Genomic DNA, 115,343 nt, shown 5'->3' on the forward strand with positions numbered 1-115,343 from the left:
CGGCGGTATCGGCGGCACGATCGGTGGCGTTGTCGGATCGTTGGATGGCGTTCTGGGTGGTACCGGAGAAGACGGCGGTCTTGGCGGTTCGCCGATTGGCGGCGTTGTCGGATCGCTGGATGGCGTTCTGGGTGGTGCCGGTGAAGATGGTGGCCTCGGCGGTTCGCTTGGCGGCACGATTGGCGGCGTTGTCGGATCGCTGGACGGCGTTCTGGGTGGTGCCGAAGAAGACGGCGGTCTTGGCGGTTCGCTTGGCGGCACGATCGGTGGCGTTGTCGGTGGTTTGGACGGCGTTCTGGGTGGTGCCGGTGAAGACGGTGGCCTCGGCGGTTCACTCGGTGGCACGATTGGCGGCGTTGTCGGATCGCTGGATGGCGTTCTGGGCGGTACCGGAGAAGATGGTGGCCTTGGTGGTTCGCTCGGTGGCACGATTGGCGGCGTTGTCGGATCGCTGGATGGTGTTCTGGGCGGTACCGGCGAAGACGGTGGCCTCGGCGGTATCGGTGGCGTTGTCGGTGGTTTGGACGGTGTTCTGGGTGGCACCGGAGAAGACGGTGGTCTTGGCGGTTCGCTTGGCGGCACGATCGGCGGCGTCGTCGGGTCGCTGGATGGTGTTCTGGGTGGTACCGGAGAAGACGGTGGCCTCGGCGGTATCGGTGGCACGATTGGCGGCGTTGTCGATGGCCTCGGCGGCACCGTCGGTGGAGTGGTTAGTGGTGTCACTAACTCACTAGACGGTGCGTTGAGTGGGCTATTTGGCGGCGGCAATACCGGTGGCGGTAACACTGGCGGCGGCAATACCGGTGGCGGCGATACTGGCGGTGGCAATACTGGTGGCGGCAACACTGGCGGTGGCAATACTGGCGGCGGCAATACCGGTGGTGGCAATACTGGCGGCGGCAATACCGGTGGCGGCAACACTGGCGGTGGCAATACTGGTGGCGGCAACACTGGCGGTGGCAATACTGGCGGCGGCAATACCGGTGGCGGTAACACTGGCGGCGGCAATACTGGCGGCGGCGATACTGGCGGTGGCAATGCCGGGGGGATTGATACGGGCGGAGGGATCATCGTCGGAGATATTATCAATCCAAGCATGATGGACGATATGAACTGCGGCAGTGCACTTGATTGCGTAAGTCCGTCCATTGGCTTGGTAACAACGGCAAATCGTGAGCCGAACAAGGTGTTCGTTAATGATGCAGGATCTCCTGTCAAGCCGAAAAGTGAGGCCGCTTACTCTCTTGCAGGTGCTGACGGTGGTGTAAGCCCGATAAGCTTGCTCGCTTTTGCCTCCGATAGTCGAAGCGAGGGCGCAAACGATTCACTTCCTAATGAGATTGATGCCAACTCGAGCGGTCGCAACCGTTTGACGAGTGGTAACCGTTCAAATGGAGTTGGAAGCATTCCGGGCGTAGGTAGAGACATTACGAGCATCGAAATCCAGGACGAAACCTCAAATCCGGAATTTGAGGGGAGTGTAACCGATGCAACAGATAAGGCACGTGAAGCTGGTATTGAAAACTTGCTTGCTTACTTGTCCCGCAACAGTCGATCTGGCTTCCGCGATCAATCTACTGACACCGGTAATGCAAGTGCGCCCCTATCGTCTCCTGGGCTTGAACCAGCCATCGCTCAAGAGGCTAGCCCCAACCGCATGCCTGGTCTAAATGGCGCTAATTCAAGTAATAATTCTACTCCGGGTCTCGAAACGACAACGAGTGAAGCTGTTGTAGATCCGACTGATGCTCACAACGAAGGTAAGAAAGGCAGTCAATCCCCATCTGCGAGCACAACTGGGGAAAATAATGCTGTTGAAGCATCTGGCAGTGGTTTTGAAGAGCTGCTTGCCTATTTGTCAGATAGCAACGGATCCAAGACGTCCAACTCAATCGTTAACGCTCCGAACGAAACGAACGCAGCCACACCTGGTGAGTTAATCTCCGTTGAAGGTGCCGCAAATAATGATTCGCGCAACAGTCCAATTGACAAAACTGCGCACGAAACACCGGCGGGCTTTCCCGGTAGCAAAAATGTAGATGAGAATCACGATCGCACGACAGAACCTGCCGGCAATATTGCTGCAACCGATGACGGGTTTCAGGTTGAGACCCAGATGGTCCCAATCCCCAGTGACCGTCCTACGAATTCTGCGAGCGGCGCAAGTGGAAGTGAAACCGGAGGAATCCGGTCCGGATTCAAAAAATTGCTCGCGAATTTATTCGGTGCTGATGCCGAGAGCGGCGACGACCGGCGTGCGGCTTCGAATGAAAGTGCAGGCACGGGATCGCCCACGGGCAAGGCCCCTGGAACCAGCCCACTTGCCAACGACCGGCTTGCAGCTTCGAATGAAAGTGCAGGCACGGGATCGCCCACGGGCGGGGCTCCTGGAACCAGCTCACTTGCCAACGACCGGCTTGCAGCGTCGAACGAAAGCGCCGGCATGGGAGCGCCAACCAAAATGGCTCCTGGAAACGGAATGCTTGCCAATGAATCGATTGCAGGAGCGAGCGATGGTCAGCAAGCGAGGGATAAAAGCTTATCCGCCAATGATGGTAGCTCCAGGCAACAACTAGCTTTTGCAGCTGACAGTATTCCGCGCGACCGGAGTACGGGTTTGGCAGGGAACCGCAACGAAGCATTGGGAGGTTCGATTGCTGCTTTCTGTAGCACCGTCGGAAATTCGCTCGCGAATACAAACAACGTGAATTCGTCGACAGATTCGCTCGCGTACAATGCAGGAGGTCAACGTTCGGCTCCCAATGTCTCCGTAGGTGTAGCCGTGCCTTCAATCGAGATGAAGGATCTTGAAAAGATCAAGGTGACACGTCTTGTTTATGACGTCCCGAAGTCTGAAGTCGATGAGCAAGTCGAACATGTGGCAGAAGCTACGCGTGCATATAAGTCCAAGAAGGGCAAAGCGTCTATTGGCGATCGCATCACGGTCAATCTGAATGGCAAGATCAGCGAGGTGGTGCCAGCTGGTGTCGGGTCAGAACGGACTCTTGTACTTGGTGAAAACGAGCTCATACCAGGCTTTGAGGAACAGTTAGTCGGAGCTAAAGCCGGCGACGAGAAAATGATTACTGTCGAATTTCCAACGACCTTTCGATATTCAGGTCTGGCTGGAAAAGAGGCATCTTTCAACGTTACGATTAAGGAAGTCGCTTCACCAGGAAAACTGTCGGTGAATGATGAAACTGCGAGGAAAATCGGTGTTAAATCATTAGCTGACTTGCGCAACGGCGTACGGGCCCGGATTGAGAATCAATATGGTGCGGTTGCGCAGCACAGGATGAAGGAACAATTGCTTGAACAGCTTGTGGCGTCTTATCAGTTCACCGCTCCTCCTCAGATGGTGGAGACCGAGTTCAACAATATCTGGACCGGGATTAATCGAAATCTTAAAACGAAAGGCACCACATTCACTGAACTTGGCACCACAGAAGAAAAAGTTCGGAATGAAACCAGACTTCTCGCGGAGCGTCGAATCCGTAGCGGACTAATCCTGGTCGCGATCGGTCAACAAGCAGGTATTACTGTTACGAAAGAAGATCTGAAACGGCGCTTGCAAGAGCAGATAAGTGCCCTTCCAACGGGCAAACGGCAAAACATTATTAATTTCTATTCTTCAAATCCGCGAGCTGTGAGCGCGTTGAAATCTCGGCTTTATGAGGAGAAAGTGGTCAACTATTTGCTGGGAAGAATCTCAATTACCGATAAAAAAGCGGGCAAGGAAGAGTTTTTGGCAATCAATGGGATAAACAAGTCCACTTCCAGGCAGGTGCCAGAGAAAAACTGAAGAAGATCAGTATGGTTGCAATCATCCAAAGGCCGCCGAAAGGCGGCCTTTTATGCTTTGGTCGTGTTCGTTGAAGTCTTGGAATTAGTCCCGGTTTCAAGTTCGTGCAAGCAGATGGTGTGGTAGGGTCACTTCTGCCAAAATCATGGGAATGCAACCAGAGCACAGTTGCATATTGTAGCTGAAAACAAAGAAAAAAATGAAGTAAATTAATTTAAAATACGAACTATATTGTTAATTCTGATGGTGCACGAGTTTCGGTAATGTGGCCCTTTTCAACTCGTCTGCTTTTGTTCAAAAGCGCGGTTTCTAACGACAGCCAGAAGCAATATGCAAAATACCAACAGCCAACATTAAACTCAACCGAACCGTTCCGGGCTGCTTATTACAAGGATTGTTATGCAAACGCGTTGCGCCTTATCGGGAGTTCTTATAGCACGTAAATATTTGAATTTATTGTAATTATAGGAAAACCAAATGTTAAACTACAAACTTGCATGCCAAGGAAGCAAGGTTCTGGTTATCCCTCTTTCCAGATGCGCGCATTGCGCCAGCCAGTTCCTGTTCAAACATGCAAATATCACCGAACTCAGTGACGGAAACTGGCTAGGGAGTGGGGCGGTAGTTAAACATCCGTCCGAATTCTTCGAAATGCGAACACTGGCATCGCGGCGCTGCCACACAATTTACACTTTTTAGTCAAGGTTTCCACACAATAGACAATGACCCAAATCCACCTATATGAGACAGTTACTTATTACGGAAAGTGATCGGTGTGTTGTGACTGCGTTAGTTTTTGTTCAATATGAAGATTCGGGAATAATTCGGCGCAGTATATAAACAGATAGTAAATATACCATAAGTGGAATTAAAGGAGGTCTGCAACTAAATTCAAGTCGGTGTTATGCCGGAAATTTTTATTGGTCTTAAAGGCAATAATGGATGGCCGACTGACGAAGATGCGCGTGTGCCTAACGCTTTCATAGATGTCGTTCACTAAGTGACGAGGGTATTATCATGGTTAGTGTACTAGACTTCGAAATGGGGCCGAAGAAGGGCGTTGCGGGGGATATGACCAAGGGAACTACGGATGTTCGCAAGTTCCCGCTGGATGAAACACATTGCTTTGATCAACTGGAAACGTGCCGGATCCTTCAATCAAGTGCCAACCTTGATTGGCCGCAAGTTTATGTATCAAAACAGATAGAAGATCCCAACGAAGGCACGTTCCTGGGCAGTCCCCATCTTTTCATCAGTCTGACACGGTCAGGGCCGGCTAGAGTATTTTTCGACATCAAGGCACAAAGGTCCTATGTGAGGTTGCATCCTGGTCAGATGAACATCCTGGCGCCAGATGAGCCTGCACGTGTCAGGTGGGAACGCAGGGTGCACACAACCCATCTTTATCTGCGGGATTCACTTTTGGCGGAAGTTGCTGCTGATTTTTCCAGTAAAAGTCCCAAACCCATAGAGATCATTAGCAAGCTGGCGTTCGTCGACACTTTGCTCGAAGGATTGGTCAACGCAATTTGTGATGCCACAGACTGGGACATGGAGGGTCTTTACGTGGATCATCTGGCCCGGGCTACAGCCTGCCATTTGATCCGGAAATACTCGGATCTGAGCTTCCGGCCAATCGGCAAGGAAATTGCCGGGCAGCTGACGCATACTCAGATGGCTAATTTTCGCGACGCGATAGAGGCCGAGATGAGCAAGAAGCTGACATTGGCCGACCTGGCCGAGGGAAGTGGACTCTCTACCAGCCATTTTGCTCATTTGTTCAAGCAGACAACCGGTAGAACACCGTATCAGTATCTCTTGCACAGCCGCATCGGGCGTGCGCGTTATTTGCTGACAAAGTCAACATTGCCCCTTGGGCAGATCGCTGCCGAGTGTGGCTTTGCCGATCAAGTCCACTTCACCAGGGTGTTCTCGAAGATAGTTGGCCAGCCTCCCGCGTCATATCGCAAACTGGCAACCCAATAATCGCCAGCCACTGGGAGAATGATTACACCTGGATCCAGGTGGTTTGGTCAACGACGAACCAGAAGCCCAATCAATCTGTGTTACCGATTGGGTTTCGAGCGGTCTGTCACTGGTTGGTGGGTTCATCGCGAGGTCCAGTTGATGCAATCATATGTCATCGAACTGTTGTCCCTGCCAACCCTCGCAAATACTGAAACGGCTCTTCTGGCCGATCAGGCCCGAAAGTATGCTTCACCTCGATCTTGGTGTTGATGCTTGCGCTCTGGAATCTCGGCTGTTCGCTATCGAAACAATCCACGGCGGAAAGCAATTCGCAATTGGGATAATGGACCGGCATTCTCTCAATGAGAGGCGTGAGCCGGGGCTGTGAACCGAGCTTGGTTGCCTCGCCCTCGCTGGCGTTGAAACCCGTTTCAATAAAGATTACCCCCTCCATTTCCACGCTTTTTGGGCGGCTAAAGAACTTTGGTCCGACTATGCCGGCAAGCTTGATTGATGAATTCCTCGAATGCTTGACGCATGTCGTGAAAGCGGGCCCAGTTTCTTGACTTAAATAATAAATGTGGGACCCTGTTTATGCTAAAGCAAATATAGGAGGTTCCCATGCTTGAGCTTCTATTTGGGGGTGGCGACACAGAGACAACAGCGGTTGTGTCCGATTCTCTGGATTACGATCGGTCGGGTGAAGTCACGTTCGATGATGCTTACGTCAATTTCATGGAAGGTGGCGGGCATCTTGGACTGGGTGCTGCGATGCTGGTCGGCAGCGCCTGGACAGGTATTGCACTCACTCCATCACTGATCCTGGATTCTCTTCAACCAGATGATGGTGTGCATATCGCCTGAATTCGTGCAGGCGGATAAGGTTTCGCCTGAACGTATAGGTGAGGAGAATCTGAATATTCCCGAATGGCAAAAAAAGCCGCTGCGGGCAAGAAAGCGCTCGCGGCGGCCCATGATTTCATTGGTGTTTCACTGACCCTGCGTGGTCAACCAGTAGCCCGGTTCGTCCAGATGTCTGTCGTCGTCCACGACATAGCAAGGCTTGAACGTCTCGGGAACGAAGGATGCGATAGTTGTTAGGGAGCCTTTCGTATGTCATTGGCTGACGCCACCGCGTTGTTCCGCCCGACAAAGAAGCGTGCAGAAAATGAAATCAGCGCGGCGATAAGATCGCTTCGACCATATCTCATTGTCGTGGGTATTTTCTCAAGTGTTATCAATCTTTTATATCTTAGTTCCCCATTATATCTGATGCAGGTTTATAACCGGGTTCTCATCAGTGAAAGCATTCCGACTCTTGTCCTTTTGACGCTTGTCTTGGTACTCGCGTTGCTTGTCATGGCAATATTGGATGCAGTCCGGGCCCAGATGCTGGTCAGATGTGGTGTGTTGCTTGATGAGAAACTGGCAAGTCGGGTATTTGCAGCACTTGTCCAGAAATCTTCCGCGCAGGGCTATTCCCTGGGCGCTCTTCCTTTACGGGAACTTGATGATTTCAGAACATTCGTGACTGGCCCGGGTATCCATTTCGCATTTGATGTGCCCTGGATTCCGATTTACCTCGGGCTCCTTTACTTTGTTCACCCGGTTCTGGGTTTGGTCGCAACGACGGGAGCGCTGATCCTGCTGGTGCTCGCATTTGTCAATGAAGCGGTTACACGCGAGCCGATGGACGATGCCCAGGCTGCGGCCAGGCGGTCTTTCGTTTTTACTGAAAATATCATGCAGCACGCGGACGTTATCCGGGCCATGGGCATGCAGTCGGCAGTTGAACGCCACTGGCAAGGAAGCCGGGCGGGAATGCTGATCAGGCAAGCTTTTGCCAGTGATCGAAATGCAGTCATTTCGGCGAGCATACGTTTTACGCGACTTCTGCTCCAGTCGCTCATACTTGGCACCGGCGCATGGCTGGCGATCGATCACAGTATCTCGCCTGCAACTATATTCGCGGCGAGCATTATCATGGGGCGCACACTTGTACCGGTGGAGCAAGCCGTTTCAGCATGGAAACAAGCAGCTGGTGCCCGCAACGGTTATAGGCGGATCCGCGACCTCTTGAACGAGATTCCTCCAAATGAGGCCCGGACAATCGTTCCGACCAAAGAAACCGTGCTCGATGTAAAAGACCTTTCATGTCAGGTTGGTGGAAGAACAAAGCCGGTTCTGGATGATATTTCATTTAAAATCGAAGAGGGTGAGGCACTCGCGATCGTGGGTGCAAGCGGTTCCGGCAAAAGTACCTTGTCCAAGCTGCTTATAGGTGCACTTCAACCGGCTGGCGGAGAAATATCCTTCGGTGGTTTGAATTATTCACATTGGGACCCAACGGAGTTTGGTCGCATTACGGGCTATCTGCCACAGGACGTCGGACTGTTCGCCGGTACCGTTCGCGATAACATTTCGCGCTTTGGCGAGGCTTCGATCGAGCAGATAATGGAAGCCGCGACCCTGGCTGGAATCCACGAGATGGTGTTAAGCTTGCCCAAGCAATACGATACAGTGTTGGGTCCGGGTGGACTAGGGTTATCAGGCGGACAGCGCCAGCGCATCGGTCTGGCGAGGGCACTGCTCGGACGACCACGATTGCTCGTCCTCGACGAACCAAATGCACATCTGGACGTTGCCGGTGTGCAGGCGCTGAGCAGGGCACTGTTCGTTATGAAGGCGCAGGGAACCGCAATTGTCGTTGTTACGCATCAGCCTGCTATCTTGACGGTGGTTGATACAGTCCTCGTATTGAACGCCGGAAGAATAGAAAAAGTGGGACCGCCCGAAGCCTTTGGCGCCCCCTCTCTGTCGAGTTGATGGCAAGCAGATGAACAAGATCAAACCATCCGATCACAATGCATATCGCAACCCGTTTCGACCGGCGTTCTGGGGTGCGGTGGCGCTCCTCACGTTTCTGTTTCTCTTTGTTGGCTGGGGTTATGTGGCGCCTTTGTCGCGCGCTGCGATTGCCGAAGGCAGTTTGCAAGTTCAGGCTCAGCGTCAATCTGTGGCTCATCCTTATGGCGGTGTGATAGCAAAGCTGCATGTTGCCGAGGGTCAACGCGTCAAACGGGGTGAACCGCTTATTGAACTCGACCAGACTGACTCACAGGCAAAGCTGGATATTGCCAAGGCTGAAGTTGTCAATCTGATTGCCAGGCAAGCCCGTCTCATGTGTGAACGGGACAGTGCTGATACAGATTGCCTTAAGAAATTCCAGCTTGAAGCAAAATCGACCGAGGATATCGAAGAGGCGGTCGAGAACGAATACGCCGTGATGCGTGCACGCGCGCACCAGCACGAAGCGGAAAAGGGAATGCTTATCTCCCGTGTTGCGCAGCTACGGGAGAAGATAACCGGGCTTGAAGCGCAGAAAAATGGCCTGTCCAAACAAAACTCCTCTCTCGTTCAGGAAATCGAAGGCGCACAAAAACTGGCCAAGCAAGGTTTCACACCCAAGACCCGTATTCTCGAACTCGAGCGAATGTCAGCCGGTCTGCTCGCTGATATGGGATCGCGTGACGCCGACATGGCATCGGCACGACAGGAGATGGGAGAGGCAGAACTGGCAATTGCCAAGCTCGATCGACAGCGGATCAACGAGATTGTTGACACCATACGCACGACGCAAACGTCTCTGGCCGAGGCATTACCAAAGTTGAAATCGGCGCAGGACATCAAGAATCGCACTTCGATCAGTGCTCCGGTGAGCGGTTCGATTGTCGCTTTGACCGTCTTCACTGAAGGCGGTGTCGTTGAGGCCGGTCAGCAACTGATGGACATTATTCCGGACGATAACCCGATTATCGTGGAAGCTCGCCTGCCCCTATCCGATATCAACGGTGTCAAACCGAACTCGCCGGCCAATATCTGGCTGACGGGGGTTCCCAGAAGTGAGCGACCCCAGTTACGCGGCGAGATAATTAGTGTGTCAGCAGATAAGATGACGGATTCTCGCTCGGGACTTAGTTATTTTGCTGTCCGGACCAGGATTAATCCCGACGACATCAAACAGTCGAAAGTTTCGCTTCAACCCGGAATGCCCGCGGAGGTCATTGTGAACAACGGATCCCGCACCTTGATCGGCTACCTGGTTAGCCCCCTCCTTGACGAAATCGGACATGCTTTTCGGGAACAGTAAGGAAACGGACATGGCACGCGCAGAAATGAAGACGACCGCACGCAAGGGCCGCCGCATGGAAGCCCGCTCGGAGACGGATAAACCTGTCGTCAACAAATCCGAGGGTGCGTTGAACGTCGCGCTCGCGGCAGGGGCATTGGGTCTGGGAATTGCTATGCTTGAGCAGCAGAAAGCTGCCGCTGCCAACGCTGATCTCCCTGAGACGCGAAGCAAAGAGAGCGATCAGAAAACTAGCGCTTTCCCAACAACAAATAATACAGCGCAGACCTCGGATCAGGCCAGCGCAGACTCTGGCGCGCATCGCGAAGGCGGCACAACCTCGCCAGTCACTGTATCTCATGATCATGTAGCGGCACCTGTTGAAACCGTTGTCTCCCACGAAGGAATTAAACAAGGTCCTGATATCACCTCTGCTAATCAGAATGTCGGCACAGCGAATACCGCCACTGACCTCGAAGTCAGTGAAGCGGTAACAAAATCCCATGATCAGCAACTGGAGGGATCTGCCCATTCCACCGTAACCGAAAGCGACATCGATGTTTCGGTGGATGCTGCAACATCACCGGTCATCGCCGGGCCGGCGCACGTGGTCTCAGTCACACAGGTCCTTGATGCACCCGCTGCAGTTCTGGATACTGTTGGCGAGGTAGCAACGGATCTTCTAGGCAGCGATAGTTTATTGGGCAGCAACGGCGTTCTTGGAATTATACCTGCCGTCGCCGGAACTGTATCTACAGCCCTCGGTAATGACAATCCTCTCAGCTCCATCCTCGGCGATGGAACTGATGGTCTGGCTTCTGACCTGGCCTCCAACGGCGACAAAATCCTCGACTCGGTTGCGGGTGAAAGCGGTATTCTTGACAATGTCGCTGATACCGGAGCGAATGTGGTCGCTCAATTGGTAGATGTTGGTGGGGTTCTCGCCGGAGGCCTTGGCACTGCAGTTCTTTCGGCAGATGAAACAACTTCGTCATCAAATGAAAGCGGTGGTTCGACAGCAGAGCCAGCGGCATCCAACGTTGATAGCGACCCGACGGATACGGTAGCGGCGATTGGGTCCAATATGTTCGAGGTGGCAAACGCCGCGATGCAGATTACCGAATCCGTGGCTGATGCCATCACGCCAATCCTGAAGTTTGTTGGTCAGCCCTTTATTGATACCGATGCACACACAGATGGTGATCACTCTCATAACAATGCTGGCCACCATTCGGTTTAAAGGGGCACCGTATCGGTTCGAGCCCTCATTGCGGAAAAACAATATGATCAGGTGACCGCACAAATCGGTGTGTCTTTTGACCGGACAAGATGGCTTGCCACATCGCTCGGCGAAGCCCAAATCGTCATATCCAAACACCTTGACGTACCAACACAATCTCGAAGGAGGGGGAGCATATTGGGAATCTGTCGTGAATCTTTGTGCTGGCTGGAAGCGTCCTTATGTCCAGACGCCTTTATTTTGTGAGTTCAGCAAAGATTTTGAATCGCAAGCGAACGTCATTCGCGAATTGGTTACTCCGGAGAATATGGGGAACCTCAATGCCTGCAACGGTGGCTGATGCGGAATGAAATACTTTGAAGCGCATCACCGGTCGCATGATCCGTCTGATAAAGCGGTGGCCCCGTTCAAGAACATTGTTGAGATACCGGGCCCTCAGGATTTCAGTTTTCCTGCCGGTTCCTGAGAGTTCAGGATTGTTTTACCACCACGGCAAACCGCGTGGTATAAGTAACCCACTTGCCCGGAGCCAATATTCTCCAGCAGTTACACGTCGCCGAAATCGGGGAAGAGATGTTGCCATGCCATCAGCAATGTCATTGGTTTGACCGGCAATTCTCGCGAATATTGAAGCGACATATAAATTCTCGCTTGGACGGTCTCGTAGCGGGAGGGAGCGAAACCTTGCGTTAACAGCTGCGCTTGCCGTAATGGCGAATTGCTCGGCGCCTTAATCTTCCGAGTTGATCAGGTTCAATCACACGGCGGGCCGGAACTCCCTGGAAGTCGGTTTCGGTAGCTCTTCCCGAATTATCTTCAACGGCGAGCGTAAAACCATGGGTGAGCTGGTTTGTGTGGAAATGGGCCAGTGCATGCCGACAGTCACTTCGTGAAAAGCCTTCCGCTTGGCAAAGTCGGTCGAACTCTGCGGGAATGCGCAGGACAGCAGCGGCAAGATCAGAAGACGCCTCCCCTTTGATCACCTTGCCGTTCAACAGATCGATGATCAGAACGCCGTCTTCCGACCGCATTGCATCTTCGTAGACACGCAACTCGTAAAAACCCGTGATCAGGCTGATCCCGCTTGCTAAAGAATCGGCGATGCTGTGAGCAACTGATCTGAGCTGACCGTGTTTCATGTGCAAACCTTCGCTTGTCAGAAAAGCAGTTATTGTAACGGGACGCAAAGACCGTACCACGAACGGAGATATTTGATCACGGCGGTTGGTTCAACCCGGGTGTAAATGTTGAGATCACGCCGCTTCTTTCAAAATGGCGCGGATAGGTTGTGGGGCTGTACCCAGATATCCCGCAATCATTCGGGTGATATGTTCAACAATATCGGCTTCATCGGAAAGGGAGTGACCGCAGTCATTGAGAACTATGGTGTGGGTCAAGGTTTCCACGGTAGTAACACAGATAAACGCAGCCGTATCGAGGTCTTTGAGTTGAATGTCCTTCTTGCATTGTTCCAGATAGTGCCGAACGAGATGTAGAGTATCCTTTCGGATGGCTTCAACCTCGGCAAGCTTTCCAATTCTGGGAACTTCCTCTTTCAAGATGCGGTGGAGCTCAGGATCGACGCGGTGTGCAGCAATCATAGCGCGAATGAGCTCGCGCATTGCGTTATTGAGATCGTCTGACGCGCACTCCTGCATCGCGTTTTCCAGCAGAGCTAAAATCTCACGGTTGTGCCTTGCAACGAGTGCTGCCACGAGCGATTCTTTGTTGGGGAAATATTGATAGAGCGATCCGATACTTACCCCTGCCACGGCAGCGATGCGATTTGTGCTGGTCCGTGCGTACCCTTCACGTACCAAAACGCGAGCAGTAGCATCCAGTATCGCCTCGACGGTCATTTTTGACCTTTCTTGCGACGCTGCTTTTCTAGGATTCGTGATGCTTTGCTTGACCATTTTCTCGATTTCCTAATGCGAGTAGACAATGTGAGTAAAAACTCACATATTTGATCTAGATCGTCAACCAGAATGAATATGAAGCATCTTTTGGTTTTAAAACACCGAAAGCCCGCTCCGTTGTTCAAGCTCTCACGTAGAAAATATAGGTTAACTAGTGATATGAAGATCATAAATGTTGTTTTATTCGGAGTCTTGTTAGTAATAGAGGCTGGATGTCTCGGAAATGCACCGGAAAGCCCGCACGTACTATCGACCGAATGTGCTTTATCCCGCACGGGCGAGAGATTAGGTCAAAAATGCGATGTGTATAGACTGGGATGGAGGGGCGCGAATGGGGGTGATTATTTTATCAGCCAATGATTGACCGGTAATGTCAAAAGAATGGCGGCACCAGCTGATCGGTCTTTTGGTCATTTAGCCGATGAGGGTTTAGACGGGCTGCCCGGTCAGACTAAACGTTTCGTCCTAATGGGCACCGCTGATTATGTACTAGCAAGTGGATCTGCGGGTGGGAAGCAAGAGCGGTCCTCGTCCCGACCCGGCAACTTAGTTGCGACTGCAACTGCTGCTTTTAAAGGCCACCTTGAGGTTTCCGTAACTGCTTAGCGCGGCTAGGTTTCCGTCTGAGAAGGTGCCATGAGTTTGGTTGGGATATCGCTGTTGATGGCACTGGCACTCTTGCGGATCACCCGCCGGTTCATGACGCGCACAGCAAGCCTGTCGGCGATCTGACGACAGGTGACAAAATACATCCTTCAACCCGCTCGAGCGAATGAAAGTTGACCATTTGCCAATCTGCCACAAATCCTGATTGGCCATCCAGGTTAGTTTGCAAAAATTCGCGGTGCCGTCTGGTCGATACAAGCACAAAATTCACCCGTGCTCATGCTGATAATATGATGCGATCATGTCTCCTACGGTAACGGTTATAAGATCCGGAAAACTGCAAGTCCCCATCCAAGCTCATCGATCTCCGAGATCGGGTGGGAACCGAGAAGACAGATATTTGAACGGGAACTGCCAGGGCGCACCTGCAAGTACCTTGACATACGTTTAGCCCCGTTATTTATACGGTGTATAATTACGGAGTTATGAATGATCACTGGACACGTTTTCATCGCCACGAGCCTCGATGGCTTTATTGCCCGTCAAAACGGGGATATCGATTGGCTGCTCGAGCATGATCAGGCTGGGGAGGATCATGGATATAATGACTTCATCAGGGATATCGACGTCATTGTGATGGGGCGGGGCACCTACGAAGCGGTCCGACGCATGGGCGAGTGGTTCTATACCCGACCGGTACTGGTCCTATCGGAACAGCTTGCACCACAGGAAGTGCCACAGGAGCTCAGCGGAAAAGTTCGCTTTTCGGACAAATCTCCCGGAAGCGCAATGGCGATGCTTGCCTCCGAGGGCGCTCGACGCGCCTATGTGGATGGCGGGCGCGTCATTCAATCGTTCCTCGAACTTGACATGATCAGTGACATGGTGATCACGACAGTGCCGATCTTGCTCGGTGCTGGGCGTCCTCTTTTTGGTGGGGGTCATCGCGATGTGGCCCTTTCACACAAGGGCACAAAGTCCTTTCCTTCTGGATTGGTCCAGTCTCATTACGAAGTCATGAAATGACGGCAAGGGGGCGAGGGAGGCCAACAGCAGCTGGAAAGTCCGTTTCGCCGGAGAGCATTCTTTCCGTGGCTTTGAGTATCCTCGATACCGACGGTCTCGACGGCTTGACCATGCGCGCATTGGCAACACGTGTGGGTATTAATCCCATGACAATCTATCACCATTTCAAGGATCGAGATGGACTTATCAAAGCGCTTGCAGAGCTTGTGTATGCTGACGTCGTGGCGCCTGAAACAGGCGATGCACTCGCACGTGTTCATAGTCTCCTCATAGCATATTACTCTAAGGTGGTCCTCTATCCAGCTTTGACCCTGGCCATATTTGCAAAGCCAACGTTCTTTCCCGATCACGCCGTGAGGATCACCAAAGAGTTGACCCGCCTGTTGAGCGGGCGCAACAACGCCGCGCGTTGGACGCACATTCTGGTCGACTACACGCATGGTGCCGCTCTCGCCGTCGCGAGCCGGGGAGGACACGGAGGGAGCCGGCACCCTAATGAAGCAGTGCTCAATGATTATGAAGTTGGACTTGCGGAACTGTTAGCGGCGTTTGCGAAGTTTCCTGATCACCATAATGTCTAAATCGAGCACATAATCTCTCGAGATGACCGGTGCAAAGCGCCTTACACTATCGAACGCACCAGAAACTTCGACGCTCTGCAGATTATTTGCCGAGTTTCGCCGAGAGACAACGCTCGCATCGGCTGCTTCTAAAGCCACGAATGAGACTGAGTGTAACATGGCTGTGTTGCACTATTTTCTGTCTCTCTGGCACGCGCAAGCGCCCGGTAGTCGTGAAAAGACCGTTCTCAACCACCTCTAACTCCAGGTTGAGAACAACATGTCAAGTTCCGGGGTCAGCACCACCGAACCCTCTGCCTCAGCAAGCCAGGCACGATCAAGCCGCCATTTGTGGCACCTTAGACTAGCTCCGTGGATGGCTTGTGCTATTGCGTTAGGCGCGATCACTTACACGGTATCGAATTGGGATGAGTGGATCAGCGGTAGGCGAACACAATGGACCCAGAATGCCTTCGTCAAATCCGAGCCTGCGGTATTGAGCGCACGCGTCGGCGGCTATGTCAGGAGCCTCCCCGTTGCGGATTACCAGATGGTCAAAGCTGGTCAAATCATCGCGGAAATCGAGAGTGATGATTATGTCGTGCGCGTTCAAGCGGCGGAAGCATCACTCGCAAAAGCGCAAGCCGTGCTCGACAATCTTGGCAATGAGGAGGCCCAACAGCGCGCCGCGATCGAGCAGGCCGTGGCGTCGCTTCATGCTTCGGAAGCCCGCCTAACACAATCCCAGCAGGATTTCGACCGCAAGAGCCGGCTCGTGACCAATGGCACTGTCTCGGGAAAGTCTTTCGATGACGCGAAGGCGGAACTGGCTTCGGCAAAAGCCTCCCGCGAGGCGGCAGCGGCGGCCCTGACTTTCTCGCGAAGACAATTGGATACGCTGGCAGGGCAACGCGCTGAGCGCAGGGCAGATCTCGATGCCGCCACAGCCGCCCTTGCGTCGGCAAAGCTCGAATTCGGTTACACCCGGATCATCGCACCTTTTGACGGTGTGCTTGGCCGGCGTAGCGTCCAGATCGGCAGCCTTGTGGGGTCAGGAACGCAAATCGTCGCGATCGTACCTCTCACCCGGCCTTATGTGATTGCAAACTACAAGGAAACGCAGCTCAAGAACGTCCGGGCCGGACAACCGGTGGAAGTCGCAATCGATGCCCTTCCCGGATATCGCTTCCAGGGACGCGTCGAGCAGATTGCCCCGATGAGCGGGAACGAGTCGTCACTAATCCCGACAGACAACGCAACGGGCAACTTCACCAAGGTCGTTCAACGTATCCCGGTGCGCATCGAACTTGAGCCGGGGCAGGCAGACCTTGATCTCTTGAGGCCAGGCATGTCCGCCGAGGCGCGGATCGATACGCTCGGGGCGAAGGTGGCCGCCTATACCCGTGAAATTCGAACCGTGACAAAAGAGACCTACGCCGATGCAGTTCGATAAGGTCCCTTCAATCTCACATCTCTGGCGCGGTGCCCAAGCGCCAAATCCTGCACTGACAGTGGCGGTCGTTTTCATGGGCGCGTTTCTCACCACATTGCAGGGCCGGCTATTTTCCATGTCTCTCGCAGACCTGAGGGGAGCGTTCGGTCTCGACGTCATTGAAGGGGCGTGGCTGAGTACGGCGATGAACGCGGCGCAATTTTTGACCATGCCTGTCACCGTCTGGCTGTCGCTGATTTTCGGGCCAGCCCGCGTCATCATCGTATCGAGCGTGACGATCGCACTGGCCACCCTGACGATACCCTTCGTGCGCGACTACGAATTACTCCTCCTTCTGCATGTCGTTGTAGGATTGTGCCTGGGGACCTATCTCCCGTTGACGATTTCGCTGGCGCTGCGCAGCCTGAAACCTCACTTCTGGCTTCTGGCGATGGCGGTCTACAGCCTCCGGGCTTCGTTCGGCACCGACGCCGGTGTTGGACTGTCCGGAATCTATGTCGATGTCATCGATTGGCGGTGGGTCTACTGGACTGCCTCACTCGCCGGGCCTCTCATCGCATTTTCGGCCTGGAAAGCGCTTCCCCTGACGCCGATTGATCACGACAGGCTGCGGAACAGCGACTGGGGCGGTATGGCGATGTTTTCCTTAAGCCTAACCATGTTGTTTGCAGGATTTTCTCTCGGCGAAACCCTGGGATGGCTCGATTCCGGCGTGGTGGCGGTCGGCCTAGCCGGTGGCGCGGTTCTGCTGGTGATGTCCATTGTGAATATCGTTCTGAACAAGAACGCGTTCGTCGATTTCAGCGCGCTTGGAAACCACAACGTCCGCACCACGCTCCTAATTGCCTGTCTTTATGGGGTACTGATGGCGCCGACCTCGGTTCTGATCCCGAATTTCCTTGCCGCGATCGGAAAGCTGAAGCCGCTCCAGACCGGATCGGCCGCCATCATCGTCTTCAGCACTTATTTCGCGATGACGCCGGTCGCTGTGTGGCTCGCACGGCGTGTGGACGCACGTCTGCTGCTGATCGCAGGCTTGAGCATTATTGTCTTCACTTCAGCCTGGTGCGGCTCCAGCATCAACAACGAATGGCGGGCCGACCAATATCTCCCAGCCCTCATTCTCTTCGCCATCGGGGAGTGCCTGACGCTTATGGGCATTATCCCGACTATCGTCGTCAACATGAATCCGGCGCACGCGGCGGCCATCGGGGTCTATGCTCCTCTCGCGCGCATCTTCGCACCGGGCGTAGCGAGCGGCGTCATAGCGCTCGTGCTGCGGCTTTCGTCGGATACCCACAGCGTCATGCTGAAGGCTAGCGTGGAGGCTGGACAGCCTGCTGTTGTCCAGCGTGCCGCCAGCGGTGCGTCAGGCATCGCTTCCCTCATTGCACGTGAGGCGGCTGTGCTATCCTATGTGGATGGATTCTACTTCGTCTTCTGGGTAGGGATCGTCGCGTTACTCCTTGCCGCCACCCTGCAACGGGCGCTAGTTAACCCTTTGATACCACCGAGATCCGCCTGATGCGTGGCCGTTTCTCTCTCCCAACCACGGCCGTTTTGTAGCAGCCAGACTTCATGGAACGTGCTATGCGCGAAACTCGGAAATAGAGACGAAGGCGGCGTTTGGACGAAAAAGTTAGCATATCATCGATGAGCAATCCGGTTCTTCCTCCTCATGATTATCCCGATACCACCGTGAGTCCCATCGTCGGTCTTAAGGTCGAAGTCCACCGATGAAATGTCGATAGGCGATCTGTACGTCGAGCCAAACGAGAGGCGGGTATCTGCAGGGGCCTCGGGAGAGTGTTACAGGGTTTGAGTGCACATGGAAGCCAACCTGGAAAAGGTGCCTGATAGCGACGGTGAACGCGCCGAGTGGGGGTTATTCATTCGCATCGCACCGTATCCTGCAGATCGGCGTTATTCTTTGCACTAAGCACCTGCCGAAAAGATGGCCGGGGTCGAGAAGCCCGGCGGACTCAGCCATTCCTGAACTCAGCAAATTGGATCCACGACTTCCGGAAAATACGATGCCTTCGCGTAATTCTAATGAAGCCGATCTGGACCGACTGATAATCCCGCGGCCAAAACTGCTTTGATGAATGACTCTCGTGCCGTATTTGGTAATCCTTCCAGGTCGGCGACACAGGCCTGAAGCGCTTGCTGATACTCTTCACCCAGCGCATTCTCCGGCCAGGATTCCAACAGGAGTTCAGCCGCTGCAGGACTGTCTTGAATGGTGAGATAATTCCCTCGAAGCTCGACATTAACAGGTGCATTCCAAGGCATAACTGGCTCCTCTTGCGACCTTTTCTCTAAGCTGGCGACCAGATGCATACTTGTTCTGCAATGGTCACTACATTGCTGCAAACCGAACCCGATAGAGGCGAGTTTTTTCAATTCGTAAGACGAAAATGCTGGACGTAGACAACCCTCCTTCTACGTCACTGCACAATGCTCCCCATTGGGCGGGTTCGGAGTTTCAATTTCGTAGCCTAACGACGTTACCGTCATCATGGAATTGCAGAACGTATTATTGGGCCGGAGCCGGGGTTCCGGGCGACGGCGTCTCATTGGTCGCCGGAGCGTTCGTTTCTTTTGACATATTTGGATCCGCTACACCATCAGCAAAGAATTTCGAACGATCAAATGCAGGAGCATTGTTCAGCTGATCCTTCGTGGCGCGTAGAACCAACCAGGTATTGCCGTCGCTTCGAGTGGCCAATTTCAACAAATCCGGGCTAACGGCGACATCTTTCTCACCCACACCGAGGAAACCGCCGACACCAATCACTGCGGCCACCACCGCTCCATCCTGACTGATAATAATGTCATTCAGCTTACCTACAGATTGCGCGTCGTTTGCGTCGCTCTCGTAAACAGTCCGTCCAATGAAGCTTGAAGCAAGAACTTCTCCTTGTTTGGCTTCAACAAAACCGACTTTATTGGTATCCGCTCCGGGTGGAGCGCCAAACATATTCTTGGTTGAAACGGGTTGTTCCTCTTGCACGGGAGCATCGGCCCCCTGGGTTGTGGTACCCGGAGCGGCAGTTTGCGCAAAAGCCGGAGGGCATAACAAAAGCGCGCAAAATGAAGAAAGAACAGCTGTCCTGAACATTGTTATTCTCCTTCTTTGTTTATAATTGAGATATCAAACCCGTGGGCTCCAGGTTTGTTCCCTTTATCAGCTATTCTGACGAAGCCACAATTGGATGCTGATCAAGTTCAGCGGCACGGTTCCATCTCAAAGGGTCGCAGGGCGGGACGGGAGGTCGGCTATTTGGTGCAACGCTGGTTGCGAGATTTGACCAAGCGTGGTGAGAAAAGAAGGAGATGGAACGCAAGAGGAAGAAGCCTGGGACGGGAGTAGACTTCCTCTCAGTCCTCCACAGCGGCGTCTCTTACAACTTTCATCAACCGAACAGGACCTTTCACTGTGCCATCGGTTCCGGTGACGCCGATCTCGGACGATGTGCAAAATAGGCGGCAAGCGCTGCGATCTCGTCGTCAGTCAGCCTTTTTGCCGCATTGCGCATCAGATGTTCGAAGCGGGTGCCGCCGCGTACTCCTGCACGAAAAAGTTTGAGTTGTCCTGTCAGATACTCCGCAGACTGACTGGACAGCGCTGGGAAAACCTGATTGCGGTCGCGTCGTCCATGGCAACCGAGACAAGCTGGAATATCGCGGTCCCGGTCGCCATGATTTGCAATCCGTTCGCCGTGTTTGACCAACTCTGGATCCCGCGTACCGGACGAACGCTGGATGGGTTGGGTGGAATAATACTGCGCGAGTTGCTCGAAAAATTCGGGATTAACGGCAGTCGCAGCAGTTTCCATGATTCCGCTCGGGCGGAGCTTTGCGGCGTAAGCGCGCAGGCTTTCAACCAAATATACCTTGTTCTGGCCCGAAAGTATGGGCGTCATCAAGCTTCGCCCAGCACCGTCCTTACCGTGGCAGCGAACGCAATCTGACAGCACCTGCTGGAAATTCGCGGATTGTCCGACTGCGGGGCTGAGTTCGCCATAAGCAAGATCGCGCCAGCGTTTCTCGTCCAAAGCAGGCAATTCTCGCAGAAACGCTACCATTGCCCAGACCTCATCGTCTCGTTTTTGCGTCGGCCAGGCTGGCATGCCGGTGAACTTTACACCATGCTTGACGATCCGGAACAGTTGGGCGTCTGTCCAATTACCTGATCTTGTGGCGAGGTCGGGTGGTTGAGGTAGCATGAAGTTAACAACAGACGGCCTTGGTTCTCCTGGAGCGCCGTGGCAAATGGCGCAGCCGCGTGCGAAATGACCGGCAGCGGATTGTATAGAATTGCGTGGCAGGTTTTCGGGGACGTCAACGTTCAGCGCATAGGTGCGCACGGAAGATCGCATAGCGAAGTGCAGAAACCAGTCGGTGACTTTCCAGTGACCACTCGAAGCGGAGACGTCGAAGAATCCAATCGAGGCACCTAACACCCCCACAAATGGCAGAACTCCGAGGGCTGCTGCAAAGTGTTTCCAATTGACATTCATGGGATTACCCTCTTTCCCTGTCGCTCACCGGACAGAAGCCTGGAGAGTAGAAAAACGCCGCCTGCGAGGTAGACGACAGCACCGGCAAGCAGCATGATAACACCGCCCAGTGCCTGATCCTGACTGGCATCGAGCACAAGACCGAAGCACGTGACTTCCCCAACATTGAAAAGCGGATAACTTGCAAGTGAGAGCAGGGCGCCCAGGAGAGTCATGTGGACAGATGTGAGAAGCAATGCAAGTGCTCCAGAAGCGCTTGGCTCTTTGCTTTGATCTGCTGAGGCGAGCGCAGTAAGCCAAAGGAACAAACCAGCTGCGAGAAACATGCTCTGTTCCAGAATGGTTGCGAACGCGGAAGTCGTGGCCCACAACCTCGCGGCTGGCAGGTGCCAACCCCAAACTACGAAAAGTTCAGACAACGAGGCGATCAGAACAAGGAAGGGTTTTACGGCGATCCGCGCGGATAAACCGATTGAAATGAGGGGGGCTGCTATAGCGACGACCCCCATATGCGCAAACATGTGCGCAGCAAAAGACTCTTGCCAGGTGGAAAGAAATGGTCCTGTCCAGAGTAGGGCGAGCGCAAGTAGGCCCGCTATGAAAGATATTTTCTTCAAGAAACGCACCCTTCAATGAAAATTGCAGGAAGAGCGACGTAGAGCACAGCAATGAAGCTCAATCCTGAAAGCAACAGCGTGGCGAATCCTTGGAAAAGCCTGCGGTCTTGAGCGGTGGAGGCATCGTGTGGAGGATATTGCGTGCCAAAACCCCATTGCCGCCACGCCAGCCAGGCTGATATCAAGATGAGGACAAGTGCCGCAAATGTGGCTACCCCGATGCCAGCCTGAACTATTGCAAAATCCACGCCTCCACGTTTCGCGCACCACAACGCCGATATCAGGTAACAAAAGAGGAAATGGAAAGCCCAAACCATCGGTCCGGTGAAAAGAGTCCATAGTGTTTCGGGTCTTGCCGGAATGATGCTCATCGCAGCCTCACATCGCTTCCGGGAAAAGGCCGATGACGGCGAAAGTAACGAGAGCCGTGATCGTCATGAAGTGCCAATAAAGCACAATATTTTGTAGTTCCATGTCGTATTTGGCGGTGAGGCGACCGGCGAAACTGAGTGCCAGGCAAAAGAGGTGCATGATGATGCCGATGGCAGCGTGAGCCAACGCCCAGGCCACAAGTATCCATACTATCGCGGGATAGACATGCTCTTGCGGTTGCATCGCGTGTCGCCATGGTCCGGCGACCGCTGACAACGAGGCTCCGATTGTCAGAAGGCTCCCGGTAAGCAGTGCTATGCGCAACCCAATTAAGCGACTACGTGCATTCAGCGCGCGTGCGGCGAGCGTTGCCACCCACGCTGCAATGAATAGTGCGAGAGCCATCATGGGCCATTCCCATCCGGGGCCCATATGTGTAGCAGTAAAATCGGGATGAACAGTCCAATAGAAAAAGTAGCCGAAAACAAGACTGGCGAAAGCCGTAGCATCTCCAGTCATGGTAATGAACATTGCCCACCAACTGACTGAGGTTGGGCCAGATGAATAAAAAGGCAACCAAAGTCCCAGCCCGACGTCCTTGCCAGGTTTCTCGGGGACTTCACCGGTGCCACTCCATAGCCACCAAATGATTGCAGCGAGAGCGCCAACGCCGAAAAGCAGTGCAATGATCCATTGTTCAAAGGTTAGCGCAACGAACACACCACCGAGAAGCGTAGCTGAGACTATTGGAATGACCGACGGTGTTGCAACGCGCTGGCACTGCAATGGATGCGCGTCGAGAACCGAGGTTATGAGTGTTTCGCGGCGATTTTCCTTTGCTGAGCCAAGATAATATGCACCGGCATTGGTCTTTTCGGCCAGTCCCTTCTGGTCCCATAACGGGTAGCGCACTTCAATGACCGGAATGGAGCGGATGCCCCAATTCTCTTCAGGTTCGTTGATCCATTCAAGTGTACCAGCGTTCCATGGATTTTGCTCGCTGCGGGGCTGTCTTTGCTTAGGTCTTACAACATCAATCACGACGAGCAGTACGCCGAGGGCAAAGACAAAGGCACCAATGGTAGATACGAGATTCAGCCAGTTCCATCCCATCCCGTCGGGATAGGTGAATACCCGGCGTGGCATACCGCGCAGGCCGGTTAAATGCATAGGAAAAAAGGCAATGTTAAACCCGGTAAACATCAGCCAGAATGCAATGCGACCAAGCCTCATTGATAGCATTCGTGCATTGATCAGAGGATAGTAGTAATAAATCCCGGCGACGAGCGGGAAGAGCATGCCTCCGATCAGGACGTAATGCAAATGAGCTACAATGAAATAGCTGTCATGCGCCTGCCAATCGAAAGGAACGAGTGCTACCATCACGCCCGTTAAGCCGCCTACAACGAAGATGGCAATCCCACCGGTGCCAAACAACATTGGCACTGAGAAAATGACACGGCCTGCCAGCATGGTAGCAAGAAAGACGAAAATCTGGACGCCGGTTGGAATGGCAACTGCTTCGGATGCGGCTGAGAAAAAGGCCAACGATATTTGCGGCAGGCCCGTCGTAAACATATGGTGGACCCACAGTCCAAAGGACAGGAAGCCAGTTCCACCAGCAGCGAGCACAATCCAGGAGTATCCAACAATTGGCCGCTGCGAAAAAGTCGGCACGATCATCGCCATAAGCGCGATCGCCGGCAGGAAAATGATGTAAACCTCCGGATGGCCAAATATCCAGAATAAATGTTGCCATAACAGCGGGTCACCGCCACGCGCTGCATCAAAGAACGGCCAATCGAACATGCGCTGCATCTCGAATAACAGGTCGCCTGCGATCAACGGAGGGAATGCGAACAGGATCATTCCGGCTACGATCAGCAGATACCACGCAAACAGTGGCATGAGGTTGATACGCATACCAGGCGCCCGGCACTTCATGATACCGACGATAAGTTCGACTGCAGCCGCAATTGACGCAATCTCGATAAATGAAAGTCCAAGCAGCCAGATGTCGGCTCCAATGCCGGAAAGCGTCTTATCGGTGGCTAGCGGCGGATACATGAACCAACCCGAGGACGGCGCAGCGTTGAAAAAGATCGAGCCGCATACGAAGACACCACCGATGAAGAAACTCCAGAAACCGAAGGCACCTAACCTGGGAAAAGGAAGCTCTCGTGTGCCCAGCATCGGAGGCAGAAGGAAGATTGCCACGGCCTCGAATATTGGCACCGCAAACAGAAACATCATTACCGTGCCATGCAAGGTAAAAGCTTGATTGTAAAAGTCGGCTGATACAAGATCGTTGTCAGGCAGGGCCAGTTGGGCCCGCATGATCAGTGCGAGAACCCCGGCAAAGAGCATGAATGAAAAGGCGGCGCTGCCATACCAGAGGCCGACCTGGGTGTTGTTCACGGATGTCCAGTACCGCCAGCCACGCGGCGGTTCCCAGACACGGCGAAGCTGCTCCTCGTCTGATTGTTCATGAGGAGCTGACATTGATTTCGCCTGACCTGGAGTAACAACGGACATCATTAATCGAGCCCCTTTAGCCAGGTTGCAATTCGGTCTATGTCGTGTGCAGGAAGCATCGAGAAGCTCGGCATGTGGGAGCCGGGCTTGAACGATTGCGGATGGCTAATGAAGCGTCGCAATGCGTGCTCGGAGTTTGGGAGAATTCCGGCGCCGATCGTGGCTCGGGATCCGACATGGGAGAGGTCCGGACCAACATTTCCCGATGCCGCGGTGCCCGCAACACGGTGACATGCCCCGCAGCCATGCTGCAGAAACAGAGCACCCTCTGTCGATTCCGCGTTGGGAGACGGTCTGGCCTGTTTTGCAAGCCACTGCCTAAAGTCATGTGGTTCCATTACAATTGTAGTGAACGCCATCAAGGCGTGCGAGGTACCGCAATACTCCGCACATGCAGCACGATAGGTTCCAGATTTTTGTGCGAGGAACGAAACGCGGTTCTGACGACCTGGGATCATGTCCATCTTGCCTCCCAAAGAAGGTATCCAGAAGGAATGAATGACATCAGTGCTGGTTAGTAGGAATTCTACTCGCTCCCCGACAGGTAGTCTGATCTCGTTCGCCGAAAGTACAGTCTGGTTACCGTCCGGGGGGAGGTACTTGATTCGCCACCAGAACTGTTCTCCCGTGACCTCGATCCTGAGAGAGGTGTCGGCGGCTTTTTGGAGAGGCCGGAGGCCCGGCATGAGCCAGAGTGTATAAGAAAGCAAAAAAAACAAGAGCATCGCAGGAACTGCAGCACCACACCAGAAAATAAGTTTTCCGGCGGTGCGTTCGCCAAATGTCCGGTTTCCCTTTCGAGAAGCGTAGACGAACAGTCCTGTAACGACGAGCCAGATGACGATACCGGCAATTGCCATGGTCCAGAAGAGTTGACTGATCTGAGCTGCTTCCTCACCAGCTGGAGCAAGTGCAGATTGAACTCCCGAGCAACCAGAAGCGCAAAAGCAAAAGGCGAGCGAAAGCCAGCCCCGCGAACAGCGTATTCGATCTCTTGCCCGAGGAAACACTGGCGAAACCATCCTCCCCATCGCTAGTTCAGACGAAAACACAACGCACCGCAGGCAGTAAAGTTGCGAAAGCAGGCCATGTTATCGCGTCATTTATGAAATGCTGGGCTGGTGCTCACGGATGTTTGCGGGACGGCGCTTCCCACTGTTCAACTGAAGGCAGATGGGCGGAACAATTGTGCCGCCTGTGGGAGTCAGCGGAAAATCGCGACCGGGGACCCGGCAAAGAGGCACGGGCTGGCAGCCGCTGAATTCGAAACTGGACAGCTGTGGCGGTGAGTATTGAACTTGACGATCTACGCGGAACGGAGGCCGCCAGAAGCCTTGCGTTCAAGAGCTGGTATCGTGCAACCCTGCCTGAACAAACTCTATAGTTTGAAAAGGAGGCTGGGTTGGCGGTGAAGTTTGCATCGTCAAGATCAGGCGATAAGCGTAGCGTCTAGCAAGGCGTACAAAAGTACTCCTGTCACTGCCAGGGCAAGTATCGTAAGTCCGAGCCCAAAGAGTGCAATAAGTCCATCTTTCTCAACTAATCCGATTGAAATGACACATATCGCAGAGACTGGCGCCATGTTGCCGAAGGGGATAGGCAAGGCGATCGCGACGCCAAGGCAAAAAACTGGAACAGCGGCAATATAATTTAGGTTGTTCCCGGCGATTGCTTGCATGCGATTTGGACGAACCAAACGCTCAATTCTCCGGACAAGCGGCGACGCGACCCGTTCCATGGAAGAGAGTGCCCTCGCTGACAGTTTACGCTTTCCTAGTAACGACGGAAGCCAAACTGGCTGCAGCCCAAGCAAAAATTGCAAGGATATGATCGAAACCGCAGTACCGAAAATCATGCCAAATGGTCCCGGCAACGGAATAAGTGCGGGCAATGCAAGCAGAATGAGAACAAAACCGAAACTTGATCGCCCCATTAGCTCAAGAGCCTCGAAAACGGTAAGGCCATCTCGTAGGGTCGCCTCTCGCGAAAGGTCAGCCAGAATGGATGAAGTGATGCCATGGCCGGTATTCTCTTGCTGCTCTGAGGATCCCATAGCTATCTTTCCGTTTTTCTGCGGGCATCCAAATCGAGGATTTGCAACATGGCATGACAGTCTGGCACGGCGGTGATGAGTAGCACTGTCCCGTGGGACGCCCCACATCGCTGGATACTCAGTGCCTGCGTGCCCGCCGAATTGTTTTTTCTTGGAGATCAGACAAGCCTGTTCGAGGTGGATCTCCGACAAAAAATGCAAACATCCAGGCAATGTATTTGGAATTCATATTCAGTTACACCAGCTTTACGATTAATGTATGAAATCGGAAATCACGCGAGCTCTGACCGGAGCGGTCCGTAAACTGGAATGGGGACCACAATGAAGGCAATTCTCCTTGCATTTTCTCTTTCCATGATGACTGTAGCTGCACAGGCAGCGCCAGCCGTAACGACCGGTAACGTGAATATGAGAACGGGACCCAGTACCAGTTACCAGACAATCACCACGCTTCCAGCCGGTTCCAGGGTCAACTTGCGTCGCTGTGTATCAAGCTGGTGCCAGGTTCGTGCTCTCGGCACGACCGGATGGGTATCTGCACGCTACGTTAGCCGCTCCGTTAGCGGCGGCCCAACCATCATTATCAGCCCGGTTATTCGGCCACCGCATTACCGGCCTCCTCATTACAAACCGCCGCATCGGCCACGGCCGCCGAGCCATCGTCCTCCAAAATGCAAGATTGCCCCAGGCTTCCCTTGCCCTCGTTAGGGTTACAAAGGAGCGGCTGACTTGTGCCGCCGCCTGATCCTCACTATTCGCGCTGGAAAAACCGGTACCAGATCGAGCATAACAACCAGTTCAAGGCGTCTGTCTTCTATGACACATATTGGGTGGTCCCCCGGAAACCTGCCACCTCCCATGTCAAGGCAGATGTCTTCATAGCGCATCGCATTGAACGCAGCTCCTGCCCAGAACATCAAAGCGGCGATCAGCAGCGATATAGCAATATAGCGAATTTTTGCTTTCATCATTGATCTGGAATTCCAGTGACCGCGTAATGCAAAACGCGGTAGCGAGCCTGGCCGACACTCCTATTGCTGTCGGCGCATCCGCCCAAATGCCTCATTATCGACATCTGGTATGAATGCCGGACCAACCATACGAACACTCTCTATTGGCGCCGGGCGGAACTGCGTGAGTGGAATTTCCGCTACAGCCGTCGCGTCTTCTTCGGGTCTGGTGTTTGGGAGGGGAACCTCTACGTCTTTCAACTGTTTGGGCCGCTTGCGTGCCGCATGGAGCTGCGCGACCTTGGCAACATAGCCGTTCCAATCGCAGCGCTTGAATTCGCCTTCACCGTGATAATCGTAGGCTGTTGGCAAATCGGCATAGGGCTGACCTGTCGTCACTGAAACCATTTCCGGAGCTTCATCGTTTTGATCATTGACGTAAACGGCCATGTCGTTTGTATCGCAGATCAGCTGGCATTGGACAAGCGCAGCATCTGTACCGCCTTTCTGACTGAACTGCGAATTCGGCGTCGGAAAGTAATATCCATCGGACAAGCGAACACAAAACTGCAGGCTTTTCCTTGCCCCGCGTATCTTTTTTTGCTTATCGTCTGCAGACAGTCCTGTTCGCGCAAGACCGGCCGGAGAGGAGGCGTTCGTTGCCTTTAGTCGTTTTATCCCCGAAGCCGCGGCTCTGCTTTCAGCCCTGCATTCGCGATCAATTGCAGAAACGGCGCTCAGTTCCTGTTGTACTTCACTGATCTTCATTCCGACCTCGCGGCAGGCATTGAACAGTCCTCCACCTGATTCACCAGGTTTGCAACCACGTCCGCGCTGGATAGCCCGAAGCGCCGAAAGCTGTCGTTGCAGCATTTTAACCGCCGGATCTGTCGCCGACTGACGCGATCTGCAAGACGATGCGAGCGCGCTGAGATCGGGGAAAGACGAAATCGCCAATACGAAGATGACGAAGAGAGTGAACTTGCCCATGAAACCATCTCCGTTTGCCGGACGATCTATCCAGCGAGACGAATTTGCTTGATGTCGCCTTGCGGAAAAATATTCCCGTTGGTGGATCGAAAAACAGGATCAGGCTCAAGACCGTCCAGCAGGGCAGTCAGTGCCAGTTTCAGATAAAGAGGTGCGTCGGGACGTTCGATTGATTTAAGGGCGGCACGGGAAAGCCCCAGTGCGTGAGCCAACTCATATTCGGATTTGCCAACCCGGGCACAAACCTTGGCCAGTCGAAGGTTCACTTTTCTACCGCGTTTGCCCATTTGTTATGTTCCTCCTCTTTTTCCCTGACTAGAAATTTAGCGGGCGTCTGCATTGCCTTGCGGGCTGTTTTGTCAGCACTCGTTGCAGAACGAGGCCAGCCACAATCTGGACCAGTCCGCCTGAAACTGCGCCATCGACAAACGGACCGATTATGCCTGCTATATCCAGGTTTTCAGCAATAGCCGTTTTACCGAGAACAACGCCGATGAGTTGCCCGCCTGCCACGCCTCCGAAGGCGCCAGCAATTGCGTTCCAGATAGTCCCACTATCGGAGGGATGGAATATTTTCCCGGATATTGATCCGCCGGCAATGCCACCAATTAATTGCAGAACGATTGTTTGCACCTGAGCACTCCGTCCCATCCAGTCATAAATGCCAATGAGAATATACATCGGACCCATCCCAGTTACCCAAGCCGCGATGTACGTGCGTCAATGTTATAAAACTATATAGAATTAGTTCTTGCAAGAAAATTCTTTATGAAGTTACTAGAGTTTGTATAAAACAATGAAGTGAATAGCGATATATTGCGATTTCATGTACTAAAAATCTTTAATTTCTAAAAAGTAATTAGTATATATATTGTGTTTCAAGATGGGACTGCTTAATATTAATTGGACTTATGAGAAGCATATATACTAAAATATTGGAAAGAATTCCAATTGTCATCAATCTTCAATGGCAATTGGAAGCTTCAAATATACATGGTCGTACTTCAACGTTGTGCACTGGCTCATCGTTAGATTTCACCATCTAATCAAAGATTTCAATAAACTGGCAAAATACTTTATGGCTTTCCCGAATTAGAAACGATAAATGAATCAACGATACAGTGCCTCGACAGCTATGAATTCTCGCTTTCGGAAGCTCATCACACAAACGTGATCTTTTGATATTGTTTGGCTTAGGTCTTTTTTACATGTGAGATCTGATATGCATATTTGGTTGTTATCGCAATCAAGGAAACGGCGGCCCGTAGGCCGCCATTTCGCATCACCATTTGACATTGAGACCGATATTTCCTTCCCAGATGCGGGTTTTTTCGCCGCCGAGATCGGTCGTGTAATCGGCAGTGGCAAAAAGGCTTGCCTTTTCGGTCACATCAAGTGTCAGGCCACCGCCGATCTCCAATGAGGTTCCCTTGAGATCGGTGACGATGGGAACGGTACCGAAACTGACGGTCTGGTCGGAAGAGAAGTTCTGCCAGATATTGGCTTTAAGATAGGGGCGCAATTTGCCCATGGAAGTATCTTCTGTGCCCTGCAATCGCAGTCCGATGCGGCCGGTCCACGCATTGTCTGAATCGAATGAAACCGTCGAGAAACGGTCAGCCTGATCGTCAAGCGACAGGCTTTGCCAGATGAGCTGCGCCTGTGGCTCCAGCGTCCAGCTCTCGCTGAGCGCAACCGGATAGCCGCCTTCAAGAGAGGCGGTCACACCGTGGCCATCCACATCGATACCCTGGTTCTGGTTGGACGTTGCGTTGCCGCCAAACCATGTGCCCATGAGCACAGCGTCGAGATACCAGCCCTGCGGGCCGATATGCGTCCAGTATCCACCGAAGCTGGTACCCGTGACTTCCAGATCACCAACGGCAAGATTATTCCAGCCGAGCGCCTGTCCTGTGAGATCGCCGGTCACGCGCGCGTAGCCGAAGAACAGGCCAAAGCGGTCGGAATGTCCGCTTTCGGATTCGCGACCGTAAAGATCCTGACCCGCCTGGATACCGTAAAGCTGGCCATCAAGGCCCGGAGCAACGGTTCCTTTCCAGCGCATATCGACGTCTTGTCCAAACACGCGCGCCCAGCTTGCCGGCAGATAACCGCCACTTTTCAGCAGATCCTGCTCGCCGCGGCGCTCATGAAAGGTGCCGAGCGTCGAAAGTGCAAGATGATGCGCCACAGGGGGCAGGGCCGAGTACACGGGAACTTCTTCGCGATAAAGAGTCACCACATCGCCTTCGACACGCGTGGCGCCGGGTGAAGGCGGCGCAACGCCTGCAACCGGCAAAGGCGGCTGACCTGTCTGGCCCGTCGAGTTGTCTGGCGGATTGGGCGCTTCGGCAGTCGGGGGCGGCGGGGGAGAGGAGGGAGCCGCTGCGTCTTCAGTGACTGGTGCTGAGTTATCTTGCGGGTCCGGATCGTCAGGGTCGACTGGCAGTTCAGCAGGTGGCTCTTCCAGAGCGGGCGGCGGTGGCGTTGTCTCCGGTTCCTCGGTGACTGGCGTTTCTTCGGTAACAGCACCCGGCTCGCTCCCGTTGACAAGTGTCGAGCGAAGATACCAGTTTTCGGTTGTGTTCGCGGAGACACCGCCCTTGAACAGGAAATATTCGTAAGCGCCAGCTGCAACGCGCCCATCGAGCGAAAAGGCCCCTGCTGATGTGGTTGCACCGTTCAACGCCTGCACGACCATAATACCGTCGGATGCGGTCGAGGCGCCGGCACCTCCAACATTATTGATGACGACTCCGGTGTTTCCGGAGGCCGTACCGCCATTGATAACAAGCTTATCTGAAGGAGATGCATCGCCCGCCAGAACGGTGTCCAGAAATACCAGCCCGTTCTGACCAGTGTAATTGCCGGTGATTGTGAAAGTGTCCGTTGTGCTGCTGCCACCATTGGTCAGATCAATCCGCCCGGCGTTAACGACATTGGCAAACTGTCCGGCAGTAAACGGATTGACACCCGACTGCGCCTCACCGCCGTAAATAGTGCTGGTTGCATCGACATTAAGCGTTCCGGTGCCAGTGCCTGCATCGCCAAGCGTCAATGCGGTATCGAAAGTTAATCTGGTATCATTGGTCAGGTTGATGGTTTCCCAGCTGTCGAAACGGCTTACAGCGCCTGTCTTCACATTATTGAAAGTCAGGCTGTCGGCTCCGGCGCCACCACTCACCCGTTTCGTGGCACCGATATTGGCATCGGTGAGATTGGAAAGTGTGGCAACGTCGTTATCACCGCCCAGATCGATATTACCATAAACAATGCCGCCACCGTTCCAGTTGAACTGGTCTTCTCCGAAACTCATCAGTATATCGCCAGCGACTGTACCTCCTGTAATCGTGACGCTGTCGGTGCCGCCACTGACACTGATGTTCCCACCGATCATGCCATTGGAAATGATGATAGTGTCATTGCCGAACCCGGTGACGAGATTGCGGTCGATCGTTCCACCCGACATATTGAAATAGTTGTTGTCGAGCTTCATGTTGACCCGGCCAATACGTCCACCGGTCATGACGGCGTAATCGCCATCATCGAACGCATCGACAATTCTGCCGCCAGACATGAAGAACGTATCCAGCGCATCGCCCTGGTTAAGTGAGCCGATCTCGCCACCCGTCATCTGGAAGTCGTCAATTCCGCTACCCTGCTGGACGTTTCCTGTGATCGTACCTGAATGAATTTCGATCCGGTCGGTCCCTGGTCCAAATACTACGTCGCCATTGATCGTGCCAGTGCCACCAGTGGGCAACACGAGACTGTTGTTGCCGCTCGTGTCGGTCAAACCGCCAGCTGACGTCCCGCTGTCACAGATATATGCATCATCGCCAAGCGTCGGAGAAAAAGAACAGGCCGCCTCTGCTGTTACAGGTTGCAACAGCGCTGAACCAATCGAAGCGAGAGCTGTACTGGATAGAAAGAGCACGATAGACGACAGGTGGGAACGACGTTGCATTGAAACCCCTCAGTTCATGCACAAAGATCCCGTTTATTAAAGGATAGATAAAGCGGTCTATCAATAAAAAATGTTCTCAAAACAGCGTCATTTTGTAAACAGGGGCAATTAAATAACGAGGAATATTACTCCGCATAGTCATTGTTCCAATTCGGAACGCAGAACTTGGTTTATACATTCAGTTCCTGCACTCATGATTGTAAGACACACCGAAAAAAGGGCAAGGTGGCGCCACTGCGAATTCAATTTCATTTATTCTCAACGGCGGTCGGCTCGAAAGCGCCACATCACATGTTTGTTTTTGAGCGCTGCGCCGGCATTGTCAGGCTGGTCTCAACAGGGGCGGAACCGCTCACAAGCTGAAAAGCGCCGTCTTTTTCCACGAACGCGGAGAAATCCGTGATCGGTCTTACGCCAGCTAGGCATTCCGCGCTTCTGGCCTTAATCTGGTAGTGCTATCGTTAACTGGAATACCTGCTATCTCTGTGTCGCCACTCAGTTGGGAACACATGAACCTCACCGGAATCTATTCCGAGGATGTAGGACAGCAAATGATAAACAGCTTTAGGACCTTGCGCCGAGCCGATTCTTGTCCCAAAGGTATGACTGATCAAACGCGATGATGTGGCGTTTTGAGTGTTGCGCAACTAATCAACGCCAGGCACCGGTGGGCCATTAAAACCGCCTTTAACTAGTTCTTGAGCGCAATCCATGCAATCGATCACGAGCCAACCCTCAGCCGAACAAAAATCCCTTTGTTTTCTTGATTTTTAAGCGCTTCTCGTGCCGTGGTAGAAAACAACAGGAGTTATGTTCTTGAGCATTCATGGCCCCCGTCCCGATCTATGTCCAGAAGCTGTTGCCAAGCGCAAGAAAGCTACTGATCAGGCACGTGCCGCAAATATGCGGCAGGGTTATTTGCACGACCCTTTGTTGGAAGCAACAACCGCAGCCTACGTCGCGGGCGATATAACGCGCGACGAATACAAAGCGCGCGTTGTACGCAAGCCTAAGTAGTCGCTCGTCAAATTTTCGGTTTGTAATGGGCGAGTTTGGTGGCTCGATCTTGAGCTGGCTAAGCTATGCAGAGACATCCTGAAACGAGCATCACCTATTCGACCTCGGGCGTGAGAGGAGGTCAGTCAAGCCTTCGGTTAGATTTCGCTTCTCGCTTCACATCTATGTTTGCACCGATACCTTATGTTTTTAATGGCAGTGATGATCGGTGTAGTTTGCTTATTTAGACGATAATGCTGTCCAACGCTGCTAGTTTGAACGACTATCAGACACGTCACAAATTGCCCGACCATCGCTTTCCTGCTGATAATCTCAAGCGTAGAAAGATCATTCTGAAGGGCCTTCTTTGACATCTTTGAGCATCGAAGCGGCCGCGAGCTCGCTACGGCGCATTTTGATAGCGCGCTTCGCTCGCGGACTTCCAGCGCCTCACTAACAACGACGCGGTTTTGGGCAACACATTGAACGAAAAAGGAAATCCCCTGTTTTCTTTACAGGAGCAACATATTGTCTGTTTTACACCGGTGATGTTGTTTGGTCCAAGTATGCCATGAAACATGTGATAATGAAGGAGTTTTACAGTTCATCACAAAAGATAAAGTCGTCCCACTATAATGCTGACTGTAGTTCAACCCATTCAGGATCGCTGTTCGACCGTGAATGTCGATTTCTGGAGCGGCTGTCCGCAAACCAGCCATGCTTTCGATGGTGTCCGGAATCGCCTTCGGGCCGTGCGCGGTCTGACGACGGGGACTTGAAATCTGATTACACTAAACTAAGACTCTTCAATACTTTTCGCAAAGTGGAAACGCTGTGATAACCCGCTTCCACGCTAGCCACAGCCAATGGAGCTCCTTCGGCCTGCCGGCGCATGACATGCGAAGCACGCAAGCGCTGCCGCCATTCGATAAAGCTCATACCCGTCTGTTGGCGAAACTTACGCGTCATGGTCCGCCTGCTCATTCCCACCTCTTCTGCCCAATCGTCGATAGTGAGATCCAGCCCGGGATTTGCAAGAAGGCTCCGACAAAGTTTCCGTAGCTGCTTTTCGGTTGGAAGCGGAACCGTCAGCGGTTGTTTGCGGGCGTTGCCGATTTCGTCCAGGATGAGAGCGGAAAGATGCCATCCGCGTCCGGATTCATCATACAGCAGCGGCTCCTTCACCAGCGCCTGAATGCTGGCGTCCAGCAATGCGGAGACTTTAAGAACTCGCGTCTCCTCCCATGAACCGCGCAAGGTGTTCTCTTCCAGATAAACCGAGTACATTTCCGTTTCGCCAAACGTTTCCACCGCGTGCGGCAGATCAGGCCTTAGTAATACAGCATAACCGCTTGGCAGCATGAAGGCGCCTTCTTCGGTAAGCGCCGTCATGTAACCGGTAGTCCCATAAAGCAATTGTCCACGCCGATGACTATGCCAGCCAAAATTCATGCCGGTTTTGTATTCACGTCTCATGACGGCCAAAGGCCGTGGTGAATCCTGATAATCGATGGCGTGTTTCGGTCGCATGCGAATTTCCAAGTGGCCCAATTTGACTGAAATTGTCATATTTGATGGAAATTGCAGATTTTCGACCCGATTGCAACGGAGTTTGGCCTGACTCCACCAAGCTTACTGAATATAAATCAGCAACGTCACGCGTTCATCAACAGGCGCAAACTAGAATTATTCTAAAACTCTGGTTTGCGCAACGCCAGAATAATTTCATTGCCCGCGGCATGACAGCCATCGGGTGAAAGTATCGCTTACTTGACGGGCGGTAAGGAGAGCTGAATTGAATACGTGTGTTGCTGCACGCAAAAGGGGCACCAAGACCAAAGGACGCACGAGCGTCAGATTTTTGCTGGAAACCGCTTTTCTGGGCGGCGCGGCTTCAATTGCACTAGTGGCACAATCCACAGCGCAGGACGCGGGAACCATCCAGCTTGACGTGATTGAAATCCGTACCTCAGATGGTAAAGGCCCCCGTGCCCCTGTAAAAGGTTATATTGCCGAATATAGCCGTGCCGCAACCAAAAGTGACGTGCCGATCCGCGAGACACCGCAGTCTATTTCGATTGTTACCCGTGACAATATGGATGACCGCGCGGTGCAGTCGGTTAGCGAAGCGATGCTCTATAGCGCCAACGTGAACGCACAACGGTATGGAGCGGATGTCCGTTCGGACTATTTTACCGTACGCGGTTTTCCTGCCGATCTTTACGTGGATGGCTTGCGCCTTCCGCAAATTGCCAGTCAACCAGGCGGATATTCGGGCTTCGTCGTCGAACCTTATTCACTGGAGAGCGTGGAAATCCTGCGCGGTCCAAGTTCCGCCCTGTTCGGACAAAGCAATGTCGGCGGCATCGTCAATATGGTGAGCAAGCAGCCGCAGGCCGAGGCTTCGAGGGAGATTTATCTACGCGGTGGAAGCTTTGAACGTAAAGAATTCGGCGTCGATATTACAGGCCCGATCAACAACGATCCGCGTTTCACCTATCGTTTGAACGGAATTTTCCGCGATAGCAATACGTCCTACGATCTCGGCAAGAACGATCGAATTGCGATCAATCCCAGTTTTGCCTGGCGACCGGATGCGGATACCAGTCTTGTTGTTTCCGGTGGCTACCTGAAGGACAATATGGGTCAGGCCGGGGTGATAATCCCGGCCTATGGCAGCGTATTGCCAAACCCGACAGGGCAGACGATTTCACGCGACTTTTCCGATGGCGACCCTCGCAATGCGATCTACAAGAAAGAGATCGGTTATGTGGGCTATGATTTCGAACATCGCTTCAACGATACGTTCACCGTGCGTCAGAATTTTCGCTACTCGCATATGAAGACAGATTACCGCAATTTGTTCACGGGGGTCATTCCCACTAAAGGCTGGGATGGACATACGATCCCCCGCACCAACTATCTGGCCCAACCTGAACTCGATGCTCTGGCCGTCGATACGCAACTGGAGTCGCGTTTTGATACGGGGCCGTTGGCTCATACACTCCTTGTGGGAGTGGACCAGCAATGGCAACGCCTCGACAATTATACCGCGTCGGCAAGCGGCCCTTCGCAGGATCTCTTCAACCCGACATACGATCAGCCGCTTGCCGAGCTGTCGCCGACGACGCGGCTCTTGCAGAAACAGTACCAGACCGGCATTTATGTGCAGGACCAGATCGAAGCTGGCAAGCTGCGCGTTACGCTGGGCGGTCGCAAGGATTTCGTCAGCATTCGTTCCGAGCAAACCAGACTTTCATCGGGAATGACCACTGATTACAAGCAGGACCCCGACAAATTCACGGGCCGCGTGGGCGTAGCCTACCTATTCGATTCAGGGTTTGTGCCATATGCTTTGTACTCGACCTCATTCTTGCCGACGTTGACACTCGCAGACACGCCACTCAAACCGACAACCGGGACATTAAAGGAAGTGGGTTTGAAATATGCGCCGGAAGGCGAGGATTACACGGTTACCCTTTCTGCTTTCGAGGCCGAGCAGCAGAACGTTGTGAATCGTATCTCCGGCGTCTATTATCAAACCGATGAGGTGCGGGTTCGCGGGATCGAGTTTGAAGGAACAGCACGCTTGTGGGACAGGCTAAGCCTGACCGGTGCACTGAGCTTCCAGGACCCGGAAGTCAGCGAAAGCCAAAATCCTGCACAAATCGGCAAGTTGCCTTATACCGTGCCAAAGAACCAGCAATCCTTGTTCCTGAGCTATGACATGCCGCTGCCGGGTAATGTCGAAGGCAATCTGGTCGTTGGAGGTGGCGTGCGCCGCATTGGAAGAACGGCGGGCGACACGCTCAACACCTTCTATGTGCCGTCCTATACGCTCGTAGATGCTTTCCTGCGCTACGACATTGGCAGTTACAGGCTGCAAGTCAACGCCTATAATCTGGGTGACAAAAAATATGTCGCTGGCTGCAATTCTACCAGCCAGTGCTATTATGGTCAGGGTCGTTCTATCGTGGCAACGACAAGCGTTCGATGGTAACGGTTTTTTTGCGGCGTGATATTCTTGTAGGGGCGGCCCTGGCTGCCCTTACGACGGTTGCGCGCGCAGAACCTTCAAAAATAGTAACGCTCGAATGGTCGGCAACAGAGCTTCTTCTCTCTCTCGGGATCGGCCCGGTCGGGGTTGCGGATTTAGCTGGATATCGCCAGTGGGTTAACATCGAGAACAACAAGCTTTCCAAAGCGGTCGATGTCGGCGGGCGTCAGCAGCCCAGCCTGGAAGCGCTCATGCGGTTGAAACCCGACCTGATAATCACATCGGAATTGCGCCATGGCGCTATTGCGGATCGTCTAAACGAAATCTCACCTATCTTGTTAATCGATACCGGTACCGACAAGTCCGACTTCTACAGCAACATTCAAACAGGGCTTTTAGCTTCCGGGAAAGCGGTCGGACGGGAGTCGGAAGCACGTGCGGAATGGACCTCTTTTGAAGGTCGTCTTTCCAACGCCCGAGCGAAGCGCTCGTCGCAGGAAACCAGAATTGTCATCGCGCAGCCATTACCTGGCGTCGCCCGTCTGCGCATCTTTACATCCAATTCCGCCGCGATGACGACACTTGCGAAAGCAGGATTTTCCCCGGCGGTCGACCTTGGTAGTCAATCCTTCGGCTTTACGACATTGGGACTTGAAGATCTCGCAATGTTGAGCCCCGATACGCATCTCTGCCTTCTTGACGATGAGCTCCCTCGGGAATTGACGGAAAGCTCCCTTTGGTCTGTCCTCCCAATCGTCGCAAGCAATCAGGTCTACGCACTTGGCCCCGATATTTGGCCTTTCGGTTCCACCCGTTCTATGTTGCGTTTGCTGGAGCGCGTGCAAAGTGCGTTGCCTGTCTGATACCAAAAATCCGACAGCGTGTTGTAAAGGAACTATGCTTCAGCATCTCACCGACCTGGTGAAAGCACGACGCTATCGCGATTGTCGGCGCATCAACAGAATAAACAACGGCGCTCCGATGAAGGCGGTGACAATCCCTGCCGGAATTTCCTGAGGTGCTATAAGTGTTCTTCCGAACATATCCGCAAAGGCGGTGAGAATTGCTCCCATAAGCGCTGTTACTGGCACGAGCTTACGATAGCGAGCACCACCGCATAGCCGAGCGGCATGCGGAGCGATTAGTCCTACGAAGCCTATCGCTCCGACCGTCGCTACAGCACCCGCCACCGCCAGTGATGCCAAAAGCATCGTCCAGACGCGGGCGTACATCGTATTGAGGCCGATTGATTCCGCCTCATCTCGTCCCATAGCAAGAATATCGAACCGCCTTGCAAGCATCATTAAGAAGGGGATGAGCGCGAGCCAGGGAGCCAGTGCCGCCACATCCTGCCAATTGCGGCCATGCGTGGATCCTACCAGCCAGGAAAGCGCTTCGGCGACCTGTAATTTGGCATCAATGACGACGACTGTGCTTACTGCAGAGAGGCTCGCGGCAACAGCAATACCGGTCAGCGCGGTTCGCTCTGGCGACATTCGAACCGAGAGAAATGAAATGCACAAGACCACCAGGCCTGACCCGGACACGGCAAGAAGCGCGAATAGCGGACTGGTTGGCACGACACCGATCAAAAGTCCGGCAAGTCCGGCAAGCGCCGCCCCTTGAGACAATCCCAGCGTTTCCGGACCTGAAAGCGGATTGCGTGTGACGAGCTGAAGCAACAGTCCAGCACATGCAAGCAATGCTCCGGCGCCCATCGCGATCAATACACGGGGAAATCGCAGTGCAAAGACGGTATCCCAATCAGTTTGCCAACCGGCGACTCCGTCTCCGAAGACGAGGCCAAGCAGACAAGTCGCTACCATCAAACAGACGAGAACGGGATAGAGCGTTGCTTTTTGCTTAAACAGAACGTTTTCCGAAACAACGTTTGCGCGGGGACGTGTTTCTCCTTTGATCCTTCGAAGAACGAGAATCAGGACAGGCGCGGCGAAACAGGCGGCAAAGACCCCGGTTGGGATAATCGCACCATCGCTGCTCAACAACTGTGCTGCAATATCGGCCGCAAGAAGGGAGACTGCTCCCAAAAGGCCAGCGGCGGGTAGCAAAATACCATGTCTGTGGAACCCTGCAGCCCGCAGAAAATTCGGGACAGCGAGGCCAATGAACCCAATAGGTCCCGCGATCGAAACTGCCGCTCCCGAAAGAACGACGGTAGATAATAAACCGATGATGGCCGGCGCTTTTCCCAGTCCAAGCCCTGAGGCCATATCATTTCCAAGCGCCATTACATCGAACTGTCGTCCTGACAGGGTGAGCAGTAATATTCCGCCAATGATCAGGGGGGCGAGGGGAGTTGTCCTGTTCCAGCCGGATTGCTCCAGAAGACCTGAAGACCACAGGAGAACGCCCGATGCACGATCGTCGGCCATAAGGACAATTGCTGATGAAAGTGCAGAGAAGGCCAGGGAAATAGCCACCCCTGCGAGAGCAAGCCGAACCGGCTGTGCACGTAACCCGCCGCCTACCAGAAGACAGAGGCCTCCGCCGATGGCGCCCCCTAGAATGGTTGCGAGAAAACCTGGAAACGCAAACGGAAGCAATAAACTGGCCACGATGAGACCCAGTTGCGCACCGCTTGTGACAGCCAGTATGTCAGGCGCAGCAAGTGGATTGCGCAAAACTGTTTGCATGATCGTGCCCGCAATTGCTAGTGCGGCACCGACCAGAATAGCGGCGATGGCCCGAGGCAAGCGGATGGTTTCAATAATAATCTGCGCCAGCGAACGGGGCCGCATCGGCGCCTGTAAGACGTCGGACAGTCCGACATTACCGCTGCCGAGAATGAGTTCGGCTACAATCAGCCCCAGCAGAAGCACCGACGCCAAAATAAACAGGCCGAAAACAAAGAGTTTGGGCTTCGCGGCTTCCGCGACAACATCCCGTGATGTCATCTCGCGGCCTGATCGTGATCAACGGCAATCCAGCGCGGAAGACAAAAGGAGATCGGCAAAAGAGGATGGGCGATAACGTCCATGTCGAACTCAAAGGCTTCCTTCAGATGCTGTTTCGTCAGAACGCTTTGAGGGGCGCCCGATGCCATAAGCTGCCCTTTACGCATCAAAATAACATCGTCAGCCAGCTCAATTACCTGGTTGAGATCGTGGAGCACAGCTATGATGGTCAGGTTCCGCTCTGTGTTGAGCTTTTTTAGAAGCGTGAGTAGTTCCGACTGATGCCGGATGTCGAGAAAGTTCGTCGGCTCGTCGAGGAAAAGTACGGAAGGGCTCTGTGCGAGTGCAAGAGCGACCCATGCTCGCTGCCGTTCACCGCCCGACAACGAAGCGACCTGGCGGTGTCGGAGTTTGTCGAGGCCGACCTGTGTGATCGACTGCGCGATTATTGCCCGGTCTGACTGCCCTAGACGCGAAAACAATCCACGGTGGGGATGGCGACCATTCTCAACGAGTTCCTCGACCGTAAGACCTGCAGGAACTTCGGGCATCTGCCCCAGTACCGCGACCTTTCTGGCAAATTCCGTGCGGCGCATCCCGCTAATGTCGCATCCCTCAAACAGCACCTGGCCTCGCGAGGGCTTTTGCAGGCGTGCCATGCTACGCAATAATGTGCTTTTGCCCGAACCGTTAGCGCCGCATATCGCAGTAATCCGACCGGACCTGACGGAAACGCTAACAGATTTCAGTGCTGGCGAAGCGTCATAAATGACGGATAAATCATTTACCTGAATGACCGGCGGCTTCGTCTCCATTTTCGAATTCTGTTCCGTCAAGGTTCAGGAGGCTTTCATTAAAACTGGGAAGATTTGAATTAATAACAATTCCTGACTGAGGCAAGCGACTTTCGAAAACGTTCACACCATGCGTGAACAATTCGACGGTTGTTTCCCAAATGGGTTTGGCACTCTTCACCGATACTCCCGCAAGTTAACCTGAATCCCAACCAGGCAGGGCACAAGCCAGAGCCTTTTTCGTAACGAGATATAAACAATTTCCTCGCAGCGAAGTCCGCGCGAGGCCGGAAGTAATCTGTTATCAGCGTTTTTGACATTCTACCTGGGGCTGACACCGTCTGTTGCATGGCCGTTTCTCTAGAAATCATGGCCGGTTCGCAGCAGCCAAACTGAGTGGAGCGTGATATCGTGCGAAGCTGGTGAATGGAGAGGATAGCGACATTTTTTTTCAAAATCCGTGGAGGTTTAGTTGATGAGCATTCCAGTACTTCCTCCTCATGACTATCCCGATACCATCGCGCGCCTGGTCGTTGGATTGAAGGTCGAACTCGCTTTTGCCGGCGAGACGGAACCGCATAAGCACCGCAAGGACCAGTTGCTATATGTCATTGAGGGGCTCATCACAGTCGAGGCCGAGCGCGGCGTATGGACGGTCCCGCCACAATGTGCGATCTGGATTCCAGGCGGTGTCATGCATTTTGCCAGGGCGACTGGCCAGGTGTCGATCGGCAATCTGTACGTCGAGCCTGATGAGTGCCGGGGCCAGCGCCCAGATTGCGGTATTCTCTTCGTCCAGCCTCTCCTGCGCGAATTGATCCTGCGTTTCGTCATCGAGCCGCATTGCTACCCGGAGGGGGATATCCGCGAGACGCGGCTTGCGTCGGTCCTGATGGACGAGCTTGAGAGAGCGCCAGCGGAGCCGCTGCGTCTCCCTATGCCTTCGGACCGGAGATTGAAGCGGCTCGTCGATATGCTGATGGACGATCCTTCTTTAAGGCTCAATCTGGAAGAATGGGGCGCTTGTATCGGTGCGAGCAATCGCACCCTGACAAGGCTGTTTCACCGTGAGACCGGCATGTCGTTCGGTCGCTGGCGGCAACAACTGCATGTCGGTCTTGCGCTTCAACGATTGGCGGACGGCGAATCCGTAACGAACACCGCACTCGATTTGGGATATGAGAGCCCGAGTGCCTTCAGCGCCATGTTCCGGCGGATGCTCGGTACAACTCCAGCCCGTTATCTCACCGAGACGATGTCCGAGACGAGCGCTGGCGGTCAAGAGGATGTCATCCATACGCGCAAAAACGCGATCGGTTACAGACCCGATGGGCAAACAAGCAAGGTGATTGCGATGTTTCAGACGAATGACGACACCAGTTATTCGACTAAAAAGTGCTGATCCTTTGTGCGCTCGACCGATGGTGAAACGCAAGCTGCACATATCTACTGTCAAAGACGAAAAAGCCCAAACGCTAAGCTTGCAGTTTGCGGAATGCCCGCTCCCGGATTTAGGCCCGGTTGTTGGGACTTCGGCAAATACGCCCAGACGGGCGCGCCGAAATGCTGTGATGGGCCAGGATCAGTGGGAGAAGATCGCTTCGCAGGCCTGAAAATTCCAGACCTTCGGGTACGCCTAAGGCAATTCCTGTTCAGCACCTCAAGGAAGTCTGCCCGATCCGCATTCCTGGTGTCGCTCCAGATATTTTCGATTGAGCATGTCCACCGCTTCTTTGGCATCTCTTTCACTGAGGCCAGACTGCTTATGCCCGTCGATAGAGATGATCTCTCCGTTGAAAACATCGAAGACGCATCAGGTCATGTCATGCTCCCGGCGCATGTCAAATCCATTTTTAATCATAGCCATTCCTCCGTTGGATCAGATAAATGCATATGAAAAACGAATGACACGAGCTTCTGTTCGATCAATTGGAGTTACTGGGCAGTATTAACCGTGCGCATTGGCTGTCCGTCACGGAACATTCACGCAATATCGGCATAATCTGCAGATGACCAGGTGATTACCGCCGGTATCTCGCACACAAAAGCAGAACGCCTGCGACCAAAATCGGAACACTGCCACCGATCACCAGTTGATCGCCGCTGGCATCAAGGAATTGCTGAATCGTCATAAGAAAATATCCCCTCACATTACAAGTAAACAGAAATCCATGAACAAAACAACATTCTTCGCGTAGGCGAGACACGCCATTTGCTTGCCGTTATCGCAGGCGCAGGTCGACGGTATGACGGCCATTTTGTTGAGGCTGAGTATCGATACAGGCCTGATGAGTAAATGGAAGAGCCTGAGACCGGTTTCGATAGCGGGGTTTGAAACGAAACGTCCGGAGCTGGGCAAAGACCGGTTCAATTTGATATGAGATTTCCAAAAGGAAAGTTATGACATCTTGCTCCATGTGCGAAACATTGCACTCGTCGCATTCATATCAGCTGGCAATCTGCTCAAATGGAAATCGTGCGGATACTATCTCTCTCGACAGTCTTCGTTCAGTCGGTGGGAAGCGTTCATTCCCCACTGCCTTTTTCAGCGTTTTCCAGCCGTGCCAACAGATTAGAGAACATATCCGAATTCTCGTTAGTGAATGTCGTGTTTAGACGATTTCTCAATGCGTTGGCAAACGCATCGGAAGGTTGCGGGTGGTTAGCTTTCGCGCGCGAAGCAGAAGGTCGCATTGAGTTGTTAGGGGGTATTTGTTCGGGCATCGACCAAGGCCTGTTGAATTCCGTTCGTGGACAAACCTGTTACGGCGGAATTTGTTCCAGACAAGCTGTCCGCATTCTGACTTTACCAGTCTCGGACAGGTCTCCCAACTTGTCGGGCCGCGCTTGGCAATCCAGTTCTGTTATCCAAACGGATCACTACGTCGCGAGGAAGAAGCTGGCATTGTGCCATAGGATTGGGCGCCTGGCACGGATGAGACATCGTGTCGGCTCTGATATCGCTGATGAGCGATACGTGCAGACAGTTCGCACAGATATTCACGGTCTCTCAATCCGTTCTCGTAGAGCATCATAATGCAGGATGCCAGGTCCGACGCCGAATAACCGCGATCGCCTTCTTCAAGCAAAATGGCTGCGTTGCCGAAGCAACTGCGCATGAATCGGATCTCCGATGGATTGTAAATTCGGCTCGCTTCGTTGAAAAGCGGCATGTCAGTCTCCCTTTAGCTTTCGCTAGTAGAAACCCCCGACAACAGTTTAATAATGTGATGCAGTTTTTCTTAATGCAAATCACAATATTCGCGCCGGCCATATTAATGAATCTGGATTGACGGGCGCGCCGGTTAGCTGACGACTTCTGTTATGTTCTGGTTTGCAGGGCTTGGTCTGTTAGCACAAAACCGCGGGTCCAGGTGGAATTTTTGAAACATTCGGATGTGGTTCCGCTGGATTTACGTTCCGATTTGACAACCCAACAAAGGAAGCGCAATGCCCGATGACGAACACAGTGAAGGATCCGGCCAGCGTGGCGCAAGCAAGGGGAACGAATAATGCAACGCGGCACTTCAGTTCGGCTGGCCGGATCCGTATGTAGCATGACAAGCAAGGTGTTATTTGGCTTTGGGAAGGAGAACGCTTATTTCGATGCCGTTCTGCAACCAGTTGCGTTGTACACTGGCGTTTAGGGCAGCCGAGAGTGCCGACTCCAGCCGGGTCCCGAAACCCTCAGTATCGGATTCTTCGTGTTCATTCCGCGCTGTTTCGGACCATAGCAGCTGGAACGTATCTTCGGTTTCAATTACAGAAACAGACAAATAGCCGCCAGGCGTTGAAACCGCTCCATGTTTGGCCGCATTGGTTGCGAACTCGTGTAGCAAAAGAGACAGATTGCTCAGTTGCTTTCCAGAGATGGCAGGATTGGCACCGGTAACACTTATGTTTTGATGATCATAAGGCTCCAGTATGGTGTGAAGAAGGGCATGAAGAGAAATTGACGCTGCTCCATCGTCTTTCCAATCGGGTATTGTAAGTGCATGAGCTCTGGCCAGTGAAGACAGCCTGGATTGTAAGCGTTGACGTAATTCATCAACCGTTTTCGCTTCGCGACCACTTAATGAAACAATCGCGTTTGCCAGTGCAAAAAGGTTCTTGATGCGATGATTCATTTCACCCATCAGAAGGTGTTGCTGTTCCTGAGCGCGGCGTTGCTCGGTGATATCCCGGGCAATTTTGGATGCTCCGATGATTTTGCCTCCTGCATCCCGGATCGGTGAGATGGTCAAAGAAATATCAAAAAGAGTTCCGTCTTTTCTCTTTCGAACGGTTTCAAAATGATCGACCCGGTTTCCTGCTCGAATTTGCGCTAAAATTGCGGGTTCCTCTCGCAGGCGATCATCCGGAATAAGAATGGTAATCGGCCTTCCTATAATTTCATCAGCCTCGTAGCCGAATAACCGCTGGGCCCCCCTGTTCCAGGTTTTAACTTTACCGTCGAGATCCTTACTGATTATAGCGTCATCAGAACCATCGATGATGGCTGCCAGCCAGTCACGCAGGTCTGGATCGGTGTCATAAAAACTCGTTTGCCACGCATATGCCCCGGAATAGGAATGTGAGGGCAACCATATTTCGCTCGGCTGATCCACGTTTTCTTCACTCATTGTATCACCCGCAAGTTGGATCGGTTTATACTGATTACGCCATAAGCGCCTCAGAGTCACTTTCACGAGTGTTTGCTCATTCAATAAAGGGACGGCGCGTACAGCATCGTTTCTTCGAAAATGAGTAACGTCAGTGGAAATCGATAATATAGCCAAAATGCAAGAGCAATAGTCTTAAGGGGGAAGCGGCGAAGTGTCCAACCGCCTGCGTCGATCGCACAAGCAAGGCGTTAATGCGACAACGACTTCCCATTGGGCTCTGCCTTTACGTGCAGGACCGGTTACAACGCCATGAAAATATTGGAGATCTTCACTTTGCTCTGAAACAGCCTGTACGAGGTACGGTTTTTAAGGACTTAATACACGCGACAATCTAACTGGCGATTGAACGTTGCAGTTATGGGTGTTTCCCATCCTCGAACGAAGTCTGGAGCAGAGGGGGCGCGAAGCTCGGCGATCATCGAACCCTGTGCTTGCACAGTGGTTGTTCTGGCGACAATGGAAGTAAAAGCTTGCGCCAGGTATAGGTAAATCAAGATGCCAGTTTTCAAGTGTAAATGTTAACTACGGACCTCGGATCGAATTGGCGGGTTCTACCGGGGATTGTACTCAAAGATGCGCCTGGTTTGGTCGCCACACCAGGTTGCGATTGTCCGCTTCAGGGCTCTTTTGAGAGATCCGAATTCAACCGGTCGAGGATTGTCATCGCGTGAGAGGCATACTCACTGATCCAGCGATCATGAATACGTTTGATCGGCAGGGAATTGAGCAGATTCCACCGCTCCCGCCCATCCCGCCTGACGATAATCAGGTCCGCGCTCTCCAGTACCTTTAGATGCTGCATTACCGTGCAGCGATCCAGGTCATCGAACATCTCGCACAACATGCCAGTGGTGCGCGGCTCGTCCTTCAAATGGTCGAGGATGGCGCGGCGGCGTGGATGGGCCAGGGCCTTGAAAATCAGATCGTCCGTATCGCTGCTTGACATGTTATAAATATATAACATATTGTCGCTTAAAACAAGAGGAGATGGTTTATGAAACCTGAATTCAGGGTCTCAGCGCGTGTAGCGAGACCGCCCTCCGAGGTGTTCGACGCCGTTGTCAATCCGAGCAAGCTTAGTGGCTATTTCACCACTGTTGGGGGGGCGAGTGCTCCACTAGTCGCCGGAGATACGGTAGTGTGGTGGGGCAAGATTCCAGTCGAGGTCAGCGAGGTCGTGCCGTGTAGACGCATCGTGCTGTATTGGGACGGCGCGAATGCGACCGAAGGTCCTGAGCCTTACAAGACACGTATCGAAATGAACTTCCAGCCATTGGACGATGATGCGACACTTGTGACTATCGCCGAGACAGGCTGGCGCGAGGATCTCCCGGGTCATCGTGCCTCCTACATTAACTGTGAAGGCTGGTCACAGATGCTGAGTTGCATGAAGGCGTTCCTTGAATATGGCATCAACCTACGCGAGGGCTATTATCAGTCAGAGCTGAGGGGCGAGCCGGCGCTCGCATCCGCCCATACGCACCCCGAAGATAGCAACTGAGAAGGAGGCGAGATGCCTGCGAAACTCTACGGTGGCATCGATATCGCCATCAAGGTGCCACCCCATCAATATGAGGCAATGATCGCCTTCTACAGGGATATCATCGGGCTTAAGCCGATTACAGAAAAACTTCCGGACGTCGGTTTTGAGCTTGGCCCCAACAAGCTCTGGGTCGCCGAGGCGCCGGAGATGAGCCAGGCCGAGGTCTGGCTGGAGCTTTTTACCGATCGCTTCGAGGATGCGGCCGTCCATTTGTCCCGAGCGGGTGTTGTCCGCTGCGATGCTATCGAGAAGCTGCCGGAGGGCTTTAAGGGCGGCTGGATTACCAGCCCAGCCAACATCATCCACATGGTCCGCGAACCGGATGCGTGGTGATTGGTCGTTGTGCACCAACCTGGTTATTTGAGATAGGCGCACTGATCGCGACTTGGGTTGGCACTACCACACTCGCGAAGCTGCGATGGGTTGAGCGGGAGCAAGCCCTTATAAATACAAAGTGCTCAACAAGTCTGCCAATATCCTGCCGCAACGTGTTGCCGCAGGATATTGGCCTCCATTGAAGCGGAATTTGTTTTAAAGCGTAGCGCCAACCTCGCGCAGTTCCTTAAGAACCGGTGCTTTAGGCAGCCAGATCTTGTCGTAAGCGGCAATGATGTCGGACGTGTTCTTCAGATCGACATCGACGATCTTGATGCCTGCATCCTTGAAGTTCTGGAGGAGGGCAGCTTCCTTGGCGACTGTGGCGTCGATCTGCTTGTCCAGTTCCTCACGTGTGATGCGGGTAATCAACTCGCGGTCTGCTTCCGGCACGCCTTTCCATACGCGACCTGACGCCAGCGCAACGCAGGGCATGAAAATGGCATTCATGCGAAGTATGGTTTTGGCGACCTTGTCATACCGCTGGTTCCATGACAGATCAAGATCGGCTTCCAACCCGTCTACCTGGCCGTTGGACATCGCATCGAAAACCTGCGGTGTCGGGATCGGTGTCGGTGCGGCGCCGAGCAATTGATAGAAATCGCGATAGGCAGGCGTCGTATTGATACGCAGCTTCATACCCTTGATGTCGTCGATTCCAGAGGTTTCTTTGCCAGTGAAGACGACCCGCAGCGTGGTGATGCCGTAACCGAGGCCAACCGTGCCGGTTTCAGCAGGCAAGACGTCGAGCAGCTTGATGGCGGCAGGATGACGGACCAGCTTCGCCACTTTGGCGGTGCTGTCGACCAGCCAGGGTGCATTGATCGCAGCGATCTGCGGAATGCGCGAACCGAGTTCGGCAGTCATGATCCAGCCAAGATCAAGCGCGCCGGACTGCATCTGTTGCAGCATCGCACCTTCATTGCCTAGCTGATTTGACGGGAAGACCTGAATTGACAAGCGTCCGTTGGTTTCCTGCGACAGCCGCTTGCCGACCGCTTCAGCGGCAACGTTCCACGGGTGGCCAGGGGGCGTGGTGATGCCGAGCCGATAGATCTTGGCGCTCTGTGCCCGCAGGACCGCGGGGGTTGCACCGGCCATGGCTGCCCCGAGCGACATGGTCTTCATGAATGAACGACGGGTGAAGGTCATGATTGTTTTTCCCTCTCTGTTAGTTCGCTGTTATGAGAAATAGGTTGAAAGCGCCGGAAAGATCGACAGCAGCACCAGAATGATGCAGCAGATGAAGAAGAACGGAAGCGTGACGATGAACATCTTGCCAGGCTTGGCCCCGGTTACGGCGGCGGCGATGAAGAAGTTCAGTCCAACCGGCGGTGACAGGAAACCGAGAACCAGATTGATTACGGCAACGACGCCGAAATGCACTGGATCGATACCGTAGACATCCGTGGCGATGGGGAGCAGGATTGGCACCGTCATGATCAGGCCGGGCGCTCCGTCGATGACTGTCCCGATGACGAGCAGGATGATGTTGACCAGCAGCATGAAGGTGATCGGATCCTTGGCGATGGACTGAATCCATTCAGCTACCCGTTGCGGAACCATTCCATATACGAGAACCCATGAGAAGACGGCGGCTGCGGCGATCAGGAACAAAATACCCGCCGACAGGACGCCAGCTTTGACGAACATCTGCGGCAGTTGTGCGAAGCGAAGATCACCTGTCACAAATCGGCCGACGAGGATCGCCGCGATGACGCCCATTGCCGCTGCTTCCGTCGGATTGGCGAGGCCGGACACGATGGAGCCGACGATGATAAGTGGAATGATGAGTGTTGGAAGAGCTTTCAAGGTGATGCCGATACGCTGGCGTATCGGCAGATATTCACCGTGCGGGTAGTTGTAGATTAGCCCCATAAGGGCGATGACCACGCAGAAGGCTACGAACAGGATGATGCCTGGTATGATGCCGGCTGCCAGCATGGTGCCGACAGGGACCTGCGCCATCACACTGTACACCACGAACATGATCGAGGGCGGAATGATCGGCCCGAGCATGCCTGCATAGGCAGTCAGACCCGCGGAAAAGGTCTTGTCATAGCCTTTGCGTTCCATTTCCGGCACGACCATCTGGGACATCAGTGCCACCTGCGCCGCGGCCGAGCCGAGAATGGAGGCGACGAACATGTTGGCCAGCAGATTGACATAGGCAAGCCCGCCCTTGAGCGCGCCGACAAAAGCCATGGCCATGTCGATGATGCGCCGCGTGATGCCACCGCCATTCATGATTTCACCAATCAGGATGAAAAGAGGAATCGCAATAAGGCCATAGCTATCCAGACCCGTGAACATCTGGGTCGGAAAGGAAACAAACAGCACGGTATTGTCTGTCTGCCAGATATAAGCGGCGGCGGTAAGGCACAGAACGATCGAGATCGGCAGGCCGATCAGCATGAGGACAACGAAAGCGGCGAAGGTAAACATTACGCTGCCCCTTCCGCAGTCGTGAGCGAGACCTGGTCGCGCTTGCGGGCAATTCCCAGATCCTCAAGAAGATTGGCCGTACAGTGAATGATGAGCGTAATCGAGAAAAGCGGTAGGATGAGATTGACCAGCCAGGTCGGCCATTCCAGTGTCTGTGTTCGTTCCGTATAGAGAAAATTGAACGTCTCGGCGGCATAGGCCTTAGCGTCAAAGCCATAGGAAGCGATGCCGAGCGGGTCCATCCAAAACCAGCACATTGTCAAAAGGCCAAGAGCAAAGGCGAGAGATAAGGCCGTGGCCAGCGCGCGCATCCGTGCAACCCATGTAGGTGACAGGTGATCGGACAGAAGCGTCACCGCAAAATCGATCCGCAGACGCGTCATCACCGAAGCTCCGATAAAACCCAGCCAGATCATCGAGAAAATTGATGCTTCGTCGATCCAGTAGATCGGTATTCTGGCAAACCGGGTCACCACATTGATCAGGATCAGGGTCAGCAGAACCGCAATGAACAGACCCGCCAGGGTTTTTTCGCCCTTGAGGATAACTTGCGACAAGCCTGTCATACCCTCCGCCCAGTCTCTACCCTTGTGCGCAGGCCGGTTTACCGGTCCTTCGGCTGGAGGCATAATGTATTCTCCCCTGTGTATTCTTTGTGTATTTATAAAATATGCACAGTGTAGCCATGTCAACAATTTTTCGACAATGCTGCTCCGTCATACGGCGATGGCGATCTCGCACGTCGTCTATGGGATACGGCTGTCCGTATCCGACAATCTACTTTGGCTGACATTCAGGCTGAGCTTGGATGAAATGTTGGATTGCGGGCGACGGTCTCTTTGCGATGACTGCGTGGCTTGCACCATTACGCACCTTTCGCACAGAGCCCTGATTTGCAGGGCGCCTGCTGGTCTTTCATGCGAGGAATGGATTCGATAACCAGGGAAAGCCGACGGACAAAACTATCATTGACAACTACAGGCTTTCATGGGTGACTTTGTGAACTTCGTAAAGATACTGCGAGAGAAAGCCCTATGCTCAAACTGCCGGGTCTACGCCCGGCGATACGGTCATCACATCTGCCCATTCCGGGTGCCTGCGATACTGCGCCCGGACGTAGGGACACAGTGGCATGATTTTTATTCCGTTCCGACGCGCGTCCTCAATCATGAAGGTTACGAGCGCCGCAGCCGATCCCGTCCCTTTCATGCTGTCCGCTGCCCCTGTATGGTCGGCGCTGATAAGGTTGGGCCCACGCTTTGTGAAGGTGATTTCAGTTTCACCATCAATTCCGTCTACGTGGGCTACATAACGCCCGTAGAGGGCATCTTTGTCTTCCTTATCCATCCTCATATCAACCATCTCGATCTCCTCCCATTCTCTGATTTTACGCGTTTGCTGGACACGCTCTATCCGGCACGCTGCAATTGGAGAGCACGCTCCATATCTGCCCGATTGACCATCGCGCCGAACAGCGGCGTACCGGTATCGAATGAACGACTGAAAGGCAGCGGTCCTGCATCGACGGGATCGAATCCGATCCGGTCGATAAAGACGGCAACCTCCCGGCGTGCATCTGCATCGTTTCCGGCAACTGCCATCGCACGACGCTCCGGATCGCCTGCCAGGCGAGCTTCCTCATCTATTTCGTGATAGCCCATATGGTTAAAGCTCCGCACCAGCCGCGCATGAACCAGGAATTCTTGCACAATCTCGCTGCTCGAGCGTTCACCTTCAAACTCGGCAATTGTTCCGTCTGTGGGTGCCCAGTAGTTCATGGCATCAACAACGATCTTGTTGGCCAACAGTTCCGGTGAAAGGCTGCGATGTTTAGACAGCGGCAATGCAAGCACGACAATATCAGCCGCTGCAATCACGTTTTCCGCCATATCAGCTTTTGCACCCGGCACCATGATTTCCAGCACGAGGGCGATGTCTTCCGGCGTTTTGGAAGTTGCCAGCCGCACCTCATAGCCCGCCGCAATTGCGCGACGAGCTATGGCGGTGCCGACACGGCCCGCACCCAATATGCCGATAGTTTTGACCTGAGATATTGGCATATTCAGTTTGTTCCTGTTTTTTTTTTCCAGAACCCAGTTCCGCATCGACGAGCGGCTTCACCTTGGTGCCCAGCAATTCTATCGACCGCAGAAATGCCTTGTGTGGCATCTGTCCGACGTCCATTTGGAAGAACTGTCGTGTATGACCAATGTGCTTGTGCAACTCGACGATACGTTCGGCGATTTCCTCCGGACTACCCGTAAAGAGTGCGCCCGCGCCACTTGCTTCTTTGTCGTAGTGCGAGCGTGGCGGTGGCGCGAAGCCTCGGATCTTGCCGAGCTGTTCCATGACCGCATGCCAATGGGTCCAGAAGAACTCTTTGGCTTCCTTTGCATCGTCGCCGATGAAACCCGGGCTCGCGACTGAGACCTTCACCTTTTCCGGGGCGATTTCCGCTTGGGCGGCCGCGCGCCGGTAAAGATCAGCCAGTGGTGCAAACCGCGATGCCTGACCGCCGATAATAGCGTAGGAAATCGGAAGGCCGAGAAGACCGGCACGAACCGACGAGTGCGGATTACCCCCAGTGGCCAGCCAGACCGGCAGCGATCCGCTATCCGGGCGCGGCACAACAAGTGCATCGTTTAGCGCGGGACGAAATTTACCCTGCCAGGTGATCTTTTCGCTTTCGTTGATCTTTAAAAGCAGATCAAGTTTTTCAGCATAAAGCTCGTCGTAGTCATTGAGATCATGTCCGAAAAGCGGAAAGGATTCCGTTGAAGACCCTCTGCCAGCCGTAATTTCGGCGCGTCCGTTCGACAGCGCGTCCACCGTGGCAAACTGCTGATAAACACGCACCGGGTCATCCGTGCTCAGCACGGTGACGGCGCTGCCAAGTTTAATGTTGTTTGTCGTCGATGCCGCAGCACCCAAAATGACGGTCGCAGCCGAAGCTGGCATCTCGCGTGTATGGTGCTCGCCGATACCAAAATAATCGAGGCCCACATCATCGGCGAGTTGGATCGCCTCGAGCAGGTTGCGCGTTGCATCTGCCGTGGAGCCAAGCTCGCCGGTGGCGGTATCCTTCTGCACGTCCCCGAAACTATATACGCCCAATTCCATATTATTCTCTCCTTCAGGCCTATGCTGACAACCAAGTTCAGCAGTATCCATTAGTAACTGGGTGTAATATTGGTACCGTCTACTGACCTGCAAGAAGGCACATTTTCGAAACCCGGTATCCTGAAAGTGCCTGTGGCGAGATCAATTCGACGGGTAAGTTTTCTCGCAAACCAGAAAAACACTATCGCTGTCTACCATGTAGACTGACGGATTGTTTGTCGCTTATCCTGGCATTTCATATTCTCGAGAATTTAGCTGTTTCCCTGAGCTGTTGGGAATGGATTATCTTTTTGTTTTTAAGTGTGTTTTTCCCAAAATCGCCGCGCTTCCGGAACTCATGGCGGCTCCGCGCAGGCGGGCCGCGCCATCGGCCTGCAAAATCGGAACTCAGCCGCCGCATCGCGATTGGAAGAGTAATTGGGTGTCCGCCTGATCCAGCGCTCGTCGCACCACTTTTCCGTTACTGATATTGTAACCGAACCCGGCAGGTACCGGAGGGCGGAGTTTGAAGTAACACAAGCCGCTGCGGCATAGAGGCAATCCGGTGGCGTGGGTGCGTTACCGGATTATTCTGCAGCCATTTTTGAAATGAGGCTCGATAGTCGCGTGATGTCAGGCCGCGCAGACACAGGAACGGACGATTGAAAGTGAGCGGCAAGGCATAGCCCACATTGGCAGCGACATGTGTCTATCACGACGCCATATTGACGAGCTTCAACCGAAGATCATCTATCTGCAAGGCATTATCTGGACGCTCCCGATGACGGGCAAGGATTAACGGTGACTGTGATCCCTATTGCTTGTTTTGCAGCGGCCCGAGGCCGAGCAAGCAGGTGAAGACTTTCACTTCAACCTTGCTCAAAACCTTTCAAACGCTTTATCCGACATTGAATGACAATCCATCTTTGCTGGAGGAAGATTCTGGCTTGACCTTGTCACGATTGGAAGCCTCACATTTGCATTCCGGCAAAAAAATGTGGTCGCATCATATTGATGCGCTACCGGATTGCCGCACGGCAACTGATAGACCGCTTCATATTATCCGCTACCGCCGGGAAGGAATCTGCCGATGTCATCGCATCAAGACCCGTCTTCGCATCACAAAGCTGCCGATGGCTTCCATGACCACGCAGGACATGGCGGGGCGACAATTAAGAGCCACACTACTGCCAATATGCCGGCTAGTGACAGAGCAACGGGCTCCACAGCTAAAGACGTTATCTATACCTGCCCGATGCATCCGCAAATCCGTCTTCCCAAGCCCGGAAATTGTCCGATTTGCGGGATGGCCCTTGAACCGGAAGTCCCCTCTCTGGATACAGGCCCGAGTGAAGAATATCTATACATGCGCCGCCGTTTCTGGATCGGCCTCGTGCTGACAATACCGGTTTTCCTGCTCGAAATGGGCGGTCACCTGATCGACCTTCACGGGCTGATTAGTCCGCAGATATCGAACTGGATGCAGCTTCTCTTCGCCACACCCGTCGTATTGTGGGCCGGTTGGCCGTTCTTTCAACGTGGCTGGCAGTCAATTGTCACCCGTCATCTCAACATGTTCACGCTTATTGCCATGGGCACCGGCGTCGCTTGGGGCTACAGCGTGGTCGCGACAATAATTCCGGCTGCGTTCCCGGAAACATTTCAGACTATGGGTGGTGCTGTTGCCGTCTATTTCGAGGCAGCCGCGGTTATCACCGTACTCGTACTTCTTGGCCAGGTACTGGAACTGCGCGCGCGCGAACAGACCGGCGGTGCCATTCGTGCGCTTCTCGACCTTGCGCCGAAGACAGCCCGCCGAATGAAGGAAGATGGTACGGATGAAGAAATCGAACTTGATGTCGTCATGGTCGGTGATCGCCTTCGTGTACGCCCGGGAGAAAAGGTTCCCGTCGACGGTGTCATTGTCGAAGGACGTAGTTCCGTTGATGAATCCATGATTACCGGCGAATCCATGCCGGTTACCAAAGCGATCGACGCAAAGGTTATCGGCGGCACCATAAACCAGACGGGTAGTTTCGTGATGGAAGCTGGCAGGGTCGGGCAGGACACTATGCTTTCACAGATTGTTCAGATGGTGGCGAATGCACAGCGTTCGCGTGCGCCGATCCAGCGTCTGGCCGATGATGTTTCGGGCTGGTTTGTACCAGCAGTGATCGTCATTGCCATTGTCGCTTTCATTGCATGGTTCATCTTTGGTCCCGATCCAAAGTTGACCCATGCTCTGGTCGCAGCTGTAGCCGTGCTGATCATCGCCTGCCCTTGCGCGCTCGGTCTTGCGACTCCGATGTCGATCATGATCGGTGTCGGACGAGGTGCAGGGTTTGGCGTTCTTATCAAGAACGCCGAAGCTCTCGAACGCTTCGAGAAGATTGACACGTTCGTGGTGGACAAGACCGGCACGCTTACGGAAGGCCGACCGAAGGTGACGGCAATCATAACCGCGGCAGGCCATTCTGAAGCTGACCTGTTGCGTCTGGCTGCGACGCTTGAGCGTTCCAGTCAGCATCCGCTTGCTGAAGCCATCGTCAGCGCGGCAAAAGAGCAGGGGGTGAGCCTTGGCGAGGTTGAAGACTTTGAGAGTCCGACCGGCAAGGGTGTCACAGGCATGGTGGACGGCAGGAAGCTGATCATCGGGAATCAGCGCATTATGTCTGAAGCGAACATCGACGTTGCTGAACTGGTAGTCGAAGCTGACAGGCTTCGCAATGAAGGAGCAACGGTTGTGTTTATGGCGATGAATGGCGCTCCTGCTGCCCTTTTTGCGATTGCCGATCCGATCAAGGCAACCACTCCTGCCGCGCTAAAGGCACTGAAGGCTCAGGGCATCCGTGTTGTGATGCTGACTGGCGATAACAAGGTCACCGCTCACGCTATTGCTCGAAAGCTGGGTATTTCCGACGTTGAAGCGGAGGTTCTGCCTGAAGACAAGGAGGCGATTGTCGAGCGGCTCCAAAACGAAGGCCGTATTGTCGCGATGGCAGGCGACGGGGTCAATGATGCCCCCGCGCTCGTTGCCGCCGACGTTGGTATTGCTATGAGCACCGGCACGGACGTTGCTATCGAGAGTGCCGGGGTCACATTGCTACAGGGGGATTTGCAAGGCATTGACCGCGCCCGGCAGCTCAGCCGTGCAACGATGAGCAATATTCGTCAGAACCTCTTCTTCGCATTCGTCTATAATGCCGGCGGCATGCCCATAGCCGCTGGTGTACTCTATCCAACCTTTGGCATATTGCTTTCTCCGATAATTGCCGCGGCAGCCATGGCACTTTCATCGGTCAGCGTCATCGGTAATTCGCTAAGGTTGAGGAATGCCAGGTTTTAGCATCGGCCGCTTCTAACTGCTGCAATGCCGTGCGCTTTCAAAAGTCTGCTGCGTTTACCGATTTGGTCACGTGCGCCGATTGTGGTCGATTCCAGCTTAACCACTCTGCTCCCATATAGAACCTGGTATGGGATCCGAGAAAATAATAAACCCTTGTTCAGATCGTATTTTTTCTTCAATTAGTATCTAGTACAATGGTAAAATGAGGGCTTTTCCAAGTCATCAGAATTATCAAAACAGGTGTTATCGATACGGGAACCGTCATTGGCGGTGGCAGTTGTCCCGAAATTGCGCAAATTTGCATAGCAGGTCTGCGCAATAAAAAGGTGCAAACTGAATAGGAATTAGGCATAACGTAGTTAGCTGCGGTTGCGCCTCCTCCCATTGCGCGCCGCAGCTGTTCCCCTCTGGAGGTTTCATAACCTTCAAAACTTAAAGGGCCACGGTTTTCCGTCGGCCCTCTTTTTTTGTCATTGGTCAACTGTATAAGACGTACTTCCTGGCCCGCTGCCCGCCGGATAAATTATGCGCATTTCAGGCGCAGGCACGCTTGTTCAAATTGGCTTGAGGTGACGTGGGCCGACGGCAAAAAACAGGCTAAATCGACGTATTGAACCCAACTCTCACCAGGTGCCTCTCGCTGTACCTAAAGAGAAATTTGATCTTCCTTAGTCTCGCACAAGTCTTCCGTCTGGTTCGCGGTGTTTGGGTCGATATAGCGCGAGACACTGTCAATGCTGATGAAGCGACGAACGGTAAACCGCAATTCATGCGACCCGGTTTGCAATGATTCAGTCAGAATTGACGAGAATATGACGGTATCCCAAAATCACTGTCCCGATCTGGTATGATGGCAAGCGACAATTGCTACTCCTCACGAAAGAAGAATGACAGGATCAGATCATTTCCCGGTACGGACCACCGACCTCAGGAAGCGAAAGAGTGCAAAACCGGCCGTTACCAGATAGAGAGAACCGCCAATGAACATAATGCCGATTATTCCGGCGAAAAGTTCACGGTCGTGCTGGTATGTATCGGGCTGTAATGTGGCCGAAAACTTAAAAATCGCTAGCAGATGGCCGACAGCATATCCGATAAGTCCACAGACCGGAGCCAGTAAGACAAGGAGCAACAGGAGAAGAAGAGCGTTCTTGAGCATTGGTGCCACCAATTACAATAATCCACAGTTTGCGTATGACATGCGGTAACCGCAACTTAATGAGATATTTCAAGAGTGGTGCACAAGTGTCTGGAACCCATGCAAAAGATGCTGGTATTTCCGAAGTTTGCACTTCGTGCTGTCGGGGGAGAAAGATTAAATGCGGTCGGGCACCAGGTTCGTTTATGGTGCTACCATTTTTTCCTTCCACTCCAATAATCAACGATATCTCGAAATATCCACATCAAGATAATTGGGGCGGTGAATAACAAAGCAGGCATCATCAACACATACATGAGAGCATGTGCAACGAATGTGATGCCATCCGCTTCATAGCTGAGATATCGTCTGGAACCGTATGCCCCGCCATATACGGTTCCATCAAAATAAAGGGTCATCACATTGTAAAGCGACCACGGAACAAGAAGTAACATGCCGATGACCAAGGTTATAGTTTCAGACACAAATTTTATTCTCTTTTTTCGAATTCTTTTTGCTCGCGTGGAAACTGGCTTTTTGGGAACCCTTTTCATACCCGTCTCATCTCCCTGGCCTCGCACTGAGGCTACTGAAACCCTTCGGGGAGCCTGACAGTTGGAAATCGCAGCGAGTTACCTGCACAAGGATGCCATTCGTGCATTGCGTTAGGTTCGTCCTGTTTGCCAAGGCACATGCCACGATCGTTGAGAGCCATGCCGTAGATCGCCATGGATTGGCAGGCAACAGCAACCTCAACATCTCGATTGGGATTTCGCACGCATAAATCTGCGGCGCTGGAATAGAGAGCAAGCAGTTTGTCATTGCTCTCGCGCGCTTCGGGAAAATGCTGCGTCTGCGCCATGGCTTGTTGGGTGAAGGCCGCAAACGCGAGAAGTGCAGTCCCGATCCATGAGCTAAGAGGGAGGCCTGTAAGTCGCGGGCGGTCAATCTGTCTGGCTTCGTTACTCTGTCGCATGTGTCCTCTCCTTTGAGTTCGCACAAGATTGAGCGCTTTGTCGTTCACACGGCTCCTGCTCGCCGAGGGATCGCTGACCTGTCAAACCAACACGCAATTGGCGGTTCGAGCCGTTTTGGAGAAGAGGCTGCTAACGCGAATTTGATTGCGCATTCGCCGCCTCATCATTGAAATTGATTCACGGACACTTTGGTAAGGAAGGCATTGATGGAGGCTTCCTGATTTTTCCATTCGTTGGATGGGCACCCGGCAACGATTAACAACTCCACCCGCCCAACCCATTGGGCGGCGATGCGGTTGCGATAATCACGACCATCTCGCCCGCGATAGGAGATCTCTTCCGACAGGAAGCTCACCGCATCTCCGCGGTTAGCGTGCAGCTCCAGATCGGGTGCGTCGTTGTTTGCTACGGCCCCCACCTGCTTGCCAAGGCGCCGCACATAGGCCGCGATTGAATCGCTCACCGACTGACCAGCTGCTTTTGCTGCTTCGACACCGAGATTCTGCACGAAAGTGATCTGGCAAGATCCCTTGACCTGTCGAAATCTGTACACGCCGTTCTGCCCGATTACGTCGACCCGCCAGTTATCGACATTCATAGGCATGCCAAAGGCCGCCTGGGCCTGGGGATCCTGATCCTGGGCATATGCCGATACCAAAGTGGTCCAACCGGCAAGCAGTAAGACTGCAAAGCTCCATTTCATTAGGGTTCCTCCATCAGACAGAGCAGGTAAGCACAGATCGTCAATCTGAACCGGTTTCTCCGGAACATCCCGTAACGGGCAGTCATGTTGCCGACGTCTGTTGGCAAATTCTGTTTGTCGGATACGCTGTGATCCTCACCTGAGGCTTCAGGTCATCGCATCCCTTTGAGGTGGTGCGCACGTTATTCAAAAGGAAGATCGGCTGTCGTGACACTCTGGATCGATGCGACGCACCAGGTGATATCCGCTCGCATGGCACATGGCCAGCATGACGGTTCAACCAGAAATCTGTGCTTCATCCTGACCTCCTCGCGACTGAGACACAGTGGACTGGTTCCTAGTATTCGTGCAACATATTAAAAAATGAACTGGAGTTCAATCTTTAATGACGTATCGGCGAACGCCCAGGATGCAAAGCCGCATTGATGCGGCACACGAACAGATCATTGCGGCGGCGCACAGGCTGGTTGCAGAAAGAGGCTATGGGAGCACAGGCGTTCCCGACATTGCCAGGGCTGCCGGAGTTTCTACAGGAAACGTTTACACCCACTTTCCCTCGAAGACCGCACTTTTTGGAGAAGTCTACCGACGAGCTTCCCAACACGAAATCAGGGCATTTCGCGAGGTTGCCGACACGAAAGGCACGGCGCCTGAACGTCTGGCAAGGATGGTCGAGACATTTGCCCGACGGGCGCTTGCGGGCCGTAAGCTGGCCTGGGCTTTGCTGGTGGAATCCGTAAACATTGAGATAGACGTAGAACGAGCAAGATTGCGTGAGCCGTATCGGGCTATCATTGAAGGTGTGATCAACGAAGGGATCGACGCAAGCCAGTTCGCTCCTCAGGATGCCCGCATAACCTCCATGTGTATCGTCGGGGCGATCGTCGAAACTCTCGTCCGTCCATTGAGCAATGCACTCCAGGCTGATGAGGAGGAGCATCTGGTGGTCTGTCTCATACAGGTTTGTCTGCGATCTGCTGGTCCAACCGGTGTTATGTCTTGATCATTTATCGGGATGGACTGTGTCGATCCCGACAACAAACAGGCTGCTCTACGGTCGCATCGGCATTAACATTTACATAAGACCAGGTCGAACGGGCCGACATGATGTGAACGAACCAGTCCGAGAATGGCAAATGCCTGTCATTTCAGTTCTTTGCTCAGCCTTCGGCATAAAATGCTCAAAGAGACAGGCACGATTTACCCTCGCGGATTATATGCGATGAACGCCATGCTTCAGAGTATGTACGCGCGAATTTCAAACGACTCCGATAATTGAAATTCAGCGATACCGAAGCTTGATGCGGGCAATTTTTGTGAAGTAGTCTGACCGACAATATTGACCGGGCTTGCATCCCATCCCGTTGGCATGGCTTTCTGGAATTACAGTTGCGTTTTCAACTTTAGATGGGCTCGTCTCGCGACGGCGTGGTGGGCTCAATGCCGGCAAGACCATGCGATAACGCTTGCCAGAATTAAACGCTGTTGGGCAAGATCATTTGCGATGCGTCGAATTTCCTGGACAGACCACGGGATCAAATGGTGATGGTCGGTATCCTCGGGGGCGTGACGTTATTGGCAGGGTAGCTGATCACTGCCATCATGGCGGAGGTAGGCATGACGAGGGAGACATGACGATACCAGCCATGATCCCGGCAATGGTGAATGACAGGGCTTTCCGGACCCCGGCTTCGCTCCAGCGTCGAAACCGCTGATAGATCGTATTCCCGTTGCTGTGTTTGGGTGGAACATCCCGCCACGGCTTACTGCACGACGTACAGCAACGAAGTCTCCGAAGTATGCCGTTGATGATTGCACGACGTTGCTCCGGGCGACGCCCGCGTCCCCGACTGACAGTTTCAATCGGTAATAATCCCTTCAAACAGCCTTGAATCAATCTCCGATCAATAAGTCACGTAGGTCGTCCGCGGCGCCTTTACAAAATTGCATTGACAACGGTGTCTTCCAGGCATGTATAAGTAATTATTCCTGTTAATACGTTGTTATTTATTCTTTATTGGGAATAAAAAATATTGACGCGATACAAATATAATGGTCGACTCGATTTGCAATACTAAAATGGAGGAGACGTGTCGTTGAAGTATAATATTCTATATGGAATTATGTTGACGAGTGCTTTTGTAAATCCAGCGTTCGCGCAGGACGAGGCAAATACAACCATCATCCATGCAGGAACACTTCTTGCGGATGCGACCAAGGCACCTCTGACGGAACAGTCTATCATCATCAAAGGTAACAAAATCGAAGGCATCGAAGTGGGATTTGTTAAGCGTGACGGCGCTGAAATCGTTGATCTTAGCAATGCATTCGTGATGTCGGGCATGATCGACAGTCACGTGCACATCACTTCCCAGCTTGCACCCGATGCGAGGTTGAAACGCGTTGAAAATTCCGATGCGGACTGGGCCATGCAAGGTGCCACGCATGGCAAACGCACACTCGAGGCTGGATTCACAACCATTCAGGATCTGGGAGCGAGCGGTTCTGATGCGATCTTTGCGTTGAGGGATGCTTCGAAAAAAAACGAATTGCCGTTGCCCCGGATTCGCGCTGCAGGCTATTCTGTTTCGGTCAGTGGCGGTCATGGTGACGGTCGCCAGGGCTACAACGATGATGTGGCGGAAGTCTTGCACAAGGATTCTATTTGCAACGGGGCCGATGATTGCCGGCGTGCAACCCGTGAGCAGATCCGCAAGGGTGCCGATATCATCAAGATTACCGCGACCGGCGGCGTATTGTCGAACACCCTGGCGGGTTTCAATCAGCAATTTACCAGTCCCGAAATCGAAGCCATCGTTGACGCAGCCCGGAGCATGGGGCGGAAGGTGACGGCGCATGCTCACGGCCTTGACGGGATTAATACGTCTCTGTCTTCCGGTGTGCTGTCGATTGAGCACGGGACCTATCTGGATGACAGTTCGATTGCGCTCTTCAAGGAGAAGGACGCTTATCTGGTGCCGACCGTAATGGCTGGTGATTTTGTGGCAAAGACTGCGAAAGACGCAAAATGGATGACCGAACCGCAGCGTATCAAATCACTGGAAGCAGGTCCTTTGATGCTTGATATGTTGCGCAAGGCGCATGCTGCGGGCGTCAAGATTGCATTTGGCACCGATAGTGGTGTGTCTGTTCACGGCGACAACGCAACCGAACTGGTACTGATGGTCGAAGCAGGCATGACACCGCAGGAGGCGCTGACCGCCGCAACTGTGAATGCAGCCGATCACATTGATATGAGCGACCAGATCGGCACGATTGCGACGGGAAAGTTTGCTGACATCATCGCGGTGAAAGCAAATCCTCTCGATAATATAGAGCAAATGCGCGATGTGGGTTTCGTGATGAAAGATGGCAACATCTACAAATCAGCATTGTAAACTGCATAACCTCCTGGTCGGCGCGGGGAACAACCGCGCCGGTTTATTTTCTACAGCGTAGACCCATATGCTGGGGGACCAGATGCGGAAGGCGATGAGTTTGATTGCAGCGCGGAAACTGGCCAGGTTTTTGTCGTAACGCATGGCGATAGCAGGGTAGTGTTTAATGCGGTCGCGCGGCCACCGCGTCATAGTTTTTTGCCTCGCTGGCGCTATAGGTCAGGCGGAAGACACGAACGATACCGACGCCATCCAAAATCGTTCCGCTCCGATAACCGGAATCAATTGCGTGGTTCCTATTTTATGAAGTCCACTATGATCCCGGCGTTCGAACTGCTCCTGCCTTAAGCGCTGTTGGAGGCAGCCTGACCTGGCGCGCCAATGCGGGGCGCCGTTTTCACAGTACTTTCGGAAAAAGAGCACAGTTTCTGATAGCTTTCATGCAACGACAAAATCTATGGCGATTTTTCAATAAATGATCGTTTTTCGATAGAAAATCAAATCCATTTAAGGGCGGAGAGGAGGTAAATACCTCAAAAGACCTGTCGAATTTTATTAGAAATGATTAATTCTGCCGCAAATGCGGCGAGAACAACATAAAAATACGCCCTATTGCTTGAATTCTGACAGTTTTCATTGAACTATGGCCGTGGGGAAAACCGGGCTGGCGATGTCAACGGTGAGTCTGGGCGCACACCAACCAGAACCTGGTTGTAACAGCGAACTGTGAGGATCGGCACGATGCGTCACTTGCTCAAGAGCATCCCTGATGAATGGGGACCGAAATTTGAGGCGGAAAGCGGCGCAGTCACGCGAACCACGACCGGACCGAACGAGATAGGCTTTCGGGCACCATCACATATGGCGCTCGTCCTGCTTACCCCACAACCGGATCGCGAGATATCACTGAACTCGGACCGCAAGTCGATGTTTGCCGCACCGGTCGGGACCGTAGAAATTGTGCCAGCGACAGCAGAGCTTTTCGCACGCTGGAAGACGACGAAGGAAAACCTCCTGTTCGCGTTCACACCGGACAAGCTTTCTGAATTGGCACGACTGGAATTCGAGGTCCAGGATTTCGAATTCCAGAAACTCAAGGAAGGGCACGTGGACGAAAAGGCGCTTATGCTGGCAAGCCTGATCCGTGACGAGATCCGCAGAGGAGAGCCATACAACGCGCTTTATTTTGATTCCCTGATTACCGTTTTTTCAACCTATCTCCTGCGCACTTACACTACGCTGAAGGGCCGGCCAAATCGCCAGAGCCGCGGCGGCCTTTCCGTCAAGGTCTGGCGGAACATTGAGGAGTATATCCGGGCCAATCTGGCTGAAAATCTGTCCGTGGAGCGACTGGCATCGGTCGCGGGGATATCTCCGAGCCATTTTCTGCGAGCCTTTCGTGAAACGGTCGGGCAACCGCCGCACAAGTACGTTCTGGCGACCCGCCTTGAAATGGCCGAGCAACTGGCGGTATCGACCGATTTACCACTGACGGCGATCGCGAAACTTACGGGTTTCTCCAGCCACAGTCATATGACTGCAGCGATGCGACAGCATAAATCGATCACCCCGAGTGCACTCAGGCGCGCTACGTCTGACAGGCAATCGGAATAGTATTTCTCCCACCTTGCGGGCGTTGATACGGCAGCCGCTCTTTGACATTTCCAGAACTCTCCGGGGAACGAGCATGCGGGTATATTTCAGGACAAGACGATTTCTGGCGACCACCACTGTCATGACGACAGCATTCCTGCCGACTTTATCGCTAGGCGTCGGGCTTTTTGCCGTGTCAACCGGGGAGACACTGGCAGACGATCCGATCTCGATCCCGCTGGAATATGTCGGGCAAACCGATAGTAATAATCAGGTCAGCTATGACCGTCTTGGGATCTGGGCGAAGATTAACAACGGCAAAGCGCAGCGCTATGTATTCGACACTGGTTCAGATCAACTGAACACGCAGATCGGAAAAGATGTTACGGGAGTGAACCCTGTTTCCCCCCGGCCTTATGTGTATGCCTACGGCGATGGAACCTACGGTTACAAGCTCCAGCAAGTTGAAATCAACAGGTTTACGTATGTCGACCCGGATGATCAGTCAAAAACAATAGGCGGTCCACAAGTAAGCGATCAGAGATACCAGGTCGCCCGTATAATTGATTTCGCCTACACAGAACAATACTGCAAGGATAATAATCTGAGATGCTCACCTGAAACCGTCTCCAGGGGGCTGAACGACATTTTTGGCAAGCCGCTCACGGAGCCTTACTTCGCCGATCTCGATCAGAAAGCCAAAATGGATAACGGCGATATGGCTGACGAGGGTGGTCAGTTTGCAGGTACATTCGGAGCCGGTGACTATATCAACTACACAAGTGCCTGGGGCATGATGGGTAGCGTTACCAGGACCGGCTACGTCGTCTCGGCGAATATAAACCCCGATGCCACAAAGAATGAAACGCCGGGATGTTCGCCTTGCACGATCATCAATCTCAGTCCGGGCCTAAGGGCGCAATATACCAATGTCATGTCCTGGGGAAATAAGGATCGCGCCAATGTTCGACCGCAATTCCCAGGTTCTGGCGCCAACGCATCCACGGAGTTCGAGGGCGCATACAATCTCCAGATTGCGTCCACTAACGGACAGGGCTCCATTCCGAAAACCGGAATAGCGACCTTGCTTGACACCGGCACTCCGGGCGGAGGTAGCCTTTACCTCAGCCCTAAGATGTTCGCTGAACTTCAAAATTCCAAAGCCGATATCAAGCCGGTTCAAGGTGTGGATGGTCGGTATAACCTGTCTTCTTTGACGATAAGCGGTGCGAACGGCGATCCCGTTACCCTCCAGAATATTGCTGTAAACGTCCAGTCTGGAGCCGATGACGGATATATCGAGTTTGTTGCAGGTCTGGATTTTTTCAAAGCAAGATCGGTGATTTTTGATCTGGAAAAGAAGTCTACCGCCTATACCCCGTATTTTGTCACAGCCAGCAATTTCTCAACTGACGCTTCGGCAGCGGAAGGTACACCGCTTAATCGGATCACCGCCCAGATGGGCAGCCAGTTTGTGAATGATCAGAACGGGAACGAAGGTTGGCTGGGCATTGCCGGTGTGATCTCGGGCTCGGGATCACTGACGCTCGATCCCTACACGAATGTCCGGATGACGAACATCAACACCTATACGGGCGAAACGATTATTTCTCGCGATGCTTGGCTCTCCCTTGCCGGTCTTGGAAACATCGAGCAATCGGCGAGGGTCGTAGCCGAAGGTACGCTCGATATTGCGGAGCACGGAAACGGTTCTGATTATTGGGGGATATCGGACGAATTCAACGATGCCCGTATCCGCAGTCTGAGTGGTGGCGGGACAATCAAGCTGGGCGAACGTACCCTTGTGCTCACTGCGGCGAACGATGCGTTCGCCGGTCGCATTGACGATCTTGGCCTTGACGATCAGAACCAGGAGAAACACTGGGGCGGCGGCCTGCTCGTTGCAGGTGGTCTTCAAGAATTGAGCGGCAACAACAATTATACCGGTATGACGACTGTTGCTTCCGGTGCGGGCCTGCTGCTTGCCGACACAGGGTCGATTACCCAAGACGTCACCACTGCCGGCTTCCTCGGCAACGATGGGCAAATCGGGGGAGGGGCACTGGCAATCGATGGCGGTGTTGTCGCTGGCGCCGGTATCTATGGCGTGGTCACTGTCGGTAGCGGTGGTGCGGTTGCTCCGGGCAGTGCTCTTGACGCCAACAGGGAGGTCGCGGCACTCACCGTCACCGGCGATTTCAGGCAAGCGTCAGGCTCGATCTATCAGGCTGGCCTTGCCAAATCCTCTGATCTCATTGATGTCCGGGGAAGCGCAACCATCGACAGTGGCGCCCAGGTCGAGTTACTGCGGCAGGGTACGCCTTCGGTCGATACCCGCTATACCCTGCTGAGTGCGGTCGGTCTTGTGAATGGAACTTATGGCGGACTGACAGGCGCACTTGCCACTGACTCGCCTTTTGTCGATTTCGCGCTCGCCTACGATGCGAGGAATGTCTATCTCGACACCAGCCGCACGACGACCTCTTTTACCGATGTGGGCGCAACATTCAATCAGCGCTCGGTTGGAGCAGCCAGTCAGGCACTTGGCGGCGGTAATCCGGTCTATGACAACATCCTGTTCCTGACGACGCCGGAAGCTCGCGACGCCTTCAACATGCTGTCGGGCGAGATTCACGCTTCGACCCATAGCGCGCTCATCGAAGATAGTCATTTCGTTCGGGATGCCGCTGCTGATCGTATCCGGGCGGCGTTCGATGGCGTTGGTGCCTCAAGCGTTTCGATTATGGCCTACGGCCCCGGTGGTCCGGAACTGGCTCCTGCAACAAGCGACAAATTCGCTGTCTGGGGCCATGGGTTCGGGTCGTGGGGACATCTCGACGGTGACGGTAATGCTGCTCGCCTTGATCGTTCGACCGGCGGTTTCCTTGCTGGTGGTGACGCGGCTGTCGGTGAAAACTGGCGGCTTGGCATGCTGGCTGGTTACAGCCACACATCCTTCGACGTCGATGATCGCGCATCGTCCGGTTCAAGCGACAATTACCACCTCGGCGTCTACGCCGGCGCACAGCACGGCAATCTCGGTTTCCGATCCGGCCTTGCCTATACCTGGCACCGTATCGAGACTGAGCGGTTCGTTGTGGTTCCGGGTCTTTCTGACAGTCTTTCGACCAACTACGACGCCGGAACCTTCCAGGCCTTCGGTGAGCTTGGCTATCGGATTGACACGGTTTCGGCCTCGTATGAGCCCTATGCCAATCTTGCCTATGTGAATTTCGACGCGGATGGCTTCACCGAGAAAGGCGGAGCGGCTGCCTTGTCGAGCGGGGGGCAGTCGAGCGACACGACTTACACCACACTCGGCTTGCGCGCCTCGACGGAACTGACCTTCGGAACTGTCAACGCTACCGCTCGCGGCGGTCTTGGCTGGCGGTACGCCTTTGGCGACATCCGGCCTGAAACCGGACTTGCCTTCGCAGGCGGCTCTTCCTTCGCGATTGAGGGTGTGCCGATCGCAAAGAACGCGGCACTGCTTGAAGCCGGTTTTGACGTCAGTCTCACTGGGAACGCGACGCTCGGTATCGCCTATCAGGGGCAGGTCGCCTCGGATGCACAGGAACATGGCTTTAATGCCAGGCTGGGCGTCCGTTTTTAAGCGGCAGTTCGTGAGGAGGGGACGACTGGATACGGCCTGCCAACTGATCAGAACCGGGCCGAAAAATCACTACCGGTTTTGCAATCGCCGATCTTATTCGGCCATTTCTGTTGATTTGTAGAAAGGGAATTTTTGTGAACAAGTTCAATTTGGCTACAATTCTGGCGGGCTGTATTTCCATGATAGCCGGTTGCAGCACGCCCGACGGCAACAATTGGGTCAAGGATGGCATGCCTCGCAGTGAGGCCCAGCAGGCTTACGCCGAATGCAAATACGAGGCGGAAAGTTCGACTGCGACCATTGGGACAGGCGGCAGGCCTCCTCGTACCTGGGGTGATGCAATCGGGGAAGGCATTGGCGACGGAATTGCTAAAGGAATGGAACAGTCCGACCTTATCAAGGACTGCATGAGAGCGCGCGGTTTCACACAGTGACGAGGGAGTTGTTCTTGTCATGATCAGACTTCTCTTCCTTCTTCTTGGCGCGCGAGCCCTGAAACCCATGTGGCGGATATTGGTCGTTGCAGGCGTCATCTGGATGCTGACCGGTGCTGCGATCCTGTTCGATCTCGGTGACGGCGCCTTATCCGTCGTGATCGACACGCTCGCTGTGTTCCTGATCGTCGAGGGCGCTGTCGAGATCTTGGCTGCCGCCTCGCTCGGCTTGCGCCGGCATTGGATCGATGCGCTTCGAGGCGTGGCCTTCCTGTTCGCCGCCTTCCTGGTGTTCAACGTGCCATGGGACAACAATATCGGTGCGGCTATCGTCTTTGGTGCAGCGTTTCTGGTTGATGGACTGTTCCGGATCGGTTCAGCTTATGTGGTGCATAGCCCACGCTGGCGGGTCGGGATCGTCGCCGGGGCAATTGAGGTTTGTCTTGCGGCCATGATCCTGTTTGCATGGCCGGTCCCACATATGCTGACGGTCCCATTCTGCTTCGCCCTTCTCCTTCTGACCTCAGGCTACGCTCTCGTTCGAATGGCCTTGCCGCTGAGAGAGCTTCCGGATGGGGCGTCGGTCACCTCGCTTCCGCTTTACGCCGCGCGAAACTGGCAGGGTGGCAAAATCCATCCGATCATTGCCGATCATGCAGACCTGGTCAGGGGCGACGAAATGCTCAACGTTTACGTCTGGACCGCCCTCGGCTCGGTAAAGGACCCGGAGCATCGGCTGCTGATCGACCGCTATGTGGCGGCCGTCGACAAGAATGGCGTGATTTCGACCGGACATAGCGCGCTGGAAATGCCACCTGACCTCTATATCAGCCACTATCCCGCTAATGACATCGATCATAGCCCGGACGACTTTCGAGCGCTTCTCTCGGCAGGACAAGACAATGATGTTGCAGGACGTTTCAATGAATCATTGGCAATCGAAGCCGCGGCCTGGTGCATGCCGGATCAGAAGATCGTCTTCCGCCGCTTCAACCCCCAAGCATTGAGAACATTCTGGGAAGCCTATTCCAGGGACAAGACCTACAATCTTACCGCACGCAATTGCTCAACTACCGTCATCCAGGCACTCGATGCCGCCATCGAAGGTGCAGGGTCTACCGGCAGAACATGGCACGATCTCTTCCGTATTATCAGTGATCCGCATTTCTGGTTGATGCGCATCGTCCGCGGGCGAGCGGAAGCGATGACATGGACGCCAGGTCTCGTGCTCGATTATACGCGTTTGCTTAATCAGGTCGTCGAGCATAGCCAACGACGCTGGAGGAAGCGGATCAGCGAGGCGTTTCGTTCGAGAACGGAACTGGTTCACCGGCAGGAGCATGCCGAAGGCGAGAGGATTACTGTATGACCGGGCTGGCGAGGACAGCGGCGGTCGTGGTCCTTACCGCCGCCACCTTCGGGCTTACCTATGGCCTCAGTGCGCCGCTGATCGCGCTCGAGCTTTCAGACGCAGGATATTCGGAAACCCTGATCGGCGCGAACAGCGCCATGTATGCTATCGGCGTCCTTATCGTCGCACCGGCACTTCCGGGTCTCACCAGGCGTCTTGGCTTCGGCAAGCTGGCGAAAGGTGCATTGCTGCTTGCCGGCGCGCTGTTCGCGCTCTTTCCGGCCGCGCCCTTCCTCTGGTTGTGGTTTCCGCTGCGCGCCGCCCTTGGAGCAGCCTCCGAGACCCTATTTGTGGTCTCCGAGGCATGGCTGAACCAGATTACAAGCGAAGTCAAACGCGGCAGGACGGTTGCGATTTATGTGACGGCTCTGTCGGCGGGCACAGCGCTTGGTCCTGCTATCCTTTCTTTCGTCGGGCGCGACGAAGCGCTTGCATTCATCATCGGGGCGGTGATCGCAGGCGCGGCCTGCGTCGTTCTTTTGATCGGACGGCCCCGTGAAGCACTGCCAGAGGAGGCATCCGGGGAAAACCCGTTCCGCTATCTGAAGCTGGTACCAGTGGCGGTCGCCGCCGCAGCACTGAATGCGGCCCTCGAATCTGCGGGCCTGAGCCTTCTTCCAATCTATGCGATCCAGCTCGGTTGGCCGGAGCAATCAGCCACCTTCCTGCTAACGATCCTTCTCGTCGGATCGATTCTGCTCCAGCTTCCAATCGGCTGGCTGGGCGACCGGATAAGCCGTCGAATTCTCGTCGTCATTCTGGCTGCGATCTCGGCTGCCGGCGCACTCGTATGGCCTGTTGCCCTGGCACATGCGTGGCTTGCCTATCCGCTGCTGTTCGTGTGGGGCGGCGCTTTCGTTGGCATCTACACAACGACCATCGCCATTCTGGGCGATCGATATAAAGGTGGAGAACTCGTCAGTGTCTATGCTCTCCTTTCGATTGCCTGGGGGCTCGGAGCGCTTGCTGGTCCGTTGATTGGCGGTATGGCCATGGAAGTTTCATGGCACGGGTTGCCGATCTTCGCGGCACTTGCCTGTGGCATCTTCGCCATCTTTGCAGGCTTCGACAAGGCCGAAAGCGAAAATCTCAAACAGGAAATCGGGAGGAAATCGATATCAGGAGCGAACTGATGAAACTGAACTGCAGCATATTTCTTCTTTTATGTGCGATCCTGGCGATGTCCGTATCCATTCGGCCTTCACAAGCGCAGAGTGGAGCTCCCCACTCTGAACCAATGACCGTCGGCGTCTACTTAAGCCCGCCTTTCGTGATGAAAGACGGCGATCACTACTCTGGCATGGCGATCGAGCTTTGGGAGGGCACCGCCAAACCGCTCCATCTCGTCTATGCCTATCGGGAATATCCGACCTTCGAGGCACTGATCGCAGCAACGCAACGCGGTGAAGTCGATGCTGCTGTCTCCAATCTGACAATCACCAGGGATCGCGTCGAGCGCATCACCTTTTCTCAACCATGGTACGATGCCGGGTTGCGTATTATGGTGGCGGAAAGCGAGGACGCCGGCTTCTGGCAGGTCATCGGTGGACTGGAAAAGGCCGGGCATCTTCGCGCGATGGCCTGGCTGGTGTTTATCGTGCTCATTGGCACTGTCGTCCTGGCGCTGTTCTATCGTCGCTTCGATAAGAATTTTCCGCGTAGCTGGCACGAAGGTTTGGCCGAGAGCTTTTATGAGGTGATGTCGGTCGCAACGTCCGGCAAGGTCACCCGTGCGAATGCGCTTGGCTGGATAGGGCGGATTTCGGGTGGTATCTGGATGGTTTGCGGGGTAGCTGTGATCGCCTTTTGACGTCGTCTGTAACGAGTGTCATGACCGCGTTGACGCTCACGCATCAGGTCAATTCACTCGCCGACTTGCCGGGACGATCTGTCGGCGTACTCGAAGGCAGCGTAGCAGAATTCTACTCCAACGAACTGCGCCTTGCTACAACGCCCTACAGCAATATCGACAGTGCGGTTCACGGACTGGTGTCAGGCCAGATAGCGGCAATCGTGGGCGATGCTCCAGTACTGGAACATTACGCCCACACTAATTCTCGCCAGCCGCTTTCAGTCGTTGGGCCGATTTTCCATCCGGATAAATACGGTTTCGGTTTCCGGCATGGCAACGCTCTCAGCCATAGCATCACACTTCAGATCCTCGCGCTGCAGGAGGCCGGTGAGTTGGAGAATCTGAGGCGGAAGTACTTTGGAAATGAGAGATAGATGGTAGCCGCGCGAGGCGTACCGCCCTTCGCCCTGCCGCTTCTGGCCGGGGATGGAGACATCATGCTCGGCATGCCGCGCTGTCGAGACGCGCGGATAGAGGGCGACGCGTAGCGGTACGGTTATGGGGCATGGCTCCTTTTCAATTCATGGGGATGGCCCGAACAGTTCATCGAAGAGATCGCCGAACCACGCCTCGAATAGTTCGATTTAGGCTTGCGTGATCGGCAGCGGGTCGGGCCAGTCATCGGTGACGGTCCAGGTCTCGCCATAGGTGCAGAGGTCTTGCGGGAGCGCGCCGCGCTTGGCGCGCCCGGGACTGCGATGTTTGCGTTGTGCGAACGTTCGATTACGTACAAGGCTTTCAAGTGTTCAGTGGCGATCCACTTCTACCAGATCGCCACATTGGGTTGGCGCTAGAGAGCCTTCGCCGCGCTTTCGATGACGTCAGCTACCTTTTGGGGTTGAGAGGCGAAGACGGCGTGGCTGGATTTGATCTCAGTCACTGTGCTACCGGCACGCTTCGCCATCTCACGTTCCAGTTCGGGATTGATGGACCGGTCTTCGATCGCGACAATGGACCAGCTCTGTTTCGTCTTCCAGGCGGGATCCCCGACCTTGGCGGAGAACGCCTCTTTCGAGGCAAAGACCTGCGACCGTGCCAGAAACGCTGCGTCATCTTTCGGGAGGTCTGCCGCGAAGTCGTTCATGAAGGCGGCGGGGTCGAGATAGAGATATTTCCCATCTTTGGTTTCGCGGATATTCATGCCGCCAGCAGGCTTCGAACTCGCAAGGCTGAGCAAGCTTTCCCCCTTGTCCGGCTGGAAAGCCGCCACGTACACCAGACCCGCGACAGCAGGGTTGTGGCCAGCTTCGGTGATCACCATCCCCCCATAGCTGTGACCGACGAGAACCGTCGGACCGTCCTGCAAATCGAGCACCCGGTTGGTGGCGGCGATATCGTCGGCGAGCGAAGTAATCGGCTGCTGCACGATCGTCACATTGAAACCTCGCTGCACGAGGATATCGGATGCCTTACGCCAGCCGGACCCGTCGGCAAGTGCACCATGGACGATGACGATGTTCTTGACCTCGGCGGCCTGCGCCGAGAACGCAATGATACTGGTAGTGAAGATGACTGCGAGGATCGAGATGGTATGTCGGATCACGCGTTTTACTCCTGTTGTCGTGGATGGTTTTGATGAGAAGGATGGTGTCTCAGCCGAAGGTGAAGGCGTACGCTTCGACACCTGGATCGAGGAAGCGGATCTCAAATGTCCGCTCCTCCACGTCGCCTGACTGGCGGACGAGTTGATAGAGTCGGGTGGAGCTTATCGTGCCGCGTCCGTCGTCGTCGGTATCCGCGCCGTGATTGTGCCCGGGCACCTTGCCGTCGATCATCACCTGGAAGCGAACAGGTTTACCGGAGCCTCCGGGTCCGAGGACCAGATGCAGGTCGCGGGCGCTGAAGCGGTAGACGATGCTGCCGTCTGGCTGGTCCAGCACGGCGCGTTCGGCCCCGACAGTCCAGTTTCCGGAGAGGCCCCATTCGTTCAGGTCCGGTCGAGCGACGGAGTAAGCTGTACCGGTATCGGGACGCAGGTGTTGTGGAGAAACAAAGCCGGCGGCGCGATGGTAGCCGAGATAGCTCTCGACTGAGCGGATGTTCTTGAGGTCGGGGCTCGCCTCGGCACCTCTGGCATCAGGCGTCACGGTGGTGGCCGTCGCCATCTCCTTGCCGGTTTCGCGCAGTAGATCCTGGATCGCATGCTCGGTCTGACGATAGTTGCCTTCGCCGAAATGATGGTAGCGGATCTGGCCCTTTGCATCGATAAGGTACTGCGCTGGCCAGTAGCTGTTCTCGAAGGCGCGCCAGACGTTGTAGTCGTTGTCGATCGCAACCGGATAGCCGATCTTAAGGTCATTGATCGCCTTTTTGACATTCTCGATCTTCTTCTCGAATGCAAATTCCGGGGCATGCACGCCAATGACGACCAGACCCTGATCCTTGTATTTTTCAGCCCAGGCGCGGACATACGGGACAGTGCGAATGCAGTTGATACAGGAATAGGTCCAGAAATCGACGAGTACGACCTTGCCGCGTAGATCCTCGATCGTGAGCGGGGGCGAGTTCAGCCATCCGACAACACCATTCAACGATGTTGCCCTGGCCTCAATCGGCAACCTGCTCCGAAAAGGCCGCGTTTGGTCGACGACAGCCGGCATTTCAATTTCAGACTTGTCGTGCAGTCGGTCAAGCACGGCCTGCTCGAACCTGGACGTGCTGGCATAGGAGAGCTGAGCCAGCAGACCGGTGTCGAGGCCGAGCGTAATGACTGCGACACCGGCCAGAACCGCGGCACCCAGAGCCTGACGAAGACGTTCGCTGATGCCGAGCGACCGCTTCAGATCGGCGAAGACCCTGCCACTGACAAGCAGGGCGATGGCAAGCGATGTTGCAGCGCCAGCAGCATAAGCGGCGAGCAGAAAGGTTGTCTGAAGATTGGGACCATTCAATGCCGCGCCTGTCAGCAGAAGGCCGAGGATAGGTCCGGCGCATGGCGCCCAAAGTAGCCCCGTTGCGATTCCGAGGATGAAGGAGCTCACTGCAGTCGGCTCGGTCCCGGTTCTGCCCGACGCATTCATCAACCTGTTGCCGAAATCGACAATTGGTTTTGTGAGGATGCTCGCCGTACGCGGTGACAGGAGACTTATTCCGGTGACAGCGAGCAACAGGATTGCTCCGACGCGGCCGTATTCATTCGCGTGGATCGCCCAACTGCCGCCGACCGCTGTGAGCGTCGCAACCAATGCAAATGTGAGGCTCATCCCGATCAGCATCGGAAGGGTACTTCTGAAAAAGGGTTGCCCGGCCCGGGCGAAGACGAAGGGGAGAATGGGAAGGATGCACGGGCTGAGGATGGTCAGCGCGCCTCCGAGATAGGCAATTATGAGAAGCGTCATCGTCGTTTCCTTGAAACCGGTTTGTCGGGTTCTGGACGGCGATGGGCGCGACCAGCAACAGGGCTAATCTGGTCGAAGGGACGTATCCCGTATGTGTCGGGTTTTCAGCGGAAATGTACTGTAGTGTAAGATCCGGCCCATCCAAGACAGAGTGATACTGTCGAATGACATGCTATTTGGCCTTTTTGGCCGCTATGTTGCCTTTGGGTCAGGATTGCAGACGTTTCTCAACAGTTTCATCTGCATGACCGTCAACATCAAGTGCGCGTGAGCGCCCGCGGCTACGAGCGCACGAATCCTCAATCGACCAATGAGGGATCGCGTCCGCAATGTCCGCATTTCCTGGTAGGCCATAGGGAAAACCTGCCCCAAAAGCCTTTGTGACCCTGAAAGATCGTTAAACCGCATTCGGGACAGTCAAACGCAAAAAATGCCACGAGGCTATGACCGGCGGCGATGGCTAATCCAACGAGTAATCCTACCCCGCCAAATAGTTCCATCAGGAACGTTATCCAATGAACGAGGGAAATGGCCACAACCGCGGTCCAGGCTGCAAACAGCCATGATTTCCGATAGAGCGACATCGGCTTGTCCTTTCGTTTGCTGCCTGATCGTCCAGTTCTACCAGCAATCGAACCCGCGACGCGTTTGCGTCCCTTGCATTATAGGTGAGTGCGTGAGGCCCGGCGGGGGACGTGCCGGGCCTCGTTTCGGAAAGGCTGTGTGGGGGTGATTGCCTTTCCGAACTTGCCGGAGAAGCCTGAATGACTGTCCGGTATGCCTTACTCAGCCGCGAGCGCTGATGGACTGGTTGATACATCTGCTTCTTTTACTGTGTCCTCCGTCGACGGCTTAATTTTGAACCATGCCGAATAGAGAGCTGGAAGGAAGAGCAGGATCATCGCCGTCCCGACAGCTGTTCCACCAATCAGCGTATAGGCCATTGAACCCCAGAACACTGAATGGGTCAGCGGTATGAAGGCGAGCACGGCTGCAAGCGCTGTCAGGATAACAGGCCGCGTGCGCTGAACAGTCGCTTCGATGATGGCGTGATAATCATCAAGACCTGCAGCCTGATTTTCTTTAATCTGTTCGGTGAGAATTAGCGTGTTACGCATTAAAATTCCCGCAAGACCAATCAAACCGAGGATGGCATTAAAACCGAAGGGTTGATTAAAGATCAGCAGAACCGGAACAACGCCCGCTAGCCCAAGCGGCGCAGTCAACATGACCATCGTCATCGTCGACAAACTCCTGACTTGCAGGATAATGACGATCAGCATTGCTGCAATCATCGCCGGGAAAATCTTTACGAGAGCTACGTTAGCCTTGAGTGACTCCTCAATATTCCCCCCCATTTCAATGCGGTAGCCAACAGGAAGCGACGCTATCAAAGGCTGAAGAGCCGTCATGATCTGTTGAGAAACCTCTGGAGGCTGGGTCGCTTCATTGATATCGGATCGAATGGTCACAACAGACATCCGGTCCCGACGCTTTAAAATCGGTTCCTCCATTCGAATTTCGGTGTGGCCTATCTGATCGAGTGGAATCTGGCGACCATCCCTACTCATGAGCGAGAAGTCTCCCAATCGGGACGGATCCAGCCTGGTTGGCCCGGCGCTTCTGGCCACAACCGGCACGTCACGGATATTTTCGCGGACCTCCGTCACAGGAAGGCCGCTGAGAAGCAACTGCAACTGTTGTGCTGCTTCGACCGGTGACAGGCCGATCAGCTTCAGGCGATCCTGATCCGGTATGAAGCGCACAACCGGCGTACGGTTCCCCCAATCGCGATTGGGCTGACGTACATCTGGAACCGTTTTCATTTTGGCAAGCGCCTGTTCCGAGAGCTTGTACAGTTGTGCCGGATCGGGTCCGATGATGCGAAATTCAACGGGAAACGGGGTGTAGGGTCCAAAAACCAACTGCGTGACACGTACGGATGCTTCCGACGCCAATCCCTGCGATATAGCAGCGCGAAGTCGATGTTTGAGTTCCTCGCGTGTTTCTGCGTTCGGCGTCAGAACAACTATTTTAGCAAAAGCAGGATCAGGCAGCTCCGGAGCCATGGCGAAGAAGAAACGTGGTGCACCCTGCCCAACATAGCTGGTGACAATCTTTGCTTCCGGTTGCTCCTTCAACCAATGCTCCAGTTTTTCAGCCGTAGCCGTTGTTGTCTCGATACTGGTACCTTCTGGCATCCGTATCTCGACCAGAACTTCAGGGCGATCGGACGTGGGAAAGAATTGCTGTTTGATGGCGCCCATACCGACAACCGAGAGCGCCATCAATATACCCACGATCGCGCAGGTCATGAATTTATGACGAACGGCAAACTCGATTGTCTGCCGCAGTCGACGATAGTTTGGCGTATTGTAGATCGCGTGATGTCCGCCTTCCACGGGCTTGATTGCAGGAAGCAGTTTCACGCCAAGATAGGGCGTGAACACAACCGCTACAAACCAGGACACGATAAGGGCGAAACCGACAATCCAGAATATATTACCGGCATATTCGCCCGCGGTTGAACGCGCAAAGCCGACAGGCATAAGGCCAATAATTGTCACGAGTGTGCCAGACAGCATAGGGGCCGCGGTATGGCTCCACGCATAGGCAGCTGCCTTGATACGATCCATACCTTCTTCCATCTTAACCACCATCACCTCGATCGCGATGATGGCATCATCGACAAGCAAACCGAGCGCAAGAATGAGCGCACCGAGCGTGATACGGTCAAAAAACCGGCCCGTCTCCAGCATTATGAGGAACACCACGGCCAGCGTTAGCGGCACGGCCAGTGCAACAACAATTCCTACCCGCCAGCCAAGACTGACGAGGCTGACGAAGAGAACCACGCCAAGTGCCATGGCAAATTTGAGCATGAATTCACCGACGGCAGCATCGATATTCACCGCCTGATCGCTCACCTTGTCGAGCGTCATTCCGAGAGGCAGAGACTGCGCAATCGTTGCCGAGCGTTCCTCCAGTGCCTTTCCAAGGTCAAGACCGTTCCATCCCTGCTGCATCACAACGCTGAGCATGATTGCGGGTTCACCCTGATGGCGGATCAGATAGGTCGCTGGCTCCTCGTAACCGCGCCTTACTTCGGCAAAATCCGAGAGCTTTAATGTTCGTCCTGCTGCAACAATAGGCGTTTCAGCAACAGATTGAATACTGTTATAGGCCCCATCAAAACGTATGAACACTTGCGGCCCGCGCGTATCGATGGAACCTGCCGGCGTGACCGCATTTTGCCGTTGCAAAGCCGTCGCTATATCCTGTGCCGTGATACCAAGTGTGGCCAGCTTCGCGTAAGAAAATTCGACAAATATCTGCTCGGGACGCTCGCCAAGGATATTGATTTTCTTGACGCCCGGAACGTGCAGCAGATCCTGGCGAATTGTTTCTGCCTGACGCACGAGGTCGCGCATAGGCATTCCTTTGGCTTTCAGCGCATAAAGGGCGAAACTGACATCAGAATATTCGTCGTTGACGAAGGGGCCAAAGACGCCTGCAGGCAGATTGCGCGCTTCGTCACCCAGCTTTTTGCGGGCCTGATAAAACTCTTCCTCAACTGCACTTGCGGGCGTGTTGTCTTTCAACGTGACTGTCAGATATGCGTATCCGGGACGCGTTGTTGTTTCGACCCGATCATACCACGTCAATTCCTGTAATCGCTTTTCAAGCGGTTCTGCGACGAGATCCTGCATTTCTCGTGAAGTTGCGCCTGGCCACACCGCTGTGACGGTCAAGGTCTTGATCGTAAATGAGGGGTCTTCTGCACGGCCAAGGCTGAGAAATGCGTAAACACCTGCAGCCGCCAGCAATATGATGAAGAAGAGAGTTACGGCACGCTCACGCACCGCTAATGCAGACAGATTGAAGCTCATTGGTTTGCTACCTTCAACTGTTGCTCGGTTCGAACAGCGTCGCCTTCGTTGAGAAGGTGCGCGCCGAGAGCAACGATCTGCTGTCCGGCTTCGACACCGGAGACCAAGGCATTCTCCTGACCTACCTCTTCTATTGTCACCGAAACCAGATGGACTGTGGAGGTAGCCGAATTAACGACCCACACCCCAGTTCTGTTTCCGTTGTCCAGAACGGCGCTGATGGGCACAGAAATACCAGTAGCGTGACTGCTATCCGAAACCTCGACCGTAACCGTTGACCCAAGAGGCGCAGACGCGGCGGCCCCTTCAAGCACATAGCGCGCTTCATAGGTTCGGGTTTGTGCGTCTGCTGAATCCGATATCTGACGAAGGCGCGCGTTACCGCCGCTTTCGCGATTTCCATAGATATTTGCTCTGGCAACCGATCCGAGCTGGGGCCTCAATGTCTCAGGCAACCAGACAACTGCCTCACGCGGACCATTGTGAGCAAGTTGAACCACGGTCTGACCGGCGGCGACAACCTGTCCCGGTTCGCCCAGAGTGTTTACGACCGTACCGTCGGCATCTGCGGTCAGAACCGAATAGCTGGCTTCGTTTTCTGCAACGCGGGCTTCTGCCTCTGCGGCTGATAGCTGAGCCGCAGCCGTGTCTAGAGCTGCCTTAGCCTGTTCGTAACGCTGTGGCGTTGCTGCTAGTCCTTTTCTAACCAGGATCGCATAGCGTCGTTCGTCCGCCTGAGCCTGTACGAGGAGTGCCCGTGCGGCATCAACTGCATTTCGCTTCGCAGTCAATGCCAACTGCAAATCTGTCTCATCAATGCGCAAAAGGGCTTGTCCAGCCCTGACTTGTTGTCCGACGTCCACCAGGCGCTCAACAATTTTCCCCGGCACACGAAACCCGAGATTGCTCTGGATCCTTGCTTCGACCGTACCGGTAAACGAACGTGTCTGCGAGCCGGCTGACTGAGCTGCTACCAGACGCACCAGAGCTGGTGCACTACGTGGATCGGCATCGGTCCGCTCATGGCCGGATACTTCGAAAAAGATGAACGCAGCGACACCCAATGCAGCAATGCCGCTGCCTAATGTCAAAACGTGTTTGCGCTTCATAGCAGGTGGACCTTCTAAACGGACAAATGCGATTTATTTAGATTGCGATTAAAATCTAAACATGATATAGATGTCAACTGAAATCTAAAGGAGACGGCAAAATGAGAGTCAGCCGAGCGCAGGCGGAAGCTAATCGCGAGACAGTGATCAATGTCGCAAGCAGGCTTTTTCGAGAACATGGCTTTGATGGCATTGGACTGAAAGATCTAATGAAAGGAGCCGGCCTGACGCAAGGCGGCTTTTACAAGCAGTTCGAGTCCAAGGACGACCTTGCGGCCAGGGCTTCACGGCGCGCCATGGAAAGCGCTACTCGAAGGTGGTCCGACGCCGCTGCGGGCAACGCCGCTCAACTGGAAGCGATTTTGAATCTCTATCTCTCCCCCGACCATCGTGATGAAATCGGGGATGGATGTCCGCTAGTGGCGCTCGGGGCTGACGCCGCACGCCAAAGCCCTGATGTTAAAGCTCCCTTTGAGGACGGAATCCGTGGCCATCTGGCCGTTCTTGATGAACTGCTTACAAGCACACCGGCTCGAGAAAGAAACGACAAAGCCATGGCACTGCTCTCCATCATGGTGGGTGCCGTTACGCTTTCTCGCGTTGTGAACGATAAAGACCTATCCAGACGATTTCTCGATGCTGCAACTGCCGAAGCAAGACGAATGAGTGGTCTGGCTGGTGCGCCTTCGGAATCAATGGATTGAAATCGGAGTATTCGTCATGCGTCGTATCGTTGTGACAGGAATGGGGGCAGTGAGTCCCCTTGCAGCCAATGTGCCGGTAACCTGGTCCCGTTTGCTTGCCGGTCGTTCGGGCGTGAAACGACTTTCCGATGACATCGTGGGCGATCTGCCATCGAAAATCGGTGGCGTGGTGCCATCCGTATCGGAAGACATGGATGGGGGGTTCGATCCCGATCGTGTTCTCGCGCCAAAAGATCAGCGCAAGGTAGACCGTTTCATATTGTTCGCCCTCGCAGCGGCTGAAGAAGCGCTGAACCAGGCTGGATGGAAACCGGTTTCGGAAACCGAGAAAGAGCGCACTGCTACAATCATAGCATCCGGCATTGGCGGTTTTCCCGCAATCACTGCAGCTGTCAGAACCGTTGACCAAAAAGGTGCCCGTCGTCTTTCACCGTTCACCGTTCCGTCGTTCCTCGTCAATCTGGCGGCAGGACAGGTGTCTATTCGACATGGTTTTAAAGGGCCAATTGGAGCACCGGTAACCGCCTGTGCGGCTGGCGTTCAGGCAATCGGAGACGCCGCACGCCTCATCAGATCCAACGAAGCCGATATCGCGATATGTGGCGGGACCGAAGCCTGCATCAACGAAGTCAGCCTGGGCGGATTTGCAGCCGCACGATCATTGTCAACGGGTTTCAATGATACTCCGGAAAAAGCCTCTCGTCCGTTCGACACACAACGCGAAGGGTTTGTTATGGGTGAAGGTGCAGGAATCCTTGTGATCGAAGCTCTCAGTCACGCCCTGGCGCGCGGTGCCAAGCCGCTAGCCGAGCTGGTGGGTTATGGCACATCTGCCGATGCACATCACATCACTTCAGGGCCCGAAGATGGAAGTGGGGCGCGACGGGCGATGGAGCTTGCCGTATCCCAGGCTGGCATTTCCTATGACGATGTCGCGCATATCAATGCACACGCAACTTCTACCCAGATCGGAGATCTGGGCGAAATGACGGCCATAAAATCCGTATTTGGGTGCCGGGCCAACTTGGCACTCAGCGCAACCAAATCGGCGACTGGCCATCTCCTGGGCGCAGCCGGGGGGCTTGAAGCAATTTTTACGATCCTTGCTTTACGTGACCAGGTCGCACCACCCACTCTTAATCTGGATGACCCGGATAGTGCCGGTGAAGGTCTCAGGTTCGTGGCGAAAGAAGCCCAGTCGAAAGTCATGGACTATGCGCTTTCCAATGGTTTTGGCTTCGGAGGAGTGAATGCCAGCGTGCTTTTCCGCCGTTGGAACGACGAAATTTGAAACAGAAACAAAAATCCGGACAGAACGACTTACTACCGCTAGTCGTGAAACACTGAGGACCGCCCCATGAATCGCTCAAAACCTGATGTTGCTATTGTCACCGGAGCCTCTTCCGGCATCGGCCTGGCCACGGCAAAAACACTGCTCAACACCGGATACCGCGTGTTCGGGACCAGCAGGCGCGCGAATTACGAAAATGTCGACGGCATCACCATGGTGCCTTGCGATGTCACTGATGAGACGTCGGTGGGAAAGCTGGTCGAGACTGTCTTAAATGAAGCCGGCTCGATTGATGTGCTGGTAAACAATGCCGGCATTGGCCTCCTGGCCGGTGCGGAAGAATCCTCAATCGCTCAGGCGCAAGCCCTGTTTGACGTGAATGTCTTCGGTGTCATCCGTGTTACGAACGCAGTTCTACCGGTGATGCGGCGCCAAAAGTCAGGCCGCATTATAAATATGAGCTCGGTACTCGGTCTCATCCCGTCGCCCTATAACGCGCTGTATGCCTCGACCAAACATGCGATCGAAGGATATTCGGAGTCTCTCGATCACGAGGTTCGCACGTTCGGAGTTCGGGTCGTTCTGATCGAGCCTGCTTATACTCGTTCCGCCTTTGAGGAAAACGTACTAAAGCCCGATCAGCCTATTGGCCTATATGAGCCAATGCGCTTTACGATGTCGGAGCACTTGCGCGTTCAGATCGCCGTCGGAGATTCCCCCGAAACGGTAGCTGTTGCAGTCGTCACAGCTGCAACCGCGACCTCTCCCAAACGCCGCTACACCGCCGGAAAGCTCGCTGGAAAAATACGATTACTGCGCCGCCTGGTACCTGAAGCAGCATTCGATAAAAGCCTGCGCAAACAATCCGGCCTACCGGTCTAGTTCGGCAGTTACCCCATATCTCAAGGAATCTCTTATGAAAATCGGTATTATTGGCGCTGGCAATATCGGTGCTACGCTCGGAATGAAACTGGCAGCTTCCGGCCATGACGTAAAAATTGCAAACTCAAAAGGTCCGGACTCTCTTCGCGCGCTGGCACGTGAACTTGGCGCAACGGCAGTTTCAAAAGAGGAAGCATTGGATGACGTCGAGGTTATTATTCTTTCAATTCCATTTTCGAGCTACCGCGAGTTAACCTGCCAGTTTCTCAAGGTTCCACGAAGCACAATAGTCGTTGACACGTCCAACTATTACCCCTTCCGCGACGGTGTGATTTCAGGTATCGATGGTGGTATACCCGAGAGCATTTGGGTAGAACTGCAACTTGGACTTCCGGTTATCAAGGCCTGGAACGCTGCATTGGCGACCACTCTGGCCGAACGAGGCCGCCCGAAGGGGACAGGCGGACGCATAGCGATACCTGTGTCCGGTGACGAGCCAGTTGCCAAGGCGATTATCATGGAGCTCGTCGAGGAAACCGGTTTCGACACTGTCGACGCCGGAATTATATCGGACTCCTGGAGACAACAGCCTGGAACGCCCGCCTATTGCACGGAACTTGCCAAAGATGAATTGATCGAGGCACTAAAATCCGCTGACCGGCTTAAAGCACCAGTTAATCGGGACCGCCTAATCCAAGAGTTCATGCAGTCTTTAAGCGGCGCGACACACGATGAAATAGTTGAACGAAATAGAACCGAGACAACCTAATCACATTCCCCTTACGTGCGCAAAGCTGCCTTCGACGTCATCCGGTTGGGGGCAATTTACCGTTTAACTCGACACTGATTGTCGAATGACATGATATTTTCCTTTTTGGCCGATAAGTTGCTTTCGCTATTCGACTGGTAGAGGTCACACGATTTCCAACGTCGACTTACGGTGCCTTTCGCAGGGGCTTTTTTCCTTCGAGATCGGTCCATTTGATGTCAAAGCCCGTTGTGAGGTACGCCTTTTCCAGATGTTTTGATATTCGTTATGATGCAACCCGTATCCAACATAGAGAAAACAGATTAATCGAATCCATTTGATCCAGTTGGACGTGCATTTGCGGCCTGTCGGGTGGTTGTCGTCGAATACAATTTCATAAATCGGAGGGTTAACGCGTTGAGGATTTTATCGACAATTACATGTGTTTATTCAAGATTTGTATGATTTAATATTATCTATGCAATGCAATTTATGGATTATAAGTATAATTGTATGTATATTATAGAGACTGATGGAATTTTTATAAACCGTGATATAACAATTTTTTATTTCTATATGGTAATATCATAATATCAAGATTTATTAGGATAATAATAAAGAATCCCATATGTTATATTTGTTTTGTTATTTGGAGACTGCCGGTTTCGGTTGACCATGTGGGGATGTGCCGTTATCAACTTTGGAGATATTTTCAATCAGGGAGATTTTACAAGGATGGCAGTAAGCGGAAAATGTCTGGTAATGGGAGCATTTCTAGCGGTGGCAGCAGTGTTTTCAGGACCAGCACTGGCAGACACGGCATGCGGCACAGATCGAACCATCGACATAGCAGAAATGACTTGGCCATCTGCCGCAGCCTTGGCCCATATCCATGCGGTTATCCTTGAGAAGGGGTTCGGTTGCAAAGTGGAAGTCGTTACCGGCGATACCGTGCCAACGGCTTCATCCATGTTATCGCGCGGCAAGCCAGCAATAGCACCGGAATTATGGACCAGTGTTATCAAGACCAATTGGGAAAAGGGCCTGAAAAACGGCAAGGTCGTTGATCTGGGCAATGCCATTACAGACGGGACCGTGGAGGGTTGGTTCATTCCCCGTTATGTTCAGGAAGCTAATCCGGATTTGAAAAGCGCGAAGGACGTTATCGCTCGCCCTGACCTGTTCCCGGATCCAGAAGATTCCAGCAAGGGTCGACTTTATTCCTGCCCACCGGGCTGGGCATGCGAACTTTCAACCACTGCGCTGTTTAAGGCCTTTGATATGGAGAAGACATGGAACCTGTTTTCGGCGGGATCGGGCGGTGCTCTTGATGCATCGATCGCCCGCGCTTTCCTGCGTAAAGAGCCGATACTTTTCTATTACTGGGGACCAACCGCTGTGCTCGGTAAATTTGATACGGTACAGCTCGACCTTGGAGAAGCCAAGCCGGATGTCTACGCTTGCAATACAGATCCAGATTGCACGAGCCCCCCGGCAGTGACGGCTTACCCTTCGTCCCCGGCGGTCGTCGGTGCTGCTGCGTGGATAAAGGATGAGGCTCCGGTTCTTGCTGACTATTTCTCCAAGGTTGGGCTGACGAATGCTCAAATCAGCGAGCTTCTGGTTTATGGCGACGAAAACAAGGCAGACGCGGCAGCTACGGCACTCAATTTTCTGAAGAGCAAACCTGACGTGTGGAAAAAATGGGTGCCCGCCGAAGTCGCAGAAAAAGTAGAGGCAAGTCTCAACTAAACCCTGCGTGCGGTAGAAAACGTAAGGCTGGACAGTGCTGGGATCTCCATAACCGGACGATCCCGGCCCTTTGATGAAGTAACTATTCAGATTGAAGTAAATGTTTCCTGATCTAATCGATACGAACCCCTGGCGGCGTGCTGTAGATAATGGCCTGAACTGGGTGGTCGCTAACTGGGGGGAGAGCTTTGAAGCCGGCGCCCGCCCACTATTACTCCTGCTCAATGCGATCGAAAAACTTCTTCTAATTACCCCATGGTGGGTAATTATGATCATTCTGGTAGGTGCCGCCTGGCTCGCTACCCGACGTTGGCAGCTACCGCTTGTAGTGTTGGTTTCCCTGTTTTTTCTAGGCATTATGGATCTTTGGCGGGACGCAATGGCTACAACCGCACTGATGCTTGCCGCGACGATCAGCGCGATAGTCATTTCGATACCGGTAGGTATCTGGATGTCACGTTCTGCTTTGGTCCGTCAGATTGTCATGCCAGTTCTCGATTTGATGCAGACGTTGCCGAGTTTCGTCTACCTCATTCCTACTGTGATGATTTTTGGGCCAGGCAAGATACCAGCACTAATCGCCACAATTGTTTATGCGTCGCCACCTCTTGCCCGTCTGACGGATCTCGGGCTGCGTTCAGTCGACCCGTCAGTTATGGAGGCAAGCAGAGCGTTTGGAACAACGCCCATGCAACGGCTTTTTGGTGTCCAGATACCGTTATCTCTTCCCACGATTCTGGCGGGTGTCAATCAGACAACTATGATGGCGTTAGCAATGGTTGTAATTGCCTCAATGATTGGCGCAGGTGGCCTGGGTTACCAGGTATTGCAGGGAATCGGACGGCTTGAAATTAGTCGAGGATTGTTTGCGGGATTGGGTATCGTCGCTCTCGCGGTCATATTTGATCGCATCACACAGGCTTTCGGAAGACGGTTGCAGACCAGTATCGGAGTGAGGGAGGCGCAGCCATGAACCAGGAAGCTGAAAAAGATATGGCGATCCGGATCAGGGGCGTCACAAAGATTTTTGGTGATGATCCACAAGGTGCCCTAAAACTCCTGAAGGAAGGAAAATCAAAGATCGAGGTGCATGCGGAGACGGGGCATGTGATAGGTCTCGATGATGTTTCCCTTGATATTGCAAAGGGACAGATTTTTGTCGTGATGGGTCTTTCGGGCTCTGGGAAATCGACACTTATACGTCACGTTAACCGCCTGATAGATCCCACTGCGGGAGAAATATTCGTCAATGGCGATGATGTCCTTTCGATGGACCAGAACGAACTCAGACGGTTTCGGCGCAAAACGGTAACCATGGTGTTTCAGAAGTTTGGCCTTTTGCCACACAGGTCAGTGATCGATAATGTCGCTTACGGGCTGCAGGTGCGTGGCATCGGTAAACATCAGAGGCTTGAAGAGGCAAACAAGTGGATTGAAACGGTCGGGTTAGGTGGTTACCAAAATGCAAGACCGCGTCAGCTGTCAGGCGGGCAGCAACAGCGGGTAGGGCTTGCCCGAGCGCTTGCAATGAATACCGACATTATCCTGATGGATGAAGCATTCTCCGCCCTTGACCCCCTGATCCGGTCAGGGATGCAGGATGAATTGATCAGTCTCCAAAAATCCCTGAACAAGACCATCCTGTTTATCACTCATGATTTTGACGAGGCTCTTAAGATCGGTGATCGCATTGCGGTTTTGAAGGATGGTTCTGTCCAGCAAGTCGGGAAGCCTGAAGAGATTGTACTTAAACCAGCCAATGAGCATATTGAGGAATTCGTACGCGATGTGAACAAGGCACGTGCAATCCATGTCCGTGCAATCATGACCCCATCTATCGATGAATCTTGCGACCATTTTGTTTCTGCGGATGCCCGGTGCGAAGATGTCTTGCCGTTGTTTGCACAGCATGACCGGATCGGAATTACCGATGAAAAGGGAAAGCAGATTGGGTGGATCTCGGTAAAACAGGTAATCAGGGCTCTGGCGCGATTTAGCTGAGGGACTGTGCGAACTGTTCGGCGCCTTGTCCTGCGATAACTTTATAAACAGTCGAAATGGGCAGAAGGTTCGGACAGGCAAGTATTGCCCGATTGCGAATGCTGCGGTAGCGTCCTGTCCCCGCAAGAGAAGGAGTTCTGCCGCGCCACTAGTGAGCTTATCGATAATCGAGAAGGGAATTCATGTACAGTTTTCCGGAATTCAATCTTTTTGGCTTTGACATACCAGTCTCACCCTTCCTGGGCGTTATCGGTGCACTGATCCTGTTGCGGTGGGTGAAGACATTATTTGTCATTACTCCGCAACAGCACGCGCGCGTGCTTGAAACCTTCGGGCGATACACAGGATATCGTACTGCCGGTCTTTCGATCAAATTTCCATGGCCGTTTCAGCGCGCCCGCAAGCCATTCTCGCTCCAGACCCGGCAAATTGTCCTGCAGCTTGGCGTCAAGTCAAAGGATAATGCCTTCGTGACGATGCCGATCAGCCTGCAATATCGTGTCATACCATCAGCGGTCAAAGCGGCTTTCTATGAGTTACACAACCCGGAGGCCCAAATCGAATCCTACGTGGCGACGGACGCGCGCGCCGTTGCGGCAGCGCGAACCTTCGACCAGCTCTACACTGATCGAGACGAGTTTACCCGCACCGTTCGTGAATCGCTGGATGACGCCATGAACGCCTATGGGTATGAAATTCGAGCCGTGCTGATCGACGATCCAAGGCCGACACCGGAGATGATTTCAGCCTTCAACGAAGTGCTCGCATCCCAGCGCAGACTGGAAGCCGCCCAGAATGATGGGGAAGCTGAAAAGATAAAACGTACCAAGGGCGCGGAAGCGTCCGCAGCAGCAATGTCGATCACCGCGCGCGGCATCGCGGAAAGCCGTAGCATTATTGCAGAAGGCAATGCACGGGCGCTCGCGGCATTTCGTGCCGATACGACGCTAACCGATTCCGACGCCATGGCCTTCATGATGGAAATCAATCGGCTGGAGGCGCTCAGAGATGCTGCTTCTCACGGGGGCCGTACGGTGTTGGTAACGGGCGACGCGCCCAATGCCGATCTTGTCAGCCGATCCCTTTTGAGCGGCCTCAGTTTGGATGTCAGTAATCAGCCTGTGGTCGAGGCATCGCCGAAAACAGCACCAAACCGGGTAGAACCGGCACAAGAGGGTGGTACCAGTTCGGACGAATAATCAACCGAAGCTTGATTTGTTAAAGGAGAGCGACAAGGCTTTCTGGAGGGAGCCCCACGATCCTGGGCAATAACAGGGTTCTTGCCACGGACGCGCCGGCTCCCGCTGTATCTTCATCTGCCTACGGCGTTAAATGGCCCCATATTGGCCCGATCTTGATCATTCCTTACTTCGCTCATATTGTCGCGCAATGTCCAGTTTACCGAAAGAACCATGTCATTACGTTTCGTTATTACATTAAATTGCGCCCTGGTCCTCGCGGTTGGTCTTTTCGGTTTGTTCTCCGACCAACCCTACTGGCGAGCAGTTGGAACTGCCCCCTGGCTCTATGATTATGCCAATTGGCTGGTTCTTCTTTGCAACGGCTTGTCGGGATTCCTGTCCGCATTTCTCACGATGCATTTGATCGATGATTTTGATTGGAGTTATATTCTACAGTATATCCTGTGGCTGGCATTTCTTCCCCTACAGTGGTTTATCTATTGGCGATTGGCGGATTGGGCTTCGGGTACATCCCGACGCGCCATATTGATCTGCGTGGCCGCCCTTGCCCTGGCAACAGGGGGAGGTATTCTCGCCGCACGGACGTTGATCTGGAATATGGGCTATGATCAGGAGATGGGTGGCTTTCTGGATGTCTATAGTGGACCGGTTTTCATATTCGCAGCCGCAATCTCGGGCTTGTGGGTTGTTGCTTTACTAAGGAAGAAGAAACAGTCGTGATGCATGATGCCAGGACGAAATCGCGTTTCCGCATTCTGATTATCTGTTACGTAGTGTCGCTGATCGTTGTAGCGATTGAAACTCAATACTTTCCCGCGCAGGTTTCGGACGAACTTTCCGTGGTATATGCCAAAGAGGCAATACAGCCGTTGGTCTCCAGTCCAGCCATCTTCCTGGTGCTTTCGGTGATAGCACTGGTTGCAATTGTTGCCCCGCCAGCGGCCTTGTTTTTCTTCAGAAAATGGGGGCGGTGGTCCGGATTGTGCGCAACGGCTGCTATGTTCGTCGCTTTGCCGTTCCTTGGTCCCTCACTTACTTCGGGTTTTGGAACTGCAGTGTCACAGCTTTCAGCAATGTTATGGGGCGCGATCCTGGCTCTGGCGTATTTCTCGTCCGTAAGGTCCGACTTTCGCTGACCTCATATCTTTCGAGGCACTCGGGATTGATTGGAGCTATGAGGTCCGGGCAAGCAGCAAGCATGGCATCCTCGGTGATAAACTCTGCAAGCCCCGGCGCACCCCGACTTTGAGCCATATCAAGCTGCCAGAAGTCGCGGTTTAAATAACTCCAGCCCCAGAGAGCCGGGCGACCTTTTCCGTCAAGCGCAGCTACTGCAAAATGTGGCGCGTGGGCTGCCGGGTCGCGCAATCCAAAGCCCACATAGCGGCGATTGATTTGCCTTAGCGGGTCAGGCACATAGAGCCCGCGCGGACCAGCTACCAGTTTCGGGATAAGGACAGGACGGGCCTCTGGTACGAACCAGCAAGGATTTGAGCTGAAGTCCCGCCGCGCGATCTGGTTCGCCGCGACGATTTCAGCCAGCCAGACCAGCAGGAAAACTGCAACTATCCCCGAAAGAACAAATACCGACCGCTTTATTTTCATTCTCACACTCTTGGGCCCGGTTCACTCCGGTCAAGTTTGCTCGCGGCCAGGGTAACGAGAAGTGCCCGGGCGTCGTTAAGGTCGCTATCCACAACGTAAATGGGAAATCCGCCCAGGTGGGCAGGGGAATGCGAAACATTGTGCGCATGTTGATCCGGTGGAGTCGCATATATCCCATATGCTTTCAGGAATGGCAGAAGTGCTGTGCGCTCCACTTCACTGTTGCAGATCGTCAACTGAACCAGTTTTCCCATTCTGCTTCCTTTTCGCTTAATCGTTGGGTTCCTCATTGAACCAGAGCAGGGCAACGATCGTGCCGACAGGCATGAACCACGAGACGAGCTGATACCAGCCACTTCTGTTTGTGTCATGCAGGCGTCGTGCGGTGACGGAAAAAAACGGGATCATTGTAATGACAAGCAGGATCGATACGACAAGGTCCGGAAGATTGAGCCGGGCCAGTACGAATAATAACAGTACATAGAAAAGCATCGCATACCAGAATTCCGTGCGGCTAGCCCGGCCATTGAAGTCAAAGTATCCGGTAAAGAACTTTCGGACCGCAGTCGGAAAATCGACAGGCAAAGCCGTAACGCCGAAACGGTTGGGTCCCTGAGGTGGTTTGTTTTTGTAGGAAAATACAAAAACAGAAAGCAGTGAAACCAGTATGCCAAACACGAAAATCCAGTGCATTATTCCGAAACCTCGTTCTCATAACTATGGTGTTGGCTTGAGGAGGGTGAAACGACGTTCCAGCCAGATTCATATCCGATCGAGCTCCTGCCTATGCAAGATGCGGCGGAAGCCGGTTAAAGGGGCGGCATTGTGGCCAGACCATACACGGCGCCGATGACAAATCCGATAGTGAAACTATAGCGCCGCAACCATGGGCTAACAGCAGGGGTGATCGCTACAGGTTCGGCTTCGGGCGGACGCCCGCGCCAGCGATGCCAGAGCGCGACAAGCCCGGCAAGCAATCCCTCAAACAGTAACTGGAGAAGAAGCAGCGGGAGTGCCAGGATCACGAGCATCCATAGACCACTGTATAGCAGGATTATCATCCCGCCGATGATCAGTCCGGCAAACAGGCCGAATGCAATCCCAGCGGTCGTCACTCCCCAATCTGCCAGTGTCATTTTCCGTCTGACTGTATTCATGAACTCTCTTTATGCTGCAGTGAAATTGAACTCACCGGCCCCGCTTCGCCAGAAGGCGATAAACCAGAATAGCCCTGCAACGACTGCGCCATGTGCAGCAAGTGCGGTGAAGCCAAGGATAATCGGCAGAGGTCGTTCGTGATACCCTCCGTCAAGCGCCACTATAACGAGACACACGAGTGTTCCAAGCCCCGCGCCTCCAAGGAGCGTAGCCTTCAAACTCTGCCATCCGAGATATCGGGCAATGCAGAAGGCGGATATTCCGAATATCAACGCGAGCGGATAGCTGAACAAGATGATCGGAAATCCACGAAACCCGCCCATGAGAATGATCTGTAGCAGGCCCGACGCCAGAGGTGACAAGGCAAACCCCAGAATAATCCTGACGATAGGTACGACTGAGACGGAGATAGCAGATTCCTTCAATTTCCTGTTTCAAATCAGTGCGTGGCTGATCATGAAGTAAATCGCGAAAGAAATCAGCGTAATCTTGTATGTCGGTCTCCGCTACTGGTGGGCCATCCGACATAACCATCCTCGCATTTCCTTCAGGCGAAGGACGAATTCTCCATTGTTAATGTGCCGCCTGAAACGACTTCTTCAGGATTTGGATAAAGTCAAACTCGGACAATCAATTAAGTGGCAATGATTAGAGGTTCGCTCTATGCGAAATTCATTTCGTATTCGGATCTTGAGCGGAATGTCTCTCACGAGACCGGTTAATTCGGCGGTTTTCCATCAAGGCATTTCGAGATAGCGGATTACTGTAACATTGAACCATGGAATGCGGGACCAGTCGGCACGGCGGTTAAAGAGTGTTTCGTCGGAGTGCATCGATATAGTGAAATGTTCGACTCCGGCCTGAAGCCATCCGTCCCTGCCTTTCGGTCCAACGGAATCCCAACCGCAGCACAGGAAAACCAGGGCAGGCATGTTTGCGGTCTTCATGAAATGTCGCTCGACCGCCTGAGCCTGACTGCCCGCTACCCGATACCTGGCAACTTGTGCTCGCACAGGTTCCCGCATTTCTTCCTGACAGCCGAGAAAATCGAGATGAGGCGATTCTTGTTTGAGATCCGCCAGTAGGTCACCGCATGGCTCCCCTCGTACCACCTCATTGTCTGCCTTGGCAGGTGCGGTGAAGCTGATGCAGAATGCCGATGTGACGACTAGCGCTGCTATAATGGCCCTCACGCGCGCTCCTTCGATGTGTGATGAAACGCCCAGACACGTTTCTTCTGGCCCAAACTGCAGGGCATCAGCCGGGCAATCAAGGCGATGCTTTGGCAGCTGGATCGAGCAGGGCGATTGTGGGCGTCGGCGTAGTCCGACCTGGCATCGTCTAATGGCCGTCGGGTTTCCAGACTGAGCCTGGTGGCTTTGCGCCGATTTCTGCTGTGTTTCGCCATTAATTGGCCTTGTAGGTATCCTCTTTTGAGCAATTGTGGTCACACATGGCCAAAAATGCAAATCCTCAACCCGTTCGACCATACTCGATTGAACTACCCTGATGAGCCAGGCGGGGAGGTTGGGCGCTCGTCGTTCACAAGCTACATCTGATGAATGGGTGCGTACAATGGCCGGGAAATTTGGCAGATGCGATCCCGCCGCCGTTTTGGAGACCGACGAGGGTATAGCTGTCTTACTGCCCGCTGCGCTTCGGTTGCGACCATGCCAGCCTGCCTCCAGACAACGGAGGATAATGCAATGGCGCGACTGTGCTAGGCAGGATAGGAGCGGAAACGCGAACGATGACGCAAAAGCAGAAATTTTTTGTTTTCGGGATCTGGCTCATCCATTTTTCAGTCTGTGTGGTTTTGTCCGCGCGAATTGCCGCCAACGGCCTGGCACGTCACTATGGCGATCAGGTCGAACCCATTTCGGTGATGGAGATTACCATTCGTTATGTGCTTGGTTTGCCGTTGACAGGAATAATATGGCTGGTGAGCGAGCCCAAAATAAACAGTTTGGGCATTTTGGTTGTCGCCGGTATTCTGAACAGCGCTGTCTGGGCATTCTCTCTTTACTACGCCGTATCCTGTGTAAAGCGACTGTCGCGCTGGAGTTTGGGCTGAGGTGCGTCCACGCACCCGAATTGTGTGCCTGTGCTCTGGTCCTGGAATGACAATTCTCCTGTGGAGCCCGGCGGTCGGGGATAGCGGCTGGACCGGTGTCCGTATCGCCCATTTGCAATTGTCAGCCGCACCTTTGCGTCAGGCATAGATGCGGCTTGTTTGTCAAACTGCGAGATGCTGATTGAAGAAGCTGGTGATCTTGTCGAATGGGATTAAATCAACCCTGTCGTAGAGGTCGACGTGGTTCGCTCCGGTAATGATCATCAATTCCTTTGGTTCTGCGGCATTGGCATAAGCCGTTTCACTGAAATAGCGCGAATGTGCCTTTTCGCCATGCACGAACAGCACCGGTCGCGGCGCAATTTCCTTGATGTAGCTCAGGATCGGCATGTTCATGAATGACATCGGCGTCGTGATCGTCCATGCATTGCCCGAGTTCACCGCACGTTTGTGGTATCCGCGCCGTGTCATATAATAGTTGTGGTAATCGATCAGGAATTGCGCCTCTCCACCCTTCAATTCATTATAGGGCGGCTGGTAGGCCGGAGCACCCTTTTCGGCGTCGATCCAGCGTTGTCGACCGAGCTGTTCAAGTGCCTGCGTGCGCTGTTCGAGGGTCACGCTATCGTTGTAGCCCTTCGACATAACGCGGGTCATGTCATACATCGTGCTGGCGACGACAGCCTTGACGCGTTTGTCTGCAGCCACGGCGTTCAGTGCCATGCCGCCCCATCCGCAGATGCCAATTGCACCGATGCGTTCGCGGTCGACAGAAGGCTGCAGACCCAGACAGTCCACACCCGCCATAAAATCCTCGGTGTTGATATCAGGAGAAGCGACATTTCGAGGTTCGCCACCACTTTCGCCCGTGAAGGACGGGTCGAAAGCCAGCGTGACGAAACCACGCTCGGCCATGGTCTGCGCATAGAGCCCGGAAGACTGTTCCTTGACTGCGCCGAATGGGCCGCTGATGACAATGGCTGCCAGAGGTTTGTCCGTACGGTCCTTCGGCAGGTAGAGATCGCCAGCCAGCGTGATGCCATAGCGGTTTTTGAAGGTCACCTTCTGATGGTCGACCTTTTCGCTCCTGGGGAAAACCTTGTCCCATTCCTCTGGCATCCCCTTGGCACTTGCGGAAGGTGATTTCAGAAATGACTCTGCGCCAAGAACGGCAACAGTTGCACCAGTCAGCTTGAGCAGATTGCGACGGTCCGTATCAGGTAAGTCTTGATGGTGGAGTGCGGTTTCAGGGTCAGTTATTCGGGTCATGTCAGGATCTCCCTGGGGTTTTGTGAGAGCATTCATTGCCGCGCGTCAGATGAGCGACTGAACACGGAGAGGGAATTTGCCGCGCACGAGTAGCGGTTTTTCGCCCTGATCCAGCCGGCCAAGTCGAACCAGTCCCGGCGACCAACTGTAAGGGCGGTGGAACATCGCCAGATTGCCCCAAGGGGCGTAATAGCAGAGATCGCCGACAGCCTCGTTTTCGAAACGGGCACTGCCATCATCGCTTAGCTTGCACGGCAGGTAGGCGATCTTCTCATTGGTCGAGTAATCGTCGATAGTGAGATCAAGCGGCATCATCGCGAACAGTTCGCGTGCCGCTGCATTGTCTTCCAGTGTCGCCGTGAGATTCTGACCGGCGAAAGCTAGTCTGAGACGCATGGTGACTCCCTCGTGGGCCTGGGTCTTGTCCGACAGCAGATAGAGAAGCGTAGGGAGGGCAACGCTTGCGGCACCGGTCGCCAGTATGCGACGTCGTGAAATCGATGCGGATCGGCCCATGTCAAATTGTTTCCGGTTTCAGCAGGCGCTGTCCATTGCCAATCAAGGCGATCGCAAACAAGGCCAGAACAATGCTGCCGATAAACGTCGCCTCGATCGAAATGCCATCCAGCAGCAGTCCGCCGATAATCGCTCCGAGCAAGATCGAGGTTTGAATCGCGGCGACCATCAGGCTGCCAGCCGCCTCTGGTACATCGTCAGCATTCTGTGACATCCATGTCATCCAGATAACCGAGAACATGGTGTTCATCACCCCCCAAATGGTCATGAAGAGGCCTGCTGCAACAACCGAGAATCCAAACAGCAGAAGTCCAACGGTGGCGCAGCCCATGACGAGGGCGGGTAGCTTCAGAAAAGGGGCGACGTTTCCCTTGAGGAACCGACCGGCCGCCCACGTGCCGATGAAGCCGGCGCAGCCCAGAAGCAGCAAGAGAAACGACAGCGTGGTAATATCTGCCCGCGTGACCTGCTCGAGAAACGGACGCAGATAGGTGAACATCGTGAAGGCCGAGCCCCAGGACAGCATGCAAGCAAGCAGACCGCGCCTGAAATAAGGACGCCTCAGCAGGCCAGACATCGCAAGTAAATCCTGTTTCTGATTTGCAGGTAGTGACGGAAGCGCTACTGCATGCCAGATGAGGTTGATGGCAACGATAGGTGTCAATGCCCAAAACACCTCACGCCAACCGAACAAACCGCCGAGATAGCTGCCGACCGGTGCTGCAAACGCGGCAGCAATGGCTTGCCCGCCATACATCAAAGCCAGTGCGCGCGGTACGTCCTCTGCTGGCACCAGGCGCATGATGACTGCTGTGGCCAACGCCCAGAAGCCACCGATGCAGATGCCGAGCAGCGCACGACCAGCCATCAGCAAAAGGAAATTCGGTGCGATCGCGACCAGCACTAACGACAGCAGCATCAGGGCTGTCATCGCGATCAATATCCATTTCCTGTTCAGCTCTCCAGCAGCAGTGGTGACGAGCATGCTCGCTACAACGGCAAAAAAACCGCTTATGGATATAGCCTGTCCCGTTTGCCCCTCTGTTGCGTGCAGCCCTTCGGCCATCGGTGTTAGCAGGCTGACCGGCATGAATTCCGAGGCGATCAGCATCGCCACGCATAGGGCCATCGACAGGACGGCGCCCCAGGCAGCGGGTCTGCTGCCGACATTATCCACGGCGGAAACCATCGTTCGTGTGCTCCGGTTTGAATGTTTGAAATCGGGAAACAGATATAACTGATCTGCTACGGACCGATTACCCGCTGTAATTTGATTGGATCAATCGACTTGATCGATTAATCTCGGTGTGCAGAATTGAAGAGGACACATGGAGAAAACGGATTTCAACCAGTTGACCTGGTTCAGGATTGTCGCCGAAGAACGGAGCTTTACCAAGGCAGCAGCAAGGATCGGCGTCGCCCAATCGACGCTTAGCTATGCCATCAAGCAGCTTGAAACCAGCTTGGGTATACGCCTTCTGACGCGCACGACCAGGAATGTTACCACAACTCCAGCAGGCGACCGGTTGCTCAAGACCATAACCCCGCGCATGGCCGAGATTGAAGATGAGATTGCGGCGCTGACGGCGTTTCGCGACAAGCCATCCGGTACGATCAGGCTGACACTTTCCGACCACGCTCTGGAGAGCGTTGTATGGCCGAAGTTGAAGCGCGTGCTCAAGCAATATCCTGATATCAGCGTCGAACTGGTGCTTGATAGCACTTTCCGCAATATCGTCGAGGAGCGTTTTGATGCTGGCGTGCGGTTAGGCGAAAGCCTCGAGAAGGATATGATTGCGGTCAGGATCGGACCGGATTGGCGCCTCGTTGCAGTTGCCTCGCCAGGTTACCTGGCCGAATATGGGGTGCCTGCGCACCCGCGAGACCTCGTCAGCCACCGTTGTATCAATATGCGCCACGAAACTGCCGGCGGCCTTTATGCCTGGGAATTCGAAAAGGGTGGCCAGGAACTGCGCGTTCGCGTGGACGGCCAGCTCACTTTCAACAATTCCTATGCCATGATAGATGCCGCAGTGAGCGGTTATGGAATAGCTTATGTCCCGGAGAATATCGTAGAGCGACACATCGCTTCCGGTGAACTGACCAGAGTTCTTGATGAGTGGTCACCCTTCTTTGATGGCTATTTCTTCTACTATCCCACTCGTCGCCAGAACTCGCCAGCATTCAAGATCATTGTGGATGCGCTAAGGCATCGCAGGTAGGCAAGAGCAGAAAAACAATCGGTTCCAGTGTTGCCCTTGCGTTGATGGAAACTTGACTGGCAAGAGATGACCGGCTTGGGGTCGAATACGGTATGGCTGTCGAGAACAGAGGTTATTCGGATTCCAAATCCGGGTACGAGGGGCCACGATCCGCTCGGGTATTACTCGTTATGTGATCTGACCAATGACTGTGATCGATCAACCCTAAGGAGATTTGCTCAATAAGAGTGTCATTAGCTACGACGATCTTAAATCGGTGATCAAAAGGATAATAGAACTCACCTATGGCAGCCCTTGAGTGCACGGGAAAAGCACAGAGTCTCTGTACCGTTCATTAACACCTTCTTTGCATCAGAGTATCCGGCTTTCTCTGCCACGCGAATAGATGCGAGATTGACGGGTGAGATCAGACAGACGCTGCGTTCAAATCGGTTCTGCGCTTCCAGCCACGCTAATGCGGCAGTAAGCGCTTCTGATGCATAGCCTTTTCCCTGTGCAGACGGCGAAAGCACCCATCCGGCCTCAGGAATGCCCCTTAGCGACGGCTCCACGTCCCTGTGAAAATCGGCAAAACCCAGGTCACCAATATAAAGGCTCGTCGCCTTCTCGCGGATGGCCCAATAACCGAAACCCAGAAGCGGCCATAGCCCACTATAAGCCAAAAGACGCATCCACGATTCCCGAGGGGTCGATGGCTTGCCGAAAATATGCTCCACCACGGAAGGTTCCGCCCATATGCTGGTGAGCCGTCCGAAATCTTCCGCCCCATGTCCGCTCAAAATCAACCGTTCTGTTTCCAAAACTGGCGCGGCGGTATTCGACACATTGCACTCATTCATGCAAACAGCCTTTCAAAAAGAATTTTGACAATCGCTCGGTGCCTGCGTTCTCTCGAAACAAGCTAAAAGAAGCGGGAGCGTCAGTGTAAGCCGAAAAAGTAGCCATATGATAGTGGCTTACGAAAGGTCCAGCGGCAGTCGTGTTTTCCAAGGCATGGCCCGATCGGACCGAATGGAAATATCCTGTCAGCTTTAAGAGAAACAGCGATACATGCCGGCAAGTGGACCGCCAGGTACCCGGAGAGCGGCGTAGTCGATCTTCGGAAAAGTTTTCTACCCTCACGGTTCCGCCTCAACAGAAGTGCGACCCTGACGGCTGCGCGAAACTGCTTTTTCAGGTCCGGCTACGAGAGACCACGAGCTTTGCCATTTTAAATGGGGCCCCTGATTCTTGATCACTCCTTCACGTCGAGACTGAAACTGTAGGAACAGCCCGCCAGCACCTTCCCCGGATGGCTTTCCACTGTTGAAACATTGAGACTGATCCGCGTCTTCACGGTAATCATCTCGTCGGTATCGTCGGTATTTTCCGCAACTACCCGCTCACCCATGAACTTGGCGGGACTATCAATGAGTGCCGGGATTTCTAGCCGTTTTGCCAGGGCAGACGCGCTGCCGTCATCAAGCACTGCAAGGAGACCGTTGCCTGCAAAAGCGATATCCATCGTCTCTGAGCCAAAAACTTTTACAGGTTTATCCAGCTTATACTGCTCAAGGAAGGGATTACCGCTCTCAGTACGGCTCCAACCCAGAAGTTTCAGAGCGTCGGGTTCTGCCTGCATCCACGTTGTGAGTTGATTATAGTCGGGGACCTGTGCACGACATTCAATTAATTTTTCCAGATCGAGTTTCCCGGGGGTAAATTCGTCGTCTTCGGCTAAAGCGGTCTGTGCTGTGAAAACCGTTATGATCAAGAATACGAGGTTGCGTGCTATATTGCGGGCTCGACGGCGAGTTTTCTCTGGGTGGTTACATACCATTATTCATTCACTCCAATTGAGCCAGGCCAAAACACCAAACAGTCGGGCGCCCGATACAAAAGCAACCTTATCCGGAAGCGGATGCTTCAATCATGATTCCTGATCCGGGACAAGCCAGCCGTTCGCTGCTAAGGCCAATAGCAGAAATGGCGTGCAGTTCTGTTTCTCCCGGATCTATTCTCCGCAGTTTAAATGTACTGCTGTTGTAAACTCCAGGGGAATGCTGGCTGGACGCCTCGATCCGGCTTTGCCTCTCCAAACGAGTGATAGCAGCACTATGTTTTCCGGCGGGGCCAGAGGGGAGAGGAACATATTGTATGGTCCGAAGCGCCCTTCAACAGGATGGACGTACGGGCGATTTGACATCAATGCGAATGCGCCAAAGAAATTTCTTGATTGGGACCTTACTATTCCGCTTCGGATAATTTGAACGGAGCACCACACACATATGCTCCATCATGCAAAATCAACCGCTATGGGCTTTTTCTGGATGTGAAGTAAGTCCAGTTGAACAGTTGAAACAGAGGCCCTGGAGGTTCGATGGTTGGCCCGGCTTGTCCCAAACCAGGGGTGAGCAGGCCAGGTATACAAAATCCGTTCCCGTCAGAGTCTCGTCGGATGCAGCAGTCGATTTGCCGACGCGCGTAATAAGGGGCAACGTTACCAGTTACTCCGGGGCATCGATTAGAGGATTGTTCAGCTCAGATTGTGCGCACATTTTGAATTAACGCCGGACGTTCCAGTCCACGCGGCCATCGATCCCGTCAAGGCGGCGAAAGTTGGAAGCCTGCCAGATCTGCCATGGGCGCGCGCCAAATCGCGGTTCCCGAACAATGCTTCTTAACCACAGTGGTCGATCAAAACGCAGACTTATCCCGAATGCTTCATCGAATTCTTGCGTCAGATAAAGCACAGCTTTCTTTTGGTAGCGGGTTTCAACGATGCCTAAAAAATCAGCCAGTTCGGAGTGGAGCATCTCTTTCGACATCTTGTTCGAGCAATTGCCCATAAATTCCAGATCAACTGCTGGCGGCAAAGCCTCAGGATCTATTTGAACGCTTTCGACGAAGTTTGCCGCCTGCTCCAATCCGGAGCGGCAAAGCGTAAAAAAATGATATGCGCCGCGCTTTATGCGTGCCTCTTTCGAAGAGCTCCAGTTCTTTGCAAACAAACGGTCTTTGAAATCTCCGCCTTCGGTGGCCTTGATGTAGGCAAAGCTTACTCCTTGCCCCGATAGGGCTTGCCATTTGATCGGGCCCTGGTGATGAGAGACGTCGATACCTTGTTCTGGAAATTGTTTGATCGAGGGGTGCCATTGCGATGCGTATAGCCAGATCGCGAGCGACGCGAAGAACGCAAACGCAACGAAACCAGATACCCATGCAAGGGCACTCTTAAGCGATAGGGGGCGAGTCATTTACACTCCAGATTTCACGCTCGAAGCTGTTACAGGGAACCAGCCAATGCGCACACCTCTTAAAAACCATGTCATAGGAAAAAGGAACGAGCAGTAGAAGCTGCGCCATTTACGTTTTCTGGCCATTTGGCAAAAAACCACCGTCTGGAAGTATGGACTAACGGATCCATCGAATATTCACGCGTCAAAAGCGTTTCAACCCGAGGCAAACAGAAGTTGAAAAACATAATCTGAATTGGATGATGCAACTGATCGGAGTGTTGGTTGTCCGACATCGGAAGCGACGGTCAGATGACTATTCATCAGGCGATCCGCTGCTGGATATGGATGCGAAAACATCCTACGTTTTATATACGGTGGGCTGCATGAGCGAGAGCTTGAAGAAAGTTTCGAGTGTTCAACTGTTGCAGGGGAATATCCGCTAAAGGCAAGCCGCCAGCAAACTGATGTGGTTAAGGTTGCAGCGTCAGATGCCGGACGAATTGATACGTAAAAACAATTCACCGGAATTGCCCCATTCTCCAAATGGCGAGCAAAGGAACCGGCGGAGTGCCCATGTCATGATTAATACAAGGTTTCAGCGTCGCAGTGCACGGGTGTTTAAAGATTTTATGGTGGGATTGCTATCCAGACGACATGGCACCCGGCCAGAAGGATTTTAACATCAAGAACAAATCAGACTGGGATCGCAAGATTTATGTCGAGTGCGTTCTGCGCCACGAAATTTATGTCGACGTAGCTATCAGCAGCCCTCATGATTGAAATTGCCGGCAGGATTTTGTATTGAATCACACTGCATCTTTTGAAGTTTCTCAAAAGCAGCAATTTTATGAGATCGTTGCATCTCATGCACGGCAGGAGGAGTTTGTGCCGCGGTGTGGGCTTTCATTGCCAATTGAGGCGTTACGGTCAACGGTGACACCAATAGCAGGGGCATAACGCTATTTATTCGTTGTGGCCACGCGCCGGCAGGTAATTGGGTGCACTTCGGGTGACGGACTTCCCGAGACTTACAGTGAACCCGTTCAAACAGCTTGACTTGGCCAGTCCCATTACGGATGATAAGGGCATGATCGAAAAGGACACCCATATTGTCTCTCGCCTGGCCGGTATCTCATTTGCGGGATGCCGGGAAGTCAAGCGCACGATCTGATCAAGCGATTTGCCACTACCGGCCTCGCCCTCATGGACGGGGTGTTTCGGTTCGGCTGGTGCCTCGTCCAATCTTTGAAAGGATTTGAACATGGCACAGAATATCTACGACGATCCGACGTTTTTCGCCGGGTATAGTCAACTCCCCAGGCAGGTGTAGGGCCTGGAAGGCGCTCCGGAATGGCGCGCTATTAAAGCTATGCTGCCTCCCTTGCGTGACAAGCGCATTGCTGATCTCGGCTGCGGTTTTGGATGGACATCACGGTGGATGCGCCAGAATGGTGCCGCGTCTGTTACGGGTATTGACCTGTCAGAGAAAATGATCGGTCGGGCACGGGCAGATACGAGTGACAGCCAGATCAGCTACCGCATCGCCGATCTCGAAACACTAGAGTTGTCTGCCGACAGTTTTGAACTCATCTACAGCGCTCTCACTTTCCATTATGTAGAGAACTTCAGTCGTCTGCTCGGTATGATTTATAAGGCTCTGGTGAGCGGTGGCACTTTGGTATTCACTATCGAGCATCCGATCTTCATGGCAGCGTCACAGCCCGGATGGTTCGACGATGCCGACGGACGAAAGACATGGCCGGTTAATGGTTATTCAATCGAAGGGGAACGCCGCACCAATTGGTTTGCGGACGGTGTTTTGAAATACCACCGAACAATGGGAACGACGATAAACGCACTTATTCAAAGTGGATTCGTAATCGACCATATTGAGGAGTTTGCGCCAACCACGAGCCAGATTGAAGAGAACCCTGATCTCGCTGAGGAACTGGAGAGACCCATGATGCTTCTTGTCGCAGTTCACAAACCCTAGTTAAAATGGCGGGCTGTCCCTGCAGCCCGCCACGCTCTGATCGGTTGAATTCCCTTGATCGCCGCGGCACGGGAAGATCGGGGCCGAGAAGAAAATGACCGGCTGGCGGCAACCGAAGATGCGGCGTCCCCGAAAACCAACAATACCGCTGTCGACCATCTTGTCGGGACCACCTAAAGTACCGAGTGTCCTGAACCACGGTTGTCGGCGCTGATGGTTCAGGTGCGTTCGGCGGCTTTTGCGGTTACCGGCATCTTAGCTCGCACAAGGACCGTGTGCTGTGATCATTGCACGAGGACTGTGAGAAGGATGGCAATCGGCAATGCGATCGCCATGCCACTCAATGCAATTGATGACGCTATTCGAAGCGATTTGCTCAATTGATCCGACACCATTTCTGCCTCCTGTCGGTGCCTATAAAAACACATCCTGCCCGGTTAGGTAAACCCGGTTTGAATGGAGGCCAGAGTGAACGGACGTCAAAAGAAAAAAACGAGCAGCCAATGTTCGCGCGGGAGTTGGAAAGTGATATGTTATCGAGGACCTGTCTTCTCAGAGACAGAGAAGAATAGATCCCTTGTTATAATGATAGTTGAGGTACCATCCTGTTATAAATTGAGCCTTTCACAGGCAGGGAATGAGCCGGCTCTTCATTGAATATGTGCAGTAAAAGATGCCATTATTTTGCGGAATCTCCTGCACGTTCCGGTGCACCCATGCGACTGGAGTGCGATCGCACAGTTAGACGCTGTATCGTTTCATTTACACATTGTTGTGGCATGTTTGTCTTGTTCAGACATCGGGCAGTCGGTTTCTTTATCCGGTATTCGTAAGCGGATGTGACCGGTCCCCGATTTAAATCGATGCCAAAAGGTCAGCAAGCCTGGTGATCGTGTTGATATTTCGGGCCGTGCCACTTGCTGCAGCTGGAATTCTAAGCTTCGATCGTCCCATATCTGCGCCATATGCCACATAGATTTCTCGTCTGCCCAGAATGATTTCTTCATCCTTTCGTCCGCTCACTGTTTCCAGCGTGTTGTCAGACGGTGATGCATCCAGAAAAATAGCAACGGTTCGGTTGCGCGGAGCGTCGGGGAATGGATTTGCTTCGACAATGTCGGCCATTTCCCGGGCTGTACGGACCATGACACCGACCGGCTTGCCGGTATAGGTCGTCAGGCGCTTCTCAAGCGCTGCTTTGACTTCCAGCTCGGTTTGCTCACACGAGAAAACGACATTACCGCTTGCGATATAGGTCTGAACATTTTCGAAATTTTCTGCAATGCACATCGCTTTGAGCTCGGACATCGGCAATTTGGCGGTTCCACCAACATTCACCGCGCGTAACAGGGCAACATAAGCGCTCATTAGATCTCCGTTCCGGCTCGTTGTAAAACTCCAACCGTCAGTCCGAAAACCAGGCTGACTGACGTGCGAGAATATTGTCCGCAGTTAGTTCGTGAAAACGCCCGGGTCAACCGGAACCCGGCTTGCGTTTGAACCATAGCTTTCGCCGACAGCTGTCAGTATTCTGCGAACAGACCTCCGGCTGACCGGTTTCGAGTGAATAAAGGCCTCCAGTTTGCTGATCTGTCAACTGGAGGTCCCTCGAAAAGCAGACCTGTTACCGCGCCAGAGTACCTTCCGGGTCTGGTGGTACAGCCGAAAACTAAAAGTGCACGGAATTGGCGGCACATCGCACGGTTCATGCTACTGGTTCTATGAGATGCGGAAAGGGATAGGTGACCATGAGTTGCCGGCGTTTGGTGAGATTGCTGCCTTGTCGAAGGGGCAGTAACACAAAGGCGCCGTCATTGATATGTCCCCTTAAAATGGTCCTTCAACATATTGTTTATCCGATCCTTTAATCGAGGGTGGACCGTAGCTCAGCTTCGACCATATCTCTTGCGATATTAATGCCTTTGGCCGCTGTTCGTTATTCCCTCCAGGCAAGACAATGATCCGTTCCGCAGAAAGCGATATTTTCAATCAGTGTTAGAAAGGTCATGTTCGTTGAGAGCTTTCCGCGATTATCAGTTTGGGCGAAACGGGAACGGCTGTTGATTGAATGAAATTCCGGTTGTGCCCGTTCAGGCGATAATCGGAGTTTGTGTTTTGGGCCCACGATAGAAAGTTGTCTGAAATGCAAAAGGTGAAACATGATGGCGCAAGAAATGGCCATGGGACCCCGGAAAGCACCGTATTTCCCGGTATCACGTCACTGTTCTCGAGACTGTGCGATGGGCTGTGCCTGAGAAAAAGTACATGACGTGGCGGAGCCTGTTTCTCCCGTGAAACCGTCGCGGCAACTTCCACATTGATCGGCGTATAAGACCCTGACGACGTCGCAGCAAACCGATCAGTCTCTGGCCATAATGCGGATATCGTGTTGCTTGTACGTTGCTGCCAGTTTCGCTTGAACAGCACACCCTGTTGCGACCGCTACAGGGTTTCGGTCCGACTATCGGCTGACTTCTTCCACCATCCTCATAGTCCGGGCAAATTCTCAAAGACGTTCGCAATGGTAGACAAGCAAGCACTACCGCCGGACGATCAGGAAATCTTAAAGATATGCAGTCCCTATTGTTACAGTATGCATTGTCTTATATGCTCATACTCGGAATACCATTACGGATACTAGCTCAGGAGAGACATATCGTGGCTGACGAAAACAATACAAACGTTAGTGAGAATGCGACTGAAACCAAAGTTGTAAAAACGGCTGTCGCGAAGCCAAAGGTGAGGGCAACGCGCAAAAAGTCTGATACCAAGTCAGCCAAGAGTGCAGCCGCGTCAGTTGCAAAATCGTCCGGTCCGGCATCTAAAACTGTAAGCGTTCAGAAAGCTGCATCCAAAACAGAGCCGGCCACGCGCACCGTGAAAAGATATACGCCCACTCAACGAGCTTCACTTCTTGCGGCGGTGGAGAAAGCGACCAGCAGCGGCAGTACCCTGAAAACTGCTTTGCAGAAACTGGAGGTCAGCGAACAAACCTATTATAATTGGAAGAACGCGACCGGAAAAGCAAAGCCAGCACCGGCAAAGGGTTCACCAGTTAACGATTTGCAAGCTCTGATCAATCTGGAAGCAGAAAACCTTGCACTGCGTAAGGAACTGGCAAACAAGCTGCGGGCCGAAAACGCTGAACTGCGCAAACGTCTGGGTAAAGCCTGAAGACAAGTAAACCCGGCCTTTGATCCGCCAGGGTGAATATACTCGTTTTATCAAACCCCGACGCAATTCGCTTAATGGAGAATGCGTCGGGGTATTTATGACAAACGCTTTGCTCAAGCCGGGATCCTGACAGGCAATCCCTCAACACTGTTAAATCTGATGGTTGCTTCCTGCTTCCAGGGCACTGATGACCACAAGGCCGAGGTCGTGCTCGAAGGCGTTGTTCAGGGTTTCCTGCTAATCATCGCGGCAAGGTAGCCGACTGGACAAATTTGCATCGTCACCGCTTCTCGCCTGAGTGCGGAAGCAACCCTGTTGGCAATCTGGACAGGACCTTTTTGAGTACCAAGAGCGAGCAACCGGAGCCGGTTAATAATCGACTGATAGCAGATGCGTCTGTTCGTCAAATTTCGACCATGGAACGATGAGTGGGGGGATTAAACGGATAGGCGGTAACGGGCCGGTGAGGTGACGCCGGTCGCTAACTTCATTCGCTCCACATTAAGAAAATGGTAGAACTTGCGATAATTGTATTGCGAAGAGCTGACCTCTCGGTCTTTGCATTAAGTTAACTCTATAATGCTTTGTTTATGTGAAATTTTCTGAACAAGAATGGTGAGTTTATCGACTTCACCATCAGGTGCAAATTTGCATCTGGTGCCGACAGGCATGAGGTGGTCTGTTTTTATCGACAATGGATCCGCAAAGGGCTGGTCAACGCCGTTGATCAACAGCGATGCGCTTTCTGGAGTAAGTCGAGGAGGGGACTGCAATGCCCAAACGACCGACAGACTTTTATGACGAATGCGAGAACGCGCCGAGGCTAAATGAAATGTTTGAATTTTTCTCGGCAACCGCCGGCGGAAAATCGGGCATACCACAACGATTTCCCCGTATTGATCTACGGTTGCTCGAGCATGATCCTCGCCTGATCCGGTTCGCAAAAACGCAGCGAGCCTTATGGGGGCAATTCGATCCGCATTATTTCAGCAGCATACCTTATCGTCTCGAGGAAGAGATCAGGCTGGGCGATGCTTTACTGGAATACGCTAGATGCAATCGAGGAACGCCAGTCGGGTATTACATCCTCGGAGCAGCAGAAGGAACGTTTGCTCGAACACTGGCAGAACTGGGAGAAGGGAAAATTTTGACCCTGTCATGCAGTCCCAATAAAGAAAATGAGGAGAATTTCCTCCGCTATGGCAGCCCCCGTTTTGCCTCCTTCTTCCATGGACCGTTTCATCGGCTGAGTTCGTCATTTCTGAAAACTGATCCTGTTCTCAGTCAGTTGGGTGGAGAATTCGATGTTATTGTCGAAGATACGACCTTTCAGATGTATTCGCCCAACCGGTCTGCGCAGATTGGCTTTGTAAAACAATATTTGAAGAAAGACGGAATATTCCTTTTTGTCGAAAAGTTTCGACAGCCCAGTCCAGCAGAATATATTCGACGGGAATTACAAAAAGACTATGGTTATAAGGTACGGTATTTTTCAAGTGAACAGATCGAACAGAAGAACAAACAGATTCTTGCCGGCATGAATCTGAACGAGGTCACTGTGGATACAATGGCCGCCGTGTTGAGGGAACATTTCAATTATGCCTGCATGACATGGAACAGCGGGAATTTTTACACGCTGGCCGCAAGCGATCATGCTGAAAATCTTGGACAACTGGTCGAAAGAATGTGTGAACCATGCATACCGCATGAGTACATGTATGAGATCCTGCCTGAATGCTTGCCCGGGTTTTCGATAAAACTGCCGGGATTTCGCAACTTTGCAACGAACAGTGACGGCAATGTCTGAAAGTCAGTCCGGTGCCTGCAGCAACGGGTCTCCGCCAATCCTCTTTCTGGCCGGAATGTTTGTCTCGAATGTCGGTCGAAATGCATACTTTGTCTGCATGACATGGATTGTTCTAGGCTCGACAAACAGCGTGCGTTCGGTAACGATTTTGCTTCTGACAGGCACTCTGGCCCAGTTTCTGTCGAGTGGGATTATTGGTTTCCTTGCCGATGCTACAGATCGTCGGCGCCTCGCAATCGGACTGGATCTAGCTCGTGCCGTCATTGTGGTATTGACCGGCTTCCTGGTGGCCGTCGATGCTGGTGTTCCAGGTCTGTATTTGTCGGTTGCGCTTTTTTCCGTCGCAGATCGTGGCTACCTGTCAGCCATGCAATCAATCATCCCTTTTCTGACTGGAAAGGAAAGAGCGGTCAATACCAACTCGGCCTCCTATCTAATGATGCAATCGGGCACGTTTGTCGGGGCGCTTTTCTCTGGTTTCCTTCTTCATTATCTACCCTATGATCTGGCAATCTCGTCGCTGGGCATCGTCTTCTGCCTGTCTGCTGTCATAACCTTCCTGATGAGGCTTCCTGCTTTTCTGCGACCAGTTTATGGAAAGTGCGACGGGCAATGGAAGCACTATATCTCCATTCGCCACTGGAGTGAGAACAATCAAGGTGTCGCTGTCTTATGCTATAGCCTCGTCTTTGGTGCTGGAACTGTCATTAATGCATTGCTCGCAGCATATGTTCTCAAGGTCTTGAGCGGAGACGCCTTCCTGTTCGGACGGCTGGAATCGGCCTGGGCCCTTGGCGCCGTTCTGGTTTGCCTGGTTTTGTCGGTGGGGCCCAGGATGAGAGCGCCCTTGCCCGAACTTCCATTTTGCCTGTTGATGTTAGGGGGCGGGCTCATTCTACTCTGGATGTTTCCCAATGCACTAGCTGCAGGGATCACGCTTCTCGTGCTTGGCGGATTTTACAATCTGGGCCGGATAAGCATGGACGTTCAGATCCAGCGAACAGTCGACATCGCGTCGATTGGGCGCGCGAAGGGTGTAATTAATACTGTGGCCACGGGATGCGGCTTGTTCGTCTATACATTAATCTGGTTGAACGGTGATCGGCTCGCGTCTTCCAGCGTTATTGCAATCTACGGGCTGTTCGTCGGTACTGTTGGCGGTTTGGCGTTGACAGTACCGAGAACTAAATTCAAAGCGCATCGTCCAGGCAGAGGTGATCACCGTTGACGACGCCATCTGACATCCGCCATTCACTGGACCGTCTTGTTCCCCTGGTTGCGCACTATTGGAACCGCCCGGTGAAGGACTATTCGCATGCTCTTTATGACGGCATGGAACCTCCACAGTCAGACATAAGGAGAGATGGATTCAGCAGGCTATGCAATCTTTTCCGCCGGTGCGCTGCCAGGAGCGGATATAGCAGAGCCGAAACGGACCAGCTAATCGACTTTATTCAACGCAGACCTACGATCCAGACGGGCCCACACTGCCATTTGATGATCGAACCGGATGCCTTCTACACGCATTTGTTCAGCATGATGGGACTAACGGCACATTGCGAGAACTGGTACGTCAATTATTCAGTCTCGACCGTGAAATTTACAGAGAAAGCGAAAAAGGGTCCAGGCTGGCTTCGGATCGATGGACAGGATGTGAATGTATTCGGATTATCCCGTCGCCAGATGGAACCATATAGCATTTGCGGTCGTCATGCTCTGCACAGTTTTGCGTTAAAGCCAACCGATGGCATGGTTAACCAAACCGCACTCGACCGGTTGGCAAGTATCATTCCCGGTCAGGAATTCTGCTCAGCGGCCGAGGCGATCAAATCCGCGAACAAGCGTCTTTGGCAGTATTGCTTTGGCCCTGATATCAATTTGCTGCAACTTGATGATGCAGATGTCGCCTTGCTGGTACAAGATCACCTAAGAGATCCCGATAGCTGGCTAACGCGCTGTTTCATCGATGCTCCCGAATTGATCGCAGCATTCTTGCAGGCGGTCGATAAACTGAACGATGGACCCCGGGCAGGCTGGTTCAAATTCAATACGCATTTCTTCTGGTTTGTACGCGAGGGACGGCTCAGGCCGTTGAGATTGCAAGGCACGACATTATCCAATGACGAGGGGACGTATAAGATACGGTTCAATTCCCGGTCCCTGGCAGATGCGCTGGAGGTGGGCGACATAGTCCCTGGTCTGTTTCTTGTGTTCCTTGTGATCGCAATCCTTCCAGGCCTGCGTGCAATGGGAGGCAGTCGGCAAGTTGTTTACTATCCCTTGATGCGCAGCACATTACTGGCGGCACTGGATCGCTCATCGACCCCTCGCAATACCGAACTGGCAAAGGATATTCGAGCCGATCCCATACCCAGTGTCTGGGGACATCGGACGATTGCACCGGTTTGCGTTACTCCATGGCAGTTTTTCGTTGCCGAGAACCCCGAAACACTCGCCTCGCTGCTCCAGAGGTTCGGGCAACTGACACTGGCTGAGGCAAGTGCCGATCTTCCAGGGTTCACGGGTGATGAACTCTGGTGCAAATGTTCCGGCCAGGATTTACTCGACCGCATATAATGACCCGCGAGGCAACAGCACTCACGGGCCGGGAGGAAGGTCTTTGGAAGAAGAAAACATAATAATCCGCCGTGTCGGTAAAGACGATGTGGATGCTTTTCGCCACATTCGACTGGAAGCTCTCTGCCTGGAGCCGGCGTCCTTCGCAAGCACGTTCGAGGACTGGCATGCGTTACCGTCTGAAGTTTGGCAGCAACGGTTAAACGAACCCGTGTTCATTGCATTTCAGAGTGAATACCCGGTTGGTCTTATTGGGTTGCTGCGGGAAAAAGGAGCTCGATCTGCCCATCGTGCAACCATCGTTATGGTCTATCTTCGAAAAAACCTTCGCGGCCGCGGGATTGCCAGGGAACTCTTCAGCGCGATCGAAAAATTTGCGCGGGATATCGGCGTAAGGCAGCTGGAACTGACTGTAAGTGCAGAGAATTCTGTGGCAATCAGTTTTTATCAACGGGAAGGCTTTGTCGAGGTTGGCAGGGTTCCCGGCGCTTATATTCACGAGGGTAGAGAAATTGACGACGTCTTGATGGTCCGCCGCCTCGTGCTCTGATCCCTGCAGGAAATGATGCAGGGTTATTTTCAACGATCTAGCGAAATTTGAAACGAATTTCCGTCCGTGCCCATGTTCTCTGCCGATCTGTCGGAAGGGAATATTTGACTGGTCGCGCATGATGACTATTCGCAATCTCAAAGTTTAGCGAAGTCATTCGGTTTTGTCGAGTTTACTCCGTAGATGAATGCACCGCAGCGCGCATGACTGCGATAATGAAAATTCGTGAGATATTTGCACGCAACTTGAGAGTGCTGCGACACGCCAGGGGCCTGTCACAGGAAAAACTTGCACATCAGGCCGGTATTGACCGAACTTATGTCAGTTCACTGGAGAGATGCATTTATAGTCCCACCATTGATATGGTCGCCACCCTTGCAGAGATTCTGGAAGTTTCACCTGCTGATCTGCTGGAGCCCGATGGCAACATTCTGCGCTCCGGGGATTCAGTCAACTAAAAGGTCCTGGCCCGGTAAAGATAACCGATCGGGAGGAGGGGCGTTTTCTGTTCTGAGACATGGCGCTGGCAAATTTCCAGCGTTCGTTTCAGGAAGCACGTGCTCGTCACACCGACCGGAGGGCACTTGCCGGGATTGAGAAGACAATCGCCGGGACTGTCATTTTCGCCAGTAAGGAAGGCACGTGTCAGCTGGACATGAGCCTGCATGGCGATGCACCTCGCATCTATCCGACTATCACCAATATCTGTCGGCTGCGCCTTCAACGCTTCACCGAGGCGCGCTGGACGATCCCGAAGGCGGCAGGCGGGTGACGGAGGTGTTGTGAAGCCTCATCGGAGAAATCATTATTATCCCGGAGCTGAGCGTTGCGAGGTTCGTGCCGATTGACGCGGTGAGTTGTTTGCTAACTACAAATTCCGCCTGTCGCAAAGAGCCACGGCCATAGCTGCCTTTTTCAGGCTTTCCTGACAGGTCCCTCCCATCCCATGCAACGGTTCGCACCGTCTTTTCGCTTCGCCCGCCCCTTCGGGGTGCAAGGGCTGTTCTGACCGGTCTCTCCGGACGCCATCAGGCCGCGATGGTCGCGGTCTCTACAGCGAAAGGAGACAATTATGTCCAGATCATCTTCATCCAGCCCCGATGTCCATCAGGAGATCACCAATCGCATCGTCGATGCTCTCGAGAACGCAGGCGAATTCCAGCTTCCCTGGATCACTAACACAGCCGGAAGTTTCGCCCGCCCCGTTAATATCGCATCACGCAAGCCCTATAACGGCGTGAACATTGTCAGCCTCTGGGTCTCCGCGCAGGCCTCTCGGTATCCCTCCAACGTCTGGGGCACATACCGCCAGTGGCAAGATGCCGGTTGCCAGGTGCGAAAGGGCGAGAAATCTTCCCTCGTTGTCTTTTACAAGACCTTGAATGTCGAGCAGATCGACGATCGGACGGACCTGCCCGAGCAGGCTGAACGCACGGTTGCGCGCGCCAGCCGGGTTTTCAATGCCGCCCAGGTGGATGGTTTCGCCCCCGATCAGACCTATATCCCGCTAAAGCCTTCATTCGATCCGATTGCCGGGACTGAAGCCTTCCTGAAGGCCACAGGTGCTATCATCGAGGAAGGCGGCGATGAAGCCTGTTATGACCCGTCAGCTGATATCATCCGGATTCCAGAGCGTCGCCGCTTTACCGGCACAGCCGCTACCGGCGCTGCCGTAAGCTTCTACAGCACCCTATGCCATGAACTCACTCACTGGTCTGGCTCGAAAACTCGCCTTGCACGCGATCTTTCCGGCAGATTTGGCACTGAAGCCTATGCCATGGAAGAACTCGTCGCCGAGCTTGGCGCAGCCTTCCTGTGTAGCGATCTCGGCCTGACGCCTGAGCCGCGGATCGATCACGCCCGGTACATCAAGACCTGGCTGACCGTCTTGAAGTCCGACAAGAAGGCAGTCTTCACAGCTGCTTCCAAAGCCTCCGAGGCAAGAAACTGGCTGATGTCTCTGGCGCTCGATCATCGCGACGTCGAGGATGCGGCCTAGGCCGCATCCTTTCTTTGTTTGTCGCTATAATCAGTAAAGCGGTACTTTGTTTTCCGGGGAGAGTTCGTCAATTCCTTGCGAGGAACAGACTGCTGTTCGGCTTACTTAATCGGGGCGCGTGAGGATGATGGCTGAAACCCGGATCGCATGGCACTTACCTTTTGTATTGCAGCTACAGGATGCTCGATCGTCACGGGCGATTGTACGCATTGCTGTCCAATGGAAATGGTCTGGTGTTCGAAGGCGATCGGGGTGGAGAAGGATTCTTAATTGGCCTGGAACGCGGGCGAGCGGTTCGTGTGGAAGGGGATTGCGCGTGAGGATCGCATTGATCGGCGGCGAGACGACAGATCATGGCTGCTACTTCGAACGATTTAACGAAGGCCGGGATTGGTAGAAACTCAAACCGGGAATGGAAATTATAGGCCCCCGTGAACATATTGGGCGTTGGAATACCGCGCTCCGACAGAACTGCTCCATCTGTGCCTCCGCGCATCGCCATGAGCTTAGGTTCCACGTTCAGTCTAACGAGAGACGTCAAGAGCAATTCCATCGGTCGGGTGTCCTTCAAAAGACACGGACCGACGTTGCGATATTCGTCGGTTATTCGGCACTGGATGTTGCCGGACGGATATTGTCGTTTCGTCACATCCACTATTGCTGCAAGTTTCTGCTTTCGGGCCTCGAATGAACCTGCCTCGAAATCGCGTATCAAAACCTGCAATGTTGCTCTGCTGTCGTTTGCGACAAGGTCGGATATCCAGAAAAACCCTTCCGTCGCTTCAGTATGTTCGGGTGTGTCCTTGCGATCGAATTGTCCGATGAAATCCTGCGCCATCAATACGGGATTTACGAGTTTGTCTTTGGCCGACATCGGGTGGGCACTGACACCTTCAAAGATGATTTCGCAACATGCTGCGTTGAAGTTCTCTGTTACGACCTCACTCAGTTCGCAACAATCGATCGTGTAGGCAAAGTCACAGGAAAAACGCTCCAGATCCAGTGCCTTTGCGCCTCTCAGGCCGATTTCCTCATCAGGAACGAAGGCGACTGCAATATCACCATAGTTGCCGGTCCCTTCCAAACGGGCCAGAAGTGTCATGATGACAGCGATTGCGGCCTTATTGTCCGCCCCCAATACACTTGTTCCATCGCTTGTGATGATATCGTGGTCAACCCATCGATTGATCTCCGGATGCTCCTGAACGCGCAGCCAGATATCCTGTTCCCGGTCAAGACAGAGATCTGAACCGGTGAAGTGATGTATCTGAGGACGGATGCTCGCCGACAGACCCACATCTGCCGTATCGAGATGGGCGATAAAGCCGATACGCGGCGCGTGGGGGTGAGTACCGCGCCTTATCCCGGTGACGATGGCCTGATCATCGACGATGACATCCTGAATGCCCATGAGGTTCAGTTCTCTGGCCAGTAAATGCGCCAGTTCCATCTGTCCTGGAGACGATGGCAATTGCGTTGAGGCGGCGTTGCTTTGACTGGCAATTGCCGCATAGCGGAAAAACCGCTCCGTCAGTTCACTGCTGATATCCATATCGTGTGATTTCCATTCCCGGGGAGTTTGCATGATCGTGCCAAAGTGTGGATCGGTCACAGGCGAACACGACCACAGCCTTCGGAAATTTCGATGTCTGTTCCAAAAATGGATGACCGCTCCGCAAATTGATGCAGAATACGATCTGCGTTTTGCTCTCTCGCCAGTTCAGGCACCAGACGCTGCTCGAACGTCGCTCCGCCCAGCGCCTGTTCACCACCGATAATAAGCGGATGAAGGACTGCCTCGCTCAGGTTATTGTTATCGTCAAACGAACATGCACCCATGACGCTCTCCCAGACCTCTGGTGCGCGCCATGTGCCTTCATCTGATGGCACGTGAAATATGAAGTTACCAAGGCTGTAGAAAATAGGTCTCTTCCGATAGATCTCCATTCCCTGCAGGACGGGTGCCCCGTGACTGACAAAGGCCGCCGCACCAGCATCAATACATTGTTTTGCGACGCCTCTGACCCAGTCGGGCACCTGAAGCCAATCCGTTGCCCAGTGGTGATGATGGAGATAGGCAATCACAAGACGGTCGTCCTGAGCGGCATCGGAGATAGCCTGAAGGTTTATATTGAGATCGCCTTCGTCGATCTTTACGCTTCGCCGGAACTCATCCGATCGCCGGAAGACCGCTCGTCCGATGCAGACTTCCTCTCGCTCATTGACCGGATATGGGTCGTTCGGTTGACTGTCATTGGTCA

General features: G+C 53.5%; 98 protein-coding genes and 4 pseudogenes (1 of these 102 running past the window's edge). 51 read left to right on the forward strand and 51 right to left on the reverse strand.

The genetic code is table 11. The annotated features are described in order from the left end of the window. The 8 genes from AAE521_RS16620 to AAE521_RS16655 form a co-directional block, all read left to right on the forward strand. The coding region (locus AAE521_RS16620) for a hypothetical protein (protein ID WP_342061880.1) at positions 1-734 on the forward strand (734 nt) is incomplete at its 5' end. Between the two features lie 8 nt (positions 735-742). Next, positions 743-3,802 (forward strand): trigger factor, encoded by a 3,060-nt coding sequence (gene tig, locus AAE521_RS16625; RefSeq protein ID WP_342061881.1) that lies wholly within the window; start codon positions 743-745, stop codon positions 3,800-3,802. A gap of 1,017 nt (positions 3,803-4,819) precedes the next feature. Beyond that, positions 4,820-5,788: a helix-turn-helix domain-containing protein gene (locus tag AAE521_RS16630; protein ID WP_071631155.1), complete on the forward strand. Its 969-nt coding sequence runs from the start codon at positions 4,820-4,822 to the stop codon at positions 5,786-5,788. Positions 5,789-6,391: 603 nt separating this feature from the next. Next, positions 6,392-6,634: a hypothetical protein gene (locus AAE521_RS16635; protein WP_071631153.1), complete on the forward strand. Its 243-nt coding sequence runs from the start codon at positions 6,392-6,394 to the stop codon at positions 6,632-6,634. Between the two features lie 63 nt (positions 6,635-6,697). Next, complete coding sequence (locus AAE521_RS16640; RefSeq protein ID WP_167375522.1) at positions 6,698-6,871, forward strand: hypothetical protein; 174 nt, start codon at positions 6,698-6,700, stop codon at positions 6,869-6,871. Positions 6,872-6,883: 12 nt separating this feature from the next. Further along, a complete protein-coding gene (locus tag AAE521_RS16645; protein ID WP_342061882.1) occupies positions 6,884-8,596 on the forward strand; it encodes a type I secretion system permease/ATPase in 1,713 nt (570 codons plus the stop codon). 10 nt (positions 8,597-8,606) lie between these two features. Beyond that, the gene (locus tag AAE521_RS16650; RefSeq protein ID WP_342061883.1) at positions 8,607-9,920 is read left to right on the forward strand and encodes an HlyD family type I secretion periplasmic adaptor subunit; all 1,314 of its coding nucleotides are present in this window, start codon (positions 8,607-8,609) and stop codon (positions 9,918-9,920) included. Between the two features lie 10 nt (positions 9,921-9,930). Then, positions 9,931-11,139, forward strand: a complete 1,209-nt coding sequence (locus AAE521_RS16655; RefSeq protein ID WP_342061884.1) for a hypothetical protein — start codon at positions 9,931-9,933, stop codon at positions 11,137-11,139. Between the two features lie 235 nt (positions 11,140-11,374). On the opposite strand, the pseudogene AAE521_RS16660 reads toward AAE521_RS16655, so the two are convergent. The 3 genes and pseudogenes from AAE521_RS16660 to AAE521_RS16670 all read right to left on the reverse strand — a co-directional run. Continuing rightward, positions 11,375-11,587, reverse strand: a pseudogene (locus AAE521_RS16660) (DDE-type integrase/transposase/recombinase); the annotation flags it as partial. Positions 11,588-11,828: 241 nt separating this feature from the next. Continuing rightward, entirely contained in the window at positions 11,829-12,278 is a 450-nt protein-coding gene (locus tag AAE521_RS16665) for a hypothetical protein (RefSeq protein ID WP_342061885.1), read from the reverse strand. Between the two features lie 114 nt (positions 12,279-12,392). Further along, entirely contained in the window at positions 12,393-13,055 is a 663-nt protein-coding gene (locus AAE521_RS16670) for a TetR/AcrR family transcriptional regulator (RefSeq protein ID WP_342061886.1), read from the reverse strand. A 1,098-nt stretch (positions 13,056-14,153) separates the two neighbouring features. On the opposite strand from AAE521_RS16670, the gene AAE521_RS16675 reads away from it, so the two are divergent. The 4 genes from AAE521_RS16675 (at position 14,154) to AAE521_RS16690 (ending at position 18,228) form a co-directional block, all read left to right on the forward strand. After that, positions 14,154-14,690 (forward strand): dihydrofolate reductase family protein, encoded by a 537-nt coding sequence (locus AAE521_RS16675; protein ID WP_342061887.1) that lies wholly within the window; start codon positions 14,154-14,156, stop codon positions 14,688-14,690. Between the two features lie 65 nt (positions 14,691-14,755). Next, a complete protein-coding gene (locus tag AAE521_RS16680) occupies positions 14,756-15,271 on the forward strand; it encodes a TetR/AcrR family transcriptional regulator (RefSeq protein ID WP_342061888.1) in 516 nt (171 codons plus the stop codon). 355 nt (positions 15,272-15,626) lie between these two features. Then, complete coding sequence (locus AAE521_RS16685) at positions 15,627-16,703, forward strand: HlyD family secretion protein (RefSeq protein WP_342061889.1); 1,077 nt, start codon at positions 15,627-15,629, stop codon at positions 16,701-16,703. Further along, the gene (locus AAE521_RS16690) at positions 16,690-18,228 is read left to right on the forward strand and encodes an MFS transporter (RefSeq protein WP_342061890.1); all 1,539 of its coding nucleotides are present in this window, start codon (positions 16,690-16,692) and stop codon (positions 18,226-18,228) included. Before AAE521_RS16685 ends, AAE521_RS16690 begins: the two co-directional genes overlap by 14 nt. 524 nt (positions 18,229-18,752) lie before the next feature. On the opposite strand, the gene AAE521_RS16695 is transcribed toward AAE521_RS16690, so the two are convergent. From AAE521_RS16695 to AAE521_RS16730, 8 genes are all read right to left on the reverse strand, one after another. Continuing rightward, positions 18,753-18,995 carry a DUF982 domain-containing protein gene (locus AAE521_RS16695; protein ID WP_071631180.1) on the reverse strand — a complete coding sequence of 81 codons (243 nt, stop codon included), beginning with the start codon at positions 18,993-18,995 and terminating at the stop codon, positions 18,753-18,755. A gap of 244 nt (positions 18,996-19,239) precedes the next feature. Then, positions 19,240-19,824, reverse strand: a complete 585-nt coding sequence (locus tag AAE521_RS16700; RefSeq protein ID WP_342061891.1) for a PRC-barrel domain-containing protein — start codon at positions 19,822-19,824, stop codon at positions 19,240-19,242. Between the two features lie 313 nt (positions 19,825-20,137). Beyond that, positions 20,138-21,226: a c-type cytochrome gene (locus AAE521_RS16705; RefSeq protein ID WP_342061892.1), complete on the reverse strand. Its 1,089-nt coding sequence runs from the start codon at positions 21,224-21,226 to the stop codon at positions 20,138-20,140. Then, a complete protein-coding gene (locus AAE521_RS16710) occupies positions 21,223-21,747 on the reverse strand; it encodes a cytochrome c oxidase assembly protein (RefSeq protein WP_342061965.1) in 525 nt (174 codons plus the stop codon). The genes AAE521_RS16705 and AAE521_RS16710 overlap by 4 nt, the downstream gene beginning before the upstream one ends. A gap of 92 nt (positions 21,748-21,839) precedes the next feature. Continuing rightward, entirely contained in the window at positions 21,840-22,214 is a 375-nt protein-coding gene (locus AAE521_RS16715) for a hypothetical protein (protein WP_342061893.1), read from the reverse strand. A gap of 7 nt (positions 22,215-22,221) precedes the next feature. Next, positions 22,222-24,717, reverse strand: a complete 2,496-nt coding sequence (gene ctaD / locus AAE521_RS16720) for a cytochrome c oxidase subunit I (RefSeq protein ID WP_342061894.1) — start codon at positions 24,715-24,717, stop codon at positions 22,222-22,224. A gap of 35 nt (positions 24,718-24,752) precedes the next feature. After that, positions 24,753-25,781 (reverse strand): cytochrome c oxidase subunit II, encoded by a 1,029-nt coding sequence (gene coxB / locus AAE521_RS16725; protein ID WP_425286373.1) that lies wholly within the window; start codon positions 25,779-25,781, stop codon positions 24,753-24,755. Positions 25,782-26,179: 398 nt separating this feature from the next. After that, positions 26,180-26,803: an exopolysaccharide biosynthesis protein gene (locus AAE521_RS16730; RefSeq protein WP_342061895.1), complete on the reverse strand. Its 624-nt coding sequence runs from the start codon at positions 26,801-26,803 to the stop codon at positions 26,180-26,182. A gap of 408 nt (positions 26,804-27,211) precedes the next feature. Here AAE521_RS16730 and AAE521_RS16735 point away from each other — a divergent pair, with 408 nt between their 5' ends. Beyond that, positions 27,212-27,511, forward strand: coding sequence for an SH3 domain-containing protein (locus AAE521_RS16735; protein ID WP_342061967.1), 300 nt, complete (start codon positions 27,212-27,214; stop codon positions 27,509-27,511). 2 nt (positions 27,512-27,513) lie between these two features. Here the strand turns inward: AAE521_RS16735 and AAE521_RS16740 are convergent, their stop codons facing one another. The 5 genes from AAE521_RS16740 to AAE521_RS16760 form a co-directional block, all read right to left on the reverse strand. Next, the gene (locus tag AAE521_RS16740) at positions 27,514-27,774 is read right to left on the reverse strand and encodes a hypothetical protein (RefSeq protein WP_342061973.1); all 261 of its coding nucleotides are present in this window, start codon (positions 27,772-27,774) and stop codon (positions 27,514-27,516) included. A gap of 60 nt (positions 27,775-27,834) precedes the next feature. Next, on the reverse strand, positions 27,835-28,743 hold the full coding sequence (locus tag AAE521_RS16745; protein ID WP_342061896.1) for a DUF2865 domain-containing protein: 909 nt from the start codon (positions 28,741-28,743) through the stop codon (positions 27,835-27,837). Between the two features lie 26 nt (positions 28,744-28,769). After that, positions 28,770-29,030, reverse strand: a complete 261-nt coding sequence (locus AAE521_RS16750; protein WP_342061897.1) for a hypothetical protein — start codon at positions 29,028-29,030, stop codon at positions 28,770-28,772. Between the two features lie 28 nt (positions 29,031-29,058). Beyond that, entirely contained in the window at positions 29,059-29,424 is a 366-nt protein-coding gene (locus AAE521_RS16755) for a hypothetical protein (RefSeq protein ID WP_342061898.1), read from the reverse strand. A 601-nt stretch (positions 29,425-30,025) separates the two neighbouring features. Then, positions 30,026-32,710, reverse strand: a complete 2,685-nt coding sequence (locus AAE521_RS16760; RefSeq protein WP_342061899.1) for an autotransporter family protein — start codon at positions 32,708-32,710, stop codon at positions 30,026-30,028. Between the two features lie 305 nt (positions 32,711-33,015). On the opposite strand from AAE521_RS16760, the pseudogene AAE521_RS16765 reads away from it, so the two are divergent. Continuing rightward, positions 33,016-33,333, forward strand: a pseudogene (locus AAE521_RS16765) (Tn3 family transposase); the annotation flags it as partial. A gap of 187 nt (positions 33,334-33,520) precedes the next feature. Next, complete coding sequence (locus AAE521_RS16770; protein WP_374864919.1) at positions 33,521-33,727, forward strand: antitoxin VbhA family protein; 207 nt, start codon at positions 33,521-33,523, stop codon at positions 33,725-33,727. 765 nt (positions 33,728-34,492) lie between these two features. Here the strand turns inward: AAE521_RS16770 and AAE521_RS16775 are convergent. Next, positions 34,493-35,236, reverse strand: a complete 744-nt coding sequence (locus tag AAE521_RS16775) for an AraC family transcriptional regulator (protein WP_342061901.1) — start codon at positions 35,234-35,236, stop codon at positions 34,493-34,495. A gap of 265 nt (positions 35,237-35,501) precedes the next feature. On the opposite strand from AAE521_RS16775, the gene AAE521_RS16780 reads away from it, so the two are divergent. Together AAE521_RS16780 and AAE521_RS16785 are read left to right on the forward strand one after the other, a co-directional pair. Further along, on the forward strand, positions 35,502-37,706 hold the full coding sequence (locus tag AAE521_RS16780; RefSeq protein ID WP_342061902.1) for a TonB-dependent siderophore receptor: 2,205 nt from the start codon (positions 35,502-35,504) through the stop codon (positions 37,704-37,706). Beyond that, a complete protein-coding gene (locus tag AAE521_RS16785; protein ID WP_342061903.1) occupies positions 37,700-38,566 on the forward strand; it encodes an ABC transporter substrate-binding protein in 867 nt (288 codons plus the stop codon). The genes AAE521_RS16780 and AAE521_RS16785 overlap by 7 nt, the downstream gene beginning before the upstream one ends. A 72-nt stretch (positions 38,567-38,638) precedes the next feature. On the opposite strand, the gene AAE521_RS16790 is transcribed toward AAE521_RS16785, so the two are convergent. Next, positions 38,639-40,618, reverse strand: coding sequence for an iron ABC transporter permease (locus AAE521_RS16790; protein ID WP_342061904.1), 1,980 nt, complete (start codon positions 40,616-40,618; stop codon positions 38,639-38,641). Further along, entirely contained in the window at positions 40,615-41,433 is an 819-nt protein-coding gene (locus AAE521_RS16795; RefSeq protein ID WP_342061905.1) for an ABC transporter ATP-binding protein, read from the reverse strand. The genes AAE521_RS16790 and AAE521_RS16795 overlap by 4 nt, the downstream gene beginning before the upstream one ends. Positions 41,434-41,887: 454 nt before the next feature. Between AAE521_RS16795 and AAE521_RS16800 the strand changes: the two genes are divergently transcribed. Continuing rightward, entirely contained in the window at positions 41,888-42,814 is a 927-nt protein-coding gene (locus AAE521_RS16800) for an AraC family transcriptional regulator (protein WP_342061906.1), read from the forward strand. 1,462 nt (positions 42,815-44,276) lie between these two features. Here the strand turns inward: AAE521_RS16800 and AAE521_RS16805 are convergent. The 3 genes from AAE521_RS16805 to AAE521_RS16815 form a co-directional block, all read right to left on the reverse strand. Further along, positions 44,277-44,531 (reverse strand): hypothetical protein, encoded by a 255-nt coding sequence (locus tag AAE521_RS16805; protein ID WP_342061907.1) that lies wholly within the window; start codon positions 44,529-44,531, stop codon positions 44,277-44,279. A gap of 453 nt (positions 44,532-44,984) precedes the next feature. Further along, the gene (locus AAE521_RS16810; protein ID WP_342061908.1) at positions 44,985-46,034 is read right to left on the reverse strand and encodes a PAS domain S-box protein; all 1,050 of its coding nucleotides are present in this window, start codon (positions 46,032-46,034) and stop codon (positions 44,985-44,987) included. A gap of 658 nt (positions 46,035-46,692) precedes the next feature. Next, positions 46,693-47,022, reverse strand: coding sequence for an ArsR/SmtB family transcription factor (locus AAE521_RS16815; protein WP_342061909.1), 330 nt, complete (start codon positions 47,020-47,022; stop codon positions 46,693-46,695). Between the two features lie 48 nt (positions 47,023-47,070). On the opposite strand from AAE521_RS16815, the gene AAE521_RS16820 reads away from it, so the two are divergent. Both AAE521_RS16820 and AAE521_RS16825 read left to right on the forward strand, forming a co-directional pair. Next, entirely contained in the window at positions 47,071-47,577 is a 507-nt protein-coding gene (locus AAE521_RS16820) for an SRPBCC domain-containing protein (RefSeq protein WP_342061910.1), read from the forward strand. A gap of 12 nt (positions 47,578-47,589) precedes the next feature. After that, positions 47,590-47,952 (forward strand): VOC family protein, encoded by a 363-nt coding sequence (locus tag AAE521_RS16825; RefSeq protein ID WP_342061911.1) that lies wholly within the window; start codon positions 47,590-47,592, stop codon positions 47,950-47,952. 198 nt (positions 47,953-48,150) lie between these two features. Here AAE521_RS16825 and AAE521_RS16830 read toward each other — a convergent pair whose 3' ends face one another. The 6 genes from AAE521_RS16830 to AAE521_RS16855 form a co-directional block, all read right to left on the reverse strand. Beyond that, a complete protein-coding gene (locus tag AAE521_RS16830) occupies positions 48,151-49,146 on the reverse strand; it encodes a TRAP transporter substrate-binding protein (RefSeq protein ID WP_342061912.1) in 996 nt (331 codons plus the stop codon). A 30-nt stretch (positions 49,147-49,176) separates the two neighbouring features. Further along, positions 49,177-50,439, reverse strand: a complete 1,263-nt coding sequence (locus tag AAE521_RS16835; RefSeq protein ID WP_342061913.1) for a TRAP transporter large permease — start codon at positions 50,437-50,439, stop codon at positions 49,177-49,179. Further along, on the reverse strand, positions 50,439-51,068 hold the full coding sequence (locus AAE521_RS16840; RefSeq protein ID WP_342061914.1) for a TRAP transporter small permease: 630 nt from the start codon (positions 51,066-51,068) through the stop codon (positions 50,439-50,441). The genes AAE521_RS16835 and AAE521_RS16840 overlap by 1 nt, the downstream gene beginning before the upstream one ends. Before the next feature lie 409 nt (positions 51,069-51,477). Continuing rightward, positions 51,478-51,801, reverse strand: coding sequence for a GNAT family N-acetyltransferase (locus AAE521_RS16845; RefSeq protein WP_342061915.1), 324 nt, complete (start codon positions 51,799-51,801; stop codon positions 51,478-51,480). Between the two features lie 47 nt (positions 51,802-51,848). Beyond that, positions 51,849-52,499, reverse strand: a complete 651-nt coding sequence (locus AAE521_RS16850; protein ID WP_342061916.1) for an NADPH-dependent F420 reductase — start codon at positions 52,497-52,499, stop codon at positions 51,849-51,851. Then, positions 52,408-53,559 carry an LLM class flavin-dependent oxidoreductase gene (locus tag AAE521_RS16855; protein ID WP_342061917.1) on the reverse strand — a complete coding sequence of 384 codons (1,152 nt, stop codon included), beginning with the start codon at positions 53,557-53,559 and terminating at the stop codon, positions 52,408-52,410. The genes AAE521_RS16850 and AAE521_RS16855 overlap by 92 nt, the downstream gene beginning before the upstream one ends. A 1,174-nt stretch (positions 53,560-54,733) precedes the next feature. On the opposite strand from AAE521_RS16855, the gene AAE521_RS16860 reads away from it, so the two are divergent. Next, the gene (locus tag AAE521_RS16860) at positions 54,734-56,884 is read left to right on the forward strand and encodes a copper-transporting P-type ATPase (protein ID WP_342061968.1); all 2,151 of its coding nucleotides are present in this window, start codon (positions 54,734-54,736) and stop codon (positions 56,882-56,884) included. A gap of 901 nt (positions 56,885-57,785) precedes the next feature. On the opposite strand, the gene AAE521_RS16865 is transcribed toward AAE521_RS16860, so the two are convergent. The 4 genes from AAE521_RS16865 to AAE521_RS16880 form a co-directional block, all read right to left on the reverse strand. After that, complete coding sequence (locus AAE521_RS16865) at positions 57,786-58,043, reverse strand: hypothetical protein (RefSeq protein WP_342061918.1); 258 nt, start codon at positions 58,041-58,043, stop codon at positions 57,786-57,788. Positions 58,044-58,234: 191 nt separating this feature from the next. Then, a complete protein-coding gene (locus AAE521_RS16870; protein ID WP_342061919.1) occupies positions 58,235-58,576 on the reverse strand; it encodes a hypothetical protein in 342 nt (113 codons plus the stop codon). A gap of 32 nt (positions 58,577-58,608) precedes the next feature. Beyond that, positions 58,609-58,998, reverse strand: coding sequence for a hypothetical protein (locus tag AAE521_RS16875; RefSeq protein ID WP_342061920.1), 390 nt, complete (start codon positions 58,996-58,998; stop codon positions 58,609-58,611). Positions 58,999-59,162: 164 nt separating this feature from the next. Continuing rightward, positions 59,163-59,702, reverse strand: a complete 540-nt coding sequence (locus AAE521_RS16880; RefSeq protein WP_342061921.1) for a hypothetical protein — start codon at positions 59,700-59,702, stop codon at positions 59,163-59,165. Positions 59,703-60,087: 385 nt separating this feature from the next. Here AAE521_RS16880 and AAE521_RS16885 point away from each other — a divergent pair, with 385 nt between their 5' ends. Then, complete coding sequence (locus AAE521_RS16885; protein ID WP_071631110.1) at positions 60,088-60,705, forward strand: TetR/AcrR family transcriptional regulator; 618 nt, start codon at positions 60,088-60,090, stop codon at positions 60,703-60,705. Positions 60,706-61,344: 639 nt separating this feature from the next. Here the strand turns inward: AAE521_RS16885 and AAE521_RS16890 are convergent. Then, positions 61,345-61,611 (reverse strand): annotated as a pseudogene (locus AAE521_RS16890) (transposase); the annotation flags it as partial. 187 nt (positions 61,612-61,798) lie between these two features. Between AAE521_RS16890 and AAE521_RS16895 the strand changes: the two are divergent. The 9 genes from AAE521_RS16895 to AAE521_RS16935 all read left to right on the forward strand — a co-directional run bounded on the left by AAE521_RS16895 (position 61,799) and on the right by AAE521_RS16935 (position 72,797). Further along, on the forward strand, positions 61,799-63,100 hold the full coding sequence (locus AAE521_RS16895) for a metal-dependent hydrolase family protein (RefSeq protein ID WP_342061923.1): 1,302 nt from the start codon (positions 61,799-61,801) through the stop codon (positions 63,098-63,100). A 741-nt stretch (positions 63,101-63,841) separates the two neighbouring features. Then, the gene (locus tag AAE521_RS16900; RefSeq protein ID WP_342061924.1) at positions 63,842-64,714 is read left to right on the forward strand and encodes a helix-turn-helix domain-containing protein; all 873 of its coding nucleotides are present in this window, start codon (positions 63,842-63,844) and stop codon (positions 64,712-64,714) included. Positions 64,715-64,787: 73 nt separating this feature from the next. After that, entirely contained in the window at positions 64,788-68,306 is a 3,519-nt protein-coding gene (locus AAE521_RS16905) for an autotransporter outer membrane beta-barrel domain-containing protein (RefSeq protein ID WP_342061925.1), read from the forward strand. A gap of 134 nt (positions 68,307-68,440) precedes the next feature. Next, positions 68,441-68,740, forward strand: a complete 300-nt coding sequence (locus tag AAE521_RS16910) for a hypothetical protein (protein ID WP_071631105.1) — start codon at positions 68,441-68,443, stop codon at positions 68,738-68,740. A 19-nt stretch (positions 68,741-68,759) separates the two neighbouring features. Continuing rightward, positions 68,760-70,109, forward strand: coding sequence for an HdeD family acid-resistance protein (locus tag AAE521_RS16915; RefSeq protein WP_342061926.1), 1,350 nt, complete (start codon positions 68,760-68,762; stop codon positions 70,107-70,109). Beyond that, positions 70,106-71,284, forward strand: coding sequence for an MFS transporter (locus AAE521_RS16920; protein WP_342061927.1), 1,179 nt, complete (start codon positions 70,106-70,108; stop codon positions 71,282-71,284). The genes AAE521_RS16915 and AAE521_RS16920 overlap by 4 nt, the downstream gene beginning before the upstream one ends. After that, the gene (locus AAE521_RS16925) at positions 71,284-71,961 is read left to right on the forward strand and encodes a transporter substrate-binding domain-containing protein (protein WP_342061928.1); all 678 of its coding nucleotides are present in this window, start codon (positions 71,284-71,286) and stop codon (positions 71,959-71,961) included. Before AAE521_RS16920 ends, AAE521_RS16925 begins: the two co-directional genes overlap by 1 nt. Before the next feature lie 20 nt (positions 71,962-71,981). After that, positions 71,982-72,377 (forward strand): type 2 periplasmic-binding domain-containing protein, encoded by a 396-nt coding sequence (locus tag AAE521_RS16930; protein WP_342061929.1) that lies wholly within the window; start codon positions 71,982-71,984, stop codon positions 72,375-72,377. A 216-nt stretch (positions 72,378-72,593) separates the two neighbouring features. After that, positions 72,594-72,797 (forward strand): hypothetical protein, encoded by a 204-nt coding sequence (locus AAE521_RS16935; RefSeq protein WP_143132714.1) that lies wholly within the window; start codon positions 72,594-72,596, stop codon positions 72,795-72,797. On the opposite strand, the gene AAE521_RS16940 is transcribed toward AAE521_RS16935, so the two are convergent. The 4 genes from AAE521_RS16940 to AAE521_RS16955 all read right to left on the reverse strand — a co-directional run bounded on the left by AAE521_RS16940 (position 72,794) and on the right by AAE521_RS16955 (position 80,340). Next, positions 72,794-73,546 (reverse strand): alpha/beta fold hydrolase, encoded by a 753-nt coding sequence (locus tag AAE521_RS16940; protein WP_071631101.1) that lies wholly within the window; start codon positions 73,544-73,546, stop codon positions 72,794-72,796. The genes AAE521_RS16935 and AAE521_RS16940 overlap by 4 nt on opposite strands. Before the next feature lie 49 nt (positions 73,547-73,595). Then, positions 73,596-75,341: a cytochrome c biogenesis protein DipZ gene (locus AAE521_RS16945; protein ID WP_342061930.1), complete on the reverse strand. Its 1,746-nt coding sequence runs from the start codon at positions 75,339-75,341 to the stop codon at positions 73,596-73,598. Positions 75,342-76,123: 782 nt separating this feature from the next. Next, positions 76,124-79,231, reverse strand: coding sequence for an efflux RND transporter permease subunit (locus AAE521_RS16950; RefSeq protein WP_342061931.1), 3,108 nt, complete (start codon positions 79,229-79,231; stop codon positions 76,124-76,126). Next, complete coding sequence (locus AAE521_RS16955) at positions 79,228-80,340, reverse strand: efflux RND transporter periplasmic adaptor subunit (RefSeq protein WP_342061932.1); 1,113 nt, start codon at positions 80,338-80,340, stop codon at positions 79,228-79,230. Before AAE521_RS16955 ends, AAE521_RS16950 begins: the two co-directional genes overlap by 4 nt. Before the next feature lie 101 nt (positions 80,341-80,441). Here AAE521_RS16955 and AAE521_RS16960 point away from each other — a divergent pair, with 101 nt between their 5' ends. From AAE521_RS16960 to AAE521_RS17000, 9 genes are all read left to right on the forward strand, one after another. After that, positions 80,442-81,044: a TetR/AcrR family transcriptional regulator gene (locus tag AAE521_RS16960; protein WP_342061933.1), complete on the forward strand. Its 603-nt coding sequence runs from the start codon at positions 80,442-80,444 to the stop codon at positions 81,042-81,044. A 16-nt stretch (positions 81,045-81,060) separates the two neighbouring features. Next, complete coding sequence (gene fabF / locus AAE521_RS16965; protein ID WP_342061934.1) at positions 81,061-82,335, forward strand: beta-ketoacyl-ACP synthase II; 1,275 nt, start codon at positions 81,061-81,063, stop codon at positions 82,333-82,335. 66 nt (positions 82,336-82,401) lie between these two features. Next, entirely contained in the window at positions 82,402-83,217 is an 816-nt protein-coding gene (locus tag AAE521_RS16970; protein ID WP_342061935.1) for an oxidoreductase, read from the forward strand. Then, positions 83,180-83,986: an NADPH-dependent F420 reductase gene (locus tag AAE521_RS16975; protein WP_342061969.1), complete on the forward strand. Its 807-nt coding sequence runs from the start codon at positions 83,180-83,182 to the stop codon at positions 83,984-83,986. Before AAE521_RS16970 ends, AAE521_RS16975 begins: the two co-directional genes overlap by 38 nt. A gap of 741 nt (positions 83,987-84,727) precedes the next feature. Continuing rightward, positions 84,728-85,717, forward strand: a complete 990-nt coding sequence (locus AAE521_RS16980) for an ABC transporter substrate-binding protein (protein ID WP_342061936.1) — start codon at positions 84,728-84,730, stop codon at positions 85,715-85,717. Between the two features lie 100 nt (positions 85,718-85,817). Then, positions 85,818-86,690: an ABC transporter permease gene (locus AAE521_RS16985; RefSeq protein ID WP_342061937.1), complete on the forward strand. Its 873-nt coding sequence runs from the start codon at positions 85,818-85,820 to the stop codon at positions 86,688-86,690. Further along, positions 86,687-87,718, forward strand: a complete 1,032-nt coding sequence (locus AAE521_RS16990) for a quaternary amine ABC transporter ATP-binding protein (protein WP_342061938.1) — start codon at positions 86,687-86,689, stop codon at positions 87,716-87,718. The genes AAE521_RS16985 and AAE521_RS16990 overlap by 4 nt, the downstream gene beginning before the upstream one ends. Positions 87,719-87,900: 182 nt before the next feature. Further along, positions 87,901-88,917: an SPFH domain-containing protein gene (locus AAE521_RS16995; RefSeq protein WP_342061939.1), complete on the forward strand. Its 1,017-nt coding sequence runs from the start codon at positions 87,901-87,903 to the stop codon at positions 88,915-88,917. A gap of 213 nt (positions 88,918-89,130) precedes the next feature. After that, the gene (locus AAE521_RS17000; RefSeq protein ID WP_342061940.1) at positions 89,131-89,640 is read left to right on the forward strand and encodes a hypothetical protein; all 510 of its coding nucleotides are present in this window, start codon (positions 89,131-89,133) and stop codon (positions 89,638-89,640) included. 312 nt (positions 89,641-89,952) lie between these two features. Here the strand turns inward: AAE521_RS17000 and AAE521_RS17005 are convergent, their stop codons facing one another. The 5 genes from AAE521_RS17005 to AAE521_RS17025 form a co-directional block, all read right to left on the reverse strand. After that, the gene (locus AAE521_RS17005) at positions 89,953-90,525 is read right to left on the reverse strand and encodes a hypothetical protein (protein ID WP_342061941.1); all 573 of its coding nucleotides are present in this window, start codon (positions 90,523-90,525) and stop codon (positions 89,953-89,955) included. 270 nt (positions 90,526-90,795) lie between these two features. After that, positions 90,796-91,218: a DUF805 domain-containing protein gene (locus AAE521_RS17010; protein WP_342061942.1), complete on the reverse strand. Its 423-nt coding sequence runs from the start codon at positions 91,216-91,218 to the stop codon at positions 90,796-90,798. A 116-nt stretch (positions 91,219-91,334) separates the two neighbouring features. Then, complete coding sequence (locus AAE521_RS17015; protein ID WP_342061943.1) at positions 91,335-91,682, reverse strand: hypothetical protein; 348 nt, start codon at positions 91,680-91,682, stop codon at positions 91,335-91,337. Between the two features lie 9 nt (positions 91,683-91,691). Beyond that, entirely contained in the window at positions 91,692-92,108 is a 417-nt protein-coding gene (locus AAE521_RS17020) for a hypothetical protein (protein ID WP_342061944.1), read from the reverse strand. A 312-nt stretch (positions 92,109-92,420) separates the two neighbouring features. Next, entirely contained in the window at positions 92,421-92,876 is a 456-nt protein-coding gene (locus AAE521_RS17025) for a DUF4952 domain-containing protein (protein WP_071631058.1), read from the reverse strand. Positions 92,877-93,433: 557 nt separating this feature from the next. Here AAE521_RS17025 and AAE521_RS17030 point away from each other — a divergent pair. Next, a complete protein-coding gene (locus AAE521_RS17030; protein ID WP_071631057.1) occupies positions 93,434-93,757 on the forward strand; it encodes a hypothetical protein in 324 nt (107 codons plus the stop codon). 162 nt (positions 93,758-93,919) lie between these two features. On the opposite strand, the gene AAE521_RS17035 is transcribed toward AAE521_RS17030, so the two are convergent. Genes AAE521_RS17035 through AAE521_RS17045 form a run of 3 tightly spaced genes read right to left on the reverse strand, consistent with a single transcriptional unit; the run spans position 93,920 to position 96,659 of the window. Continuing rightward, positions 93,920-95,026, reverse strand: coding sequence for an alpha/beta hydrolase (locus tag AAE521_RS17035; RefSeq protein WP_071631056.1), 1,107 nt, complete (start codon positions 95,024-95,026; stop codon positions 93,920-93,922). A gap of 45 nt (positions 95,027-95,071) precedes the next feature. Continuing rightward, positions 95,072-95,542, reverse strand: coding sequence for a cyclophilin-like fold protein (locus AAE521_RS17040; RefSeq protein WP_235817571.1), 471 nt, complete (start codon positions 95,540-95,542; stop codon positions 95,072-95,074). A gap of 1 nt (position 95,543) precedes the next feature. Next, positions 95,544-96,659: an MFS transporter gene (locus AAE521_RS17045; RefSeq protein ID WP_342061945.1), complete on the reverse strand. Its 1,116-nt coding sequence runs from the start codon at positions 96,657-96,659 to the stop codon at positions 95,544-95,546. Positions 96,660-96,870: 211 nt separating this feature from the next. Between AAE521_RS17045 and AAE521_RS17050 the strand changes: the two genes are divergently transcribed. Further along, positions 96,871-97,764, forward strand: coding sequence for a LysR family transcriptional regulator (locus AAE521_RS17050; protein ID WP_342061946.1), 894 nt, complete (start codon positions 96,871-96,873; stop codon positions 97,762-97,764). A 278-nt stretch (positions 97,765-98,042) separates the two neighbouring features. Here AAE521_RS17050 and AAE521_RS17055 read toward each other — a convergent pair whose 3' ends face one another. The 3 genes from AAE521_RS17055 to AAE521_RS17065 form a co-directional block, all read right to left on the reverse strand. Further along, positions 98,043-98,603, reverse strand: coding sequence for a GNAT family N-acetyltransferase (locus tag AAE521_RS17055; RefSeq protein ID WP_342061947.1), 561 nt, complete (start codon positions 98,601-98,603; stop codon positions 98,043-98,045). A gap of 395 nt (positions 98,604-98,998) precedes the next feature. Beyond that, the gene (locus AAE521_RS17060) at positions 98,999-99,583 is read right to left on the reverse strand and encodes a hypothetical protein (RefSeq protein WP_342061948.1); all 585 of its coding nucleotides are present in this window, start codon (positions 99,581-99,583) and stop codon (positions 98,999-99,001) included. A gap of 724 nt (positions 99,584-100,307) precedes the next feature. Further along, complete coding sequence (locus AAE521_RS17065; protein ID WP_342061949.1) at positions 100,308-101,000, reverse strand: GH25 family lysozyme; 693 nt, start codon at positions 100,998-101,000, stop codon at positions 100,308-100,310. A 1,243-nt stretch (positions 101,001-102,243) separates the two neighbouring features. On the opposite strand from AAE521_RS17065, the pseudogene AAE521_RS17070 reads away from it, so the two are divergent. After that, a pseudogene (locus AAE521_RS17070) lies at positions 102,244-102,975 on the forward strand (class I SAM-dependent methyltransferase). Positions 102,976-103,830: 855 nt separating this feature from the next. On the opposite strand, the gene AAE521_RS17075 reads toward AAE521_RS17070, so the two are convergent. Then, a complete protein-coding gene (locus AAE521_RS17075) occupies positions 103,831-104,343 on the reverse strand; it encodes a DUF1697 domain-containing protein (RefSeq protein ID WP_342061950.1) in 513 nt (170 codons plus the stop codon). Between the two features lie 1,290 nt (positions 104,344-105,633). On the opposite strand from AAE521_RS17075, the gene AAE521_RS17080 reads away from it, so the two are divergent. From AAE521_RS17080 to AAE521_RS17115, 8 genes are all read left to right on the forward strand, one after another. Continuing rightward, positions 105,634-106,149, forward strand: coding sequence for a transposase (locus AAE521_RS17080; RefSeq protein ID WP_342061951.1), 516 nt, complete (start codon positions 105,634-105,636; stop codon positions 106,147-106,149). Between the two features lie 772 nt (positions 106,150-106,921). Continuing rightward, complete coding sequence (locus tag AAE521_RS17085) at positions 106,922-107,956, forward strand: class I SAM-dependent methyltransferase (protein WP_342061952.1); 1,035 nt, start codon at positions 106,922-106,924, stop codon at positions 107,954-107,956. Positions 107,957-108,011: 55 nt separating this feature from the next. Further along, a complete protein-coding gene (locus AAE521_RS17090; protein ID WP_342061970.1) occupies positions 108,012-109,184 on the forward strand; it encodes an MFS transporter in 1,173 nt (390 codons plus the stop codon). A gap of 269 nt (positions 109,185-109,453) precedes the next feature. Further along, entirely contained in the window at positions 109,454-110,533 is a 1,080-nt protein-coding gene (locus AAE521_RS17095) for a hypothetical protein (RefSeq protein ID WP_342061953.1), read from the forward strand. A gap of 43 nt (positions 110,534-110,576) precedes the next feature. Continuing rightward, positions 110,577-111,083 (forward strand): GNAT family N-acetyltransferase, encoded by a 507-nt coding sequence (locus AAE521_RS17100; protein ID WP_342061954.1) that lies wholly within the window; start codon positions 110,577-110,579, stop codon positions 111,081-111,083. 215 nt (positions 111,084-111,298) lie between these two features. Beyond that, positions 111,299-111,541 (forward strand): helix-turn-helix domain-containing protein, encoded by a 243-nt coding sequence (locus AAE521_RS17105; RefSeq protein ID WP_071631043.1) that lies wholly within the window; start codon positions 111,299-111,301, stop codon positions 111,539-111,541. A 59-nt stretch (positions 111,542-111,600) separates the two neighbouring features. Further along, positions 111,601-111,855: a hypothetical protein gene (locus AAE521_RS17110; RefSeq protein ID WP_342061955.1), complete on the forward strand. Its 255-nt coding sequence runs from the start codon at positions 111,601-111,603 to the stop codon at positions 111,853-111,855. Positions 111,856-112,155: 300 nt separating this feature from the next. Further along, positions 112,156-113,082: an ArdC family protein gene (locus tag AAE521_RS17115; protein ID WP_342061956.1), complete on the forward strand. Its 927-nt coding sequence runs from the start codon at positions 112,156-112,158 to the stop codon at positions 113,080-113,082. A gap of 190 nt (positions 113,083-113,272) precedes the next feature. Here AAE521_RS17115 and pepT read toward each other — a convergent pair whose 3' ends face one another. Next, on the reverse strand, positions 113,273-114,634 hold the full coding sequence (gene pepT / locus AAE521_RS17120) for a peptidase T (protein WP_342061957.1): 1,362 nt from the start codon (positions 114,632-114,634) through the stop codon (positions 113,273-113,275). A gap of 56 nt (positions 114,635-114,690) precedes the next feature. Next, positions 114,691-115,343, reverse strand: the 3' portion of a protein-coding gene (locus tag AAE521_RS17125; RefSeq protein WP_342061958.1) for a CapA family protein. The gene runs 583 nt beyond the window's last position; 653 of the gene's 1,236 nt are visible here — the last part of the coding sequence; the start codon falls outside the window, past its right edge; the stop codon is at positions 114,691-114,693.

This window comes from Brucella cytisi, assembly GCF_038433355.1.
GTDB classification, from domain to species: Bacteria; Pseudomonadota; Alphaproteobacteria; order Rhizobiales; family Rhizobiaceae; genus Brucella; species Brucella cytisi.

Bases quoted from the DNA above. Each gene is read 5' to 3' on its own strand.
- AAE521_RS16630 (WP_071631155.1), top strand. From the start codon at position 4,820: ATGGTTAGTGTACTAGACTTCGAAATGGGGCCGAAGAAGGGCGTTGCG.
- AAE521_RS16635 (WP_071631153.1), top strand. From the start codon at position 6,392: ATGCTTGAGCTTCTATTTGGGGGTGGCGACACAGAGACAACAGCGGTT.
- AAE521_RS16640 (WP_167375522.1), top strand. From the start codon at position 6,698: ATGGCAAAAAAAGCCGCTGCGGGCAAGAAAGCGCTCGCGGCGGCCCAT.
- AAE521_RS16645 (WP_342061882.1), top strand. From the start codon at position 6,884: ATGTCATTGGCTGACGCCACCGCGTTGTTCCGCCCGACAAAGAAGCGT.
- AAE521_RS16650 (WP_342061883.1), top strand. From the start codon at position 8,607: ATGAACAAGATCAAACCATCCGATCACAATGCATATCGCAACCCGTTT.
- AAE521_RS16655 (WP_342061884.1), top strand. From the start codon at position 9,931: ATGGCACGCGCAGAAATGAAGACGACCGCACGCAAGGGCCGCCGCATG.
- AAE521_RS16665 (WP_342061885.1), bottom strand. From the start codon at position 12,278: ATGAAACACGGTCAGCTCAGATCAGTTGCTCACAGCATCGCCGATTCT.
- AAE521_RS16670 (WP_342061886.1), bottom strand. From the start codon at position 13,055: ATGGTCAAGCAAAGCATCACGAATCCTAGAAAAGCAGCGTCGCAAGAA.
- AAE521_RS16675 (WP_342061887.1), top strand. From the start codon at position 14,154: ATGATCACTGGACACGTTTTCATCGCCACGAGCCTCGATGGCTTTATT.
- AAE521_RS16685 (WP_342061889.1), top strand. From the start codon at position 15,627: ATGGCTTGTGCTATTGCGTTAGGCGCGATCACTTACACGGTATCGAAT.
- AAE521_RS16690 (WP_342061890.1), top strand. From the start codon at position 16,690: ATGCAGTTCGATAAGGTCCCTTCAATCTCACATCTCTGGCGCGGTGCC.
- AAE521_RS16695 (WP_071631180.1), bottom strand. From the start codon at position 18,995: ATGCCTTGGAATGCACCTGTTAATGTCGAGCTTCGAGGGAATTATCTC.
- AAE521_RS16700 (WP_342061891.1), bottom strand. From the start codon at position 19,824: ATGTTCAGGACAGCTGTTCTTTCTTCATTTTGCGCGCTTTTGTTATGC.
- AAE521_RS16705 (WP_342061892.1), bottom strand. From the start codon at position 21,226: ATGAATGTCAATTGGAAACACTTTGCAGCAGCCCTCGGAGTTCTGCCA.
- AAE521_RS16710 (WP_342061965.1), bottom strand. From the start codon at position 21,747: ATGTTTGCGCATATGGGGGTCGTCGCTATAGCAGCCCCCCTCATTTCA.
- AAE521_RS16715 (WP_342061893.1), bottom strand. From the start codon at position 22,214: ATGAGCATCATTCCGGCAAGACCCGAAACACTATGGACTCTTTTCACC.
- ctaD (WP_342061894.1), bottom strand. From the start codon at position 24,717: ATGTCAGCTCCTCATGAACAATCAGACGAGGAGCAGCTTCGCCGTGTC.
- coxB (WP_425286373.1), bottom strand. From the start codon at position 25,781: ATGGGGAGGATGGTTTCGCCAGTGTTTCCTCGGGCAAGAGATCGAATA.
- AAE521_RS16730 (WP_342061895.1), bottom strand. From the start codon at position 26,803: ATGGGATCCTCAGAGCAGCAAGAGAATACCGGCCATGGCATCACTTCA.
- AAE521_RS16735 (WP_342061967.1), top strand. From the start codon at position 27,212: ATGAGAACGGGACCCAGTACCAGTTACCAGACAATCACCACGCTTCCA.
- AAE521_RS16740 (WP_342061973.1), bottom strand. From the start codon at position 27,774: ATGATGAAAGCAAAAATTCGCTATATTGCTATATCGCTGCTGATCGCC.
- AAE521_RS16745 (WP_342061896.1), bottom strand. From the start codon at position 28,743: ATGGGCAAGTTCACTCTCTTCGTCATCTTCGTATTGGCGATTTCGTCT.
- AAE521_RS16750 (WP_342061897.1), bottom strand. From the start codon at position 29,030: ATGGGCAAACGCGGTAGAAAAGTGAACCTTCGACTGGCCAAGGTTTGT.
- AAE521_RS16755 (WP_342061898.1), bottom strand. From the start codon at position 29,424: ATGTATATTCTCATTGGCATTTATGACTGGATGGGACGGAGTGCTCAG.
- AAE521_RS16760 (WP_342061899.1), bottom strand. From the start codon at position 32,710: ATGCAACGTCGTTCCCACCTGTCGTCTATCGTGCTCTTTCTATCCAGT.
- AAE521_RS16770 (WP_374864919.1), top strand. From the start codon at position 33,521: ATGTTCTTGAGCATTCATGGCCCCCGTCCCGATCTATGTCCAGAAGCT.
- AAE521_RS16775 (WP_342061901.1), bottom strand. From the start codon at position 35,236: ATGCGACCGAAACACGCCATCGATTATCAGGATTCACCACGGCCTTTG.
- AAE521_RS16785 (WP_342061903.1), top strand. From the start codon at position 37,700: ATGGTAACGGTTTTTTTGCGGCGTGATATTCTTGTAGGGGCGGCCCTG.
- AAE521_RS16790 (WP_342061904.1), bottom strand. From the start codon at position 40,618: ATGACATCACGGGATGTTGTCGCGGAAGCCGCGAAGCCCAAACTCTTT.
- AAE521_RS16795 (WP_342061905.1), bottom strand. From the start codon at position 41,433: ATGGAGACGAAGCCGCCGGTCATTCAGGTAAATGATTTATCCGTCATT.
- AAE521_RS16800 (WP_342061906.1), top strand. From the start codon at position 41,888: ATGAGCATTCCAGTACTTCCTCCTCATGACTATCCCGATACCATCGCG.
- AAE521_RS16805 (WP_342061907.1), bottom strand. From the start codon at position 44,531: ATGCGCAGTTGCTTCGGCAACGCAGCCATTTTGCTTGAAGAAGGCGAT.
- AAE521_RS16810 (WP_342061908.1), bottom strand. From the start codon at position 46,034: ATGAGTGAAGAAAACGTGGATCAGCCGAGCGAAATATGGTTGCCCTCA.
- AAE521_RS16815 (WP_342061909.1), bottom strand. From the start codon at position 47,022: ATGTCAAGCAGCGATACGGACGATCTGATTTTCAAGGCCCTGGCCCAT.
- AAE521_RS16820 (WP_342061910.1), top strand. From the start codon at position 47,071: ATGAAACCTGAATTCAGGGTCTCAGCGCGTGTAGCGAGACCGCCCTCC.
- AAE521_RS16825 (WP_342061911.1), top strand. From the start codon at position 47,590: ATGCCTGCGAAACTCTACGGTGGCATCGATATCGCCATCAAGGTGCCA.
- AAE521_RS16830 (WP_342061912.1), bottom strand. From the start codon at position 49,146: ATGACCTTCACCCGTCGTTCATTCATGAAGACCATGTCGCTCGGGGCA.
- AAE521_RS16835 (WP_342061913.1), bottom strand. From the start codon at position 50,439: ATGTTTACCTTCGCCGCTTTCGTTGTCCTCATGCTGATCGGCCTGCCG.
- AAE521_RS16840 (WP_342061914.1), bottom strand. From the start codon at position 51,068: ATGCCTCCAGCCGAAGGACCGGTAAACCGGCCTGCGCACAAGGGTAGA.
- AAE521_RS16845 (WP_342061915.1), bottom strand. From the start codon at position 51,801: ATGGTTGATATGAGGATGGATAAGGAAGACAAAGATGCCCTCTACGGG.
- AAE521_RS16850 (WP_342061916.1), bottom strand. From the start codon at position 52,499: ATGCCAATATCTCAGGTCAAAACTATCGGCATATTGGGTGCGGGCCGT.
- AAE521_RS16855 (WP_342061917.1), bottom strand. From the start codon at position 53,559: ATGGAATTGGGCGTATATAGTTTCGGGGACGTGCAGAAGGATACCGCC.
- AAE521_RS16860 (WP_342061968.1), top strand. From the start codon at position 54,734: ATGCCGGCTAGTGACAGAGCAACGGGCTCCACAGCTAAAGACGTTATC.
- AAE521_RS16865 (WP_342061918.1), bottom strand. From the start codon at position 58,043: ATGCTCAAGAACGCTCTTCTTCTCCTGTTGCTCCTTGTCTTACTGGCT.
- AAE521_RS16870 (WP_342061919.1), bottom strand. From the start codon at position 58,576: ATGAAAAGGGTTCCCAAAAAGCCAGTTTCCACGCGAGCAAAAAGAATT.
- AAE521_RS16875 (WP_342061920.1), bottom strand. From the start codon at position 58,998: ATGCGACAGAGTAACGAAGCCAGACAGATTGACCGCCCGCGACTTACA.
- AAE521_RS16880 (WP_342061921.1), bottom strand. From the start codon at position 59,702: ATGAAATGGAGCTTTGCAGTCTTACTGCTTGCCGGTTGGACCACTTTG.
- AAE521_RS16885 (WP_071631110.1), top strand. From the start codon at position 60,088: ATGACGTATCGGCGAACGCCCAGGATGCAAAGCCGCATTGATGCGGCA.
- AAE521_RS16900 (WP_342061924.1), top strand. From the start codon at position 63,842: ATGCGTCACTTGCTCAAGAGCATCCCTGATGAATGGGGACCGAAATTT.
- AAE521_RS16905 (WP_342061925.1), top strand. From the start codon at position 64,788: ATGCGGGTATATTTCAGGACAAGACGATTTCTGGCGACCACCACTGTC.
- AAE521_RS16915 (WP_342061926.1), top strand. From the start codon at position 68,760: ATGATCAGACTTCTCTTCCTTCTTCTTGGCGCGCGAGCCCTGAAACCC.
- AAE521_RS16920 (WP_342061927.1), top strand. From the start codon at position 70,106: ATGACCGGGCTGGCGAGGACAGCGGCGGTCGTGGTCCTTACCGCCGCC.
- AAE521_RS16925 (WP_342061928.1), top strand. From the start codon at position 71,284: ATGAAACTGAACTGCAGCATATTTCTTCTTTTATGTGCGATCCTGGCG.
- AAE521_RS16930 (WP_342061929.1), top strand. From the start codon at position 71,982: ATGACCGCGTTGACGCTCACGCATCAGGTCAATTCACTCGCCGACTTG.
- AAE521_RS16945 (WP_342061930.1), bottom strand. From the start codon at position 75,341: ATGACGCTTCTCATAATTGCCTATCTCGGAGGCGCGCTGACCATCCTC.
- AAE521_RS16950 (WP_342061931.1), bottom strand. From the start codon at position 79,231: ATGAGCTTCAATCTGTCTGCATTAGCGGTGCGTGAGCGTGCCGTAACT.
- AAE521_RS16955 (WP_342061932.1), bottom strand. From the start codon at position 80,340: ATGAAGCGCAAACACGTTTTGACATTAGGCAGCGGCATTGCTGCATTG.
- AAE521_RS16960 (WP_342061933.1), top strand. From the start codon at position 80,442: ATGAGAGTCAGCCGAGCGCAGGCGGAAGCTAATCGCGAGACAGTGATC.
- fabF (WP_342061934.1), top strand. From the start codon at position 81,061: ATGCGTCGTATCGTTGTGACAGGAATGGGGGCAGTGAGTCCCCTTGCA.
- AAE521_RS16970 (WP_342061935.1), top strand. From the start codon at position 82,402: ATGAATCGCTCAAAACCTGATGTTGCTATTGTCACCGGAGCCTCTTCC.
- AAE521_RS16980 (WP_342061936.1), top strand. From the start codon at position 84,728: ATGGGAGCATTTCTAGCGGTGGCAGCAGTGTTTTCAGGACCAGCACTG.
- AAE521_RS16985 (WP_342061937.1), top strand. From the start codon at position 85,818: ATGTTTCCTGATCTAATCGATACGAACCCCTGGCGGCGTGCTGTAGAT.
- AAE521_RS16990 (WP_342061938.1), top strand. From the start codon at position 86,687: ATGAACCAGGAAGCTGAAAAAGATATGGCGATCCGGATCAGGGGCGTC.
- AAE521_RS16995 (WP_342061939.1), top strand. From the start codon at position 87,901: ATGTACAGTTTTCCGGAATTCAATCTTTTTGGCTTTGACATACCAGTC.
- AAE521_RS17000 (WP_342061940.1), top strand. From the start codon at position 89,131: ATGTCATTACGTTTCGTTATTACATTAAATTGCGCCCTGGTCCTCGCG.
- AAE521_RS17005 (WP_342061941.1), bottom strand. From the start codon at position 90,525: ATGAAAATAAAGCGGTCGGTATTTGTTCTTTCGGGGATAGTTGCAGTT.
- AAE521_RS17010 (WP_342061942.1), bottom strand. From the start codon at position 91,218: ATGCACTGGATTTTCGTGTTTGGCATACTGGTTTCACTGCTTTCTGTT.
- AAE521_RS17015 (WP_342061943.1), bottom strand. From the start codon at position 91,682: ATGAATACAGTCAGACGGAAAATGACACTGGCAGATTGGGGAGTGACG.
- AAE521_RS17030 (WP_071631057.1), top strand. From the start codon at position 93,434: ATGACGCAAAAGCAGAAATTTTTTGTTTTCGGGATCTGGCTCATCCAT.
- AAE521_RS17035 (WP_071631056.1), bottom strand. From the start codon at position 95,026: ATGACCCGAATAACTGACCCTGAAACCGCACTCCACCATCAAGACTTA.
- AAE521_RS17040 (WP_235817571.1), bottom strand. From the start codon at position 95,542: ATGGGCCGATCCGCATCGATTTCACGACGTCGCATACTGGCGACCGGT.
- AAE521_RS17050 (WP_342061946.1), top strand. From the start codon at position 96,871: ATGGAGAAAACGGATTTCAACCAGTTGACCTGGTTCAGGATTGTCGCC.
- AAE521_RS17055 (WP_342061947.1), bottom strand. From the start codon at position 98,603: ATGAATGAGTGCAATGTGTCGAATACCGCCGCGCCAGTTTTGGAAACA.
- AAE521_RS17060 (WP_342061948.1), bottom strand. From the start codon at position 99,583: ATGGTATGTAACCACCCAGAGAAAACTCGCCGTCGAGCCCGCAATATA.
- AAE521_RS17065 (WP_342061949.1), bottom strand. From the start codon at position 101,000: ATGACTCGCCCCCTATCGCTTAAGAGTGCCCTTGCATGGGTATCTGGT.
- AAE521_RS17075 (WP_342061950.1), bottom strand. From the start codon at position 104,343: ATGAGCGCTTATGTTGCCCTGTTACGCGCGGTGAATGTTGGTGGAACC.
- AAE521_RS17085 (WP_342061952.1), top strand. From the start codon at position 106,922: ATGCCCAAACGACCGACAGACTTTTATGACGAATGCGAGAACGCGCCG.
- AAE521_RS17090 (WP_342061970.1), top strand. From the start codon at position 108,012: ATGTTTGTCTCGAATGTCGGTCGAAATGCATACTTTGTCTGCATGACA.
- AAE521_RS17095 (WP_342061953.1), top strand. From the start codon at position 109,454: ATGATCGAACCGGATGCCTTCTACACGCATTTGTTCAGCATGATGGGA.
- AAE521_RS17105 (WP_071631043.1), top strand. From the start codon at position 111,299: ATGAAAATTCGTGAGATATTTGCACGCAACTTGAGAGTGCTGCGACAC.
- AAE521_RS17110 (WP_342061955.1), top strand. From the start codon at position 111,601: ATGGCGCTGGCAAATTTCCAGCGTTCGTTTCAGGAAGCACGTGCTCGT.
- AAE521_RS17115 (WP_342061956.1), top strand. From the start codon at position 112,156: ATGTCCAGATCATCTTCATCCAGCCCCGATGTCCATCAGGAGATCACC.
- pepT (WP_342061957.1), bottom strand. From the start codon at position 114,634: ATGGATATCAGCAGTGAACTGACGGAGCGGTTTTTCCGCTATGCGGCA.